The organism is Pseudomonas migulae NBRC 103157 (genome assembly GCF_002091715.1).
In the GTDB taxonomy this organism is placed as follows: Bacteria; Pseudomonadota; Gammaproteobacteria; order Pseudomonadales; family Pseudomonadaceae; genus Aquipseudomonas; species Aquipseudomonas migulae_A.
The window spans coordinates 1-95,078 of sequence record NZ_BDAG01000027.1 but is presented as its reverse complement, the minus strand read 5'-3'; the positions used below and the strand labels follow the sequence as shown (position 1 = coordinate 95,078).

The following is a 95,078-nucleotide window of genomic DNA, read 5'->3' as shown; positions in this document are numbered from 1 at the left end:
ATTAGATCGCGTTCACCTTAACAACTCGGTCAACTGTGGGAGCGGGCTTGCTCGCGAAGGCGGCGTTGCGACGAAGCTATTAATTCGGTCCTGGATCCGCCACCAGCCGCCCGGCATCCTTGGTCAATGACTTGAGGAATTCAGTCTGCAGCTCCGGATCGTTGCGCGTCAGCTCAATCAGGCTCTGTTCCAGCTCACTGGCTTCTTCTTCCAGACCCAGCTCCGACAGACGTTTGACCCGGTGCACCCACTGGCTCACTTCGTCGTCTTCAAGATCGTCGTAGATCAGCCCGTGGGCTTCGAGCAGTTTGCCGCGCAACGAGCTGCTGACCGCCAGGGACGAGTCGCTGTGCACATCGTCCTGACCGTCTTCGACCTTGATCAGCAGCCGGCTGAGGTGATTGATGTCATGTTCGGCGAACGGGCTGTCCAGCAGGTTCAGGCGCAACACACCGTTTTTGTCAGTGGTCAGCTCGAACGTTTCCTTGCCGGCCTTGACCTCAACCGGGCGCTCGCTCCACGGCAGGCTCGAGTATTCCGTACGCTTGTCGAGCTGGACTTCGTCGATGCCCGCGAGGTTCTGCTGCGCACGGCCGTGAGACGGCGCGTTCATGAACGGGTTGAGCCCGGCGAAACCGTAACTGAACCAGTCCTTGGTCACGCTATCCGGCAAGTTGCCGAGGGCGAACACGTTGACCACGTTCGCGCCGACACCGGCCACCACGGCCACCGCGCCCAACGGGATCTCGTAGATCTCCCGCCAGGGTTGATAAGGCGTGTAGCGATCGTAATGCCGCGTGACTTCGAACTCGGTGACTTCGAAGGTTTTCTGCTCGTGGATTTTCACCCGGCGTTGCGGCAGCTCAAGCACCTTGGGCTCACCGACATCGATCTGCAGGCTGTGGTCGAGCAATTTGCGCTCGACACGTTCCTCGTGCTCGCTGCGTTGCGACATGTGATTGGCACAGCCGCTGACCAGCAGGGTGCCGCACAGGGCAGCACCACCGAGGCCTAAGGTGTTTCGCTTGAACATGACTTCTCTATCTGGTGTCAGCGGCGGATACGGGCCTGGAGGAAGGACAGCACGTCAGCGACCGGCAGCGCTTGCGCCTCGGGCTCGGTGCGGCTCTTGTATTCCAGATTGCCTTCGGCGAGGCCGCGGTCACTGACCACGATCCGGTGAGGAATGCCGATCAGCTCCATGTCCGCGAACTTGATGCCCGGGCTGGTTTTCTTGTCGCGATCGTCCAGCAGCACTTCGAAGCCGGCCGCAGTCAGTTCTGCATACAGCTTGTCGGTGGCTTCGCGAACCTGCTCGGTTTCATAGCGCAGTGGCACCAGGGCAACCTGGAACGGCGCCAGCGTGTCGCTCCAGATGATCCCGTTCTCGTCGTTGTTCTGCTCGATGGCGGCGGCCACTACGCGGGAAACGCCAATGCCGTAGCAACCCATTTCCAGGGTGACCGGCTTGCCGTTTTCGCCCAGCACTTCGCACTTCATCGCTTTGCTGTACTTGTTACCCAGCTGGAAGATGTGCCCGACTTCGATGCCGCGCTTGATTTCCAGGGTGCCTTTGCCGTCAGGGCTAGGGTCGCCAGACACGACGTTACGCAGGTCGGCAACGGTCGGAACCGGCAGGTCACGCTCCCAGTTCACGCCGAAGTAGTGCTTGTCGTCGATGTTCGCGCCGATACCGAAGTCGCTCATCAGCTCGACGGAACGGTCGATGATGATCGGCAGCGGCAGGTTCAACGGGCCGAGAGAGCCGGCGCCGGCGCCAATCGCGTCACGCAATTCGCTTTCGGAAGCCATGACCAGCGGGCTGGCAACGCCTGGCTGGTTGGCGGCCTTGATTTCGTTCAGCTCGTGGTCGCCACGGATGATCAGGGCAATCAGCTTGCCTTTCTCTTCAGCGTGCACCACCAGGGTCTTGATGGTCTTTTCAATTGGCAGATTGAATTTTTCCACCAGCGCGGCGATGGTTTTGGTCTCTGGCGTGTCGACCAGGCGCAGCTCTTCAGCCGGTGCCGGACGGGAGGTTTCCCGTGGCACGGCTTCGGCCTTCTCGATGTTCGCGGCGTAGTCGGAACCGTTGCTGAAGACGATGTCGTCTTCGCCGGATTCGGCCAGTACATGGAACTCGTGGGAGCCGGCGCCGCCGATGGAGCCGTTGTCGGCCTCAACAGGACGGAATTTCAGGCCCAGACGGGTGAACACGTTGCAGTACGCCTGGTGCATGCGGTCGTAGGTGACCTGCAGCGAAGGCTGGTCAGCGTGGAACGAATAGGCGTCCTTCATGATGAACTCGCGGCCGCGCATCAAACCGAAGCGTGGGCGGATTTCGTCACGGAATTTGGTCTGGATCTGATACAGGTTGATCGGCAGCTGTTTGTAGCTGCTCAGCTCGTTGCGCATCAGGTCGGTGATCACTTCTTCGTGGGTCGGGCCGGCGCAGAAGTCGCGACCGTGGCGATCCTTGAAGCGCAGCAGTTCAGGGCCGTATTCTTCCCAACGACCGGATTCCTGCCACAGCTCAGCCGGTTGAGTACTCGGCATCAACACTTCGAGAGAGCCCGCGGCGTTCATTTCTTCACGAACGACGGCTTCGACCTTGCGCATCACTCGCAAGCCCATCGGCAGCCAGGTATACAGGCCCGAGGCGAGTTTGCGGATCATGCCGGCGCGCAGCATCAGCTGGTGGCTGATCACGACCGCGTCGGAAGGCGTTTCTTTCTGTGTGGCGAGCAAAAATTGACTGGTGCGCATGGTTGGCCGTTGTCGGTTGCTGATGACGAGAAATGACGGAGCATTGTACGGGCGAGATCTGCTGACGTACAGGCGCGCGGTCGGTGGTGTGGCTCGAGGGCGGGATTCTCCACGCCCTCGGCGAAGCGTCCTACGATTCTTCCGCGACCTGGGTCGGTACCGGTTCTGGCGTCGGTGTCGGGCCTTCGCGGCGGTTCTCCTGGAACCAGTGCAAAGCGATCAACAGCAGTGTCGGAACGCCTAGCAACGCGGTGATCAGGAAGAAATTGTGATAGCCGAACTTTTCCACCATGACCCCGGAATAGCCGCCGATCAGACGTGGCAGCAGGAGCATGATCGAGCTGAGCAGGGCATATTGGGTGGCCGAGAACTTGAGGTTGGTCAGGCTCGACAGATAGGCGACGAACGCCGAGGTCGCCAGGCCCGAGCTGAAGTTGTCCAGGGAGATGGTCAGGATCAGCATGTTCAGGTTGGCGCCCATGTCGGCGAGCATCAGGAACAGCAGGTTGGTGCTGGCGGACGTTACGCCGCCGATGAACAGAATCGGCAGGATGCCAAAGCGCACGATCAGCAGGCCGCCCATGCCGGCGCCGACCAGGGTCATGATCAGGCCGAAGATTTTGCTGACGCTGGCAATCTGATCCTTGGTGAAGCCCTGGTCGATATAGAAAACGTTGGCCATCACGCCCATCACCGTATCCGACATCCGATACGTGGCGATCAGTCCGAGCAGCAATAGCGCCTGCCAGCGGTAACGCAGAATGAAGTCGTTGATCGGGGTCAGCACCGGCGCGAGGCCACGGCGGCCCATGGCCGAAAGGCACAGCGCGGTGAGCGTGGTGTAGAGAATCGCCCGCAGGAAGGCGCGGTCTTCGAGCAGCAGGTCGAGCAGGCTCACGCCTCCGAACAGCACACTGGCGAAATCGGTGTTGTAGAGCTGAGTGAACATGGCCGGCACGGAAACCAGCAGCACGATCAGCACGAACACTGAGGCCAGTTGATGCACAAAACTGTAGCGCCCGGCCTGCAGTTGCGTGCGCAACGGAACCGGCGGTTCTCGCATGAAAAACGAGGTGAGCAACGCCGGAACCATCAGGGCGCCGAACAGCAGGTAAGTGCCGGCCCATGCCGAATGCTTGTAGTTGAAACCGGTGGAGCCGAAGCCTTCGGCAAAGAACAGGGCGCCGGCAGTGGCCAGCAGCGCCGCGATCCGATAGCCCGACATGTAACTGGCAGCGAGGGCGGCCTGGCGGGTGTCGTCGGCGATTTCCAGGCGATAGGCGTCGACCGCGATGTCCTGCGTCGCCGAGGCGAAGGCAACGACCACGGCAATGGCGATCAGCCAGGACAGATGTTTTTGCGGGTCGCAGAAACCCATCCCGATCAGGCCGAGGATTACCAGTGCCTGGGAAAGCACCAGCCACGAGCGTCGGCGACCGAGCTTGCCGAGCAAAGGCAGGCGCCATTGGTCGAGTAGCGGCGACCAGACCCATTTGAAGGCGTAGGCCAGGCCGATCAGGCTTGCATAGCCGATGGTTTCGCGAGCCACACCGGCTTCACGCAACCAGACCGAAAGTGTCGAAAACACCAGCATGTAGGGCAGGCCGGCGGCGAAACCAAGCAACAACAGCACAAGTGTTGAAGGGCTGGCATAGGCGGCGAGCGCGGCGCGCCAGGTTTTACGGGGCATGGGCTGAAGTCTGCCTCAAGATTACGGAAACAAAGCGCGCACTCTAACCGCTGTGCTCTACCGGGCGCCAGCCATGGCGCCGAATATCAACACGATTGTTCAGGACACTGATGCCTTCGGAGCGAAGTCGCGCGCGCTGCTCATCCCCTGAAGGACTGCCCACCGGCAGGCTGATCCGGCCACCGGCGCCGAGCACGCGGTGCCAAGGCAATTTGGTGTCGCCGGGCAACTGGCTCAGGGTCCGACCGACCCAGCGCGCCGCGCGGCCAAGTCCTGCCAGCTCGGCAAGTTGACCATAACTCACGACTTTGCCCTCGGGCACCTGGGCCAGGGTCAGATAAAGCGCCGTGCGTCGGATTTGCGCGGCACTTTCTGTTTCGGTGGTTGGGTCGGTCACATCCGGGGTCCTGTAGGAGCGAGCTCACTCGCGATGGGCGTTAACGATGACGGAGAGGGTCTGGAAAACGCGTCAATTTCAAGTTTATCGCGAGCAAGCCCGTTCCTGCAGGAGTGAACTCCATGGAAATAGGCGTGTCACTCCATGCTAGGGTCTTATTCCTTCGGATAATGCCGACTTTTTTCGCAAACTTGAGCCTGTATTTGCTTATGGTGTCCAGAACCCTGCTGTGCCTCGCTGTCTTTAGCGCTTCCACGCCTTTGCTCGCCGATACTGTCTGGTTGAAGAACGGTGACAAACTGAGCGGCAAGATCACGCTGTTCGATGGCGGCAAACTGTTGATTCAGACCGAGTACGCCGGCGCGGTGCCTATCGACTGGAAGCAGGTCAAAACCCTGGAGAGCGATCAGGAGTTGCTGGTCAAGCAGGAAACCTACAAAGGCGAGAAGGCCAAGTCGCTGCACGCGGCAGACGACGGCAAGGTGACGCTGGAAAACGGCGAGGCACCGAAGACGGTCGAGCTGGCGAGTATCCAGCAGATTCTCAAGCCCAAACCGATCGTCGAAGATCTGGTCTGGAAAGGAAATATCGATGCGGCGCTGGATTACCAGCGGGCGGAAAAAGATACCGACGACTACGACATCGACTTCAAGACCACGGCACGTCATGGCAGATGGCGGCATATCGCGGAAGGCGAGTACAACCGCGAATTCCAGGATGACGTGGTCACCAGCGACAACTGGCGGGGCGAGTACTCCCTCGACCGCTTCCTGACCGAGAAATGGTTCTGGCAGGGGCGCGCGGTCTACAAGCGCGACAAGGTTGAAGAGCTCTCCCGTCAGCGCACGGTCGGTACCGGTCCGGGTTACCAGTTCTGGGATGACGAGCTGGGCGCATTCTCGCTGGGCTCGCTGGTCAACCGCACGGACTACGAGTTCGACGACGGCAGCAAGGAGAACTTCTATTCCCTGGCGATGAAATGGGATTACAACCGCTACCTGATCGGCAAGAAGGTGGAGTTCTTCACCAATGGCGAAGTGGGCAAGCCGTTGTCGGGCGTGGCGGATTATGCGCTCGATGCCGAAATGGGCTTGCGCTACAAAGTGACCGAGTGGGCGTCGCTTAACCTGAAGGCCGAGCGAGATATCATCAGCGGTACTGACGATGCCGATCTGGACAAGACCCGTTACACCGCAGGATTCGGAGTGGCCTGGTAAGACGTTAAAACGCAAAAGATCGCAGCCTTCGGCAGCTCCTACAAAGATTGACGTAAATTCTGTAGGAGCTGCCGAAGGCTGCGATCTTTTTTGCCCGGCAAAAACACACAGGCACAAAAAAGCCCCGCTTTTGAGGGCGGGGCTTTTTACTAAAGCAAGTACAAGTTAGATAACTTGAACTTCTTCAGCTTGCATGCCTTTCTGACCGCGGGTAGCGATGAAAGAAACCTGTTGGCCTTCTTTCAGGCTTTTGAAGCCGTCGGATTGGATAGCTTTGAAGTGAACGAACAGGTCGTCACCGGATTGTGGAGTGATGAAGCCGAAGCCTTTTTCATCGTTGAACCACTTAACGGTACCAGTTTGGCGATTAGACATGGTGTAACTCCTTGAACAAAGATAACTGCGACGCAGGAAGAACCCTGGCCGAGACTGAGTGCAAAGAGCAGGAAAAATTCTTGTAGATGGTTGGATCGAAATTCAACATATCGTGTAGAGATTCTCAGTGACACAAGCAGCACAGTGGCGCCACCTTAACCCTTTTTCCGGAACGTGCCAATGCTTCCTGCAAAGGTTTCTCTGTTTTCATGACTGACGGTGCATCGTATTGCGGGGAAGCTCCGGAATTTACGGGGGATCGGCGAGAATTGCGCCACGGTCTTTGAACCCGAAGCGCGCGCCCGGTAAGATGCCGGACAGATTTTTTCCACCTCGCTATTCAGGACACCCGCCATGAGCATCAAATCGGACAAGTGGATTCGCCGCATGGCGCAAGAGCACGGCATGATCGAACCGTTCGTCGAGCGCCAGGTGCGCGGCAGCGACGATAGCCGTGTGATCTCCTACGGGGTGTCGAGTTACGGCTACGACGTTCGTTGCACCAATCATTTCAAGGTGTTCACCAACATCAACTCGGCCATCGTCGACCCGAAAAATTTCGATGCCGGCAGCTTCGTCGACATCCACAGCGACGTCTGCATCATCCCGCCAAACTCTTTCGCCCTGGCCAGCACCGTCGAATATTTCCGTATTCCGCGCAACGTATTGACCATCTGCCTGGGCAAAAGCACCTACGCCCGTTGCGGCATCATCGTCAACGTCACCCCGCTCGAGCCTGAGTGGGAGGGTCACGTGACCCTGGAATTCTCGAACACCACCAACCTGCCGGCGAAAATCTACGCCAACGAAGGCGTGGCGCAGATGCTGTTCCTTGAATCCGACGAAGAATGCGAAGTGTCCTACAAGGACCGTGGCGGCAAGTATCAGGGCCAGCGCGGCGTAACGCTGCCACGCACCTGAGTCAACCGTCTGACAAACCGTGGGAATTCCTGAGCGAGCGTACACTCTATGGAGTGTACTGCTCCGATCCGCGCAAGGCGGATCGGGCCATCGCTCAGGAGTGCTATATGAAGATCGACCCGCGAATAAGTGCCGAACTGGCAAGGCTTGAGCCCAATCAGGTTGGCGTTTTGGCCTGGTCCTTGTTGGCACATCCGCCAATCAGCATGGCGGGGGGCATTCCCGGTCAGCCTGATCCCGATACCCCCAACGAACAACCGACCGAACCCGGTGAGCCGACCCTGCCGGATGAGCCACCTCCCGCGCCGGTTGTTTAGCTTTAATTGAATGGCCAGTCAGATATTTTGATTTGCAGGCGCCGGCTTGCTGGCGATGGCGTTATTAGACGCATTGTCGTCGACTGAAACACCATCGCCAGCAAGTCGGCTCCTGCAAAGGCGGGCGTGTTACTTGAGGTTACCGCTGAGGAACTGCTTCAACCGTTCGCTCTTCGGATTGCCCAGCACGTCTTCCGGTGCGCCTTCTTCCTCGACCAGCCCCTGGTGTAGAAACAACACCTGGCTCGACACTTTGCGGGCGAAACTCATTTCGTGAGTCACCATGATCATGGTTCGGCCTTCTTCAGCGAGGCCCTGGATCACCCTGAGCACTTCACCGACCAGTTCCGGGTCGAGTGCCGAGGTCGGTTCGTCGAACAGCATGACTTCCGGTTCCATGGCCAGCGCTCGGGCAATGGCGACCCGCTGCTGCTGACCACCGGACAGAAACGCCGGGTACTGGTCCGCCACGCGTGCGTCCAGGCCGACCTTGTCGAGATAACGACGGGCGCGGTCTTCGGCTTCCTGCTTGCTGCAACCCAGCACCCGGCGCGGGGCCATGGTGATGTTTTCCAGCACGGTCATGTGGCTCCACAGGTTGAAGTGCTGGAATACCATGGCCAGGCGCGTGCGGATTTTTTGCAATTCATCGGGGTTGGCCACGTGCATGCCGTGGCGATCCTTGATCATGCGGATGTTCTGACCGTCCAGGGTCATGACGCCGTCGTTGGGCTGTTCGAGAAAGTTGATGCAGCGCAGAAAGGTACTCTTACCCGAGCCGCTGGCGCCGATCAGACTGATGACGTCGCCGGTGTTGGCCTTGAGTGAAACGCCTTTGAGCACATGATGATCGCCATAGCTTTTATGCAGGCCTTCGATGGTCAGTTTGTACATGGGGCATGCATCCTCAAGGCGAAAGTAGGTAGCCGCTGCGATAGGCTTCGGTGCCCGCGACGTGGGCGATCACCATGCCGGCAGTGGCCATGCGCCGCAGCGAGCGGGCGTACATCAGCCCGGCGACGGTGCAGTGAATGGGGGTGACGCGATCAGTGATCGGGTCGATGATTTCGGCGACCCGTTGCCCGGCTTCGAGGTATTCCCCCGGCAGCGCGGTGAACACCAGCAAACCGCCCACGGGCGTGGCCACCGGTTCGACGGCGGCCAGTGGCGTGGCGGGATACGGCAGTTCCGGCAGGGGCGCCGGCTCACCGGCAATCGCGCCGAAGTGAGTCAGGTAATCGAGCAACGCCTGGCAGTCGAGGCTGGCCAGTGGATGATTGACGTCACCCTGGCCGCGCAATTCGACGGTCACCGAAAAACTCCCCGGCGGAATGTCGAAATGCTCGCCGAAACGCTCCTTCAACTGCCACCAGAGCAGGGTGAAGCACTCGTCGAACGACTGGCCGCCGGAGTCGGTGGCCAACAGGCTGGCTTCGGCACCGATATAGCGGGCCAGCGGTTCGACCTGAGGCCAGGCCTCGGGCGTGGTGTAGAGGTGCGCGACCGCTTCGAAATCGCAATGCAGGTCCAGCACCATGTCCGCATCACAGGCCAGTCGTTGCAGGATCAGGCGCTGGGATTGCAGTTGAGTGCTGGCGGTCTGTCGCGTCAGTGCCTGACGCAGGCTGCTGCGGATCAGTTCGAGGTTGCGCTGCGGATTGTCGCCGAGCTGACCTTCGATTTCGTTGCCGACTTCTTCGCTCAGATCGACGAACCAGCGGTTGAAGTTCTGCCCGCTTTCGAGCTCGTAGCGGCCCAGCGGCACATCCATCAGCACTTGTTCGAGGCCGACCGGATTGGCCACCGGCACCAGCACGATTTCGCTGCGCAGCCGACCGCCGGCTTCAAGCTCCGCCAGGCGCTGCTTGAGGTGCCAGGCGACCAGCATGCCGGGCATTTCATCGGCGTGCAGCGACGCCTGGATGTAGATCTTGCCTTGGGCTGCCGTCGGGCCGAAGTGGAAGCTGTGAATCTGTCGCGCGGTCCCCGGCAGCGGGGCCAGCAAGTCATGTATCTGGTGGCGCATTTGCAAGAAGTCCTAGTGGGTCGGCCCGAGGAACGCCAGCCATCGGCGTTCGGCGAGGCGGAACAGGCCGACCAGCGCAAAGGTAACGGTCAGGTAGATCAGCGCGGCGATGCCGAACGACTGGAAGGTCAGGAAGGTCGCCGAGTTGGCGTCCCGCGCGACTTTCAGGATGTCCGGGATGGTCGCGGTGAACGCCACGGTGGTCGAGTGCAGCATCAGAATCACTTCGTTGCTGTAATAAGGCAACGAGCGACGCAGCGCCGACGGCATGATCACGTAGGCATACAGCTTCCAGCCGGTCAGACCGTAGGCCTTGGCCGCTTCGACTTCACCATGGGCCATGCTGCGAATCGCCCCGGCGAAAATCTCCGTGGTGTAGGCGCAGGTGTTCAGGGCGAACGCCAGGATGGTGCAGTTCATCGCATCGCGAAAGAATGCATCGAGTATCGGCTGTTCCCGCACGGCGGCCAGGCTGTAGATGCCGGTGTAGCAAATCAGCAGCTGGATATACAGCGGCGTCCCGCGGAACAGGTAAGTGTAGAACTGCACTGGCCAGCGAATGTAGAAATGCGGCGATACCCGGGCGATGGACAGCGGGATCGACACCACGAAACCGATGAAGATTGACGCACTGAGCAGCCACAGGGTCATGGCCAGGCCGGTGATGTTGTAACCGTCGGTATAGAGGAAAGGTTTCCAGTATTCCTGCAGGAGTTCGATCATCGTACGGCCTCCCGGGAGCCGGCGGCGTAGCGGCGTTCAAGCCAGCGCAGGATAACGTTGGATGCACTGGTGATCAGCAGGTAGATCAACGCGGCCAGCACCAGGAAGTAGAACAGTTGATAGCTGCTTTTGCCGGCGTCCTGCGCGGCCTTGACCAGGTCGGCGAGGCCGATGATCGACACCAGCGCGGTGGCCTTGAGCATCACCATCCAATTGTTGCCGATGCCCGGCAGGGCGAAACGCATCATCTGCGGGAACACCACGATCCAGAACCGCTGGCCACGCTTGAGGCCATAGGCGGTGGCCGCTTCGACCTGGCCCCGCGGTACTGCGAGAATCGCGCCACGAAAGGTTTCGGTGAAGTACGCGCCGTAAATGAAGCCCAGGGTGATGACCCCGGCGCTGAACGGGTTGATCTCGATGTATTCCCATTCCATGAAATCGGTGAACGACGTCAACCAGGTCTGCAGGCTGTAGAAGATCAGCAGCATCAGCACCAGGTCCGGCACGCCGCGAATCAGCGTGGTGTAGACCTGCGCCGGCACGCGCACCAGTTTGACTTTTGACAGCTTGGCACTGGCGCCGAGCAGGCCGAGCAACACGGCCACCAGCAGCGACAACGCCGATAATTTGATGGTCATCCAGGTGCCTTCCATCAGCAACGGACCGAAGCCCTTGAGGCTGAAGGCTGAGAGCCCCAGATTTTGCAAGAGAGTTTCGAACATAAATCAGCAACCTGATCGGATGAAAAAAGCGCCCATCGCGAGATGGGCGCCGGGCATTATTTGCCGCTGTACAGATTCAGATCGCCAAAGTGTTTCTTCTGAATGGTGGCGTAGGTGCCATCGTCGTGTAACGCTTTGATACCTTTATCCAAAAGTGCCTTGAGGTCTTTGTTACCTTTAGAGATACCGATAGCTGTTTTGGCTGGCAGCAATTCGCTGTCGACCGGCTTGCTGACTTCGTAGCCTTCGCCTTTAGGCGACTTCAAAAAGCCCAGTTCGGCTTGCAGCATGTCCTGGATCGCCGCATCGAGGCGACCGGACATCAGGTCCGAATACACCTGGTCCTGGTTCTGATAGGCCTGGGTTTTCACGCCAGCCTTGTCCAGCACGGCCTTGGCGTAGGCTTCCTGAATGGTGCCTTGCTCGTAGCCAACGGTCTTGCCCTTCAGGGACGCGACGTCTTCGCTCAGGCCGGAACCTTTCTTGAACACGTAAGCGGTTGGGCCGGAGAACAGCTCGCTGGAGAAATCGATGACTTTTTCGCGGGCCGGGGTGACGGTCATCGAAGAGATCACACCGTCGAATTTATTGGCCTTCAGGCCCGGAATCATGCCGTCGAAATCGCTTTCGACCCATTTGCACTTGACCTTCAGCTCGGCGCAGATCGCGTTCCCCAGATCGATGTCGAAGCCCACCAGGCTACCGTCGGCCGCTTTCGACTCGAACGGTGCGTAGGAAGGGTCAACGCCAAAACGCAGTTCCTTGTATTCCTTGGCCAGCGCGGAGCCAGCAGCCATGCACAACGCCAGTGCAGAAAGGGTCAGCAATGCTTTTTTCATTATTCAATCCCTAAGAACCAATATGAGCGCTTGTGGCGCAGAATTATTGTTACTGGAAAGCGTAAGACCTAATGAAAGTAGCAATTTCCGAACCAGAGTGCCGAACAAGCGTTTAAAAGGTGGTTCAGGAAATGGCTGGACGGGATTTATGCACGAAAACGGGCATCGGTAAATGGCTGCACCAGTATTGAGCGTGCACCCCGCGTTGTAGGAGCCGGCTTGCTGGCGATCAGGCCGGCACGGTGGTTCAGAGTGACCGTGTTATCGTTCATCGCCAGCAAGCCGGCGCCTGCAGGAGAGCGGGTCAGCCGAGCAGATCCTGCAGGGTCGCGAGATTGTCAGCCTCCTCAACAGTCTTGTCCTGCCGCCACCGAAGCATTCTGGGAAACCGCACCGCGATACCGCTCTTGTGCCGTTTGGACAGAGCAATCCCCTCAAACCCCAATTCAAATACCAGGCTCGGTTTCACGCTGATGACTGGCCCGAATTTCTCCACTGTAGTCTTGCGCACGATGCTGTCGACCTGGCGCATTTCTGCGTCGGTGAGCCCCGAATAGGCCTTGGCGAACGGCACCAGGGTACGTTCGCTGGCGTCGGGCGGGCCGTCCCACACGGCGAAGGTGTAATCGCTGTAGAGACTGGCCCGGCGGCCATGCCCGCGCTGCGCGTAGATCAGCACCGCGTCGACGCTGAACGGGTCGACTTTCCATTTCCACCAGACGCCCATGTCCTTGGTGCGACCCACGCCATACAACGCGTCGCGGGACTTGAGCATCATGCCCTCGACGCCCAGGCTGCGGGAGGCTTCGCGTTGGCGGGCGAGGTCGAACCAGTCCTCCCCGGTGAGCACCGGGGAGGGCAGTAACACCGGGTTGTTGCAGTGGGCGATGACGTGCTCCAGTTGGGTGCGACGCTTGGCTTGTGGCTGGTTGCGCCAGTCTTCGCCCGCCCATTCCAGCAAGTCGTAGGCGAGGACAACCACCGGCACGTCATCGAGAATTTTCTTGCCCAGGGATTTTCGGCCGATCCGCTGTTGCAGCAGGGCGAACGGTTGCACCGCGGGCGGCGTTGGCGCCAGTGGATCGAAGGCATCTTCGGTGTCCCTTGGTGCGGTTTTCCAGGCCACGATTTCACCGTCGATCACCGTGCCGTCGGGCAGGCCATGGACCAGGCTGTCGAGTTCCGGAAAGCGTTCGCTGACCAGCTCTTCACCGCGTGACCAGATCCACAGTCGGCCGTCGCGCTTGACCACTTGGGCGCGGATGCCATCCCACTTCCATTCCACTTGCCAGTGGCTGGCCGGGCCGAGCAACCCTTCGAACTGTTCGACCGGTTGCGACAGTGCATGAGCCAGGAAAAACGGATACGGCTGACCGCCGCGCCGAGCATGTTCATCCGACGATTCGGCGGCAATCAGCTTCAGGTAGCTGGCCGCGCTCGGGCGATTGGACAGGTCGGTGTAACCCACCAGCCGCTGGGCCACGCGTTTACTGTCGAGCTGCGCCATGGCCGCCAAGGCGCGGGTCACCAACAATTTTGAGACACCGACGCGCAAACTGCCGGTGATCAGTTTGATGCAGAGCATCAGGCTGGGGCGGTCCAGTTGCGACCAGAGTCCGGGCAGTTGTTCGGCGAGCACTTGGGGAGATTCGCCGCGCAACGGCAGCAGTTTTTCTTCGATCCACACCGCCAATCCGTCGGTGGAACTGTGGGGTGTTTCGGGCAGCACCAGCGAGATTGTTTCCGCCAGATCGCCGACCGCCTGATAACTCTCCTCGAACAACCACGGCGACAGGCCGGAATACGCCACGGCGAGTTCATGCAGGATGCGCACCGGCACCAGTTGGCGAGGGCGTCCGCCGGACAGAAAGTACACCGCCCATGCGGCGTCTTCCGGCACGGCCTGGGCGAAGTAGTGTTGCATCGCCGCCAGTTTGGCGTTGCTCGAGGTCGTGGCATCCAGTTCCGCGTACAACTCGGCGAAAGCCTTCATGGCAGCACCTCGGCGCTCTCGGGTTCGGTGGTTGCGATGTCTTCTTCATCATCGCCGTATTCGGTGGTGAACTCTTGGGCGTCGAGACCTTGTTCGCGCAAATGGCGCACCAGGACCGCCACCGAACCGTGGGTGACCATCACGCGTTCGGTGCCGGTCTGCTCGATGGCCCAAAGCAGGCCCGGCCAGTCGGCGTGGTCGGATAGCACGAAGCCACGGTCGACACCACGTCGCCGCCGCGTGCCGCGCAAACGCATCCAGCCGCTGGCAAAGCCATCGCTGTAGTCACCGAAACGGCGCATCCAGGTGCTGCCGCCAGCGGAAGGCGGGGCCAGGATGAGCGCCTTGCGCATCATCGGGTCACTCTTTTGTACATCGCCGGCGTAGATCGTCGGCGGTAAATAAACGCCACTTTCGCGATACACCCGGTTGAGCGGCTCGACGGCACCGTGCACCAGAATGGGGCCGATGCTGGCGTCGATGCCGTGGAGAATCCGCTGCGCTTTGCCGAAGGAATAGCAAAACAGCACGCTGGCCTTGTCTTCGGCGGCGTTGGCCTGCCACCACTGATTGATCTCGGCGAACACCTGCGCCTGGGGCTGCCAGCGATAGATCGGCAGGCCAAACGTCGATTCGGTGATGAAGGTGTGGCAGCGCACCGGCTCAAAGGGGGCGCAGGTGCCATCGGGCTCGATCTTGTAATCCCCCGAGGCGACCCAGACTTCGCCACCGTATTCCAGGCGCACCTGTGCCGAGCCGAGCACATGGCCGGCGGGATGGAAACTCAGGGTGACGCCGTGGTGCAGCAGTCGTTCGCCATAGGCCAGGGTTTGCAGGTTGATGTCCTGGCCCAGTCGCGCGCGTAAAATCCCTTCGCCGGGCGCGGCCGCCAGATAGTGCTGGTTGCCGCCTCGGGCATGGTCGCCGTGGGCGTGGGTGATGACCGAACGCTCGACCGGCCGCCACGGGTCGATGTAGAAATCGCCTGCGGGGCAGTACAAACCTTCGGGGCGCGCGATAACAAGTTCCATGTCGTTACCAAAATGGAGGGACTTGTTAGCTATGAGGTTTGGGCGAGGTCAGAAGTTCTATCGATATTTCACAGGAAAATGACATTCCAATGTGGGAGCGGGCTTGCTCGCGAAAGCGGTGTGTCAGCCAATATCATCGTTGACTGACACACCGCTTTCGCGAGCAAGCCCGCTCCCACATTGGACGGTGGTGCCCCTTACTTGCCGGGTGTCAGCGTCAATCGCTTGGTCCCGTACACCTTGTCGTAATTCTGCGGTTGCATCGGCAAACTCACGTATTGCCCCTTGAGCCAGGGCTCCACGCCGTTGAGGTAGTTCGGGCTGGCAGGATTGCCGGACTGACCGGTGCCGTTCTGGCCCATCAGCGGTTCGGCCTGGCCGAAGTCGACGATGAAGCGCATGGCCGGCGCCAGCGTGGTGTTGAAATCCTGGCCCCAGGCGAATGCCGAGGTGTTCAACGTGGTGTGATCGCCACCGGCCGCGAGCGGACCGCGAACGGTCTGGCCGCTGGCATTCTTCCACTCATAACGGTGCAGTTTGCCCCACTGCCAGGCTTTGTGATCGCCACCCAACTGGCTGTCGCCGGCAGTAATGGCGGCTGCAAGGCTGCGGGCAAGAATCGTCGGTTTGTCTTCTTTCTGCGGTGTGCGCGCGTCATCCCAGAATGGGCTGTCTTCACGGCCCAGCAGGTGATCGGCCTGGGCCGCGTAGGACAACTTGCCGTTGGCGATAAAGGCTTTCCACGCCGGGCTGCTTTCCGGGCCCAGTTCGTCGAGGAAGATTTGCTTCGTGCTTTCTTGCAGGAACAACTCGTAAATCGCCGCATCGGCGGAGGTCGGGGCGAGTTTGCCGTCGAACGCCTTCAGGCGGGTCAACGCTTCCTGAGCCTTGCCGCGATCAGCGACCGGCAGTGCCTCGATAGCCTGCTTCAGCGGCTGGGCCATGCCCGGTGCTTCAAACATCTTTTTCAGTTTGGCGGCGAACGTAGTGGTCTGATCGTATTGCATCGCGATCACACTGCGCGTGTCGTGTTTGCCCACACCAGCCAGTTCGGCCATGCGTTCGCCACGCTCCGGTGCCGACCAGGAATTGGACAGCTGCATGCCGTAGCCATGGGGAATGACCCGCTGGTTGGCGGTGCCGAGCCAGCCTTGCGCCGGGTCCTGATCGTACGGGTGCAGCATCGGGTCGGCGTAACCGTCCCAGTCGTAACGACCTTCCCAGCCCGGCGACGGCAGCAGGCCTTCGCCTTCACGGCGGTTCGGGTAACGGCCGGTGACTTGCCAGCCGATGTTGCTGGCGTCGGCGAAGACCAGGTTCAGCGTGATCGCGCGGATTTCACGGCTGGCGTCCGAGGCTTTCTCGACGTTCTGCGCACGGGACAGGTCGAAAAAAGCGTCCAGTGATTTGTCATCGGTGAAGTTCGGCGTCTGCAATGCCAAACCCAGGCCGTTATCCAGCGCTGTGCCTTTGGCGCTGTTGAGCAGCGGTCCGTGGCGGGTTTCGTACACCGCTTCGCGAATCGGCCGCTGGCCTTTGACGAAATAGGTTTCGTTGCGAACGATAGCCGGCTGCCATTTGCCACCGACTTCGTAGGAAAGCCCGTTGCCCTGGCGTTTGATCTTTTCCAGGAACAGGTCCTGGTTGTCGCCCATGACCGAGGTCATGCTCCACGCCACTTTGCCGTTGAAGCCGCCCAGCACCATCGGCAAACCGGCGATGGTCACGCCGGACGCTTGGTATTTCGGCGTACGAATCTGCACGTAACTGAACAACGACGGAACGCCCAGCGGACCATGGCTGTCGCTGGCCAGCAGGCTTTTGCCGCTGCGGCTGCGTTGCGGGGCGATCGCCCAGTTGTTCGATGACGTGGCGCCCAGCAGATTCAGGTCGGACAGTTGGCCGGTGGCCTTGCTGATTTCGGCGAGGCCTGGAATCGTCCCGTTGAGCTTGAGGCCCTGAAGTTTTTCGGCTTCGGCCACCGGCAGTTTTTCGTCGGGGGCGGAGGGTGTCAGCCACGGGAGTTTGTCGGTGGTGACCGATTGGGCCAGCACCAGCGAGGAAATTTCCTCGGGCAGGTTCGCCGATTGGCTGAAATTCAGCAGGCAGAAAATCAGCGCTGAGTCTTCCGGTTTCCAGTACTCGGGTTTGTAGCCGGTGGCCGCGAGGTCTGCCGGGAGTTTGTCGCGGTAGCGGAACAGGTAGGCGTTGACCCCGCGGGCATAGACTTCGAAGAAGCGTTTGAGGCGCGGCGACGACGCCTTGTACAACTCGCCGGCGCTTTTCTTCAGGTTGACGGCGCGCATGTAGCGGTCGGCGTCCAGCAGGTCCGAACCGGACATCTCCGACAAACGACCTTGGGCCAGCAGCCGCAGGGTGACCATTTGCGTGATGCGGTCGCTCGCGTGCACGTAACCGAGGGTGAACAGTGCGTCGTGGAACGTGCTGCTTTCAATCAACGGCATGCCCATGGCATTGCGGCGCACCGAAACGTTCTGCGCCAGACCCTTGAGCGGCTGCACGCCGGTGGTCGGCGGGAGGGTGTCCTGAGTGTTCCAGGTCTGACATCCGGTCAGGCTCAAAACACCGGCCACTGCTGCGGCAACGCCGAACCGGGGAAGAAAATGTGTAAGGGCTGGCGAGGCCATGGCAAAGCTCCTGCGGGGGTAGAGGCGCAATAAAGGCGCTACGTTAGAGAGCAGGAGGTGGCCGCGCAAGCGGGGTATGGGGTTATTTCAGGATTTGTCTGCCGAACGAGCGATGATCGCAGCTTTCGCCAGGTGGACACAGAACCTGTAGGAGCCGGCTCGCTGGCGATAGCGGTGTAACAGTCGACATAAATATTGAATGTCAGACCGCTATCGCCAGCAAGCCGGCTCCTACAGGTTTGGCGTCAATTTCAGCTGGCTTTAGGTGGGTTGACCTTCGCCGCGAGTGCATACGCCTTCACCGTCGCCGGCCGATTCTGGATGTGGTTGAACCAGCGCAGCACATTCGGGAAATCTTCGAGGTTCTGGCTCTGCCACTTGTGGGAAACGATCCACGGGTAGATCGCCATGTCGGCAATGCTGTATTCGTTGCCGGCGACAAACTCATTGTTCGCCAGTTGCTTGTCGAGTACGCCGTAAAGGCGCGCCGTTTCGTCGATGTAGCGCTTGATCGCGTAAGGGATTTTCTCCGGCGCGAACTGGCTGAAGTGATGATTCTGCCCGGCCATCGGCCCCAGCCCGCCCATCTGCCAGAACAGCCATTGCAGCGCCTGCTGGCGACCGCGCAGGTCTTTGGGCAGGAATTTGCCGGTCTTTTCCGCCAGGTAAAGCAGAATCGCCCCGGACTCGAACAGCGACAAAGGTTCCCCGCCATCGGCGGGCTCATGATCGACGATCGCCGGGATTCTGTTGTTCGGCGAGATTTTCAGGAAGTGCGGCTGGAACTGTTCGTTCTGGCTGATGTTGATCGGGTGCACGTTGTAAGGCAGTCCGGCTTCTTCCAGGAAAATCGAGATTTTGTGGCCATTGGGGGTGGTCCAGTAATACAGGTCGATCATGAAGTACTCCACATCAAGAGACGTCGTAAGGGATGGACAGCAACCGCGGGCGTCAGGTCGTCCTGTTTGCGATCGAGAGCTTGCCTGTAGGAGGAGGTGATGCTGAAGTGCGTGAAATTCAATGACCTTGCGTGAGAAAAGTCGGCATGGAGCTCAAGACCAACGCGGCACTGATCATCATCGATCAACAAAAAGGCATTTTGGAGCCCAGGCTCGGCCGGCGAAACAATCCTCAGGCCGAGGCGCGGATTCTCGAGCTACTGGGGCTTTGGCGTCGAACCGGGCGGTCGGTGATTCACGTCCAGCACCTGTCCCGTTCGCCGGACTCGGTGTTCTGGCCGCAGCAATCGGGCGTGGAGTTTCAGGAGCGGTTCCAGCCATTGGCCGGCGAGCAGCTGATTCAGAAACAGGTGCCGGATGCGTTTTGTGCGACGGGGTTGGAGGCGAAGTTGCGCGAGGCGGGGATCGATCAGTTGATCATTGTTGGCGTTGCGACCAACAACTCGGTGGAGTCCACGGCGCGAACGGCCGGGAACCTGGGGTTTGAGACGTGGGTGGCGGAGGATGCGTGTTTTACGTTCGACAAGGCGGATTACTTTGGTAATGCCCGTTCTGCCGAGGACGTGCACGCCATGTCGCTGGGGAATCTGCAGGGCGAGTACGCCACGGTTGTCAGCACGGTGCAGATCCTGAACGCCGACCTGTAGGAGCCGGCTTGCTGGCGATGAACGATAACGCGGTCAATCTGAAACACCGCGTCGATCCGATCGCCAGCAAGCCGGCTCGTACAGAAGAATGGGGTTAACCCATCAAGCGCCGTGGCACTTCTTGAATTTCTTGCCGTTGCCGCATGGGCAAGGATCGTTGCGGCCGACATCCTTCAGGGCGTTGCGTACCGGTTCCTGGTGCGCGTGGCCGCAGTTCGGGCCGTGAACATGGCCATGGTCGTGATCATGGTGGTCGTGATGGTCATGATCGTGGTTGCAGTCAGGGCCATGGACGTGGGGTTGCTGGGTCATCGGGTGTGCTCCGGAATTAAATCGGCGGGGATTATCACGCCTTTGCGCGCCAGGTGCACGTAGTGCGCGATGAACACACCGGTTTCCAGCTCACCTTCCAGCCGATAGGGGACGGGTTGATCGGTTTTTTTCAGCATCTTCACCAGGTCCCGCACCTTGGGCCACAGGTTGGTGCGGATCGGCACCTTGAAATACCCGCTGCGTTTGGGGCTGATCGTAAACCAGTGCTCGTGCTCACCCTCGGTCAGCAGCATGTCACCCAGATGAATCCGGTATTCGAGGCCGCGCACCGTCAGGTCGCTGTCACGGGGATTGTCGACACGAAAGTACAGCATGAAACGCTGCTGCATCAGTTTGGCCTGGACGACTTCGACCTTGACCAGGTGCACCGCGGGTTCCGGCTCATCCTCGCTGAACCAGGACGCGCAACCACCGAGCCCGAGACACAGGAGCAGGGTGAGTGTATGTAAGACGCGTCGTCGGGTAGTCATGGTGATGTTTCTCCCTTGAGCACCAGTCTAGCCCCAAAAGATCGCAGCCTTCGGCAGCTCCTGCAGTGTGTACGCGTAGGAGCTGCCGAAGGCTCGGGCCGCGATCGGACGATCTTTTGCGTCATCTCACGCGCCGAAATACCCCGCGCAGCACTTCTTGAACTTCTGCCCGCTGGCGCAAGGGCAGGCATCGTTGCGTCCGGCCTTGAGTGGCACGGTGGGGTCGATGAAGTACCAGTGGCCGGCGTTCTGCACGAACGACGAACGCTCGCGGTGGCTGTGTTCGCCGTTGCCGTCGTGCCAGCGAGCGGTGAACGTCACGAACGCGTGTTCTGGCTGACCGCCGAACACCTCGGAGCTTTCCACCTCAAGACCCAGCCAGGTGCTTTGGGCGCTCCAGTCGCTGATGGACTGTCGATCCAGGCCCGCTTGTTGCGCGGGCAGGGTGGTCGCCACCAGATAATCGATCAGGCCCATTACATAAGCGCTGTAGCGCGAGCGCATCAAGGCTTCGGCGCAGGGGGCCGGGTGACCGGCATGGTAATGACCGCAGCAGGCATCGAGCGGGTTGCCGCTGCCGCAAGGGCAAATGGATGTACTCATTGCGTTACCACCAATATTTCCCGAAGTTTTCCGGATTGGCCCAAAACCGTGAGTTGAGCCAGTCGGGCACTTGTTTGTAGTCAAGCAGATCGTAGGTGAACAGGGTCAACACCTGATCGTCGCGCTGGAAACGTTCGCTGGCTTGCAGGGCCAGGGAGAAGAAATCCGTCTCCTGCCAGCCACTGGCGGGCAAGTCCGCAAGCACCGCAATGCGACTGGCATTGAGGTTGCGGATCCCGCCGAGCAAGTTCAGACCGTCACGCTTGGGCAAGTGTTCGAGGCAATCGACCACCAGCGCCAGATCAAAGCGGCGCGCCGCCAGCTCGGCCGGCAAGGGGCCGGGCGCCGCATGGGCAACGCAGGTGTCCGGGTGCGCCAGCTTGAACGCTTCAAGCGCGGGAAACTCACTGGCGCCGATCAGCAACAGGCGCAGCGGGGCGTAACGATCCAGCAAAGCGGCCAGCGCCTGTTGCGGCGTGCGCGAAGAAATACCTGCAATCATCGAAGTTCCTCAATCAGAGCGCCAAGACTAGCCTGCCCAAACGCCCAGATATAGAGCGGCTTAGCGGCAAAAGTGCCGATCGCCCGTGAACACGGGATAAAAACAGGCATGGCCTATTGCTGGCGGAGATTAAAACTCGGGTCTTTACTCCCTGAATCGGTTCTAAGCCGATCCCTCAGGAGAAAACTAGATGAGCATAGTTCGGACAGCATTACCCTTGGTTCTGCTAACCAGTGTGTTGACTGGTTGCGCAGGTTTGCAGAAAACCGACTGGCCGACCTGTGCGGCAGTCGGTGGTGTGATCGGTGCGGGTCTCGGCGCGACCGAGAGCTCGGCATGGGCAGGGTATGGCGCGCTGCTGGTCGGCGGTACCGCCGCTGCCTATTGCTGGGTTCACGGTGATGGCGACGAAGACGGCGATGGCGTGCCGGACAGCCGCGACAAGTGCCCGGGTACGCCTAGAGGCGTGAAGGTCGATGCCGATGGTTGCCCACCACCAGTCCCTGCACCAGTGGTTGAAGAGGCGGTTGTGGTCAAGGAAGAAACCATCGTCATCCGCGATGTTCACTTCCAGTTCGACAAAGCCACACTCACTCCTTCCGACAAGCAGGTACTCGACAAAGTCGCCTCTCGCTTGAAACAGGAATCGTCCACCGCACGCCTGACCGTAACCGGCCATACCGACAGCGTGGGCAGCGATGCCTACAACCAGAAACTGTCTGATCGTCGCGCGCACTCGGTGGTTGAGTACCTCGTCCAGAGTGGTGTGCCTCGCAGCAGCTTCGTGTCGGTGACCGGTGCCGGTGAAAGCCAACCTGTTGCCGATAACAAAACCGCTGACGGCCGTGCGTTGAACCGTCGTACCGAAATCAAAATCGAGCGTTGAGTCCCTTCCGCTCCGCGGCTTGTGCAGTCGCGGATGCGGGTCTTTACTCCTGTGTGACCGGCATCTGCCGGTAACACAGGAGCTTTCAACCATGTGCCTGATCCCAAGGACCCTCTTGCCGGTTCTGCTGCTTGGCAGCCTGTTGACCGGTTGCGCGACTCACAGCGATGGCACTGCCCCCCTCAATCAACGAACCTGGCCAATCTGCAGCGTTATCGGCGGTCTGGTCGGTGGAGGTCTGGGCGCGCTGGAGAGTAGCGGTTGGGCGGCGGGCGGAGCGGCATTGGGCATCTTGACCGGCGGCTTGATCTGTTACGCCCAGGACGGCGACGAAGACGAGGACGGGGTCTTCGATCGACGTGATCGCTGCCCGGATACGCCGGCCAACACTCCGGTCGAACATCATGGTTGTCCGCTGCCGCAATACCCGGCCAGTGTGAAACCCGCTGAGCCTGCACAATCTGAAGTCATCACCCTGAGCGATGCGGGCGATGTGTTGTTTGCGTTCAATAAATCTGACCTGACGCCCTCGGCGCAAAGTCAGCTGGATTCGTTCGTGCCTAAACTGCAGAGCGCCGATGTGGTCAGCATCAAAGTGATCGGTCATACCGACAGTGTGGGGTCGGACACCTATAACCAGGCGCTCTCGGAACGGCGCGCCAGCAGCGTGGCGGCTTACTTGTTGGGCATGGGCCTGGCGCCGAACAAACTCACCAGCGAAGGCCGGGGCGAAAGTCAGCCCGTGGCCGATAACGAAACAGACGAAGGGCGGGCGAAAAACCGACGCGTAGAGTTGCACATCAATCGCTGAGCCGCGTGATAGAGCCGTCGGGCAATCATTGCGGTTGTTCCGACAGCCATTCGGCGGCCTTCATGAAGAATTTTCCGTTGCCCTCTGGCTTATCCCGCGTGGAAGCCGTTACTGTGCGCGCAAAGAATAATTCTCAACGGAGGAGCGTATGAAGGTGTTTTGGGCGCTGGGTAAGCTGTTGACCCTGCTGTTCTGGCTGGTGGTGCTGGTTAATCTGATGACACCGTTTGTCAATCCGCTGCACCTGTTGGTCAATCTGGCCGGCGGCCTGTTGGCGTGCCTTCATCTTCTTGAGGCGCTGTTCTGTTTGCGCAGCCTCAGAGGTCGCGCCCACCCTTGGCGTGATCGCTTGAAGATTGTCTTTTTCGGTGTTTTCCACCTGCAAACCATTCCGGCTCCTGCCGTACCAAAGGCATCCCATGCGTAAACTCTGTCTGCTCGCCGCTCTCATCAGCCCGCTCGCCTGTGCCCAAGTGGTCAGCGTCGAAACCAACTCGCTGATGCGCCTGCCCAACACTGCCAGTACCTTGCAGCTGGAACGCCTGGAAGTGGCTGATTACGGCACCTTGCTGATTCCCTCGAATGTGACCGAAGTCACCGTGGGCGAATTGCACCTGGGGCGTGAAGCGCGGATCGCCATCGTGCCGAGCGAAAATGCCCTGGAGTTGAAGATCAACCGTGCCGAACTCTCCGAAGGCAGCCAGATCACCGCTCGCGGCGCACCGGGCACTTACCTCAAGGCGGCTCGCTCGGGGCGCAATCTGAATGTTCAGATCAAGGCACTGAATGCTCCGCAGTTGTGGGTTGACGCACGCGGTGGCGCAGGGGCACCGGGTTTTGTCGGCCTCGATGGCGCCAACGGCCAGGCACCGGGATGCACCTGGGGCCAGGCCGGTCGCGGGGCCGATGGCAGCAATGGCAGCGATGGACAGCCGGGTGCGCCGGGTGCGCTGGTCAGGCTGGAAGTGCCGCGTGATTACCCGGCGGAGCAGATCAAGGTTCAAGTGGCGGGCGGCGCGGGTGGTCTGGCCGGTCCTGGCGGTAAGCCGGGGGCGGGAGGCAAGGCCAAGGGTTGCATCGTTTACAAGGCCGATGGTGGCAAGAGCGGCAAACCTGGCACTGACGGCCAACCGGGGCCTGCGGGTGCGGCGGGTTCGGTGACCGTACAACGATTGTAAGAACGACCGATAATCGGGCTGTGGCGTGGGGACTTGTCCCCTCGCCACAAAGCCCTCTAGCCACAAAGTCCGCGCAGCTTTAAAGCATCGGCCGCGCGGCGGCAATCGCTACCAACACCAACCCAACGATCAGATTTATCCCCACCAGCTTGCGAATCCTCCCCAGCACCGCAGCTCCCGTCGGCCAGTCCTGCGCCGTCACCGCTGCGCGCAATTCCGGCAACAGCAACGCTTGAATCCGGATAAACAGCGCCGTCATCACCACATACAACCCCATCATCACCTGCACATAACGCGGCGCGCTTTCAAAACCGGCGTATTGCAGATGGATCATGCCCACGCCGCTGACCGGCAACAACACCACCGCGATCCAGACCCAGCGGAAAAAACCTTGAAACACTTCTACCCACAGCTTCAACCGGGCCGGGCCTTCCAGCGCCTTCATCGCCGCAGGACGCAAGACCATCCAGGCGAAAAACATGCCGCCGACCCACACCAGGGCGGACAGGACATGCAGGGTGTAAACGATGCCAAAAGGTGTCATTGAGGTACTCCGTTCTGCGCGGGATTAATTAGCGGGGTATGATAGCGGCCGAACCGAACCACTGAAAATTTATCCAGCGTTTTTTGCGCCCGACAATCCATGATCAGCACCGAACTCAAAACCACGATCCAGGGCGCCTATTCGCGTTTTCTCGAAGCCAAGAGCCTCAAGCCGCGCTACGGCCAACGCCTGATGATCGCCGAAATTGCCAAGGTCCTCGGTGACATCGACACCGACGACGAAGGCCGGCGCAGTGGCGACCCCGCGATTGTCGCGGTGGAAGCCGGCACCGGTACCGGCAAGACCGTGGCCTACAGCCTGGCGGCGATCCCGACCGCGAAAGCCGCTGGCAAACGCCTGGTGATCGCCACCGCCACCGTGGCCCTGCAAGAACAGATCGTCTACAAGGATCTGCCCGACCTGATGCGCAACAGCGGGCTGAATTTCAGCTTTGCCCTGGCCAAAGGGCGTGGGCGCTACATGTGCCTGTCCAAGCTCGACATGTTGCTCCAGGAAGGTCACGCACAAACCGCCACTGCGCAGCTGTTCGAAGAGGAAGGCTTCAAGATCGAGGTCGATGAGGCCAGTCAGAAGCTGTTCACCAGCATGATCGAGAAACTCGCCGGCAATAAATGGGACGGCGACCGCGACAGTTGGTCCACCGCCCTGGAAGACGCCGATTGGGCGCGCCTGACCACCGATCACAGCCAGTGCACCAACCGTCATTGCCCGAACTTTGGCCAGTGCGCCTTCTACAAGGCCCGCGAAGGCATGGGCAAGGTGGACGTCATCGTCACCAACCACGACATGGTCCTGGCCGACCTGGCATTGGGCGGCGGTGCGGTTCTGCCGGACCCGCGCGACACCATCTATGTGTTCGACGAAGGTCACCACCTGCCGGACAAGGCCATCGGCCACTTCGCTCACTACACGCGCCTGCGTTCCACCGCCGACTGGCTGGAAACCACCGCCAAGAACCTCACCAAATTGCTTGCCCAGCACCCGCTGCCGGGCGATCTGGGCAAGTTGATCGAACAGGTGCCGGAGCTGGCCCGTGAGATCAAGACCCAGCAACAGTTCATGTTCTCTGCCTGCGAACAGGTCGCCGATTTCAAACCCGGCGAAGACGTCGAGGGCCGTGAACGGCCGCGTCACCGTTTCGTCGGCGGGGTGATTCCCGAGCACATGCGCGAAATGGGCGTCGAGCTGAAGAAAGGCTTCGCCCGTCTCACCGACCTGTTCACCCGGCTCACCGAACTGCTCAAGGAAGGCATGGACGGCGAGGTCAACATCGGCATCGCCAGCAACCAGGCCGAAGAGTGGTATCCGTTGTTCGGCAGCCTGTTGTCGCGCTCGTCGGGCAACTGGGAATTGTGGGTCGCGTTTACCGCTGAAGACCCGGAAGACAACCCGCCCATGGCCCGTTGGCTGACCCTGGCCGAAAGCGGTTCGCTGTTTGACATCGAGGTCAACGCCAGCCCGATCCTCGCGGCGGAAATGCTCCGTCGTAATTTGTGGAACGTCGCTTATGGCGCACTGGTGACCTCGGCGACGCTGACGGCGCTGGGCACCTTCGACCGTTTCCGCATGCGTGCCGGCCTGCCGAAAAAAGCCGTGACCGCCGTGGTCCCGAGCCCGTTCCATCACGCCGACGCCGGTGTGCTGCGAGTGCCGGACCTGAAAGCCGACCCGCGTGATGCGCCGGCCCACACGGCAGCGATCATCCGAGACCTGCCGCAACTGGTTGAAGGTTCGCGCGGCACGCTGGTGCTGTTCTCCTCGCGCAAACAGATGCAGGACGTGTTCGACGGCCTTGACCGCGACTGGCGCAAGCAAGTGTTCATTCAAGGCAACCTGTCGAAACAGGAAACCCTGAACAAGCACAAGGCGCGGGTCGATGGCGGTGATTCCAGCGTGTTGTTCGGCCTGGCGAGCTTCGCTGAAGGGGTCGATTTGCCGGGGGCGTACTGCGAGCACGTGGTCATCGCGAAGATTCCGTTCTCGGTGCCCGATGATCCGGTCGAAGCGGCACTGGCCGAATGGATCGAAGCCCGTGGCGGCAATCCGTTCATGGAAATCTCCGTGCCGGACGCTTCGCTGAAACTGGTCCAGGCCTGCGGTCGCTTGCTGCGTACCGAAGAAGACCGCGGCACCATCACCTTGCTCGACCGTCGCCTGGTCACCCAGCGCTATGGCAAAGCGATCCTCAATGCGTTGCCGCCATTCCGACGAGAAATTTCCTGATACAGCGGTGGGCAAATCCGCTCGCCGCGTTGTCTATCTCTCTGCCATCGCTTTTCCATTGGCCCATTGAGGTCGTTAGGGAGAATTTCGTTCTCATGATTCGCCGTTCCTTGCCCGCCGTATTTGCCCTGCTGTTCGCAACGCCCTTGTTGGCCGCTCCCGCAGGCCAGCAGACGCTGTTCAACTTTGTGCGCCCCGCCGACGTGGTCCAGGTGGCGACTCAGGACGCCAGCCTGCCGCAATCCAATGCGGAGCAAACGGCCGAAGGCGAAGTGCTCCGTCGGGTGACGTTCAACCCCGTGGCACAGCCAACCCTGCGTTTGACTCCACAGACCGGTGCCTGGGACTGGTCGCAATCGGGCATGATGAGCCTGAGGATCCAGAGCGCGATGAACTGGGCCGTGACTCTCTACGTGAAAATCCAGAGCAACGATGGCAAGACGCTGATCAGTCGCGTCGACCTGCCGGCCGGTCCTGCGCAGACCCTGCTGGTGCCATTGGTCGCCACTTCGCCGCTGAGCCAGGGCATGAAGGCCGGGCCGCCGATGCCGATGACCGTCGACGGTCAACGCATCCTGTTGGCCAGCAGCGCCGGTGAACTGGATCGTACTCAGGTGGTGTCGGTGACCTTGTCCATGGATCAGCCGAAAGTCGCCCAAAGCATCCTGCTGGAACGCTTTGGCGTGCAGGACAGCGAGGGCGTGACCCAAGCCGTTTATGGCGGGCTGGTGGACGCGTTCGGGCAATCGACTCGAGCCAAATGGCCGGAAAAGGTCAGCAGCGACGAGCAACTCAAAAGCGCCGCCGCCAAGGAACAGCAACAAACCAAAACCTGGCTGGCCGAGCGCGAGAAGTCTTCGCTGGATAAGTTCGGTGGCTGGATAAAAGGCCCATCGTTCAAGGCCAGCGGCTTTTTCCGCACCGAGAAACGTGACGGTCGCTGGTACCTCGTGACCCCGGAAGGGCATCCGTTTTATTCGCTCGGGGTCAACACCGTTACCCCGGACGTCAATCAGACTTACATCGCCGGCCGCGAGTGGATGTTCGAGTCGCTGCCAAAACCCGACGAGCCGCTGGCCAGTCACTTTGGCGAAGGCGACAACCGTGGCGGCAATGGCGTCGATCAGGGCCGTGCCTATAACGCCGGTCGCTGGTACGACTTCTATGGGGCCAACCTGCAGCGTTTGTATGGCGCCCCTTGCGCACTGGGCAGCGACACCAAGGCCGGTGTCGCCGAAGCGGCCAAGGCCGATGCGGTTGAGGCAACGGTCGAAAAAGCTGCTGAGCAACCCGTCGTGCCTGTCACGGCCGAATCCGGTGTCGCCGAAGCCGCCAAGACTGGCGCAGAGGAAGCAACCGTCGCGAAAGCGGCTGAGCAGAAACCCGCCGAGCCCTGCACAGCAGTGATTGATGAGCAACGATGGGCCAGCCACACCCTGGATCGCCTGCAAGCCTGGGGTTTCAACACCGTCGGCAACTGGAGCGCCCCGGCACTGGCCAACGCTGATCGCGTGCCCTACACCTTGCCGCTGTCGATCGTCGGCGATTACGCCAGCATCAGCACGGGCACCGACTGGTGGGGCGGAATGCCCGACCCGTTTGATCCGCGTTTCGCCATGGCCACCGAGCGTGCCGTGGCCATCGCCGCCCGCGATCATCGCGACGATCCGTGGCTGATCGGTTACTTCGCCGACAATGAACTGGCCTGGGCCGGTCCCGGTGACGACCCGAAAGCCCGCTACGCGCTGGCCTACGGCACCTTGAAAATGACCACCGACGTGCCGGCCAAACGCGCGTTCCTCAAGCAACTGCGCGACAAATACCGCAATCAGGCAGGCCTTTCCAAAGCCTGGGGCATCGACCTGCCGGCGTGGGAGTTGATGGAAGACCCTGGCTTCGTACCGCCGCTGCCAAGCGCCGAACACCCGGAAATCGAAGCCGACTTCAAATACTTCCAGAAGGTCTTCGCTGACACGTACTTCAAAACCATTTCCGACTCGCTCAAGTGGCACGCGCCGAACCAGCTGTTGCTGGGCGGTCGCTTTGCCATCAGCACCCCGGAAGCCGTGGAATCCTGCGCGCAGTATTGCGATGTGTTGAGCTTCAACATGTACACCCTGCAGCCACAGGACGGTTACGACTTCGTAAAATTGCGCAGCCTGGACAAGCCGGTGCTGATTACCGAATTCAACTTCGGCTCGGTCGACCGTGGCCCGTTCTGGGGCGGCGTGACGCAACTGGCCAAGGAAGAAGACCGCGGCCCGGCGTACGCCAGCTTCCTGAAGCAGGCGCTCAGTGAACCGTCGATTGTGGGCGTGCACTGGTTCCAGTACCTCGATCAACCGGTGACCGGCCGTCTGCTGGATGGTGAAAACGGGCACTTTGGGTTGGTCGGCATTACCGATCTGCCGTTTCAGGGCTTTGTCGACAGCGTGCGCAAAAGCAACCTGGCGGCCGTTGATCAGTTGAGTAAAGAGGCCGAGAAGACCAAGGCTGAAGCGGATAAAGCCAGTCACGATGCCGTGGGCGGGCGAAAAGCTGAAGCCGGCAAAGGCCCGGGGAAGGGCACCGGGCAGGCGGGTGGGCATTCCGGGAATGGTCATTAAGGCCTGAGACCGCGTTATCGTTCTTCGCGAGCAAGCCCGCTCCCACTTTAGACCGCAGTGACCAGGCGGACGCGGTCTAAGGTGGGAGCGGGCTTGCTCGCGAAGGCGTCCGCAAGGGCGCCATAAATATCTGATCAATTCCATGGGCCAACTGACCGCCCAGCCCGCCCCTGTTCCCAAAACCATCAATGGCTGGAACAATGCGGGCCACTTTGTAGAGCATTGTCCGAGGGAGTAGCGGGTGCAGATTCAGGGTCATTACGAACTCAGGTTCGAAGCGGTGCGTGAGGCGTTCGCCGCGTTGTTCGACGATCCCCAGGAACGTGGCGCAGCGCTATGCATCCAGGTGGGTGGCGAAACTGTCGTCGACCTCTGGTCCGGTACCGCCGACAAGGATGGCCATGAGGCCTGGCACAGCGACACCATTGCCAACCTGTTCTCCTGCACCAAGACCTTCACCGCCGTCACGGCCCTGCAACTGGTGGCCGAAGGCAAGCTGCAACTGGACGCCCCGGTTGCCCGCTACTGGCCCGAATTCGCCGCCGCCGACAAGGAATCCGTCACCCTGCGTCAATTGCTCTGCCACCAGGCCGGTCTGCCGGCGCTGCGCGAGTTGCTGGCTCCCGAGGCGCTTTACGAGTGGCACACCATGGTCGACGCCCTGGCGGCCGAAGCGCCGTGGTGGACGCCGGGCACCGGTCATGGTTATGCCGCGATCACCTATGGCTGGCTGGTCGGTGAGTTGCTGCGTCGGGCCGACGGACGTGGGCCGGGCGAGTCGATCGTGGCCCGAGTCGCCAAACCGCTGGGGCTGGATTTCCACGTCGGTCTGGCGGATGAAGAATTCCATCGCGTGGCGCACATCGCCCGTGGCAAGGGCAACGTCGGCGATGCCGCGGCCCAACGCTTGCTGCAAGTGACGATGCGCGAACCGACGGCCATGACCACGCGAGCGTTCACCAACCCGCCGTCGGTCCTGACCAGCACCAACAAACCCGAGTGGCGGCGCATGCAGCAACCGGCGGCCAATGGCCACGGCAATGCCCGCAGCCTGGCCGGGTTCTACGCCGGTCTGCTCGACGGCAGCCTGCTGGAAAGCGAGATGCTCGATGAGCTGACCCGCGAACACAGCCTTGGCGAAGACAAGACGTTACTGACCCGGACCCGTTTCGGCCTGGGTTGCATGCTCGATCAACCGGACGTCCCCAACGCCACTTACGGCCTTGGTCCACGAGCGTTCGGCCATCCGGGCGCTGGCGGTTCCATCGGTTTTGCTGATCCGGAGCACGATGTTGCCTTCGGTTTTGTGACAAATACACTGGGGCCTTATGTCTTGATGGATCCGCGTGCGCAAAACCTTGCGCGGGTACTGGCCACTTGTCTGTAAAACGCGCTCAACGGTTCCAGGGCCGGAACCCGAAGGCCTTTATGTTTTCCAAGCGTCTGTTTATCCGGGTCATGCCGGCCTGATTTTTTATGATTTCATTTTTGTGGATATCCAATGTCACTCAATAAAACCACCCTCGCTTTGGCCCTGTGTGTCGCTGTTACCGGTTGTGCGCAGACTCCACAAAATGATTCGGATGGCAGCAGCTGGTGGCCGTTCGGGTCCTCCGATAAAGTCGCGGCGAAACAGCCGGCTCCGGCTCCGGCACCTGTGAAACCAGTCGCTGCGGCCCCGGTGGTAAAGGCTGAAAGCTCCAGCCATTGGTACTGGCCGTTCGGCTCCGATGAAGCGACCGATAAAAAACCAGAGGTAAAACCTGAAGCCAAGCCGGTCGAAGTGGCCAAGGCTGAGGCCGATGCGGGTGGCAAATGGTGGTGGCCGTTTGGCGGCAAGGAGCAGAGCACCGCTAAAGTTGTGCCGATGCCTGATCCGAAAGTGACCCAGGCCTGGCTCGATGACTACGAACCGCGCTTGCGCGAGGCGATCAAGGACAGCAACCTGCAACTCGAACGCCGTGAAAACGTGCTGGTGGTGACTGCGCCGGTAGAAGGCTCGTTCAACCCCGACCGTCCGGCCATGTTGCTGCCGGTCACCTTGGGTCCGTTCACTCGCGTGGCGAAAATCCTCGAAGTCGATCCGAAGACTGCCGTGCTGGTACTCGGTCACAGCGATACCTCGGGTGCCGCACCGGCCAACGTAAAATTGAGTCAGGAACGGGCACAAGCCGTGGCGGCGATCTTCCGTCTCAGCGGCTTGCAGCGTGATCGCCTGATGTTGCGCGGCATGGGCGGCGAAGCCCCGCGAGCAGCGAACGACAGCAATGAAGGCCGTGCCTTGAACCGTCGTGTGGAACTGTTGGTGACTCCGCAAAACACCATGGTCGCGCTGTTGAGCAAATACAACATGCCAGCCCCGGCGCCGGTAAAATTGGTTGCAGCCCAGGACGTCAAGCCAGTGGTCAAGCCCGTCACGCCTGCTCCTGCCGCGAAGAAAGCCGCTGTGCCTGCCGCGAAAAAAGCGCCGGCCAAGAAAGCCGCCGCCAAAAAGGCACCGGCCAAGACTGCAACGCCGGCTAAAAAGACCGCGCCGGCCAAAGCTGCTGCAACTGAAAAGAAAGTCGTTGCCGCCGATGCTGTGAAAAAGTGATTCGTTAACCAAAAGGAATGCGCCATGACCCAGGGCCTGGCTGATATGCGTCGCGACTACACCCGAGATGGCCTGACCGAGGCACAAGCCCCGGCCGAGCCGTTCGCGCTTTTCCATCAGTGGTTCGCTGACGCGGTGAAAACCGAACAGGCGCCGGTGGAAGCCAACGCCATGACCCTGGCCACCGTCGACCAGGACGGTCGGCCGCATTGCCGCATTCTGCTGCTCAAAGGCCTGGACGAACACGGCTTCACGTTCTTCACCAACTACGACAGCGCCAAGGGCCAGCACCTGGCCGTGAATCCGTTCGCGGCCATGACCTTTTTCTGGCCGGCCCTGGAGCGCCAGGTGCGCATCGAAGGTCGGGTGGTGAAGGTCACGCCTGAAGAGTCCGATGCCTATTTTCAGGTCCGTCCACTGGGCAGCCGCCTCGGTGCCTGGGCGTCACCGCAAAGCCGCGTGATCGCCGATCGCGCCGAACTGGAAGCGCTGCTCAAGAACACCGAGCAACGTTTCAGCGATACACAGCCTCATTGCCCCGAGCACTGGGGCGGCTATCGCCTGTTGCCTGAGCGCATCGAATTCTGGCAGGGCCGTTCGAGCCGTCTGCACGATCGCCTCAACTACCGCTTACAGGGCGCCGACTGGATCCTTGAACGTCTGGCACCCTAAGCAGTCTACCGACCGGGATAGCCTGCCGCAGCAGCCTCCAGCCACTGAGGCAGGTCCCGACGCTTGATCTTCTGCGCTTGCGCGTTCGCCAGTTGCTGGAGCATAAAGACTTTCTTATGCTCGTCGTCTCCAGCCAAGGCTAACGCCAGGTCGCGGTCCATCCAGCGTTTGATCCGTAAGTACAACCACCCATGGAAGTACAGACCGGCGACAGTGGTGACGACAATGATGAAGTAATCCATGACAATTCCTGGTTCAGCGGCGCAGCTTCCGCCATTTGCCGCTACTGTGTGCTGAGTTCGTGGAGGCGCCTGTACCTGGCCTGAATCAAACCAATTTTATCCGGGCCACGTCGTGACAGGCGTCAAGCTGCGGAGTTTAATGAACACCTGTCCTTTGGAGTTGATGCTATGCGTAAGTCTGTTCTGCTGGTTGCTTCCTTTTCCACGATGGCAATGTTGCTCACTGGCTGCCAATCGAGCTTGACCGGTGACTCCTATTCCCGTGACGAAGCGCGTCGTGTGCAGACCGTTCGCATGGGCACCATCGAATCCCTGCGTCCGGTGAAAATCGAAGGCACCAAGACCCCGATTGGCGGCGCTGCGGGTGCAGTGGTCGGCGGTGTCGGCGGCAGCGCCATCGGCGGCGGTAAAGGCAGCATCGTTGCTGCTGTCATCGGCGCCGTCGCCGGCGGCCTGCTCGGTTCTGCCACCGAAGAAGGCCTGACCCGCACCCAAGGCGTCGAAATCACCGTACGTGAAGACGACGGCAGCATGCGCGCCTATGTTCAGCAGGTTCAGGAAAATGAAGTGTTCCGCGTGGGTGAGCGCGTGCGGATTGCTACTGTAGATGGTACGAGCCGCGTTTCGCACTAAGCGGAAGTGGTTCCAAAGAAAACCCCGATCAGGTGACTGGTCGGGGTTTTTTGTGTCTGGGGTGTTCAGTGCGCGAATGCCGAGGATGTGCCCCTCAGGCTGCCATCAGCCTGTTGCTTAACCCGCAAGCGCACGCGAGTACGCGCCTGTTTCAGAGCTCGGAGCTAAAGCGAGCTGTCGCCGATATTCGAGGATGTGACCAACGCGACAAGGCCAACCAGCGTGATCATCCCTTGCGTTCGTACGTCGACAACCCTGAAAAAACGGGCTGTGCGACGTTAACGAACGAGGCTGATCGTGGCTGCAGGACGCGTCTTGAATGACGCTGGGCGTTGTCTCTATCGATCAGGATTGCAGCGCGGCGTTCTTGCGACTCGCCGCCGCCGTCACCGCATAACCGATCAACGCCGCCAATATCGAACCGGTCAGAATCCCCATCCGGTCCATCCCGGCGTACTCACTGGCGCCCGGCACAAACGCCAGGGAGCCGACAAACAGGCTCATGGTGAAGCCGATCCCGCAGAGTATCGCCACGCCCAGCACCTGGCCCCAATTGGCGCCTTGGGGCAGGGCGGCGATGCCGATTTTCACCGCCAGCCAGGTCAGGCCGAACACGCCGAGGGTCTTGCCCAGCAGCAGGCCGACGGCGATGCCCATTGGCACGTGGTGGGTGAAGCTTTCGACGGTCACGCCGCTCAGGGACAGGCCGGCGTTGGCGAAGGCGAACAGCGGCAGGATGCCGTAGGCCACCCACGGGTGCAGGGCATGTTCCAGGGTCAGCAGCGGCGAAGGCTCGGCGTTTTTCGTGCGCAGCGGGATGCAGAAAGCCAGGGTTACGCCGGCCAGCGTTGCATGGACACCACTCTTGAGCACGCACACCCAGAGGATCAAACCGATGATCATGTACGGTCCAAGCTTGACCACGCCAAGCCGGTTCATCGCGATCAGCGCCACGATGCAGGCCGCCGCGAGCGCCAGGGACAGGGTCGACAGGGTGCCGGAATAGAAGATTGCGATGACGATGATGGCGCCCAAGTCGTCGATGATCGCCAGGGTCATCAGGAACAGCTTCAGTGACACCGGCACCCGTTTGCCCAGCAGGGCGAGGACGCCGAGGGCGAAGGCGATGTCGGTGGCCATCGGAATGGCCCAGCCCGCCAGGGCCGCCGGGTTATCGCGGTTCAGGAACCAGTAGAGCAGCGCCGGTACGACCATGCCGCCAATCGCAGCGGCGCCCGGCAGTACGATCTGCGACGGTTTCGACAGCTGACCATCGAGGACTTCGCGCTTCACTTCCAGGCCGATCAGCAGGAAGAACAGCGCCATCAGCCCGTCGTTGATCCACAGCAGCAGCGGCTTGGCGATTTTAAGTGCGCCGATCTGGGCGACCACGGGGGTGTCCAGCAGACCGTTGTAGAGCCACGACAACGATGAGTTGTTAATGATCAGGGCCAGGGCTGCAGCGGCGATCAACAACAGACCGCTGGCAGCTTCCAACTGAAAGAAACGCGTGAAAGTGCTACGCAGAGGCAAGGTCGCTCTCCATCGAATTATCAAAAAGGTGGCACACCCTAACCCGTACCGTTGGTTGTTAAAACAAAAGTTATATTCTTTTTTGTTATATGCCGTTACAGCCGAAAGGTGGGCACGGACCTGAGCCTAGCAGTTGCCGGACGTATTGAAGCTCAGCTGTATCTGTGCGCGATGTCGGATTTTTCCTAAGCTTCAGGGCTGAGCCTTGCGACAAGGCCGACTCAACGAGAAAACCACCATGAGCGACAATCGACAGTGGGCCCGCGAAGCCATCCGCATCATCGAAGCCGACTTCCAGCGCAGCGCCGACACCCACCTCATCCCGCTACCCCTGCCGGGTTTGCCAGGCATCGAGTTGTATTTCAAAGATGAGTCGAGCCATCCCACCGGCAGCCTGAAACATCGTCTGGCGCGTTCGTTGTTCCTCTACGCATTGTGTAACGGCTGGCTCAAACCCGGCGCGCCGGTGATCGAAGCGTCCAGCGGTTCGACGGCGATTTCCGAGGCGTACTTCGCCCGTTTGCTAGGCCTGCCGTTTATTGCGGTGATGCCGGCCACCACCTCAAAAGAGAAAATCGCGCAGATCGCTTTCTATGGCGGCAAGAGCCATCTGGTGGACGATCCGACGCAGATCTACGCCGAGTCCGAGCGCCTGGCGCGCGAGCACGACGGGCACTTCATCGATCAGTTCACCTACGCCGAGCGCGCCACCGACTGGCGGGCGAACAACAACATTGCCGAATCGATCTTCCATCAGATGCGCTTCGAGCAGCACCCCGAGCCGAGCTGGCTGATTTCCAGCCCCGGCACCGGCGGCACCACCGCGACCCTCGGCCGTTATGTGCGTTATCGCCAGCATTGCACCCGGGTGCTGTGTGCCGATGCCGAGCGTTCGGTGTTTTTCGATTACTACCTGACCGGCGATGCCAGCCTGCGCCTGGATCACGGTTCGCGGATCGAAGGCATCGGTCGGCCACGGGTCGAGGCATCGTTCCTGCCGAAGGTGATCGATGCGATGGTCAAGGTGCCGGACGATCTGTCACTGGCGGCCATGCATTATCTGGCGCAACGCTTGGGGCGGCGTGTGGGCGGGTCGAGCGGGACCAACCTGATCGGGGCCTTGATGGCGGCGCATCAGATGGTGGCGGCGGGGGAAACGGGGTCGATCGTGGCGATTCTGTGCGATGGCGGCGAGCGCTATGAGACCAGTTATTACGATCAGGCCTGGCTCAAGGCGCAGGGGTATCAGTTGAGTGGGTTGATGGATGTCGTGGCGGCGAGTGTCGAGCGTGGGGAGCCGTTGCCGGCGACCGTGCTGCGCGCCAACATCTGACGGCCAACACGAACCTTGTAGGAGCCGGCTTGCTGGCGATGAACGGAAACGCGGTGTGCCAGACAGATCGCGTTATCGTTCATCGCCAGCAAGCCGGCTCCTGCAGGGTATGTAGGTTTCGGGTCAGGCTTGCAGGCCGAGGATGTCGCGAGCAACGGCTTCGGCGATGCGAATCCCGTCCACACCCGCCGACAGAATCCCGCCCGCATAACCGGCGCCTTCACCCGCCGGGAACAAGCCTTTCACGTTCAAACTCTGCATCGATTCGTTACGGGTAATCCGCAGCGGCGAGGATGTACGCGTTTCGATCCCGGTCAACACCGCGTCATGCAGCGAGTAGCCACGAATCTGCTTCTCGAACGCCGGCAAGGCTTCGCGAATGGCTTCGATGGCGAATGCCGGCAAGGCCAGCGCCAGATCACCCAGCGCAACACCTGGCTTGTAGGACGGTTCAACGCTGCCCAGCTCAGTGGACGGTTTGCCTGCGATGAAATCGCCAACCAGTTGCGCCGGCGCTTCATAGTTGCTGCCGCCCAGCACAAAGGCGTGGGATTCCAGGCGTTCCTGCAACTCGATACCGGCCAGCGGGCCGCCCGGATAATCGATTTCCGGAGTGATGCCGACGACGATCCCGGAGTTGGCGTTGCGCTCGTTACGCGAGTACTGGCTCATGCCGTTGGTCACGACGCGATTCGGCTCGGACGTCGCCGCTACCACGGTGCCGCCCGGGCACATGCAGAAGCTGTAGACCGACCGGCCGTTCTTGGCGTGGTGCACCAGTTTGTAGTCGGCGGCACCCAGTTTCGGGTGGCCGGCGTATTTGCCCAGGCGCGCGCGGTCGATCAGAGACTGCGGGTGTTCGATACGGAAACCCACCGAGAACGGCTTGGCTTCCATGAACACGCCACGACCGTGGAGCATGCGGAAGGTGTCCCGGGCGCTGTGGCCGAGGGCCAGAATCACGTGTTTCGAATGGATCTGCTCGCCGCCGTTGAGTTCGACGCCGACCAGTTGGCCGTCCTCGATCAATACGTCGGTGACGCGCTGCTGGAAGCGTACTTCGCCGCCCAGGGCGCGAATCTGTTCACGCATGTTTTCCACAACGCCGGTGAGACGGAACGTACCGATGTGCGGTTTGCTGACGTAGAGGATTTCTTCCGGCGCACCGGCTTTGACGAATTCATGCAGGACTTTGCGACCGATGAATTTCGGGTCTTTGATCTGGCTGTAGAGCTTGCCGTCGGAGAACGTCCCCGCGCCGCCTTCACCAAATTGCACGTTGGACTCGGGGTTGAGCACGCTTTTACGCCACAGGCCCCAGGTGTCCTTGGTGCGCTGGCGCACTTCGGTGCCGCGTTCGAGGATGATCGGCTTGAAGCCCATCTGCGCCAGCAGCAGCCCGGCGAAAATCCCGCACGGGCCGAAACCGACCACGACCGGGCGTTGCTGCAGATCGGCCGGCGCCTGGCCGACCACTTTGTAGCTGACATCCGGCGCTACGTTGACGTTGCGGTCGTCGGCGAACTTGTGCAGCAGTGCGGCCTCGTCCTTCGCCGTGAGGTCGATGGTGTAGATGAAGCACAGTTCGGAGGACTTTTTGCGCGCATCGTAGCTGCGCTTGAACAAGGTGAAATCGAGCAGGTCATCACTGGCGATGCCCAGGCGCTGCACGATGGCAGGGCGCAGGTCTTCTTCGGGATGGTCGATCGGCAGCTTGAGTTCGGTGATTCGTAACATGACAGGATCCGGTTCGCGGGGCGCACAACTGCGCCAAGGCGTTTGAAGCCCGCGATTATAAGCCTCAAAGAACGAATCCCGTGAGGCTTAAACGATCAGTCGTCGCGCGATCCGCCGAAATACCCGCAGCCACGTTGAACCTGGCCATCGATGCGCAATTCGGCGCTCATGTGCTGAACACTGCCGGTGCTGCTGTCGACGCAACGCTGCGGTGCGACCCACAGTTCGATGTGCTGGTTGTTGGCTTCGGTGCTGAGGTTGAAGCGGCCATCACCCAGTTGTTCTTCAACATAAGGCACGGCCAATGGGGGTTGACCCGCACGGTCGATGACCATGCCTTTGCCGCTGACTTTCACGTTCCACTCCGGGCCGTGACCGGCGGCACGCAGGATCAGCAGTTTGAAATTCGGATCGCCGCAGGCGGTGCCCGAGCGTTCGACGCGGTACAGCTGTTCCAGGTCGAGGCGGCTGTCGACGATCCGCCCACGCACGTCGGCGAACAGCTTGCCCTGGGCATCGGCGAGGGTCGCGGCCTCCTGCAGGACGCTGGTGCCGCCGGTGTCGTTGACCACGAAACTGCGCTGCTCATTGCACGGCTGGAACAACAGCTTGCCGTCGGCCGCCGTCAGCTGGCCCTGCATTCGGGTCTGGCCCACGTGGGAAGCACTTTCACGCGGGCCATCCAGCAACTGACAGGCGGCGAACAGTGGAAGCAGGGCAACAAGGACTAAGGAACGGGCAACACGCATCTTTGGCTCTCCAGACAAGTGCCGCCACGTTACTCAGCCTGACCGTTCATCACAACCCCGCGATCAACCTTGTAGGAGCCGGCTTGCTGGCGATCGCCTCACCGCGGTCTTCAGGTGCATCGCGGTGAATGGATCGCGAGCAAGCCGGCTCCTACAAATAGTGTTGTTCAGCCGACGTGAAAGGTCTGACCTGTTTGCAGGCCTTCCACGCTTTTGGCGTAGGCCAATGCCACATCGGCGGCCGGAACCGGTTTGTAACCGCGGAAGTACGGCGCGTATTTGCCCATGGCTTCAAGCAGGACATTCGGGCTCACCGAGTTCACCCGCAGGCCGCGTGGCAGTTCGATCGCCGCGGCACGCACGAAGCTGTCGATGGCACCGTTGACCAGTGCTGCCGAGGCGCCGCTGCGGATCGGGTCGTGGCTGAGTACGCCAGTGGTGAAGGTGAACGATGCACCGTCGTTGGCAAATTCGCGGCCGATCAGCAGCAGATTGACCTGGCCCATCAGCTTGTCTTTCAAGCCCAGAGCGAAACTGTCTTCGGTCATTTCATTGAGCGGTGCGAAGGTCACGTTGCCCGCGGCGCAGACCAGCGCATCGAACTTGCCGGTCTGTTCGAACAGCTTGCGGATCGAGGCGCTGTCGCTGATATCCACATGGAAATCGCCGCTGTTGCGGCCGATGCGAATGATCTCGTGACGCTCGGACAATTCCTTGTCGATCGCCGAACCGATGGTGCCGCCTGCGCCTATCAAAAGAACTTTCATGCTGTTGAACCTCGTGTGTGTTGAAAGTGGCTTCAGTCTAGAGTGGTTTTTTCTGTAGATAAGCGCGCTAATAGGCAACCTTTGGTTTTCAAATGGAAACAGTCCATGAGCGAGATGGATGATCTGGCGGCGTTTGCGGTATTGATCGAAGCGGGCAGTTTCACTTTGGCAGCGCAGCAATTGGGTTGCAGCAAAGGGCAGTTGTCCAAGCGCATCAGCCTGCTCGAGACGCGGTTTTCCGTGGTGTTGTTGCAACGCACCACGCGCCGCTTGAGCCTGACGGCGGCGGGGGCGGCGCTGTTGCCGCAAGCCCAGGCGTTAGTTGTACAAGTGGAAAGGGCGCGTCAGGCATTGGCACGGTTGAAGGACGACATGGCCGGGCCGGTGCGTATGACGGTTCCGGTCTCGTTGGGGGAAACTTTCTTCGATGGCTTGTTGCTGGAGTTTTCCCAGCAGTACCCCGAAGTGCAGATCGAACTCGACCTCGACAACAACTATCGTGATTTGTCTCGCGACGGTTTTGATCTGGCAGTGCGTTCCGAAGTGGGCAACGACGAGCGCCTGGTCGCACGACCCCTGTTGGCCTGGCATGAGCTGACCTGCGCCAGCCCGGCTTACCTTGAGCAGCACGGCGAGCCGCTGACACCACAGGCACTCGCCGAACATCAGTGTTTACTCAACAGCCACTACAGCGGCCGTGAAGAATGGCTTTATCACCAGCAACACGAGTTATTGCGGGTGCGTGTGTCGGGACCGTTCGCCAGCAACTATTACAGCCTGTTGAAAAAAGCCGCATTGGGTGGCGCGGGTATTGCGCGGTTGCCGTCCTACCTGCTGCAAACGGAATTGGCTGACGGGCGTTTGCGCTGGCTCCTGCGCGATTATCAGACGCGTCGCATGCCGATGTACCTGGTGCATCCGTATCAAGGTGGGTTGCCCAAGCGCACGCAGGTGCTGGCGGATTATTTGATTGGCTGGTTCAAGCGCAGTGGGGAGGCGCTGGACCGGTTGTAAGCCATCACACAGTCTTTGTAGGAGCCGGCTTGCTGGCGATAGCGGTACAACATTCGAATACGATGTTGACTGATCCACCGCTATCGCCAGCAAGCCGGCTTCTACAGGGGATTTTCGTTGTCTGGGGGATTGGGGCAGGCACAAAAAAAAACGGCCCGAAGGCCGTTTTTTTGTTTACCGCGAGGGCTCAACCACCGAGGTACGCTTCGCGCACTTTCGGGTCGGTCAGCAGCGCTTCGCCAGTGCCTTGCATCACCACCCGGCCGTTTTCCAGCACATACGCACGGTCAGCGATTTTCAGCGCCTGGTTGGCGTTCTGCTCTACCAGAAACACCGTCACACCGTCCTTGCGCAGTTGCTCGATGATGTCGAAGATCTGCTGGATGATGATCGGTGCCAGGCCCAACGATGGCTCGTCAAGCAGCAACAGCTTGGGCTTGCTCATCAGCGCACGGCCGATGGCGAGCATTTGCTGTTCGCCGCCGGACATGGTGCCGCCGCGCTGGTTGAAGCGTTCTTTCAAGCGTGGGAAAAGTCCCAACACCTTGTCCATCTGTTCCTGGTAATCGCCCTTTTCGGTGAAGAAACCACCCATGGAGAGGTTTTCTTCCACGGTCAGGCGAGCAAACACCCGACGACCTTCCGGCACGACAGCGATGCTCTTGCGCATGATCTGCGACGAGCTCTGACCGACGAGCTCTTCGCCCATGTAGCGGATGCTGCCGCTGTGGGCTTGCGGCGAACCGCAGAGGGTCATCAGCAGGGTCGACTTGCCGGCGCCGTTGGCACCAATCAGTGTCACGATCTCGCCCTGACGGACTTCGACGTTGACGCTGTGCAGCGCCTGGATCTTGCCGTAGAAGGTGGAAACGTTTTCGAATTGCAGCATTTACGCTTCCCCCAGGTAGGCTTTGATCACTTCAGGATTGTCGCGGATCTGTTCCGGCGTACCGTCGGCCAGAGGCGTGCCCTGGTTGATCACGACGATGTGGTCGGAAATGCTCATGACCAGTTTCATGTCGTGTTCGATCAGCAGCACGGTGACGTTGTGCTCTTCACGCAACATGCTGATCAGCGCCTTGAGGTCCTCGGTTTCCTTCGGGTTCAGGCCGGCAGCCGGTTCGTCGAGCATGAGGATCCGCGGGCGGGTCATCATGCAACGAGCGATTTCCAGGCGACGTTGCTGACCGTAGGCCAGGGTGCCGGCCGGACGGTTGGCGAATGCCTTGAGGTTGACCTTGTCCAGCCAGTACTCGGCGAACTCCATGGCTTCGCGTTCGCTTTTGCGGAAGCCCGGGGTCTTGAACAGGCCCGCCAGGAAGTTGGTGTTCAGGTGACGGTGCTGGGCGATCAAGAGGTTCTCGACCGCGGTCATGTCCTTGAACAGGCGCACGTTCTGGAAGGTTCGCACCACGCCTTTGAGGGCGATCTTGTGGCCGGGCAGGCCTTCGATCGGCTCGCCGTCCAGCAGGATGCTGCCACCGCTCGGTTTGTAGAAACCGGTCAGGCAGTTGAACACGGTGGTCTTGCCGGCGCCGTTGGGGCCGATCAGTGCCACGACCTGTTTCTCTTTCACGCTCAAGGCTACGCCGTTGACCGCCAGCAAGCCGCCGAAGCGCATGCTCAGATTGTCTACTTTAAGAATCTCGCGGCTCATTTGCGCAGCTCCATGTGAGGACGTTGCATGGGCAGCAGACCTTGAGGACGCCAGATCATCATCAGCACCATCAAGGCGCCGAACATCAACATGCGGTATTCACTGAACTCACGCATCATTTCCGGCAACAGGATCATCACTGTGGCGGCGAGTACGACGCCCAGTTGCGAGCCCATGCCACCCAGCACCACGATGGCGAGGATGGTCGCCGACTCGATGAAGGTGAAGGACTCCGGTGTCACCAGGCCCTGACGCGCGGCGAAGAAGCTGCCGGCGAAACCGGCGAAGCACGCACCGAGGGTGAAGGCCGATAGCTTGATGATCGTCGGGTTCAGACCCAGTGCACGGCAGGCGATCTCATCTTCACGCAACGCTTCCCAGGCGCGGCCCAGGGGCATGCGCAGCAAGCGGTTGATGACGAACAGCGCAAACAGTGCGAGGAACAACGCGACCAGGTAAAGAAAGATCACCTTGTTGATCGAGTTGTATTCCAGGCCGAAGTACTCATGGAACGTCTGCAGGCCTTCAGCCGCTTTACGCTCGAAAGTCAGGCCGAAGAACGTGGGCTTCTCGATGTTGCTGATGCCGTTTGGGCCACCAGTGATGTCGGTCAGGTTACGCAGGAACAGACGGATGATTTCACCGAAGCCCAGGGTCACGATCGCCAGATAGTCGCCGCGCAAACGCAGGACCGGGAAACCGAGCAGGAAACCGAACGTGGCCGCCATCAGGCCGGCAATCGGCAGGCAGATCCAGAAGCTCAAGCCGTAGTAATGCGACAGCAGCGCGTAGCTGTAAGCGCCGACGGCATAGAAACCGACGTAACCGAGGTCGAGCAGACCGGCCAGGCCGACCACGATGTTCAGGCCCAGGCCGAGCATCACGTAGATCAGCACCAGCGTGGCGATATCCACCGCCCCGCGGGAGCCGAAGAACGGCCAGACCAGCGCACCGACGATCAGCGCGATGATGATCCAGCGCTGGGTGGTCGGCAGGGTCAGGAAATTACTGGCCTTGGCCGGCATCACCGGCAGGTTGGGCGAGGATTTCCAGGCCGAGCTGATCTGCTGGTCGAACAGCACCCGCAGGAACATCAGCACCGAGCACACGGCGATGGTGATCAGCGTGGCAGTGCTGGTGCCATGGACTTCGAGGTTGATGCCGACAATGGTCAGCTTCAGACCGAGTACCGGGTAGGCGACAGCCCACACCAGCAAGGCGCTGAACAACGCCTGTTTAAGATTCCTAGTCATACTTTCTCAACCTCCGGACGGCCCAACAGGCCGGTTGGCCGGAACAACAACACCAGAACCAATAGGCCGAACGCCACGACGTCCTTGTACTGGTCGCCGAAGATATCGGCACCAAAGGCTTCCGCCACCCCAAGCACGATCCCGCCGAGCATGGCGCCGGGGATGCTGCCGATTCCGCCCAGTACCGCTGCGGTGAAGGCCTTGAGGCCGACCAGGAAACCGGCGTTCGGGTTGATCACGCCGTATTGCATGCTCAGCAGCACGGCCGCGATGGCCGCCAGCGCGGCACCGATGACGAAGGTCAGGGCGATGATGTTGTTGGTGTTGATACCCAGCAGGTTGGCCATCTTGATGTCTTCGGCACAGGCGCGGCAGGCGCGACCCAGGCGAGAGCGGGAGATGAACAGCGTCAGGCCGAGCATGGCGACCAGGGTCACCACGAACACCACGATTTGCATGTAGGAAATCAGCACTTCGTGTGCGCCACCTGGCCCGATGGCGAAGTTGCCGGGGATCAGGTTGGGGATGGATTTGTCCTTGGAGTCTTGCGCCAGCAGAACCGTGTTCTGCAGGAAGATCGACATGCCGATGGCGGAAATCAGCGGGATCAGACGGTTGCTGCCGCGCAGGGGGCGGTAGGCGATCCGTTCGATGCTGTAACCGTAGGCACTGGTCACGACAATGGTCGCGAGGAAAGCGGCGGTCATCAACAGCGGAACACTGTCGAGTCCCAGCATGGCCAGCCCGGCGATGGCGATGAACGCCACGTAAGAGCCGATCATGTACACCTCGCCGTGGGCGAAGTTGATCATTCCAATGATGCCGTAAACCATCGTATAGCCGATGGCGATCAGGGCATACGTGCTGCCAATGGTCAGACCATTAACCAGCTGTTGGAAGAAGTGATAGATGTCAGGCATTACAGCGCTCCTAAAAACCTGATACGCATTTCACTGGTGGAGTCATTTTCCCGCTCGAGCCCCGTGGATCTGCATCCACTTCGAACGCGAGGTTTGCCAGCGAACCGCTGATGACGGTTTTGAGATTTTCAGGTGGGGAGACTGGCGGATCACGCCAGCGCGGCCCAATACGTTCGTAAAACAAAGCCCACGGCACGCCGTGGGCTTTATTGGCAGTCAGTCAGGCAACGCCTTACTGAGGCTTGGCTTCAGTTTTTGGTTTGCCGAAGTGCCACTCGTAAACCACAAATTTGAAGTCTTTCAGGTCGCCCTTGGCGTCGAAGCTCAGGTCGCCAGTCGGGGTCTTGAACGTGCCGGCGTGGATAGCTTCAGCCACTTTGGCAGAGTCTTCGCTCTTGGCAGCCTTGATGCCGTCAGCAATCACGGTCACAGCCGAGTAGGCCGGGAACACGAACGGACCGCTCGGGTCTTCTTTCTTCGCTTTGAACGCATCAGCCAGGGCAATGTTGGCAGGATCCTGATCGAAGGATTTCGGCAGGGTTACCAGCAGGCCTTCGGAAGCTTCCTTGGCGATCTGCGAAATGGAGTCGTTACCCACGCCTTCCGGACCCATGAACTTGGCTTTCAGGCCTTTTTCCTGGGATTGACGCAGGATCAGGCCCAGCTCCGGGTGGTAGCCGCCGTAGTAGACGAAGTCGACGTTGGCTTGCTTGAGCTTGGAGACCATCGAAGAGAAGTCTTTGTCGCCGGCGTTGATGCCTTCGAACACGGCAACCTTGACGCCTTTGCCTTCCAGGGTTTTCTTCACGGCGCTGGCGATGCCTTCACCGTATTGCTGTTTGTCGTGCAGAACAGCAACGATTTTCGGTTTCACGAAGTCGGCAATGTAGTTACCGGCGGCAGGGCCCTGGGCGCTGTCCAGACCGATAGTACGGAAGATCATTTTGTAACCGCGATTGGTGATGTCCGGGCTGGTGGCAGCCGGGGTGATCATGATCACGCCTTCGTCTTCGTAGATGTCCGAAGCCGGTTGAGTGGAGCTGGAGCACAGGTGACCGACCACGAACTTCACGCCGTCGTTGACGACTTTGTTCGCGACAGCCACCGCTTGTTTTGGATCACAGGCGTCATCGTATTCAACGGCTTCGAGTTTCTTGCCGTCTACGCCACCCTTGGCGTTGATCTGTTCGATGGCCATTTTGGCGCCACTGAACTGCATGTCGCCGTATTGGGCTACAGGACCGGTCTTAGGGCCGGCGATGCCGATCTTGATGGTGTCAGCTGCGAACGAATGGCTGGCAACCCCGGCCAGAACCATAGCGGCAAACAGTTTGGAAATCTGCTTAGTAGCCTTAGTCATAGTGCTCCACTCTTACTGTTGTAGTTTTTATAGTCCTGGCGCCGTAGCAGCAGAACCGGGTCAGATATCTTCGATATCCTCCGGAAAATGCCCCCGGCAACTGTACCGGTACAGTGTAGAGCGCCGATTGTTAGCCTGGGAAGCTGGCGCCAGGGGGCAAAATCAGGAGGTGTCGCTTTTTTGAAAGAAAAAGACAGAATTGCGGCGGGGGCTTCAGCTGAAATATCAGCAATCCTTGGCTTTCCTGCAGTTTTCAATCGGTAACTCAATTGCATCCGGGTTTTTCTGCCAGACCACCGACGTTATCATCCACGTCGATTTCTTTTCCGGACAGGACCCATGACTCAAGAACCTAGCACCCTCTATGCCAAGCTGCTTGGTGAAACCGCATCTATTACCTGGAAAGAGCTGGAGCCGTTCTTCGCCAAGGGTGCCCTATTGTGGGTCGATCCTGGTCTGGATTTGATCGCTGCGGCGGAAGCGGTGGCGACGGACGAAGGCGAGAAAGTGGCTGCCTGGCTGGCCGCCGACGAGGTCGCCAAGCTGTCTGAAACGCGGGCGCTGGATCTTTTCGAACGTGATCCGGAGTTGTGGGCAGTGGTGGTTTCGCCGTGGATTCTGATCCAGGAAAGGGCGACGAAGTGAATCTATGCACCTAATTAGTGCGAGAGTTCCATCGATAAAAGTGTGTAGCCGAGTAGCGTGATGGCATGTTGCCGTAGAGAAAGGCCACAGAAGGGTCTTGACGAGGGTGACGTAAACGTAACGGGAACAGTTTATTGAGCAGCCTGCGGGCTGCTTAATTGTTTCTGGATGTTGGAATTTGCGGTGGATGTGAGGCCGCATTCGCGGGCAAGCCCGCTCCCACAGTTGATCGAGTTCTTTCATAAGAGTGCGATCGAATGTGGGAGCGGGCTTGCCCGCGAATGCGACGCTGCGGTGTCGGATCAGACCGAAAACGTCTTGCCAGTATGGTTATTGAGGGAAATAACCTTGGTCTTGCCAATCCGGTGACGGTAGATCTCGCGCAGGTACTTGATCGCCTTCTTCACGCAATCGCGCGACAGGCGAATGTCATTGATCGAGACGAACTTGTCCTTGTCGCTGATCAGCTCACGGTACTTTTTCTCGTACATCGGTTTGATCGCATACCAGTTGGTATCGAGAATCTTCGCCGGGTTTTCGAACTCGTTGAGCAAGTCGTCGATCAGGCCTTCGTCAAACTCTTCATTGATGATGAAGTCCAGGATCGAGTTATCCAGCGTGTCGTCGAAACGGTACGGGTTCTTCGCGAAGCAGCGCTTGATGAACGCGACGATCAGCGTCAGGAAGTCGTCCGACAGGCACGGGCTCTTGGCGATCAACGTGGTCAACGACAAGTTGGCCGACGCGCCGATCACCAAGGCATAACGCTTGAGCGTGGTGTTCGGGAACAGGCTGTTGAGGTGAGTCTTCAACCGGTTCAGGTCCATGTAGGACAGTTTGTAGTCCTTCGGCAACGACACGATCGAGACCACCGACGAGCAGTTCTTGAAGAAGTGCAGGTCGTGCAACGCGGCCGCGTCATAACCGGAATTCTTGTACTGCTCCAGCGACGCCCGATAGCGCTTGGATTCGATCGGCAACAAGCTGATGCCTTCGATGGCCTGTGTGACCTTGTTGAAGTGCGGCAGGTCGATGGAGCGGAAGAACAGGTCATCGATGTTCAGGCGCTGCGGTTCTTTCTCGAACACCTTGAACTTGTCGCTGCTCGGCGGCGGCGTTTCCGGCACCACCGATTCGGCGTAGGCAATCGCCACCGGACCGGCCAGACTCATGAACAGGTCGTTGGCATCGAGGCGAATGGTTTCGCCGATGTCGATGCCGGCGCGACGGAAATAGTTCTGGTCGTAGTCGGTCGTGACCGCCTGCGCCGTCAGAATGTTGAAGATCTGCTGCGAGATGTACTGGTTGGCGTGCTTTTCCATCGCGTTGACGTCGATGTTCTGGATGTTGCCGTCATCGCTTTCTTCGGCATAACGCATGATGTCGTTGGAGATCAGCATCATGGCGTTCCATGGGCGGATACGGCCCATGACGCTGGCTTCGCTGCTGTCTTCATTGGCGAAGTTGTAGGAGAAGTCCCACTCTTCCGACAGGTATTTGCACAGCAGGCGACCGGCGTTGATGTGCAGCGCCTCGGACATTTCACTGCGGTGATCGGAAATGTTCGGCAGTACGCAAATGCCGCTGGTGAAGATCGGCTCGAAGACGAAGGAGTGACCGCTCTTGCCGTCATGCTCGTCCATCGGCTTGGTGTCGAACGTCTTGTTCATGTACGAGTGCTGCTGGGCCAGGCCGAATTCCGAGGCCATGCCCGAACCGGTACCGCCGCCGGCGCTGAAGATCGAGAAATACAGGCGCGACTGGTTGGCCTTGATGCCGCAGCTGTCGATCAGGTACGAGTGAATCATCTTCCAGTCCGGGCTGGAAAAACGCTGGGTGTCCTTGTTCAGGATGATCTTGGCCAGGTACTGGCCGAGGATCGGCGCGTTACCGGCACCACCGGCGTGGACTTCCGACAAGTCCATGATTTTCATTTTGCTGTAGTCACGCAGGAAGCCGCTTTTTTCGCCCTTGCGCGAGAAGCGGATGCGACCGGCGATGTCTTTGTCCAGGTCGCCGAGCATCACCAGCGGCTCGACCAGGAACACCGGTTTGGTGGCCTTGTTCGTCCCCAGGCGCAGGTTATTGCGAATCCACTGCGCCGGGCTGTAGCCCTTTTCGGCATAGCGTTTGTCCGGCGACAGGCGGTCTTCGTTGTTGAATTCATTGAGGTAGAACTTGCGGGCGTTGTACACCAGCTCCGCGACGTCCAGCGCAATGTTCGAGCCGCAGCGACCGAGGCCGATCAGGCACACCGACGGGAATTCCTGATCGCTGTGCTGTTCGTTGTCGCCTTCCAGGTGCGGCGGGCGCGGGAACACCAGGTCACGCAGGCCATCGAGGTTATCGAGGATGCGGTCCGTGTTGGTCTCGGTGAAATACAGGTATTGCTGAGTCGCCAGCGGGCGCGACGGCGTCAATGGCTTCGACGTTGCGGGGCTGTTCGCCGCGGGGCTCAGCGTCAGATCGGATATCGCAGTGGCGGGATTGTTTTTAGAAGTCATTGTGCGCCATGTACCTGGGCTGGTCGGTCGGGCGACTGCTGTCGTCGAGCCGTCACGGATGGGTTCTCGCGTCTTTTTTTGCGCGTCATTGGCCCAAGCGTCAGGGGGTTGGCCTGAGCATCACTCGGGGGAATCCTTTCCTTAGTCATGATGAATCGGCCAATATTTGGCGATCTTTAATCGAAAAGAAGGCCAAATGATGTCAACGCTACCTTCGTTGGGTTTTGCCGGGATCGGCCTGATGGGTTTGCCGATGTGCCGGCGCCTGCTGGCGGCGGGTTATCCGCTGACGGTGTGGAACCGTAATCCGGACAAATGCGCGCCGCTGGTCGAGGCAGGCGCGCGACACGTCGCCACGCCTGCCGAGCTGTGCCAGCACGCCGATGTGCTGATGGTGTGTCTGGCGGACACGGCAGTGGTGCGCGAAGTGGTGTTTGGTCCGGGCGGGATTGCCGAAGGTGGGAAAAGCGGTCAGTTGCTGGTGGATTTTTCCAGCCTGGAACCCACCGCGACGCGGGAAATGTCCGCGCAGCTGGCCGGTCAGGCCGGCATGAGCTGGCTGGACGCTCCGGTGTCCGGCGGTGTTGTCGGCGCCGAGGCCGGCAGCCTGGCCATTATGGTGGGCGGCGAAGCGGCGGACCTTGAGCGCGTCAGGCCTGTTCTGCTCAGCCTCGGCCAGCGCGTCACCCATATGGGCGCGGTCGGGGCGGGGCAGGTGACCAAGGTCTGTAATCAGATGATTGTTGCCTGCAATGCCCTGGTCATCGCCGAAGTGGTGGCGCTGGCCGAGCGTTCCGGTGTGCAGGCCAGCCTGATCGCCGAAGCCCTGGCGGGCGGTTTTGCCGATTCGAAACCATTGCAGATCCTCGCCCCGCAAATGGCCGAAAGCCGCTTCGAACCCGTGAAGTGGCACGTGCGTACGCTGCTCAAGGACCTCGACACTGCGGTGAAATTTTCCCGTGAACAGGGTTCGGCCACACCCGTCAGCGGATTGGCCGCACAACTGATGCGCCTGCATGGGGCTCAGGGCTTTTTGCAAAAGGACCCGTCAACGTTAGTGCAGTTGTACCGCGAGCCAGACTCAGAGGGTTGAAGGCGCGCGTGTGTTTGCGCTGGTTGATCTCGTTCAGCACCGGACGCAACTCCGCCAATGGCACTGGACGACTGAGCAGGTAGCCCTGCACGAAATCGCAGCCGTTACTCTCGAGAAACGCGAATTGCTCAGGGGTTTCGACGCCTTCGGTGATCACCTTTAAATGCAGGGTGTGGGCGATGATGATGAGCGCCTGGACAATTTCCATGTCCTGGGTTGCCGTGGGGATGTCCTGGATGAACGATCGATCGAGCTTCAGCGTAGTGAGTGGCAGGCGCTTGAGGTAGGCCAGTGACGAGTAACCGGTGCCAAACTCGTCGATCGACAGCGACACACCCAGGGCGCGAATCCGGCGCAGTAGCCCCAACGTCTTGTCGAGATTGCCCATCAACGCATTCTCGGTCATTTCCAGTTCCAGCCGTTGCGGCGACACCCCGGCGCCCCGTAATGCGTGATCGATTTCGTCGACCAGTTCCTCGCGTGCAAGATTCAGGGGTGAGCAGTTCAGCGCGATATGGAGATCTTCGCAGCCTTGGCGCGACAGCTCGCTCAGGTCCTCGCAGGCTTTGTGCAGCACCCAATTGTCCAGTTCGGCGATCAGGCCGTTGGCCTCGGCGATGGCGATGAACCGATCCGGTGCCAGCAACCCGTGGACCGGATGCTGCCAACGAATCAGCGCTTCCAGCTTGCTGACCTGGCCGGTCTTCAGGTCATAGATCGGTTGGTAATAGAGCATCAGCCCGCTGTCGTCGCGAAGGGCGTTGCGCAGCTCTTCTTCCAGTTGCAGCTCCAGAGTGGCATGGGTTTTCAGGTTGGCATTGAAGAAATGCAGACCGTTGCGGCCACTGCGCTTGGATTGATACAGCGCCAGGTCGGCGTTTTTCAGCAACTCTTCGCACGTCTTGCCGTCTTCCGGAAACAGACTGATGCCGATGCTGGTGGTCATGACCATGCAGCGCCCGGCCAGCTCGATGGGCTCCTTCATTTTCAGCATGATGCGCTGGGCCATGAGCCGTGCTTCTTCGCGATCGCGCAGATTGATGAGGACGCAGAATTCGTCGCCACCGAAGCGCGCCACCACATCTTCGTGGCTGCGCACCGAGCTCTTGATGTGGCTGGCCAGGACCTTGAGCAGTTCGTCGCCGGCGTGATGGCCGAGGCTGTCGTTGATCCGCTTGAAATGGTCGATGTCCAGAAACATCACCGCCAGCATGCCGCCTTCACTGGTTTTCTGGAGCAGCTTCTCGGCGAAGATCTGGTTGAAGCCGCGCCGGTTGATCAGGTTGGTCAGGGCATCATTGTTCGCCATGTGCTGCAGTGACATGCGCGCCTGGTCCAATTGACCGAGCAGTGTATTGACCCGTTGCAGGTCGTGTTCCTTGTGTTGCAGTTTCTTGTCCGCCAATGCCGCGCTGATGCTGCTGCCGATGATCAGCAGCGTCATCACCGCCACCGTCAGTCCCAGTTGCACATGATTGTTGTCACCGGGCAGCGGCTGGAGGCTGTTGTCGGGCAGCACCAGGTCGAGTGCTGCCATACCGGTGAAGTGCATGCTGACGATGCCGGCTCCGAGCACCAGGCTGGCGGTGTATTTGAGGTGTTGATGAAACGCACCACTGCCATCGCGCAGATGGCTGGAAATCAACAATGCGGCGAGGCTGGCGCCAATGGCGATCACGATCGAGAGGGTAAACAGAACGGGATGGTAATAGGCCGTCGCATTCGAACGCATGGCGGCCATGCCCACGTAGTGCATGGTCGCGATGCCCAGGCCGATCCACACCGCGGCCCGCAGGTATCGCCGGAAACTTACATGTGGATGGCTGAGGGTGTGCATCGCCAGCCATGAGGCCGTCAACGCGAACAACAGCGAGGTCAGGGTGACAGGCATTTGGTAATGAATTTCGATCGGAACCTGGAACGCCAGCATGCTGATGAAGTGCATGGCCCAGATACCACCCGCCAGACACGCGGCACCGACCCAGCGCCAGAGTCGTTGGTTCGCGGATTTTTCTGCATGGCGGACCCGTTCGGTCATGTCCAACGTGGCAAAGCCGGCCGCACAGGCCACCACATAGGCCAGCAACACCAAAAAAGGGTTATGCGCACAGTTGAGTACGACCTGACCGCTCTCTGGCAGTTGAGTCGTGAAATGCAAACCAAGCAACTCCATCGCTTGCCCCATCTCTGAGTCATTCTTGCTGGCGTCATGAACGCTGGCGAATGCTCTGGAGTATAGAGGCCATGTACAGAGTGCAAGGGGTGCTGGCACATTGATACTTAAGTTTTTGGCATTAGTCCTATAGCGTTTGGCACTAAAGCCTTATGCAATCTGCTCATAGGGCATTTCGTACGCGGGTAATAGGGCAGGCAACCCGAACGCTGCCCGTGCCGCATCGCAATCCACGTTCGCCTCGCCATTGGCCCAGGAGGCGTCGAACTCCCGGCAGGTACTGGAGCGCTGGTCGTAGATTGAGCATTGCACGGTGCTGCCCACTTCACCGACCAGCCCGATGCAGCGGGTGGGTTTGCAGTCTGTGCCGAGCATGGCCACGCGATTGGGGCTGATGGGCGCGACAAGCTCATCGGGCACCGTGCCCCCGGCCGAGGTGCATTCACCCCAGAAAAAAGACACGCGAAAATGGGAACAGCAGGCACCGCAATTCAGACACGGACTGGCTTCGGACATGGGCGATAATCAAAGGAGGGTGGGGGACGATGGGGCGGACAAGGCCGCTATTCTAGGCTTCGCAACGGGCTTTGGAAGGGGGTGCGAAAGGTATTTTTCTACGTGTCTCACGGCTATTGAACAACGCTTTTACCCTGTAAACACTGGGCTTTCGCGGTCTGCAGGGCCGGGCATTGTGCGCAGGCTCGCCATGGGCTGATATCAGCCTTACGAATAATTACAGACAGCTACGGCGAGCCTGACTAGATTGCAGGTTCCGGGGACGGTGAGGCCCCAATAACAATAAAAGAGACGGACTCATGCAGAACTCGACCCAAGCGGCGAATGCCTGGCGCATTCTGTTCCTGCTGTTCCTGGCCAACCTGTTCAATTTCTTCGACCGCACCATTCCGGCCATCATCATCGAGCCGATCCGCATGGAATGGCACCTCAGCGATTTTCAACTGGGGATCATCGGGACCGCATTCACCATCGTCTACGCGATTGCCGGCCTGCCTTTGGGGCGGATGGCCGATACGGGCTCACGCGCCAAACTGATGGGCTGTGGCCTGGCGGCGTGGAGCGCGCTGACCGCCGTTAACGGGCTGGTGGGCAGTTTCTGGAGTTTCCTGATCGTGCGCATGGGCATCGGTATTGGTGAGGCCAGTTATGCACCGGCCGCCAACTCGCTGATCGGCGACCTGTTCCCGGCCCACCGTCGCGCGCGGGCGATGGGTATTTTCATGCTGGGCCTGCCATTGGGTCTGTTGCTGGCGTTCTTCACCATCGGCTGGATGGTCAAGGCCTTCGACAGCTGGCGTGCACCGTTTTTCATCGCGGCAGTGCCGGGGCTGGTCCTGGCGATCTTCATGTTCTTCATCAAGGAGCCGAAACGCGGCGCGGCCGAAAGTGTGCAGGTCTCGCAGGAACGTGTGGACCGGCCGATCCATCGGGTGTTGGCGGTGCCGACGTTTCTGTGGCTGGTCATGGCGGGGCTGTGTTTCAACTTCGCCACTTATGCCTGCAACTCTTTTCTGGTGCCGATGTTGCAGCGTTATTTCCTGATGCCCTTGCATGAGGCTGCCGTGGCCACCGGTGTCATCGTCGGCGTGACAGGGCTGTTCGGCCTGACCCTGGGTGGTTGGGTCGCGGACAAGATTCACCAGCGCGTGGCCAATGGACGACTGCTGTTTGCCGCATTCAGCCTGATCATCTCGACGGTGTGCACCGCTTGGGCGTTGCATGCGGGACGGATCGAAATCGGAGTGTTCGTGGCAATGTTCAGCGTCGGCTGGTTGTTTGCCTACAACTTCTACACCTGCGTCTACACGGCAATTCAGGACGTGGTTGAACCGCGCCTGCGGGCCACGGCCATGGCGTTGTTCTTTGCCGGGTTGTATTTGCTCGGCGGTGGATTGGGGCCGGTGGTGGTGGGCGGTCTGTCCGATCACTTTGCGCACACGGCCATGCTGGCGGCCGGTGCCGAGCAGATGACCGAAGCGTTCAAGGCCGTCGGCCTGCATGACGCGATGTACCTGATCCCGGTGGCGCTGTTCTTTACGATGGTGTTTCTGTTTCTGGCATCGCGGTGTTTTGTGCGGGATGCGAAGCGGATGAAGGATGGTTTGGTGGCGGTGGTTGAACCGCAGATACCGGCGGTCACCGCGTAGAAAAATTGGAATAGAGAACCTGTAGGAGCCGGCTTGCTGGCGATGAGGTCCGGTTAATCACCGTCAAATTCAAGGGCCTCATCGCCAGCAAGCCGGCTCCTACTGGGATTGTTGTTGTGGCGGATGTGGTTTTTCGAGGCAAAAAAAAGGCCCGCATCGCAGCGGGCCTTTTTGTTTTTCCGGGGGAAGTGGGGATTAACCCGCCACCAACACCCGAATCGCTTCCAGTCGCAACGCAGCCTTGTCGAGCATGGCCAAGCCTTGCTCACGCTGTTTACGCAAGGCAATCAGTTCGCTGTCGCGTACGGTCGGGTTGACCGCTTGCAACGCAGTCAGGCGTGCCAGTTCTTCGTCGGTGTCGGCCGCCAGGCGACGCTGTGCCTCCGCCACACGCTCGGCGTGGCGCGGGAAGATCTTCTCTTCACCGGCGTTGATCCGTGGCGTCAGCTGATCGCGCTGGGCCTGGATGAACTTGTTGGCGCTGGCACGTGGCACGCTTTCCAGCTGATCGTTCAGGGTTTCGAACGACACCCGGGCCGACAGGTCGTTGCCATTGGCATCGAGCAGGCAGCGTAGCGCGGCCGGCGGCAGGTAACGGCCCAGTTGCAGCGAGCGCGGCGCAACCACTTCGCTGACATAGAGCAGTTCCAGCAACACGGTGCCAGGTTTCAGCGCCTTGTTCTTGATCAGCGCCACGGCGGTGTTGCCCATCGAACCGGACAAGACCAGGTCCATGCCGCCCTGCACCATCGGGTGTTCCCAGGTGATGAACTGCATGTCTTCGCGAGACAGCGCCTGGTTGCGGTCGTAGGTGATAGTCACGCCTTCGTCGTCGCCCAGCGGGAAGCTGGCGTCGAGCATTTTTTCACTCGGCTTGAGGATCAGCGCGTTTTCCGAATGGTCTTCGCTGTCGATACCGAAGGCGTCGAACAGGGTTTCCATATAGATCGGCAGGGCGAATTGATCGTCTTGTTCGAGGATGGCCTCGACCAGCGCATCACCTTCGCCGGCACCGCCGGAATTGAGCTCCAGCAAGCGGTCACGGCCGGTGTGCAGCTCGGCTTCCAGGCGCTCGCGCTCGGAGCGGGCTTCGTCGATCAGCGCTTGCCACTCGCTGTCATCGGCATTTTCCAGCAGCGGCAGCAGGCGCGGGCCGAACTGATGCTGCAAGGCGTTGCCGGTCGGGCAGGTGTTGAGGAACGCGTTAAGCGCTTCGTGATACCACTGGAACAACCGCTCTTGCGGGCTGGTTTCCAGGTACGGTACGTGCAGTTCGATGATGTGTTTCTGGCCGATCCGGTCCAGACGACCGATCCGCTGCTCCAGCAGGTCCGGGTGCGACGGCAGATCGAACAGCACCAGGTGGTGCGAGAACTGGAAGTTGCGACCTTCACTGCCGATTTCCGAGCAGATCAGCACTTGTGCGCCGAACTCTTCGTCGGCGAAGTACGCGGCGGCGCGGTCACGCTCGAGGATGTTCATGCCCTCATGGAACACCGTGGCCGGGATGCCGGAACGCACGCGCAGGGCGTCTTCCAGGTCCATGGCGGTTTCGGCGTGGGCGCAGATCACCAGCACTTTGGTGCGTTTGAGCATCTTCAGCGTATCGATCAGCCATTCGACGCGCGGGTCGAATTTCCACCAGCGCTCTTCTTCGTTGGCGTCCGGCTGGGCCTGGAAGCTGACTTCCGGGTACAACTCGGCGTGATCGCCCAGCGGCAGTTCGAGGTATTCGTCGGGGCACGGCAGCGGATACGGGTGCAGTTTGCGTTCCGGGAAACCCTGCACCGCGGCGCGGGTATTACGGAACAGCACGCGGCCGGTGCCGTGGCGGTCGAGCAGTTCGCGGACCAGACGGGCGCTGGCTTCGACGTCGCCATCGTTGACGGCGGTCAGCAGGGCTTCGCCTTCGTTGCCGAGGAAACCGTGGATGGTCTTGTGCGCTTCAGGCGACAGGCGCCCCTTGTCCAGCAACTCCTGAACGGCTTCAGCCACCGGGCGATAGTTTTCACTCTCGGCGCGGAAGGCGTTCAGGTCATGGAAACGGTTCGGGTCGAGCAGGCGCAGACGTGCGAAGTGGCTGTCCTGGCCCAGTTGTTCCGGGGTCGCGGTCAGCAGCAATACGCCGGGAATGACTTCGGCGAGTTGTTCGACCAGCGAGTATTCCGGGCTGGCCTTGTCTTCGTGCCATACCAGGTGGTGGGCTTCGTCGACGACCATCAGGTCCCAACCGGCGGCGAACAGCGCATCCTGAGCCTTCTCGTCTTCCACCAGCCATTCCAGCGCAACCAGCGCGAGCTGGGTGTCTTCGAACGGGTTGGCGGCATCGCTTTCGATGAAGCGTTCTTCGTCGAACAGCGCGACTTGCAGATTGAAGCGACGGCGCATCTCCACCAGCCACTGGTGCTGCAGGTTTTCCGGCACCAGGATCAGCACGCGGTTGGCGCGGCCCGACAGCAGTTGGCGATGGATCACCAGACCGGCTTCGATGGTCTTGCCCAGACCCACTTCGTCCGCCAGCAGAACCCGCGGCGCAATCCGGTCGGCCACTTCACGGGCGATGTGCAACTGGTGCGCGATCGGTTGCGCACGCACGCCACCCAGGCCCCAGAGGGAGGATTGCAACTGACGGCTGGTGTGTTCAAGCGTGTGGTAGCGCAGGGAGAACCAGGCCAGCGGGTCGATCTGCCCGGCGAACAGACGGTCGCTGGCCAGACGGAACTGAATGAAGTTCGACAGTTGGGTTTCCGGCAGGGTGACCACTTCGTTCTGCGCGTTGAGGCCGTGGTAGACCAGCAGGCCGTCGACGTCGTCGACTTCCTGGACGGTCAGTTTCCAGCCTTCGAAGTGAGTGATCGAGTCGCCCGGCGAAAACCGCACGCGGGTGAGGGGCGCATTCCGTAGCGCGTACTGGCGAGTGTCGCCAGTGGCCGGATAGAGCACGGTCAACAAGCGGCCGTCCTGTGCCAGAACGGTGCCTAAACCCAGCTCGGCTTCGCTGTCACTGATCCAGCGTTGCCCCGGTTGATACTGCTGCGCCATGCTGCCTGACTCCCACCTTGAAAAAGCGGGCTATCTTAACGGAATCGGCCCTTCAGACCAAAAGGTTTACGGCGTAGGAGCTGCCGAAGGCTGCGATCTTTTGATCTTGGGGAACACTTGAGTTCTACGTTGTCCGATAAAGATCGCAGCCTGCGGCAGCTCCTACAAGTGCCAAGCGGGTCACAGTTTGCGACCGATGGCTCAAGTCGCCATCCCCGCAGCCGACAGCCTGCTGACAGGAGACAACTCATTATGCTGCCACCGATGCTCCCCTTGAGCGCCGTACCGATCACTTCCCAGCACGACCCGATCCGGCAGCGCCCGGACATTCCACCTGTCGTGCCGGTGCAGGAAAGCTCCAACGAAACCACGATCGACCTGCAACAGCGCGACCCGGAAGAGGCTGCATTTCAGCTGCGCGAGGAGCAGCGCCGCAAGCAGGAGCAGCAAAGGCGTCGTCGTGAAGCCGATGAGGATCCTGACGAGCACCTGGCGATTCCCGGTACCGAGCTCAATGCCGACAACACCGTGCCGGTCGCGCCGCTGATTGAAGACGAGCCGCGTCAGGGCTTGTGGGTCGACATTCAGGTGTAGGCGCTGCCGAAGGCTGCGATCTTTTCAGTCGTCACCCATACTCACTGACCGTCCGCCGCCAACGCCCTCAAACTCCTTAACAGCACCTCAACCTCCCTCTCGGTATTGAGATAACTCACCGCAATCCGCGCGATGCTTTCCAGCCCTCTTGCCTGCATGTCCAGCGGCGTATAGGCCACGCCATTGGCGCCGATGTTGATCCCTCGCTGTGCCAGATGCTGCTTCAAATCGAGACTGTCCCAACCCTTGAGCGTGAAGGCGATCAGGCCTGATTGCTGATCGGAGGGCCCCAGGTTGTGCAGCGTCAGCCCGCTGATGGTGCCGAGGCGTTCGCGCAGGTGTCGACACAACCCGTCGATTCGCTGACGAATGCGGGTCGCGCCCAACCGGTTGAATTCCTCCAGCGCATTGGCCAATCCCGCCAACAAGGCCACCGAGACTTCGCTGGTTTCAAAACGCCGCGCATCCTCGCGCACGGCAAAGCCTTCGCCGTCCCAAGGGGCGGACAGCACGTCCAGATGGCCGGGTAGGAGTCGTTCGAGGAACTCCGGTTTGACATACATCAGCGCCGTACCTCGCGGGCCTCGAAGGAACTTGCGCCCGGCGCCCTTAAGCACATCGCAGTTCAGCGCCCGCACGTCGCAGGGCAATTGCCCGAGTGCCTGGCCGGCGTCGATGAAATAAGGAATCCCGTGCTGTCTCGCCACGGCGCCAATGGCTTCCGCCGGGTTGATCAAGCCGCCGTTGGCCGGGAGCCAGGTCAGCGCGATCAGCTTCACCTTCGAGTCGATCATCTGCTTGAGGGCAGGGACGGATACCGCGCCTGTCTCGTCGCAGGGAATCACCTCAAGCCGCGCGCCCGCGCTGACGGCCCGGTACAGGCAGGCCAGATTGCCGCCCCATTCATGGCGACCGACCAGAATCCGCTCGCCGGCCCGCCACGGGCCCAACGCGTTGAACGCCATGCCCCAGGCCGCCGAGCCGCTGCTGGCGAACGCGATGCTTTCAGTGCTGGCGTTGAGCAATGTCGCGGCCGCGTGGCGGGCGCGGGCCTGGATGCTCTGGTCGGCGGCCTCCATCGGGCCGCCGGTGGCTTCGCGCTGCAACTGCTCGATCATCGCGTCGAGGGTGGCTTGGCTGGGCAACGAAGCGCCGGCATGGTTGAAGTGAATCACGCTGGTGCAACCCGGTGTGGCCGCGCGCAAACGCTCCACCTCCGCGAGATTCACGGCCGCAACTCGAATATTGCGTCGATTTCCACCGCCACGCCGCCGGGCAAGCTCGAAACACCCACGGCCGTGCGTACGTGCCGGCCTTTTTCGCCAAGGGCGTTGACCAACAGGTTGGATGCGCCATTGGCAACCACGCCTTGCCGCTGGAAGTCAGGAGCACTGGCGATAAACACACCCAGGCGGATGATGCGCACCAGTTTCGACAGGTCATCGTTCAGCGCATTGCTGAGTTGAGCCAGCAGGCCCAGGGCTGCGAGTTCGGCGGCGTTGGCACCTTCTTCGTCGGAGATCGATTCGCCAAGTCGACCGATGAACGCCGGTTGGCCGTCCTGCAACGGGATCTGGCCGGAAATGAACAGCTGGTTCTGGCTGACCACATGATTAACGTAGTTGGCGATGGGCTGGCTCGGCGTCGGCAGGCTCAGGCCCAGTTGCTGGACTCGGTGGGCGAGTGAATCGGTCATGGTGAATCCTCCTGAATGAAGGCTTCAGCATGTTGGCGCGTGAGGTGTGCGACAAACGGATAGATTTAATTCGACGTATCCAAATAACTCATGCATGAGCCATTTCATTCAGCCATTCACCGAAACATTCCGCTGCGTCGCTTGAAGGCCGCTCGGGAGTGACCAGCCAATAACCGATTTCGCTAATGAACGGCGGGGTGTCGAAGGCTTCTACCAGCGCACCTTCCTTCAGTCGGCGTTCGATCAAATGACCTCGACCCATGGCAATGCCCTGGCCGGCCACGGCGGCTTCGACGACTATGTTGTAGTCGTGGAGCATTACGCTGGGGTAGTGGCTGAGGTCGATGCCGTTGCGCGCGCTCCAGTCGAGCCATTCGAACGGTTGATGGGATTTGGCCATGAGCAACGGGCCGATGCCGCTGCCCTGGGTTTTGAATGTCGGGCTACAAACCGGTGTCAGTGTTTCTGACATGAAGCGCTGAGCCCGGACTTTCGGCCAGCCGCCCTTGCCATAACGAATCGCCAGGTCGACTTCGCCACCGCCAACATCGGACAGTTCTACCGAAGGCAGCAGCTCGACATGGATGTGTGGATGGCGCGCGTTAAAGTCAGCCAGACGCGGCACCAGCCACAGCGTGGCGAAAGAGGCGAGGAGGCCGATGCGCAGGGTGGTTTCATGATGATCGTTGCCGCGCAGTTCGCGCGTTGCCAGCGCTATGGATTCCAGGGCCGGTTGAATCTGCCGGTAGTACGCTTCGCCGACTGGCGTCAGATCAATGGCCCGGGTGCGGCGGATAAACAGCCGCTGGTTCAGGAACTGCTCCAGTTTCTGCACTTGGTGGCTGATTGCGCTTTGGGTCACCGACAATTCATCGGCGGCCTTGATGAAGCTCAAATGGCGAGCCACGGCCTCGAAGGCGCGCAGGGACATCAAGGGTGGCAGATCCTGGTGCAATTCCACGGCGCGGGTCCTTTGGGTCCATCGCAAAAAAGCGATTGTGCGGCGAAAAAACCGCGTCAGTACATATTTTGTTAAGCCGCTGTCACGCGGGTGACTGGTCAGCGCCGGCGCCAGACCGCATTATTGGAGCAATCCTGCCGAGCGATGCGGCAGCGGAATTCCTTCACGCGATGCACTGAGCGCCATGAGCCAAGACGACAAGCTGATCGACCTTAACGCAGAACGCGCCAAGCGCGTTCACGACCTCAACGACAAACGCCTGAATGAAGTGCGCCAGGCATTCGAACATGCGATGCCTTTGGGTAAAGCGAAGAAGAAGCCGAAGAACAAACCGAAAAAGCGTTAAACCCCGCGCATCCGTTGATGCAGATCAGTTTTCCCCCTCCTTTGCGCCCTGTCTCGGGCGATATTGACCCCGGTCAATTTTCTCTCCTGCCTGATTGGTTAACTTAGCCCCATCGCAACAGGGCAAGTCCAGGAGGCCAGTCATGTTTTTCGACAACGTGGTGATCGCCGGAGTGCTGACAGTCGGCCTCATGGTTCTGTTTTTTGCAGGGTTTGGATTTTTTATCTGGAAGGATTCGCACAAGCGGAAAAAACCGTAGGTCTTTCTTGATGCAATGAGCACGCAAGGCATTTTGGGCAACTTCGGTTGCCCTTTTTTTTTGCCCGCGATTTAGAGGGAAGTGCCCATCTGTAGGAGCCGGCTTGATCTGGCGATGGTGTATCAGCCGACACCCGCGTTGCTGACCCGCCATCGCCAGCAAGCCGGCTCCTACAGGGTTTTGTGTGAGGCATGAAAAAGGCGCGAACCTCACGGGGTTTGGATTTTTTATCTGGAAGGATTCGCACAAGCGGAAAAAACCGTAGGTCTTTCTTGATGCAATGAGCACGCAAGGCATTTTGGGCAACTTCGGTTGCCCGCGATTTATAGGGCGGTGCCCATCTGTAGGAGCCGGCTTGCTGGCGATGGTGCATCAGCCGACACCCGCGTTGCTGACACACCCTCGCCAGCAAGCCGGCTCCTACGGGGTTTTGTGTGAGGCATGAAAAAGGCGCGAACCTCACGGAACGCGCCTTTTTCGTTGCAGCGATGTATCAGCTGCCCAGTGCCTTCGACGCCAGCCAGAACAGGCCGGCCGACAGGGCCACGGTCGCTGGCAGGGTCAGGACCCAGGCCAGCAGGATGGTTCTGACGGTACCGCCCTGCAGGCCGCTTTTGTTGGCGACCATGGTACCGGCCACACCCGAAGACAGGACGTGGGTGGTGGAAACCGGCAGGCTGAAGATGTTCGCCATGCCGATCAGGCTCGCGGTCGTGATCTGCGCCGACATGCCTTGGGAGTAAGTCATGCCTTGCTTGCCGATCTTCTCGCCGATGGTCAGTACCACGCGCTTCCAGCCCACCATGGTGCCCAGGCCCAGGGCCAGTGCTACCGCCAGAATCACCCAGAACGGGGCGTATTCGGTGGTGGTGGTCAGGTCTTTGCGCAGCTTGTCCAGGTCAGCCTTTTCACGGGCAGCGAGGCCGGGCAGCTTGCCGACTTTCTTTGCCGTGTCATCCAGGCAGAGCAGGTAGCGACGGACTTCGATACGGCTTTCCGCCGACAGCGAATGGTAGTCGGCGACACCTTTAAGGGTGTCGAGCAGGGCGGCGATGGTCGGTTCGGTCTGTTGCGGGTTGCAACGGAATTTCTCCGGCAGATCACCTTCCACGCTTTTGCCCAAGGCCAGGTATTCGCCCAGCGTATCGGCATTGCGCTTGTAGAACTGGTTCAGGTGCAGGGTCGCATCGCGAGTGCGTTCGATCTGGTAGGTGGTGCTGCCCAGGTCGAGTACGAACTGCGCCGGAACGATACCGATCAGCACCAGCATGATCAGGCCGATACCTTTCTGGCCATCGTTGGAACCGTGCACGAAGCTCACGGCCATGGCCGAAATCACCAATACCAGGCGGTTCCAGAACGGCGGATGCTTCTTGTCGTCGATCTTGCGGCGCTGTTCCGGCGTCTTGTGCATCTTCGACAGTGGACGCCACCATTTAAGGCCGATCAGGATCAACGCGGCGATCAGGAACCCGGCCATCGGCGAAAACACCAGCGAAGCCGCGATATCGATCGCCTTCTGCCAGTTGACGCCATCGGCCAATGGAATGTCGTTGATCAGGGCGTTGGCCAGGCCAACCCCGAGGATCGAACCGATCAGCGTGTGGGAGCTGGAGGCCGGGATACCGAAGTACCAGGTGCCCAGGTTCCAGGTGATGGCGGCGGCAAGCAACGAGAACACCATGGCCAGTCCGTGACCGGTGTTCACATTGATCAGCAGTTCTACCGGCAGCAGGTGGACGATGGCATACGCCACGCCAACACCGCCCAGCAGCACGCCGAGGAAGTTGAACACACCGGAAAAGAACACGGCCAGATGCGGCGGCATGGCTTTGGTGTAGATAACAGTGGCCACCGCGTTTGCAGTGTCATGAAAGCCGTTGATGAACTCGAAGGCGAGGACAAAGGCGAGGGCGAGCAAGAGGCTCACAAGCACCCAAGCATCCAGTCCGCTGAATAAATCGATCATGAAGGTTTTCTGACCCGGTCGTAAGGGGGCGCGATTATGCCAGAAAAGACTGTAAATCGATGCACTAGCTGCTCATCGGTAACATTCTTCAACGAATTAGTGGGTGGGCACACCTCGAACTCCGGGTGTTTTCCGGGGTTTGCAAGTTGTTGAATTGCCTTGAAAAGCCCGCAGGCACAAGGGTTTCTCTCGAAACAGCGAGAGGCGCAAAGGCTTGTATGAAATATCTGAAAAGAGGGCAGGGCATGAGCCAATTACCTCATCAGATAGATGAGGTGGCCGCTGCCCGCTCGTAGCGGGCGCGAATGGCAACATCAATGCATCCCGCTTTTAACGGGGGCAGACGCAGGCCCTTGAAAGGAGTCAAGCCGAGGCGATCATGGCTCTTCGGCTTTGAGTTCCTTTTCCATCTTTTGCAGTTCCTGGGTAAAAGCCTGGTCCTGAACGGTGGCGCGTTTACGCCAGGGTTTGCGTTCCGGTTCGGGCTGAGCGGCGTAGGTGGTGACTTCCCCGCCGTAAACTTCCTTGTAACGTTGTTCCTGGCGCTCAAGTTCCGCGCGCAGTTCTTCTTTCGTCACAGTGCTACCTGTATGGGTTGAGATTAATTCTGGTAAATCGCGCTGCATCAAATGCATTGATCACGCTCGTCGAAAGGACAACGCCCGGAAGGGCATCGTTTTACGGCACGGCGATCAATACTTCCATGTTGCAGGCGGCCACGGCACCAGAGCAAAACAGCTGACGTAGCATCAGTTTCCTGTTTCAGCGAGCGCGCTGTCAGAGCATTTGAAATGAGTGTCAGGCGCTTGCTGCGGGCAACAGCGATGGAACATCGCGCTACCGGGTGACGGATCCGGCGAATAGAAAAACCGGGTCGTCACTGTATTGCATTATAGCGGTCGATTTGAAGAACACTATCGCCAAAGAGTTAAAAATGGATCTTCATGTGTGATCGTTTTATTACTTGCAAGTTTTTACCTTCACTTGGCCGCGCTGTCTTTCTGGCGTCATTAAGTCGAACAAGTTAGGACATTACTTGGGGGCCTTTAACTCAGGGTTCAAGCACAGGGGTAAAACCATGTAATGGAGAAAGGGCGCACACGTGTCCGGCCAAGACTCTATAACGGCAACCGATTGCGATTATCGGTCGAGAGTTCGATAATCGCCCAGTCTCGGCTGCCTGTGGCTTGTGTGCCGAATTGGAGCCGCCTGTAATAGCCGTCGCCGATCCGTGTGGGAAAAGGACCTGATATGAACGAGCAAATGCGCAATTCCTTCGCTTCAGTAGCGCCGCCGATCGTCGCGTCGCCCGCCAAGCGAATCCAGGCCCTGACCGGCGATCCGGACTTCATGACCTCACTGGCCCGAGGCCTGGCCGTGGTGCAAGCGTTCCAGGAGCGCAAACGGCACCTGACCATCGCGCAGATCAGTCACCGCACGGAAATTCCCCGCGCCGCCGTGCGACGTTGCCTGCATACCCTGATCAAACTCGGCTACGCCACCACCGACGGTCGCACCTATTCGCTGCTGCCCAAAGTGCTGACCCTCGGTCATGCCTACCTGTCCTCGACCCCGCTGGCGGTGTCTGCCCAACCTTATCTCGACCGCATGAGCGAACAACTCCACGAGGCCTGCAACATGGCCACGCTGGAAGGCGATGACATTTTGTACATCGCTCGTTCGGCGACGACTCAGCGGCTGATTTCCGTCGACCTGTCGGTAGGCGGACGCCTGCCGGCCTATTGCACCTCCATGGGCAGGATTCTTCTCGCGGCACTGGATGACACATCGCTGCGCGAATACCTCGACCACGCAGACCTGCAAGCCAAGACCAGCCGCACCTTGCACACTCCCCAAGCGCTGCTCGAATGCCTGCAGGAAGTGCGGCAACAAGGCTGGTGCATCGTCGATCAGGAACTGGAACAAGGCCTGCGGTCGATTGCCGTTCCTGTGTACGACGCTTCTGGGCAGGTAGTGGCGGCACTCAACGTCAGCACGCACGCCGCCCGGGTCAGCCGCAACGAGCTGGAGCAACGGTTTCTGCCGGGTCTGCTGGCGGCCAGCCGTAACCTCAGCGCGCAGCTGTTTGCCTAAGCTGTTCGATAATCGCCCAGACTCGCGCTTAACGAATTGACGCACTTTCCCCAGGATCACTAATGTCGCGGCAGCGCCAGCTCAGGCTGGCACCTGTCCGACTGCGTTCTTGCGTGGAATAAAAATAATGAACCAGCCTCAGTCTGCTGTAGGTAACTGCCTCGATGTGCAGTCCTTCATCAATGCTCAACCCATCTCGCGCTACCAGTGGCGAGTGGTGATCCTGTGTTTCCTGATTGTTTTCCTTGATGGCCTCGACACCGCGGCCATGGGCTTCATTGCGCCGGCGCTGTCCCAGGACTGGGGCATCGATCGCGCCAGCCTAGGCCCGGTGATGAGTGCGGCGCTGATCGGCATGGTCTTCGGCGCACTGGGCTCCGGCCCGTTGGCTGACCGCTTCGGGCGAAAAGTCGTACTGGTCGGCGCGGTGCTGCTGTTCGGCGCTTTCAGCCTGGCGTCCGCTTACAGCTCCAATGTCGATCAACTGCTGGTGCTGCGCTTTCTGACCGGCCTGGGTCTTGGCGCCGGGATGCCGAACGCCACGACATTGCTGTCGGAATACACCCCGGAGCGCAAGAAATCCCTGCTGGTGACCAGCATGTTCTGCGGCTTCAACCTCGGCATGGCCGGTGGCGGATTCATTTCGGCCAAGCTGATTCCGGCGTTCGGCTGGCACAGCCTGCTGTTGATCGGCGGAATTCTGCCGCTGATCCTTGCCGTCGTCTTGCTGTTCTGGCTGCCGGAGTCGGCGCGTTACCTGGTCGTGCGCAATCGCGGCACCGACAAAGTGCGCAAGGCGCTGGCGCCAATCGATCCCACTGTCGTCGCTCAAGCATCCAGCTTCAGCGTGCCGGAACAGAAAACCGTGAAGGCCCGTAACGTGTTTGCGGTGATCTTCTCCGGCACCTACAGCACCGGCACCTTGTTGTTATGGCTGACCTACTTCATGGGCCTGGTGATCGTTTACCTGCTGACCAGTTGGCTGCCGACGCTGATGCGTGACAGTGGCGCGAGCATGGAGCAGGCAGCATTCATCGGCGCGCTGTTCCAGTTCGGCGGCGTATTGAGCGCAGTGGGCGTGGGCTGGGCGATGGACCGGTTCAATCCGCACAAGGTCATCGGCACTTTCTACTTGCTGGCCGGGGTGTTTGCCTACGCGGTAGGGCAGAGCCTGGGCAACATCACGCTGTTGGCGACGCTGGTGCTGGTGGCCGGGATGTGTGTCAACGGTGCGCAATCGGCGATGCCTTCGCTGGCGGCGCGGTTTTATCCGACCCAGGGGCGGGCGACCGGGGTGTCGTGGATGCTTGGCATTGGTCGGTTCGGCGCGATTCTCGGTGCGTGGATGGGGGCGACGTTGCTGGGGTTGGGCTGGAATTTTGAACAAGTGTTGACGGCGCTGGTGATACCGGCGGCGTTGGCGACGACGGCGGTGGTGATCAAGGGCATGGTCAGTCATGCGGATGCGACCTGATCCGGCTTGAAATGACGGCGTAGCACAAAAGATCGCAGCCTTCGGCAGGCGTACGCGTTCTGGCGTAGGAGCTGCCGAAGGCTGCATCTTTTGTGCAGGCGACGACGATCGGTAGCGAGACAACAATCTGTTCGATAAACGAACACTTAGTCGATTATCGGATTGTTTGGTGTTTTGCACAGGCTTAACCTTCAGTCATTCCGGCGCGCGCATCGCGCCTTTTTCTACCACTGTCGGTTCATAACAAAACGGGAGCCTGCCCCATGGCTGAAATCCTTTCGCTGCACGACGCGGTGAAGCAATTCGTCAACGACGGCGATACCGTCGCGCTCGAAGGCTTCACTCACCTGATCCCTACGGCAGCGGGTCACGAAATCATTCGTCAGGGCAAGAAAGATCTGACGCTGGTACGGATGACGCCCGACTTGATCTACGACCAGTTGATTGGTGCCGGTTGTGCTCGCAAGCTGATTTTCTCCTGGGGCGGCAACCCGGGCGTCGGTTCGCTGCACCGTCTGCGTGACGCGGTCGAGAAGCAGTGGCCACACGCGCTGGAAATCGAAGAGCACAGCCACGCCGACCTGGCCAACGCCTACGTCGCTGGCGCCTCTGGCCTACCCTTCGCGGTGCTGCGTGCCTACGCCGGCTCCGACCTGCCGAAGGTCAACCCGCTGATCAAGAGCGTCACTTGCCCGTTTACCGGTGAAGTATTGGCGGCGGTGCCTTCGGTGCGTCCGGACATCACCGTGATTCACGCGCAGAAAGCCGACCGCAAAGGCAACGTGCTGCTGTGGGGCATTCTCGGCGTGCAGAAAGAAGCCGCACTGGCCGCCAAGCGTTGCATCGTCACCGTCGAAGAAATCGTCGACGACCTCAATGCACCGATGAACTCCTGTGTCCTGCCGACCTGGGCCTTGAGCGCGGTCTGCCACGTCCCTGGCGGTGCGCATCCGTCCTACGCTCACGGCTACAACGAGCGCGATAACCGTTTCTACCAGGCATGGGACCCGATTGCCCGCGACCGTGACACCTTCACCGCGTGGATCAACGAATACATCCATGGCAGCGCTGACTTCAGCGAGTTCCAGGCCAAGCTGGCCGCTGCATCGGAGGCGAAGTAATGACTTACACCACCAATGAAATGATGACCGTCGCCGCTGCCCGCCGTCTGAAGAACGGTTCCGTGTGCTTCGTCGGCATCGGCCTGCCGTCGAAAGCCGCCAACCTGGCGCGTCTGACTTCTTCGCCGGATGTAGTCCTTATCTACGAATCGGGTCCGATCGGTGCCAAGCCGAGCGTACTGCCACTGTCGATCGGTGACGGTGAACTGGCGGAAACCGCTGACACCGTCGTTCCGACCGGTGAGATTTTTCGCTACTGGCTGCAGGGCGGGCGCATCGACGTCGGTTTCCTCGGCGCCGCGCAGGTCGACCGCTTCGGCAACATCAACACCACGGTGGTCGGCGATTATCACCAGCCTAAAGTCCGTCTGCCGGGTGCCGGCGGTGCGCCGGAGATTGCCGGTTCGGCCAAAAGCGTTTTGATCATTCTTAAACAGTCGGCGCGTTCCTTCGTCGACAAACTCGACTTCATCACTTCGGTCGGCCACGGCGAGGGCGGTGATTCGCGCAAGCGTCTGGGGCTGCCGGGCGCCGGTCCGGTGGGCATCATCACCGACCTGTGCATCATGGAACCGGAAGCGGGCACCCATGAATTCGTGGTCACTGCGCTGCACCCTGGCGTGACCCGCGAGCAAGTGACCGCCGCGACAGGTTGGGCGATTCGTTTCGCCGAGACGGTTGAAAACACGGCCGAGCCGACCGAGGTCGAACTGAAAGCGCTCAGGGATCTGGAAGCCCGCACCGCCGCCGCCCATGGCCAAGCACCCGGAGAAGCGTGATGCGTGACGTTTATATCTGCGACGCGATTCGCACCCCCATCGGCCGTTTCGGCGGTGGCCTGTCAGCCGTTCGCGCCGACGACCTGGCCGCCGTGCCGATCAAGGCGTTGATGGAACGCAACCCGTCGGTGGACTGGAACGCGGTGGACGAGGTGTTCCTCGGCTGCGCCAACCAGGCCGGTGAAGACAACCGTAACGTAGCGCGCATGGCGCTGCTGCTGGCGGGCCTGCCGGAAACCATTCCGGGCGTGACCCTCAATCGCCTTTGCGCTTCGGGCATGGACGCGATCGGCACCGCGTTCCGCGCCATCGCCAGTGGCGAAATGGAGCTGGCGATTGCCGGTGGCGTCGAGTCGATGTCCCGCGCGCCGTTCGTGATGGGCAAGGCGGATGCGGCGTTCTCGCGCAACATGAAGCTGGAAGACACCACCATTGGCTGGCGTTTCATCAACCCGTTGATGAAAGCCCAATACGGTGTCGATGCCATGCCGCAGACCGCCGATAACGTCGCGGATGATTACGAAGTGTCCCGCGAAGATCAGGACGCTTTTGCACTGCGCAGTCAGCAGCGGGCAGCCGCCGCGCAAGCGGCAGGATTTTTCGCTGAAGAAATCGTCGAAGTGCGCATTGCCCACAAGAAGGGTGAAACCGTCGTAAGCCAGGACGAACATCCTCGCGCCGACACAACGCTGGAAACCCTGGCCAAACTGAAACCGGTCAATGGTCCCGACAAAACCGTGACTGCCGGCAATGCGTCGGGTGTGAACGACGGTGCCGCAGCGTTGATTCTGGCCTCGGCCGAAGCGGTCAAAAAACACGGTCTGACCGCTCGCGCCAAAGTGCTGGGCATGGCGAGCGCTGGTGTTGCACCGCGGGTAATGGGCATCGGCCCGGTCCCGGCGGTGCGCAAACTGACTGAACGCCTGGGCCTTGCCGTCAATGATTTCGACGTGATCGAACTTAACGAAGCCTTCGCCAGCCAGGGCTTGGCCGTACTGCGCGAACTGGGGCTGGCGGACGACGCAGCTCAGGTCAACCCGAACGGTGGCGCCATTGCCTTGGGTCATCCGTTGGGCATGAGCGGTGCGCGTCTGGTGTTGACAGCGTTGCATCAACTGGAAAAAAACGGTGGCAAGAAAGGTCTGGCGACCATGTGTGTCGGCGTCGGTCAGGGGTTGGCCTTGGCGATCGAACGCGTCTGACGCACAGCAGTGACAATAAGAACTGAGGAAAGCGAAATGACTGACAAGCCTGGTTACCGTCGCCCGCAGGAAGGCACCCAGCCGGAGTACCTGCACCCGACTTATCAATCCACCAACCTGCGATCGCCGTCCAAGCCGTTGGTGTTTCTGCCACATTCGTTGTCGGAAATTACCGGCCCGACGGTCGGTGCCGAGCGGGTCAGCGAGAAGGACAACGACCTGACCGCCCAGCACACGGGCGAGCCATTGGGCGAACGCATCATCATTCACGGACGCGTGCTGGATGAAAACGGTCTGCCGGTGCCAGGGATTCTGGTGGAAATCTGGCAGGCCAACGCCGCTGGCCGCTACAACCACGCCCGCGACCTGCATGACGCACCGCTGGACCCGAATTTCACCGGCACCGGCCGTACCGTGACCGACGCCGATGGCTGGTACCAGTTCCAGACCATCAAGCCCGGCGCTTACCCGTGGGGCAACCACCACAACGCCTGGCGCCCGGCGCACATCCATTTCTCACTGTTCGGGCCGAGCATTCTGACGCGCCTCGTCACGCAGATGTATTTCCCCGGCGACCCGTTGCTGGCATACGACCCGATCTACAACTGTGTGCCGGACACCCGCGCCAAAGAGCGCCTGATTGCCAGTTTCGACCTGGAAAAAACCATCCCTTCCTACGCCCTCGGTTATCGCTGGGACATCGTATTGCGCGGCCGCGATGCCACGCCGATGGAGAAATAAGATGACGCTGACTGCGACCACGTCCCACACCGTCGGGCCGTATTACCACATCGGCCTGACCTGGCTGAACCGCGAAAACCTGACCGTCGAACAAACCCTGGGCGAGCGCGTGGCGATCACCGGGCAAGTCGTCGACGGCAACGGCGATGTCGTCAATGACGCGATGCTGGAAGTCTGGCAGGCCAACGCCGCTGGCAAATACGATCACCCCGAAGACGATCAGGACAAACCCCTGGACCCGAACTTCGAAGGCTTTGGGCGGATTCCGGTGGATGCCGAAGGGCGCTTCCGGTTCACCACGATCAAGCCGGGCACGGTGGAAGGCCTGAAGGGCGCGACCCAGGCACCGCACCTGGTGGTGCTGGTGTTTGCTCGCGGGTTGGTGAAACACTTGCTGACGCGAATTTACTTTGATGGCGAGCCGGCCAACGTATCGGATCCGCTGCTGGAGTGCGTGCCGGCTGAGCGCCGCAATACCTTGCTGGCGAAACAGGATGCGTCCGGTGTGTACCAGTGGAATGTGATTCTGCAAGGCACCGATGCGGAGACGGTGTTCTTCGACTACTGAAAACACCGCCCCCTGTAGGAGCCGGCTTGCTGACGATTGCGGTGTGTCATTCAACATTGATGACACTGACATACCGCTATCGCCAGCAAGCCGGCTCCTACAGCGGGACGTGTCGCTTGTGTCATCTGTGGAACGGGACTGTTGCAAAGTGTGTCTAGACTGTCACCGTCCCCAAAGAGTGAAGAACAATGACAACCCCTACCGCTATTCCAGCGCATTACACCGGCGAGGAGCGCAGCAAGCGCATCTTCGCCATTGTCGGCGCCTCGTCCGGCAACCTCGTCGAATGGTTCGACTTCTACGTCTACGCCTTTTGCGCGATCTATTTCGCCCCTGCCTTTTTTCCGTCCGATAACCCGACTGTGCAGTTGGTCAACACCGCTGGCGTGTTCGCCGCCGGGTTCCTGATGCGGCCGATTGGCGGCTGGATTTTCGGCCGTGTCGCGGACAAGCACGGGCGCAAGAATTCGATGCTGATATCGATTCTGATGATGTGCTTCGGCTCGCTGCTGATCGCCTGCCTGCCGACCTACAAGGACATCGGCGTCTGGGCGCCGATCATGCTGCTGTTCGCGCGCTTGCTCCAGGGCTTGTCGGTGGGCGGCGAGTACGGCACCACCGCGACCTACATGAGCGAAGTTGCGCTCAAGGGCCAGCGCGGTTTTTTCGCCTCGTTCCAGTACGTGACGCTGATTGGCGGACAACTGCTCGCGGTGTCGCTGGTGGTGATCCTGCAGCAGTTCCTCACTGAAGATGACCTGCGTGCCTACGGCTGGCGGATTCCGTTCGTGGTCGGTGCGGCCGCGGCATTGATCTCGCTGTTTCTGCGTCGCTCGCTCAAGGAAACCACCAGCAAGGAAATGCGCGACAACAAGGACGCCGGCAGCATCCGCGCTTTGTTCCGCGACCATAAAGCTGCGTTCATCACCGTGCTTGGCTACACCGCCGGTGGCTCACTGATTTTCTACACGTTCACCACGTACATGCAGAAATACCTGGTGAATACCGCCGGCATGCACGCCAAGACCGCCAGTTACATCATGACCGGCGCACTCTTTCTATATATGTGCATGCAGCCACTGTTCGGCATGCTCGCCGACAAGATCGGCCGACGTAATTCGATGCTGTGGTTCGGTGCTTTGGGTACGTTGTTCACCGTACCGATCCTGTTGAGCCTGAAAAGCGTCAGCAGTCCGTTCCTGGCCTTTGTGTTGATCACCGTGGCGCTGGCGATCGTCAGTTTCTACACCTCTATCAGCGGCCTGGTGAAAGCCGAAATGTTCCCGCCGGAAGTACGCGCATTGGGCGTTGGCCTGGCGTATGCGGTGGCGAATGCGATCTTCGGCGGCTCGGCAGAATACGTGGCGCTGAGCCTCAAAGCCGTGGGCATGGAAAACTCCTTCTACTGGTACGTCACGGTGATGATGGCGGTGGCGTTTCTGTTCAGTCTGCGTCTGCCGAAACAGGCGAAATACTTGCACCACGACCTTTGATCCATCTGCGTGGGCCACACCGGCCCACGCCTTAAGGGACTGTTTATGAACCAGCAACCGGGCAATCAACTGTTCGATGCTTATTTCACTGCCCGCGATATGCGTGACGTGTTCTGCGATCAGGGCCGGGTTCAGGCCATGCTCGATTTCGAAGCAGCGCTGGCTCGGGCCGAGGCGTGTGTCGGACTGATTCCGCAAGCGGCGCTCGCGCCTATCGAAGCGGCCTGCCGCGCCGAACATTACGACTTTGCGGCCCTCGGCGAGGCGATTGCCACGGCCGGCAATTCGGCGATTCCGTTGGTGAAAGCGTTGGGCAAGCAGATCGCAAGCACCCATGCGCAAGCCGAGCGCTATGTGCATCTGGGCGCGACCAGCCAGGATGTGATGGACACTGGCCTGGTGCTGCAACTGCGCCGGGCACTGGAACTGATTGAAGGCGATCTGGCGCAACTGGGCGAAACCCTCGCGACGCAAGCCTTGCGTTTCGTCGCCACGCCGCTGGCCGGACGCACCTGGTTGCAACACGCGACGCCGGTCACTCTGGGCATGAAGATCGCCGGTTGGCTGGGCGCCGTCACCCGCAGCCGGCAACGCCTGCAAGAACTCAAGCCGCGTCTGCTGGTGCTGCAATTTGGCGGCGCCTCTGGGACCCTCGCGGCCCTTGGCGAGCAGGCAATGCCGATTGCGCAAGCGCTGGCCGGGGAACTGCAACTGACCTTGCCTGATCAGCCCTGGCACACCCAGCGTGATCGCCTGGTGGAATTCGCTTCGGTGCTGGGACTGATCGCCGGCAGCCTCGGCAAACTTGGCCGCGATATCAGCCTGTTGATGCAGACTGAGGCGGGCGAAGTGTTCGAACCTTCGGCGCCGGGCAAGGGCGGCTCTTCGACCATGCCGCACAAACGCAACCCGGTGGGCGCTGCGGTGTTGATCGGCGCGGCTACCCGCGTGCCCGGTTTGCTCTCGACCCTGTTCAGCGCGATGCCGCAGGAACACGAGCGCAGTCTGGGCCTGTGGCATGCCGAGTGGGAAACCCTGCCGGAAATTTGCTGCCTGGTGTCCGGCAGCCTGAAACAAGCGCTGCTGGTGGCGGACGGACTGGAAGTGGACGCCGAACGCATGGCCCGCAATCTCGACCTGACCCAAGGCCTGGTGCTGGCCGAGGCGGTGAGCATCGTCCTCGCCCAACGGGTCGGCCGCGACACCGCGCACCATCTGTTGGAACAATGCTGCAAGCGCGCCGTGGCCGAGCAACGGCATTTGCGCGCGGTCCTCGGCGACGAGCCGCAAGTGACCGCCGAACTCTCGCCTGCTGAACTCGATGATCTGCTGAACCCTGCCCACTATCTCGGTCAATCCCGTACGTGGGTCGAGCGAGCGGTGGCTGAACATTCTGCGTTGACTGCCTGAAGGAGATTGCTGTGGCTTTCGTACAACTCGCCGAGGGCGAACTGAATTACCAACTCGATGGGCCTGAACACGCGCCGGTGCTGGTGCTGTCCAACTCGCTGGGCACTGACCTGCACATGTGGGACGCACAGATTGCGGCGTTCACCGAACATTTCCGGGTGCTGCGTTTCGACACGCGCGGGCACGGCAAATCGCTGGTCACGCCGGGGCCGTACAGCATCGAGCAACTGGGCCGTGACGTGCTCGCGTTGCTGGACGCGCTGCACATCGATAAAGCGCATTTCTGCGGCCTGTCGATGGGGGGCTTGATCGGCCAGTGGCTGGGCATCCATGCCGGTGATCGATTGAACAAACTGGTGGTGTGCAACACCGCGGCGAAAATCGGCGATCCGTCGATCTGGAACCCACGCATCGAAACCGTGCTGCGTGACGGCGCGGCGGCCATGGTCGCGCTGCGCGATGCATCGATTGCGCGCTGGTTCACCGCGGATTTTGCCGAAGCCAATCCTGCGGCGGCCAAGAAGATTACCGACATGCTCGCGGCCACTTCGCCAGAAGGTTATGCGGCCAATTGTGCGGCGGTACGCGATGCCGATTTCCGTGATCAGCTGTCCTCGATCAAGGTGCCGCTGCTGGTGATCGCCGGTACTGAAGACGCCGTGACCCCGCCGTCCGGTGGGCACTTCATCCAGGAAAAGGTGCAGGGCGCCGAGTACGCCGAGTTCTACGCCGCGCACCTTTCAAACGTTCAGGCCGGTGCTGAGTTCAGCGACCGAGTGCTGGCGTTTCTGTCAGCTGATTGAGGGGATTGCTGTGGACGAGAAACAACGTTACGACGAGGGCCTGAACGTCCGCCGCGCCGTGCTCGGCGACGCACACGTCGACCGCAGCCTGAACGCGCTGACCGAGTTCAACTCGGAGTTTCAGGAAATGATCACCCGCCACGCCTGGGGCGACATCTGGACCCGTCCGGGTTTGCCGCGCCACACCCGCAGCCTGATCACCATTGCGATGCTGATCGGCATGAACCGGGAGGGCGAACTCAAACTTCACCTGCGTTCCGCGGCCAACAATGGCGTGACCCGTGGCGAGATCAAAGAAGTCATCATGCAGAGCGCAATCTACTGCGGCATCCCGGCGGCGAATGCGACGTTTCATTTGGCGGAATCGGTGTGGGATGAGTTGGGGGTTGAATCCCGGGAATAGACCAAACACCACAAACCTGTAGGAGCCGGCTTGCTGGCGATATGAACGACGCGGTTTGTCAGGCAGACCGCGCCGATCCTATCGCCAGCAAGCCGGCTCCTACAGGATTTTGCAGGTTTACAACAAACTGATCGGATAGCTGACGATCAACCGGTTCTCGTCGAACTCGTTGTTGCTGTAGTCGCGGCGCATGGTCGAGTTGCGCCATTTGACGTTCAGGTTCTTCAGCGCACCGCTCTGCACGGTGTAGCCCAGTTCACTTTCGCGTCCCCATTCCTTGCCGTCGGTGACGGTGCCGGTGTGCACGTTTTCGCCGCTGATGTAGCGGTTCATCAGGGTCAGGCCGGGAATACCGAGCGCGACAAAGTTGTAGTCGTGACGCACCTGCCAGGATTCTTCCCGGGCGTTGTCATAACTGGAGTTGTAGCTGTCGTTGGCCAGGGTGCCACCGCTGGTGCCGTTGACCCGCATCCAGGCGCTGTCGCCGGTGAGTTTTTGCAGGCCGACGTAGAAGGTGTTGCCGCCGTATCTGGCCGAAAGCAACCCAGACCAGGTCTTGTTGTCCAGATCACCGGCGCGGGCACTGCCGTCGTCCTTGCCGTAGAAGACACCGAGGTTGGCCCCCAGGGTCCAGTCGCCAATGGGTTGCGTGTGAATCAGGTTGACGTATTGCTGGCTGTAGATGTCCTTGAGTTCGGCGTTCCACAGGCCGATTTGTGTGCGCTTTTCGTTGAACAGGTATTCACCGCCCTGGAAGTTGAAGCGGTCGGAGGTGAACGCCGCTTTGCCGGTCATCGACAGGTCGTTCATGCTGCTGTCGTCACGGGGGCTGTTCTGGCGGAACTGGCCGCCGTAGAGCGTCAGACCATTGATTTCCTTCGAGGTGATCTGGCCGCCACGGAAGGTTTGTGGCAACGAGCGCCCATCATCCGAACGCAGGATCGGCAGCACCGGCATCCATTCGCCGACCTTCACTTCGGTCTGCGACAGCTTGGCCTTGAACGCCACGTTGGTGCGACCGAAGCTGTCTGCCGGGCGACCGTCGTGGTCCAGCGGCAGCAGTTGCGTGCCACCGGTGCCTTTGCCGCCGTCGAGTTTCACCGAGTACAGCCCCAGCACATCCATGCCGAACCCGACGGTGCCCTGGGTGAACCCGGACTTCGCGTCGAGGATGAAACTTTGCGTCCACTCTTCAGCCTTGCCCTGCGCCTTGGTCGGGTTGGTGAAGTTGCGGTTGATGTAGAAGTTGCGCAGGTTGAGGTTGACCTTGGCACCTTCGACGAAACCTGACTCTTCGGCCGTGGCGGGCAGGGCCATGCCAGTCAGTGCGATGGCGATCAGGCCGGGAAAGACGTACTGCGCAGTGGAAGGGGTCATGTGCTCGGGTCTCTCTGATTCTTGGGGATGAAACGGGTTGATGCCGCAACCGCCGGGTTGCAGACAAAAAATTCGAATTCAAATGAAACGGGGGCGAGATCAGCCGGACAGGGCAGGGCGCGGGGGCATGGTGTCGAACCTGTTGTTATTGGTTTTGTGTGGCGAATGGTGCGGGGAATGAACTGGATGGTTCAATTGGTAAAAGCGGGTTTTGGGCGGTTATCGAACGTAAGATGGGTCCGGTTTTGGGTTGCCTGTGCCGGCCGCATCGCGAGCAAGCCCGCTCCCACATTTGACCGCATTCCTGATGGAAGAACTCGGTCGTATGTGGGAGCGGGCTTGCTCGCGATGGCGCCAGTATTGCCAGCACACCTTTCCCCGCAGCCAATAAAAAGCCCACCAAACGGTGGGCTTCGTGTTTACAGCAGCTCGATCAGAACAACTTCAGCTTCGGCGCTTCTTCTTTCAGCGGCTCGACTTTCGCCGTCTGCTCATTCCAGCCACCGCCCAGTGCCTTGTACAGATTCACGGCGCTGGTCAGTTGCGCCAGACGGTCGGTGATCAGTGCCTGCTGGGCACTGAATAGCTGACGCTGGGCATCGAGGAAGGTCAGGTTGCTGTCGACGCCAATGCGATAACGACGCTCGGCCAGGCGGTAGTAGTCCTGGTTGGCGGTGACGAAATCACGTTGGGCCTGCAATTGCTCAGTGTAGGTCTGGCGGGCGGCCAGGCCGTCGGCGACTTCCTGGAAGGCCGTTTGAATGGACTTCTCGTAGTTCGCCACGCCGATGTCTTTCTGGATTTTCGAGTAATCCAGGCTGGCGCGCAGGCTGCCGGCGTTGAAGATCGGCAGGTTGATTTGCGGCTGGAACAACCAGGTGCCCGAACCTCCCTTGAACAGACCGGACAGGTCCGGGCTCAAGGTACCGGCGTTGGCGGTCAGGCTGATGCTCGGGAAGAACGCAGCGCGCGCCGCGCCGATGTTGGCGTTGGCCGCTTTCAGGTTGTATTCGGCCTGAAGGATGTCCGGACGACGTTGCAGCAGGTCCGACGGCAGGCCGGGCGGTACGTCGCTCAGCAGGTCATCAGACAGCGGCTTGGCTTCTCGCAGATTGGCCGGGATGCCGGTGCCGAGCAGCAGCACCAGGCTGTTTTCATCCTGGGCGACCTGACGGGTGTAGCGGGCCAGTTGCGCACGGGCGTTTTCCACCGAGGTACGCGACTGCGCCAGGTCCAGGGCGGAAGCCACACCCACTTCGTTGCTGCGCGAGGTGAGCTTGTAGCTCTCCTCGAACGCGCCAAGGGTGTCTTGAGTCAGCTTGCGCAGTTCTTTGTCGGCCTGCCAGGTCAGGTAGGCATTCGCCACGCTGGCCACCAGGCTGATTTGCGTGCTGCGACGGCCTTCTTCAGTGGCGAAGTATTTCTGCAGCGCTTCTTCGCTGAGGCTGCGAACCCGACCGAACAGGTCGAGTTCATAAGCACTGATGCCAACGGTAGCGGAATAGGAACTGGTGATCCCCGCTTGGCCCGTCTGCGAAGCATCCGCCGGAACCCGCTGGCGGCTTCCGGTGCCGTTGGCCGAAATGGCCGGGTACAGGTCCGCACGCTGGATGCGGTACTGCGCCGCGAACGCGTCGATGTTCAGCGCCGCGACACGCAGGTCACGGTTGTTTTCCAGGGCGACCTGGATCAGCTGTTGCAATGCCGGGTCATGGAAAAACTGCTTCCAGCCCTGTTCGGCGGCGGCCTGTGCAGGCGCCTGGGTCGGCGAATACGCCGGACCTTGCGGGTACTGCGCTGCCACCGGTGCTTCAGGCTGCTGATAATCGGGTATCAGCGAGCAGCCGCTCAGCACGAAGGCCGCGACTGCGATGGAGAGTAGCGACTTGCTCATTAGCCAGCCTCTTTAGAAGGTTCGATAGCGTCGTCCTGATCGGCGGTTTTACGCTGACCCATGGCCGACACGGTGACAAAGAACAGCGGGACCCAGAAGATCGCCAGTACGGTGGCGGTGATCATACCGCCAATTACCACGGTACCGATGGCGTGTTGGCTGCCCGAGCCGGCGCCGCTGGAAATGGCCAGCGGCACCACGCCGAGAATGAACGCCAGGGAGGTCATGATGATTGGCCGCAAACGCATGCGGCAAGCCTCAATGGCAGCCTCCTGCAAGCTCTTGCCCTGTTCATGCAGATCCTTGGCGAACTCGACGATCAGAATGGCGTTTTTCGCCGCCAACCCGATGGTGGTCAACAGACCCACGAGGAAGTACACATCGTTGGACAGACCCCGCAGGCTGGTGGCCATCAGCGCACCGATAATCCCCAGCGGCACCACGAGCACGACCGCAATCGGAATCGACCAGCTTTCATACAGCGCCGCCAGACACAGGAACACCATCAGAATCGACAGCGCGAACAGCGCAGGCGCCTGGGAGCCCGCCAGTCGTTCTTCATACGACAGACCGGTCCAGGAAATGCCGACACCGGCCGGCAGTTTCTGGGCAAGCGCCTCGACTTCAGCCATGGCTTCACCGGTGGAATAACCCGGAGCAGGGGAACCGAGGATTTCCATCGCTTCTACGCCGTTGTAACGGGCCAGTTTTGGCGAACCGTAAATCCACTCACCCTTGGCAAATGCGGTGAAAGGAACCATGGTCCCGGCGCTGTTGCGCACGTACCACTTCTTCAGGTCTTCGGGGCTCATGCGCGCGCCGGGCTCGCCTTGCACGTAAACCTTCTTCACCCGACCACGGTCGATGAAGTCGTTCACATAGCTACTGCCCAGAGCAATCGACAGGGTATTGTTGATGTCGGCGATGGTAATGCCCAAGGCACTGGCCTTCTCGTCGTCAATTTCCAACTGATACTGCGGCTCGTCGTTCAGACCGTTCGGACGCACTTGCGACAGCACTTTGCTTTGCGCTGCCATGCCGAGGAACTGGTTACGGGCAGCCATCAGCTTTTCGTGACCAATACCGGCGCGGTCTTGCAAGAACACGTCGAAACCGGTGGCGTTACCCAGCTCCAGTACCGCTGGCGGCGCGAAAGCGAACACCATGGCGTCACGGAAGGTGAAGAAGTGCTGTTGGGCACGGGCCGCGACTTTGAACACATTGTTGTCGGCGTTACGTTCATGCCATGGCCGCATCATGATGAACGCCATGCCCGAACTCTGGCCACGGCCGGCGAAGTTGAAGCCGGTCACGGTAAACACCGAGTTCACCGCATCGCCTTCACCGCCATCCTTGCTTGGGCGCAGCAGGTATTCACGCATTTCGTCCACGACGACCTGGGTGCGCTGGGCCGTCGAACCGGCCGGGGTCTGCACTTGGGCAAACAGTACGCCCTGGTCTTCCTCGGGAAGGAAGGAGGAGGGAATGCGCATGAACAACCAGATCATGCCGACGACGATGATCACGTAGGCCAGCAGGTACGGTGCCTTGTTGCGCAGAATATTGCCGACACCACGCTCGTAGCTTTTCACGCTACGGTCAAAGTTGCGGTTGAACCAGCCGAAGAAGCCGCGTTTCGGAACGCCGTGCTCACCCTTGGGAATGGCTTTGAGCATGGTGGCGCAGAGTGCCGGGGTGAAGATCAGTGCCACCAGTACCGACAGGGCCATGGCCGAGACGATCGTGATGGAAAACTGCTTGTAGATCACACCGGTCGAGCCGCCGAAGAATGCCATTGGCAACAGTACCGCCGAGAGCACCAGGGCAATACCGACCAACGCACCCTGGATCTGCCCCATGGATTTCTTGGTGGCCTCCTTGGGTGACAGGCCTTCTTCGCTCATGACCCGTTCGACGTTTTCCACCACGACGATGGCGTCGTCCACCAACAGGCCGATGGCCAACACCATGCCGAACATGGTCAGGGTGTTGATGCTGAAACCGAACGCCGCGAGGATGCCGAAAGTACCCAGCAATACCACCGGCACCGTCATGGTGGTGATGACAGTGGCGCGGAAGTTTTGCAGGAACAGGAACATCACCAGGAACACCAGCACGATCGCTTCGACCAGGGTTTCAACCACACCCTTGATCGACTCGGTCACCACGGGCGTGGTGTCGTACGGGAACACCACTTCCATCCCTTGCGGGAAGAATGGCTTGAGGCTGTCGATGGTCTTGCGCAGGGCCTTTGCGGTGTCGAGGGCGTTGGCGCCGTTGGCCAGTTTCACCGCCAGACCGGAAGCCGGGGCGCCGTTGAACTGGGCGTTGATGCTGTAGTTTTCACCACCCAGACCGACATCGGCGACATCTTTGAGGCGAACCTGGGAGCCGTCCTTGTTGACTTTGAGCAGGATTTTGCTGAATTGCTCGGCGGTCTGCAGGCGGGTCTTGCCGATGATCGTCGCGTTCAACTGAGTGCCGGGCATGGCCGGCAGGCCGCCGAGCTGGCCGGACGATACTTGGACGTTTTGCGCGGCGATGGCGGTTTTGACGTCTATCGGGGTCAGGTTGAAGTTATTCAGCTTGGCCGGGTCGAGCCAGATACGCATGGCGTACTGGGAACCGAACACCTGGAAGTCGCCCACGCCGGCTGTCCGCGAGATCGGATCCTGCATGTTGGAAACGATGTAGTTGGACAGGTCGTCCTTGGTCATGCTGCCGTCACGCGAGACCACGCCGATCACCAGCAGGAAGTTCTTCACCGCCTTGGTGACGCGGATACCTTGCTGCTGTACTTCTTGCGGCAGCAGCGGGGTGGCCAGGTTCAGTTTGTTCTGGACCTGAACCTGCGCGGTATCGGAGTTGGTGCCTTGCTCGAAGGTCGCCGTAATCGTCATGGTGCCGTCAGAGTTACTTTCCGAGGACACATAACGCAGGTTGTCGATACCGTTGAGCTGCTGTTCGATCACCTGTACCACGGTGTCTTGCACGGTTTGCGCCGAAGCGCCCGGATAGGCCACGGAAATGGCGATCGCCGGAGGCGCAATGCTCGGGTACTGGTTGATCGGCAACTTGAGGATCGATAGAGCCCCGACCAGCATGATCACCAGGGCAATTACCCAGGCGAAAATCGGACGGTCGATAAAAAATTTCGACATGGTTTACTCCCCTTTGCCGCTGGAAGCCTTGCTAGCTGCCTGTGCGGGGGCCGGGTTCTGTGCGCCAACGTTAGTCGCCTCAGTGGCCTTGACTTCAATGCCAGGTTTGACGAATTGCAGTCCTTCGGTGATCAGGCGATCGCCAGCCTTCAGGCCGTCTTCGATCAACCATTGGCTACCGACAGTGCGGCTGGCCTTGAGCTGACGCAGCTCGACCTTGTTGTCCGCACCGACGACCAGCGCGGTCGGGGTGCCTTTGAGGTCGCGGGTCACGCCTTGTTGCGGTGCCAGGATCGCGGCGGCGTTGACGCCGGCCTGAAGCTGGGCGTGAACGAACATGCCGGGCAGCAGGGTGTGATCAGGGTTCGGGAATACCGCACGCAAGGTCACGGAGCCGGTCGTCTGGTCAACCGAGACTTCAGAGAACTCGAGCTTGCCGTCCAGCTTGTACTGGCTGCCGTCTTCTAGGGTCAGCTTGACCGCGGCCGAGTTGTCGCCGGCCTTTTGCAGGCGACCGCTTTCCAGTTCGCGGCGCAGTTCAAGCAGCTCTACGGAAGACTGGGTGACGTCGACGTAGATCGGGTCGAGTTGCTGGATCACCGCCATGGCATCGGCCTGGCCACTGGTGACCAGTGCACCTTCCGTCACGCTGGAACGGCCGATTCGGCCGGAGAGTGGCGCGTAGACTTTGGTGTAGCGAACATTGATCTGGGCGCTCTGCAGGGCGGCTTCCGATTGCAGGCGATTGGCCAGGGCTGTGTCGTATTCCTGACGGCTGACAGCCTGTTCGTTGACCAGTTGCTTGTAGCGATCGGAGATCGATTTGGTCTGCTGCAGATTGGCTTCGGCGCTTTTCAGCGTGGCTTCATAAACCGCCGGATCGATCTGATACAGCTGCTGGCCGGCCTTGACGTCGCCACCTTCCTTGAACAGACGCTTGAGAATGATGCCGTTGACCTGAGGGCGAACTTCGGCGATGCGGTAGGCGCTGGTGCGCCCCGGCAGTTCGGACGTCAGGGTGAAGGCTTGAGGTTGCAAGGTGACAACGCCGACCTGAGGCGGTGGAGGGGCCGGTGGCGCCTCTTCCTTTTTACATCCGCTGAGCAGCGATGCAAGGGCGACGGCAGTGACCAGAGCGGTAACAGCTGGCTTGAATTGCATGAAAATCCTCGGGTCAGGCGCGCAAATTGCGCACAAGAAATGTGTAAGGGTAAAAAATGTGCGCTGAGTAGATAAGTAGCTTGCTAAGGAATATACTTACGTTCATGGTTGTTTGTAAATACCTTGGCTGCGTACCCATACCGTTACAAAAGCCGTTTCAAAGGTTCGAATTGTAGGCCGGGGACGACGCCCGAGAGCGTTCGCCCCACTTTCATTCAGTGGATGTTCAGGCATCGCTGAAGCACCCCGATTGAGGTTGTATGCCATGGTCCGTCGTACCAAAGAGGAAGCTCAGGAAACCCGTAGCCAGATACTCGAAGCGGCAGAGAAAGCCTTTTACGAACGGGGCGTAGCGCGCACCACGCTGGCGGACATCGCGACCCTGGCTGGCGTGACACGCGGGGCCATTTACTGGCACTTCAGTAACAAGGCGGATCTGGTGCAGGCCATGCTTGATACGTTGCATGAGCCGCTGGACGAAATGGCCAAGGCGAGTGAAAGCGAAGATGAACTCGACCCACTGGGTTGCATGCGCAAGCTGCTGATTCATTTGTTTCATCAAGTTGCCCTGGACCCGAAAACCCGACGCATCAATGAGATTTTGTTTCATAAGTGCGAATTCACCGATGAAATGTGCGATCTGCGCCAGCAGCGCCGGGAAGTCAGCCTCGATTGCAATGTGCGAATCGCCCTGGCCCTTACCAATGCAGTGAATCGGGGGCAGTTGCCGGAAAACCTCGACACGCCCCGCGCGGCTATCAGCCTGCATGCTTACATCGATGGCATTTTGTATCAGTGGCTATTGGCGCCCGACAGTTTTCAACTGCATTTGGAAGCCGAGCGATGGGTCGATACAGGGTTGGAGATGCTGCGCCTGAGCCCCAGCCTGCGCAAATGAAACAAAATGCGTAATTGGATCCGTTTCTGTCAATAGATGCGGGCGAAGATCGACTCTTCGCCCGCGTTGTCATGATGGGGTGCTTTTATATACGCACGGGCTCCGGGATGACAGGTAGCGAGCTACGTATTTTGTAGGAAATTTGTGTCGCAGATGTGAAAAGGTGAGAGCGATCCCGAATCGTCGCGGCTTCAGCCCAGCGTGATTTCCACCTCGAAGCTGAAAGGTTCATCCTTTGCCATGCTGGTGATTTTGGTTGAACAATTGATGTCGGATGAGCCGATGGAGGTGACGGTGTTTTTTACCGTTGCCCTGTGAGTTGGCGAAATGACGCCGAAACCTTTGCTCATTATCATGCCGAGATCAAAACGGACCCCGACGTTCTGATCGATAAAGTCGACAAACTGATTGAACATGACTTTGTTTTTGGGCCAAGGATAACCGTAGGTGTAGGCGAAATCGCATTTGAATGCTGTCTTGGCATGAGAAGAAAGCTGGAATGACTGACGCTCTGATTTGGGCAAAGGCAGGCTCGTTTGTGCGATGTTAAAAGAGTGCGGCGTGTTGTTGAGGAGTTTTACGATCACACGAGTGTTTCTCGAACTTTCATCCTGATGTCGCCACGCTTCTATTCTCTGGTTTAGAGCGTGCTCTGACTCAACGCCTTCAAGAAAGTTGATGAGTTCTATCTTGGTGATCCCGATCAACTCATCCAGCGCTTGTTGATTCTCCTCACTGAATAGCAGTGGCGTCAGGTTGTAAAGGACACCAATGGATGTGTAATTGAAAAACGACAGCAGGTCTTCGTAGTGGGTGTTGGTTTCTTTGATGTTGTTCATATCGATTCCTTTCGATCAGGTCAGTGGGTTTACAGGCTGGGTGGACTGCGGCTCATCGGTTCAGGATGATGGCGAGCATGCAGTAGTTGTAGGGATAACAGTCACTCGTAGCTTCTAGAAAGGACTGGCTGAAAATCGGGACTTTCCCAATGGACTGCGCATGGTGTTCCCAGAAAAACTCAACTTTGGGTGAACGATGATTCAGGCGTTTTCGATGAGTGTATTGAAAAGCCGTATTGATATGCACGGCCTGACTGTAGTTGGTGTATATGGCCTGGGTGCTGAAAATGGTTTTTCTAATGCCGTACTCGATATTAATACTTTGGGGTAACTGTGGATTGCCCTTTATCGTTATAAGTTGAGTGCTGAGTGGCATTATTTTTGAAGGGAATGCTGGTGGAGTATCATCCAGGCTGACGTCATCCCGCCAGTATATTGAGTCTGTGAAGTTGCTGAGTATCAGTGTGAAAGTAAGTTTGTTTTCCGGTTGTGCTTGCATGTTGGATTACTTGAGCGTTGTGTGGAGTGCTGAAAGTAACCTCGCTCCAAGTTGTGGTGCAATGAAGATGTTGTTTCATGAGTTGAGCGTTTGCCAAATAAAAAGCCCCGGGTATTTCTACCCGGGGCTTTTTTGTTCAGGTGCAGTTACATCACTGGATAGTCGATATAACCCACCGGGCCTTTAGCGTAAAACAATTCCGGGCGCGCTTCGTTCAAGGGTGCATCGGCCTTCAAGCGTGCCGGCAGGTCCGGGTTGGCAATGAACGGCACGCCGAAGGCGACCGCATCAGCCTTGCCGCTGGCCAGCCAGGCGTTGGCGCTGTCCTTGGTGAAGCGTTCGTTAACGATGTACGGGCCGCCGAAGGCTTCTTTGAGTTGCGGACCGAGGCTGTCGCCCGCTTCTTTCTCGCGGGAGCAGATGAAAGCGATGCCACGTTTGCCCAACTCGCGAGCGACGTAGGTGAAGGTCTCGGCCAGGTTGTCGTCGCCCATGTCATGGGAGTCGGCGCGCGGTGCCAGGTGCACACCGACGCGGCCGGCGCCCCAGACTTCGATCGCCGCATCAGTCACTTCCAGCAACAGGCGCGCACGGTTTTCCAGGGAGCCGCCGTAGTTGTCGGTGCGCTGGTTGGTGCTGCTTTGCAGGAACTGGTCGAGCAGGTAACCGTTGGCGCCGTGGATTTCCACGCCGTCAAAACCGGCTGCCTTGGCGTTTTCTGCGCCGGTGCGATAGGCGTCGACGATGTCGGCGATTTCAGCGGTTTCCAGAGCACGCGGCGTTGGATAGTCGGCCAGTGGGCGAACCAGGCTGACGTGACCTTTTGGCTGGATGGCGCTCGGTGCGACCGGTGCTTCACCGTTCAGGTACGACTCGTGGGACACCCGGCCAACGTGCCACAGCTGCAGGAAAATCTTGCCGCCCGCACCGTGAATCGCTTTGGTGACGTTGGCCCAGCCACGCACCTGATCGTTGGACCAGATACCCGGAGTATCCGGGTAGCCGACGCCCATCGGCGTGACCGAGGTGGCCTCGCTGAGAATCAGGCCCGCCGAGGCACGTTGTACGTAGTATTCGGCCATCAGGGCGTTCGGCACACGGCCTTCGTCGGCACGGCAGCGGGTCAGCGGTGCCATGATGATGCGGTTGGCGAGCTCGATGTCGCCCAGTTTGATCGGATCGAAAATAGTCGTCATGAAATGCACCCTCGTGAGGTATCAGTGAGTCAGTTGGTAGCAGGGGCCAGTTCGGGATTACCGTTCTGACGGAAAGTAATCAGGGTCACCAGCAGGGCGAGTACCGCCAGTGCGGCGGCCGCCAGTGGCACGCTGGTCAGGCCATAGCCGTGGGCGATGACGCTGCCGCCGACCCAGGCGCCGAGTGCGTTGCCGACGTTGAACGCGCCGATGTTCAGGGTCGACACCAGGTTCGGTGCAGCCTTGCCGTAGGTCACCACATTCACTTGCAGGGCAGGCACGGCGGCGAAGCACGCGGTGGCCCAGAGGAACAAGGTGATTTCGGTCGGGATCAGTGCAACGCTGGTCCAGGTCAGAACGGTGGAGACCACCGCCATGCTGATGAACACGCCGATCAGCGTCGCCGCCAGGCCTTTGTCGGCCAGTTTGCCGCCGATGATGTTGCCGACGGTCAGGCCCAGGCCGATGAGCATCAGGGTCCAGGTCACGCCGCGTGGCGAGACGCCGGTCACTTCGCCCAACAGCGGCGCGACATAGGTGAACAGGGTGAAGACCGATGCCGCGAACAATGCCGTCATGCTCAACGACAGCCAGATGCCGGCGCCTTTGAGGGCACGCAGTTCGGCGCGCATGTCGAGTTTCTCTTCGTCGCGCTTGGCTGGCAGGAAGCGGATCAGGCCGATCAGGGCGATCACACCGATCACGGTCACGGCCCAGAAGGTCGAACGCCAGCCGGCTTGTTGACCGAGTGCGGTGCCCAGCGGTACGCCGAGGACGTTGGCCAGGGTCAGCCCGGTAAACATCAGGGCCACGGCCGAAGCGCGTTTGTTCGCCGGGACCAGGCCTGCCGCGACCACCGAGCCGATGCCGAAGAAGGCGCCGTGGCACAGGGCAGTCACCACCCGGGCAAACATCAGTACGTTGTAGTCACTGGCCACTGCACACAGCAGATTGCCGATGATGAAGATGCCCATCAACGCCACCAGTGCGGCCTTGCGAGGCAGCTTCGCGGTGGCCAGGGCCATGAACGGCGCACCGATGGCCACGCCGAGCGCGTAACCGGTCACCAGCCAGCCGGCACCGGGGATCGACACGCCGAGGTCAGCCGCCACATCGGGCAACAGACCCATGATGACGAACTCGGTGGTGCCGATGGCGAAGGCGCTCAAGGCCAGAATGAGAAGCGAGAGGGGCATTGTTCAGTTCCTTGTCGGAGCGCTGAGCTCCTTGACGATGGCGTCGAGGAACGCCTGGATCACGTCCTCGTTGCGTTTGAAGAAGTGCCATTGACCGGCTTTCTGGCTGCTGATGAGACCCGCACGTTGCAAGGTCGCCAAATGTGCGGACACGGTCGACTGCGACAGGCCGCAGCGTTGATCGATCTGCCCGGCGCAAATGCCGTACTCGTGGTTGTGGATCTGTTCCGGGAATTGGGTTTTTGGATCTTTCAGCCAGATGAGGATGTCTCGCCGTACTGGGTGTGCCAGGGCTTTTATTATTTCGTCGAGGTCGAGATTCATGGCTTGGTGCTCGTGATGAGTAAAACGCTATATCGCGATGAGGCGAACTTTAAATCGGTATTTCGCGATATACCAATATGATTTTGGTCTGACGACCGAATAAATCGGTATATCGGGTTATAACGATACGAGGTGTGTAAGGACCCGCATGGGCGGTGCTAAGCTGGCGCCCATGAACTATCTCGCACATCTTCACCTCGGTGGCCAGCGCCCCGGCCAATTGCTCGGCAGTCTGTATGGCGATTTCGTCAAGGGACGGCTGCAAGGGCAGTTCGACCCGGAGATCGAAACGGCCATCCAGCTGCATCGCAGCATCGACGTGTTTACCGACCGCCATCCGTTGGTGGATGTGTCGCTGTCGCGGTTTTCCCTGACTCGCCGGCGTTACGCAGGGATCGTGCTGGATGTATTTTTCGACCATTGCCTGGCGCGTGACTGGACGTTGTACGCGGATCTGCCGTTGGAACAGTTCACCTCGGATGTGTACCGGGTGCTGTCCGCCGAGCGGCAGTTACCGGAGCGGCTGGCAAGGATTGCGCCGCACATGGTGGCGAATGACTGGCTGGGTTCTTACCGGGAGTTCGACGTGCTGGAGCAGGTTTTGCGGGGGATTTCGCGACGGCTGACCAAGCCTGAAGAGTTGGCGGCGGCGATGCAGGAGTTGCGGGTGTTGTATGAACCGTTGAGTGAGGACTTTCGGTTGTTCTATCCGCAGCTCCAAGACTTCGCCCAAAACTACCCGACAACATAATTCCTTGTAGGAGCCGGCTTGCTGGCGATTGCGGCATAACATTCAACAGAGATGTTGACTGATACACCGCAATCGCCAGCAAGCCGGCTCCTACAGGGGTATGTGTTCAGGCAGCAATAGCCGGGCGCATCGGAACCTGCTGTTTCTCCGGAATCGCCCCAAACAACGCCTTCTGCACCGCCTGCTGTGCTTCAAACGCCAGTGCCGCACGCTCGCGACCTTCGCAAGCAATCGGCTTGAGCAGATGAATCTCCACCTCACCCCGATCATTGGCAAACAAGCGCATCAGGTGCGAGAGCAAGTCATCATCGCCAATGAACGGCGCCAGCGAATCCACTTCACCCTCACGCAGATAACGAATCGCCACCGGTTGCAGTTTCACTTGCGAATCAATCGCCGCTGACAGCAAGCGACCATGAAAGGTGCGCAGGGAACGGCCATCGGTGGTGGTGCCCTCTGGAAACATCAGCAACGCATGCTCCTGTTCCAGATGACGGGTCATCTGTTTGCGGATCAACTGGCTGTCGCCCGAACCCCGACGGATGAACAGGCTGCCGGCCTTGGCTGCCAACCAGCCCGCCACCGGCCAGGTGCGCACTTCGGCTTTTGACAGAAACGACAGCGGCGTCAGCATGCCCAGCAGCGGGATGTCGGTCCAGGACACATGGTTGCTGACCCAGAGCATCGATTCTTTTGGCAATTCACCGTGTACGGTCACGCGAAAGGGCAGGGCATTGGCCAGCCGCGCCATGAAGAAACGCGACCAGCGCTGACGGCGGACCATCGAATGGGCGATGCCCAAACGTTCGAACAGCCCGAAGACGCTGGCCATGCTCAAGCCCAGCGCAACCACTACCAATACTCGCGCAATTCGCGCGTACACCCGCAAGCGGCTCATTACACAGCCGCCTTGAAGTGCTTGGCGTAACGCGGGCAGAGTTCGTCGCGCTTGAGCAGGATGAACACGTCGGCCACCTGGAAATCTTCGTCCCAGCACGGCTCGCCGCAGATCTTCGCTCCGAGGCGCATGTAGGCCTTGAGCAGCGGCGGCATTTCGGCGATGACGTTGGACGGAATATCTAGAACAGGCAGTGGTTTTTTCGGCTCGGCGCGCAGGTGCTCGGTGCACAGATAACGTTCGCGCAGACGTTGCATGATCGCGTGGGCCTGAATGCCGCCGTCCTGCATCGGGATGCTCGCGCAGCCCATCAAATAGCTGTAGCCGCCCTGGTTCAGGACTTCGGCCAGTTCACCCCAGAGCACGGCGATGGTGCCGCCGTTGCGGTAGGCCGGGTCGACGCAGGTGCGACCGATTTCAAGGATCGGGCCTTTGAGGTGGACCAGGCCGTGGAGACTGAATTCTTCTTCGCTGTAAAACCTGCCCAGGCTGCTGGCGGCTGTGTGGTCGAGCAAGCGGGTGGTCGCCACCAGACGCCCGGTGTTCAAGTCGCGTACGCCGATGTGAGCACAGTGAACATCATAATCATCCATGTCCAGACCCAGCTCCGCGCCCTTCAGCTTGGCGTTGAATTCGCCGCTGAACACGTTGAAGCGCAAGGCCTGGGCTTCCTGCAAAGCCTCGGCGCCCACCAGGCGTTCGGCTTGCAGGCGGCGTTCATTGCCGGTGTCGCTGATGCGGGCGATCTGAGTCATGGCGAATCTCCGTGCGGGCTGCTCACCCGTCTTTGGGTTACAGCGGATCGACTTTCTTTATCCAGCCTTGTTGTGCAAAGTCAGGCTATGTAGCCCCGGTGTCATCGCCATTAAGCTTTGGTGATGCTTATATGACAGCCCACGAGGAGCCTCTTATGCCTTGGCAAAACCTGTTGAAACGTCGCGATCGCTTGCCCGCCAACCCGGACCTGGCAGAGGGTTTCGCGACCTTGTTGCAGCAAGTGGGCACGGTCACGCCGTTTGAATTGGCGGTGGTGGGTGGACGCCTGATGGCGACACCGGGGCTGGCCTTTCTGGTGGGCTATCAGGCGGCGTTGCGCATGCTCTGGCCGAGTGCGCCGCCGAGCCTTGGCGCGTTGTGCGCGACCGAACAGCGCAGTCTGCGGGTGGCGGACATGCAGACACGTCTGACCGACCTGCGCCTGAGCGGGCGCAAGGATTTCGTCACCGCCGGCGATGCCGCGGACTGGCTGTTGATCGCCGCCCGCAGTGAGGGACCCGGCGACGATCCGCGCCTGAGCCTGGCCGTGGTCTATCCCGGCGAACCGGGTGTACGGGTGGAAAAACTTCCGGCGATCCCGCTCATGCCGGACATCAGCCACGGTCGGCTGTTTCTCGACAATGCCTTGTGTGAGTTGCTGGCGGGGGATGGCTGGGACGCGTACGTCAAACCGTTCAGGACGCTGGAAGATGTCTATGTGCTGAGCGCCATGACGGCGTGGCTGTATGGGGTCGGTCAGGACGGTGACTGGCCGCAGGGCTTGTCATTGCGTTTGCTGGCGCTGTTGGCCGGGTGCGCGGAAGTCAGCCGGCAGGCGCCGAACAATTTGGCCGGGCATGTGCTGCTGGGCGGGTTGTTTGCACAGTTTGACGGGTTGAAGGTCGAGGTGAATCAGGCATTGGCCGATGGCCCGCCGGAGTGGGCGGCGATGTGGCAGCGGGATCAGTCGGTGATGGATCTGGCGGCGGGGGCCAGGGCGAAGCGGTTGGCCAAGGCACTTGCCGGATCTTCGCTGAGTTGACTGGCCTCATCGCGGGCAAGCCCGCTCCCACCTTTTGAAATGAATTCCCCTGTGGGAGCGGGCTTGCCCGCGATGGCGGCTTCAATAGCAACACAACTTCCAAAACTGTCATCAACCTCGACTAGGCTCAGCAGGTTCAACTCTCCGGGCCCCCACCATGTTCAAAGGCTTTTCCCTGCTGTTCATGCTGCTGCTCAGCCTCACTGCCCACGCCGAAAACTGGCCCGCCGAGCAATGGTCCACCGGCCCGACCCTCAGCGGCCCGGCCATTCAAGCTTTGGAAACCTACGCCTTCCCACCCCGCGACGAGAGCACCCGAAAAGGTATCCGCACCGATGCCTTGCTGGTGATCCGCGACGGTCAGTTGATTTACGAACGCTACGCCGGCCCGACCACTGCCGACACGCCGCACCTGACCTGGTCAATCAGCAAAAGCCTCATGGCCGCGGTCCTTGGCGTGGCCTATGGCGAAGGACTGTTCAAGCTTCAGGACCCGGCGCTGAAATTCTATCCACCGCTGCTAACACACCCCGCGATCACTATGGCCGATCTGCTGCATTGGGCTTCCGGCCTGGACTGGCAGGAAGACTACGAATACGCCCCGTTGAAGTCCTCGGTGGTGGCGATGCTTTACACCCGAGGTCATCACGACATGGCCGCATTCACCAGCGATCACGCCGAATATGCGCAGCCCGGTCAGGCCTTTCGGTATTCCAGCGGCGACAGCAATCTGCTGGCCGCCGCGCTGAAAAACATCGTCGGCCCGGCACGGTATCCCGATTTTCCATGGACAGCGCTGTTCGAGCCTTTGGGCATTCGCCACGCGGTTTGGGAAACCGACGCCACGGGCACCTTCGTCGCCTCGTCATATGCCTATCTCACCGCGCGGGATCTGGCGCGAGTCGGCTTGTTGATGGCCCGCGACGGTCGTTGGGGCGACCGTCAATTGCTGCCCAAGGATTGGGTCGCCTTCAACCGCCAACCTTTCGACCGCTATCGGGCAAATCAGGACGAGGCGGTACCGGGCGGTCATTGGTGGCTCAACCGCGCGGCGGATAGCGCCGCACAACCCTGGCCCGATGCACCCGCCGACACCTTCGCCGCACTCGGGCATTGGGGCCAGGCGATGTACGTGATTCCCAGTGAACATCTGGTGATCGTGCGCTACGGTGATGACCGCGACGGCAGCTATCGACACAACGAACTGCTCAAACGCGCGCGCATGGCCTTCACCGGGAAGGTGCAGCCATGAATCGCCGCTCTTTTGTCCGCCGCCGACCGTTCAGCACGCTGTGGTTGATCCTGTTGATCGCCTTGCTCGGCTGGATCTGGCAAGAGCGCGTGGCGCTGTGGGCGTTTCCGGACATCATCAGCGCCTACACCGCCAAGGAATATTGCTCGTGCCGGTATGTGATGAACAATGACGCCGTGTATTGCCGTGGTTATGTGAAGCAGTGGCTGCCTTTCAGCGCCTTTACCGATGATCCCGTCAGCAAACAGGTGATGGTCAGCGGCATCGGCCGCAGCAACAGCGCCATGTGGATCGGTGAACGCCAAGGTTGCCGCCTGACTCCCTGAACGGGCGGTGGTCCCGATACTGCCATCGCCCGCAAGCCGGCTCCTGCAGGTTTGGCGTGAAGCTTCAATCTTGATCACACCGAAAATCCGTAGGAGCCGGCTTGCAGGCGATGGCGATCTCGGCAGCGCCATCGCCGGCAAGCCGTGCTCCTACAGGGGCAGTGTTTGATCTTCAAGGTTTGCAATGCGCTCGCGGGCGGTTAAGGTTCGTGCACGTTTATTTTCAGCACGAGTCTTTATGTTCAAGCGGTTCCTTATCAAAACCCTGGCCTTTGTGCTGCTGGCCGGCGCCACATTATCGGCTCAGGCCAATTGGTACCTGGACGGCGAGTCTTCGCGGCTGTCGTTCGTCAGCACCAAAAACGCCAACATTTCCGAAGTGCAGCGCTTTCTGGTGCTGCACGGCAAGGTCAGTCCCAAAGGCCTGGCCGAGGTGGAAGTCGAGCTGGATTCGGTGAACAGCGGCATCCCCTTGCGTGACGAACGCATGCGCAAGGAATTGTTCGAGATCCAGACCTTCCCTGAAGCCCTGATCACCGCGCAGATTGATTTGCGTCCGATCAACGACCTCGCGTCCGGCGCGCAACTCGAATTGCGCCTGCCGGTGACCGTCAACCTCCATGGCAAACAACACGACTACAACGCCGAGCTGTTGGCGACCCGTCTCGATGACCGGCGCTTTCAGGTGGTGACGCTCGAACCGCTGGTGATCAATGCCGCGGATTTCGACCTGGCGCCAGGGCTGGACAGTTTGCGCAAGCTTGCCGGTTTGTCGGCGATCAGTCTGTCGGTGCCGGTGGGTGCGGTACTGATTTTCACGGCGCGCTGACATGGCCGGCGCGATTTTTCCCTGGCGTGAAGGCAACAGCTTCGAGCTGCTGATCGACGGTCCGCAGTTTTTCCCGCGCATGTTGGTCGCGATTGCCCGTGCCGAAGAGCAGGTCGAACTGGAACTGTATCTGGTGGAGGCGGGCGCCTGCGCCGAAGCCATGGTTCAGGCATTGGTCCAGGCCGCCGAGCGCGGCGTGCGGGTGCGCTGCCTGTTCGATGATTACGGCAGCCTCGCGTTTACCCTGACCTTGCGTCAGCGGCTGATGGCGGCGGGCGTGGAGCTGCGTTTCTACAATCGCCTGAGCTGGCGACGCTGGGTCGGCAATTTCTATCGCGATCATCGCAAGCTGTTGCTGGTCGACCAGAGCATGGCGGTGGTCGGTGGCACCGGTGTCACCGATGAGTTCTGGACGCCGGGTCAAGACACCAGCGAATGGCACGAAGTGATGGTGGAGATCACCGGCCCCCTGGTCATCGACTGGCAGTTGCTGTTCGACCGCCAGTGGATCGCCAACCGTCATCGGCGGGCCTGGAAACCGGCCTCGCATTTCGGCCTGCCGCGATTGCCGCGTGTGCCACCGATGGGCGAGGGCATGGGCCGCGTGGCGTATGCCGACGCCCGTCAGCACCGCGACATCCTGCAATCGCTGGTTCGTGCACTGAACAGCGGACAAAAGCGAATCTGGTTGGCCACGCCGTACTTTCTGCCGACCTGGAAAGTTCGCCGCTCATTGCGACGGGCTGCTGGCCGAGGCGTCGATGTGCGACTGTTGTTGACCGGGCCGCGCACCGATCACCCGTCGGTGCGCTACGCGGGGCACCGCTACTACCCGCGATTGCTCAAGACCGGGGTGAAGATCTTCGAATACCAACCGTGTTTCCTGCACCTGAAAATGGTCCTGGTCGATGACTGGGTGAGCATTGGTTCGTGCAACTTCGATCACTGGAATTTGCGTTTCAATCTGGAAGCCAACCTCGAAGCACTGGACCCCGGGTTGACGCGGGCGGTGGTGGCGAGTTTCGAGCAGGACTTTGCGTTGAGCCAGGAGGTGAGCCTGGAGGCATGGCAACGCCGGCCGCTGTGGCGACGGGTCAAGCAAAGGGTTTGGGGATGGGTGGATCGGCTGGTGGTGAATCTGCTGGATCGACGCGGATAGTCATCGCCGGCAAGCCAACTCCCACAGTGAATCGAAGTTGGATCGTGATTTTTTGTCGACACATCCCTTGC

At 60.1% G+C, this 95,078-nt stretch carries 89 protein-coding genes and 1 pseudogene; 40 read left to right on the top strand and 50 right to left on the bottom strand.

Features of this window, described 5'->3' with window-relative positions; translation table 11 throughout:
- Window positions 1-79: 79 nt before the first annotated feature.
- From PMI01S_RS19950 to PMI01S_RS19935, 4 genes are all read right to left on the bottom strand, one after another.
- Window positions 80-1,033, bottom strand: a complete 954-nt coding sequence (locus tag PMI01S_RS19950; protein WP_084321800.1) for a hypothetical protein — start codon at window positions 1,031-1,033, stop codon at window positions 80-82.
- Window positions 1,034-1,050: 17 nt separating this feature from the next.
- A complete protein-coding gene (locus tag PMI01S_RS19945; RefSeq protein ID WP_084321799.1) occupies window positions 1,051-2,766 on the bottom strand; it encodes a proline--tRNA ligase in 1,716 nt (571 codons plus the stop codon).
- A gap of 130 nt (window positions 2,767-2,896) precedes the next feature.
- Complete coding sequence (locus PMI01S_RS19940; RefSeq protein WP_084321798.1) at window positions 2,897-4,456, bottom strand: AmpG family muropeptide MFS transporter; 1,560 nt, start codon at window positions 4,454-4,456, stop codon at window positions 2,897-2,899.
- A 43-nt stretch (window positions 4,457-4,499) separates the two neighbouring features.
- A complete protein-coding gene (locus PMI01S_RS19935) occupies window positions 4,500-4,853 on the bottom strand; it encodes an MGMT family protein (RefSeq protein ID WP_084321797.1) in 354 nt (117 codons plus the stop codon).
- Window positions 4,854-5,062: 209 nt separating this feature from the next.
- On the opposite strand from PMI01S_RS19935, the gene PMI01S_RS19930 reads away from it, so the two are divergent.
- Window positions 5,063-6,070 (top strand): DUF481 domain-containing protein, encoded by a 1,008-nt coding sequence (locus PMI01S_RS19930; RefSeq protein WP_084321796.1) that lies wholly within the window; start codon window positions 5,063-5,065, stop codon window positions 6,068-6,070.
- 165 nt (window positions 6,071-6,235) lie between these two features.
- Here the strand turns inward: PMI01S_RS19930 and PMI01S_RS19925 are convergent, their stop codons facing one another.
- Complete coding sequence (locus PMI01S_RS19925; RefSeq protein WP_002554837.1) at window positions 6,236-6,445, bottom strand: cold-shock protein; 210 nt, start codon at window positions 6,443-6,445, stop codon at window positions 6,236-6,238.
- 354 nt (window positions 6,446-6,799) lie between these two features.
- On the opposite strand from PMI01S_RS19925, the gene dcd reads away from it, so the two are divergent.
- Window positions 6,800-7,366, top strand: coding sequence for a dCTP deaminase (gene dcd / locus PMI01S_RS19920; protein ID WP_007904652.1), 567 nt, complete (start codon window positions 6,800-6,802; stop codon window positions 7,364-7,366).
- 107 nt (window positions 7,367-7,473) lie between these two features.
- On the top strand, window positions 7,474-7,683 hold the full coding sequence (locus PMI01S_RS19915; protein ID WP_084321795.1) for a hypothetical protein: 210 nt from the start codon (window positions 7,474-7,476) through the stop codon (window positions 7,681-7,683).
- A gap of 129 nt (window positions 7,684-7,812) precedes the next feature.
- On the opposite strand, the gene PMI01S_RS19910 is transcribed toward PMI01S_RS19915, so the two are convergent.
- The 9 genes from PMI01S_RS19910 to PMI01S_RS19870 form a co-directional block, all read right to left on the bottom strand.
- Complete coding sequence (locus PMI01S_RS19910; protein ID WP_084321794.1) at window positions 7,813-8,577, bottom strand: ABC transporter ATP-binding protein; 765 nt, start codon at window positions 8,575-8,577, stop codon at window positions 7,813-7,815.
- 13 nt (window positions 8,578-8,590) lie between these two features.
- Complete coding sequence (locus PMI01S_RS19905; RefSeq protein ID WP_084321793.1) at window positions 8,591-9,709, bottom strand: succinylglutamate desuccinylase/aspartoacylase family protein; 1,119 nt, start codon at window positions 9,707-9,709, stop codon at window positions 8,591-8,593.
- Window positions 9,710-9,721: 12 nt separating this feature from the next.
- Window positions 9,722-10,432, bottom strand: coding sequence for an ABC transporter permease (locus PMI01S_RS19900; protein WP_084321792.1), 711 nt, complete (start codon window positions 10,430-10,432; stop codon window positions 9,722-9,724).
- Window positions 10,429-11,157 (bottom strand): ABC transporter permease, encoded by a 729-nt coding sequence (locus PMI01S_RS19895; protein WP_084321791.1) that lies wholly within the window; start codon window positions 11,155-11,157, stop codon window positions 10,429-10,431. Before PMI01S_RS19895 ends, PMI01S_RS19900 begins: the two co-directional genes overlap by 4 nt.
- 56 nt (window positions 11,158-11,213) lie before the next feature.
- The gene (locus PMI01S_RS19890; protein WP_017336791.1) at window positions 11,214-11,996 is read right to left on the bottom strand and encodes a transporter substrate-binding domain-containing protein; all 783 of its coding nucleotides are present in this window, start codon (window positions 11,994-11,996) and stop codon (window positions 11,214-11,216) included.
- A gap of 304 nt (window positions 11,997-12,300) precedes the next feature.
- Window positions 12,301-13,989 carry an ATP-dependent DNA ligase gene (locus tag PMI01S_RS19885; protein ID WP_084321790.1) on the bottom strand — a complete coding sequence of 563 codons (1,689 nt, stop codon included), beginning with the start codon at window positions 13,987-13,989 and terminating at the stop codon, window positions 12,301-12,303.
- Entirely contained in the window at window positions 13,986-15,020 is a 1,035-nt protein-coding gene (locus PMI01S_RS19880) for a ligase-associated DNA damage response exonuclease (protein WP_084321789.1), read from the bottom strand. Before PMI01S_RS19880 ends, PMI01S_RS19885 begins: the two co-directional genes overlap by 4 nt.
- 197 nt (window positions 15,021-15,217) lie before the next feature.
- A complete protein-coding gene (locus PMI01S_RS19875) occupies window positions 15,218-17,668 on the bottom strand; it encodes a penicillin acylase family protein (protein ID WP_084321788.1) in 2,451 nt (816 codons plus the stop codon).
- Window positions 17,669-17,919: 251 nt separating this feature from the next.
- Window positions 17,920-18,567, bottom strand: coding sequence for a glutathione binding-like protein (locus PMI01S_RS19870; RefSeq protein WP_084321787.1), 648 nt, complete (start codon window positions 18,565-18,567; stop codon window positions 17,920-17,922).
- A 146-nt stretch (window positions 18,568-18,713) separates the two neighbouring features.
- Here PMI01S_RS19870 and PMI01S_RS19865 point away from each other — a divergent pair, with 146 nt between their 5' ends.
- Entirely contained in the window at window positions 18,714-19,274 is a 561-nt protein-coding gene (locus tag PMI01S_RS19865) for a cysteine hydrolase family protein (protein WP_084321786.1), read from the top strand.
- Window positions 19,275-19,376: 102 nt separating this feature from the next.
- On the opposite strand, the gene PMI01S_RS19860 is transcribed toward PMI01S_RS19865, so the two are convergent.
- The 4 genes from PMI01S_RS19860 to PMI01S_RS19845 form a co-directional block, all read right to left on the bottom strand.
- On the bottom strand, window positions 19,377-19,586 hold the full coding sequence (locus PMI01S_RS19860) for an SEC-C metal-binding domain-containing protein (RefSeq protein ID WP_007906737.1): 210 nt from the start codon (window positions 19,584-19,586) through the stop codon (window positions 19,377-19,379).
- Entirely contained in the window at window positions 19,583-20,077 is a 495-nt protein-coding gene (locus PMI01S_RS19855; protein ID WP_084321785.1) for an LEA/WHy family protein, read from the bottom strand. Before PMI01S_RS19855 ends, PMI01S_RS19860 begins: the two co-directional genes overlap by 4 nt.
- Window positions 20,078-20,203: 126 nt before the next feature.
- The gene (locus PMI01S_RS19850; protein WP_084321784.1) at window positions 20,204-20,680 is read right to left on the bottom strand and encodes a YchJ family protein; all 477 of its coding nucleotides are present in this window, start codon (window positions 20,678-20,680) and stop codon (window positions 20,204-20,206) included.
- A gap of 4 nt (window positions 20,681-20,684) precedes the next feature.
- Entirely contained in the window at window positions 20,685-21,182 is a 498-nt protein-coding gene (locus PMI01S_RS19845; RefSeq protein ID WP_084321783.1) for a DUF6231 family protein, read from the bottom strand.
- Between the two features lie 190 nt (window positions 21,183-21,372).
- Between PMI01S_RS19845 and PMI01S_RS19840 the strand changes: the two genes are divergently transcribed.
- The 4 genes from PMI01S_RS19840 (at window position 21,373) to PMI01S_RS19825 (ending at window position 24,057) form a co-directional block, all read left to right on the top strand.
- Entirely contained in the window at window positions 21,373-22,068 is a 696-nt protein-coding gene (locus PMI01S_RS19840; protein WP_084321782.1) for a PA1041 family peptidoglycan-binding anchor lipoprotein, read from the top strand.
- Between the two features lie 91 nt (window positions 22,069-22,159).
- Window positions 22,160-22,879 carry a PA1041 family peptidoglycan-binding anchor lipoprotein gene (locus PMI01S_RS19835; RefSeq protein ID WP_084321781.1) on the top strand — a complete coding sequence of 240 codons (720 nt, stop codon included), beginning with the start codon at window positions 22,160-22,162 and terminating at the stop codon, window positions 22,877-22,879.
- 148 nt (window positions 22,880-23,027) lie between these two features.
- Window positions 23,028-23,306: a DUF1145 domain-containing protein gene (locus PMI01S_RS19830; RefSeq protein WP_084321780.1), complete on the top strand. Its 279-nt coding sequence runs from the start codon at window positions 23,028-23,030 to the stop codon at window positions 23,304-23,306.
- Window positions 23,299-24,057 carry a collagen-like triple helix repeat-containing protein gene (locus PMI01S_RS19825; RefSeq protein WP_084321779.1) on the top strand — a complete coding sequence of 253 codons (759 nt, stop codon included), beginning with the start codon at window positions 23,299-23,301 and terminating at the stop codon, window positions 24,055-24,057. Before PMI01S_RS19830 ends, PMI01S_RS19825 begins: the two co-directional genes overlap by 8 nt.
- A 79-nt stretch (window positions 24,058-24,136) precedes the next feature.
- On the opposite strand, the gene PMI01S_RS19820 is transcribed toward PMI01S_RS19825, so the two are convergent.
- Entirely contained in the window at window positions 24,137-24,601 is a 465-nt protein-coding gene (locus tag PMI01S_RS19820) for a CopD family protein (protein WP_084321778.1), read from the bottom strand.
- A 99-nt stretch (window positions 24,602-24,700) separates the two neighbouring features.
- Between PMI01S_RS19820 and dinG the strand changes: the two genes are divergently transcribed.
- The 5 genes from dinG to pdxH all read left to right on the top strand — a co-directional run bounded on the left by dinG (window position 24,701) and on the right by pdxH (window position 32,716).
- On the top strand, window positions 24,701-26,845 hold the full coding sequence (dinG, locus tag PMI01S_RS19815) for an ATP-dependent DNA helicase DinG (protein ID WP_017336806.1): 2,145 nt from the start codon (window positions 24,701-24,703) through the stop codon (window positions 26,843-26,845).
- Between the two features lie 95 nt (window positions 26,846-26,940).
- Complete coding sequence (locus PMI01S_RS19810) at window positions 26,941-29,451, top strand: beta-galactosidase (RefSeq protein WP_084321777.1); 2,511 nt, start codon at window positions 26,941-26,943, stop codon at window positions 29,449-29,451.
- Between the two features lie 241 nt (window positions 29,452-29,692).
- On the top strand, window positions 29,693-30,838 hold the full coding sequence (locus tag PMI01S_RS19805; protein WP_084321776.1) for a serine hydrolase domain-containing protein: 1,146 nt from the start codon (window positions 29,693-29,695) through the stop codon (window positions 30,836-30,838).
- A gap of 114 nt (window positions 30,839-30,952) precedes the next feature.
- A complete protein-coding gene (locus tag PMI01S_RS19800) occupies window positions 30,953-32,044 on the top strand; it encodes an OmpA family protein (RefSeq protein ID WP_084321775.1) in 1,092 nt (363 codons plus the stop codon).
- A 24-nt stretch (window positions 32,045-32,068) separates the two neighbouring features.
- Window positions 32,069-32,716 carry a pyridoxamine 5'-phosphate oxidase gene (pdxH, locus tag PMI01S_RS19795; protein WP_084321774.1) on the top strand — a complete coding sequence of 216 codons (648 nt, stop codon included), beginning with the start codon at window positions 32,069-32,071 and terminating at the stop codon, window positions 32,714-32,716.
- Window positions 32,717-32,721: 5 nt separating this feature from the next.
- On the opposite strand, the gene PMI01S_RS19790 is transcribed toward pdxH, so the two are convergent.
- Complete coding sequence (locus PMI01S_RS19790; protein WP_084321773.1) at window positions 32,722-32,958, bottom strand: 30S ribosomal protein S3; 237 nt, start codon at window positions 32,956-32,958, stop codon at window positions 32,722-32,724.
- 168 nt (window positions 32,959-33,126) lie between these two features.
- Between PMI01S_RS19790 and PMI01S_RS19785 the strand changes: the two genes are divergently transcribed.
- Window positions 33,127-33,591 carry an outer membrane lipoprotein gene (locus PMI01S_RS19785; RefSeq protein WP_084321772.1) on the top strand — a complete coding sequence of 155 codons (465 nt, stop codon included), beginning with the start codon at window positions 33,127-33,129 and terminating at the stop codon, window positions 33,589-33,591.
- Window positions 33,592-33,680: 89 nt separating this feature from the next.
- Here PMI01S_RS19785 and PMI01S_RS32060 read toward each other — a convergent pair.
- Window positions 33,681-33,815, bottom strand: a pseudogene (locus tag PMI01S_RS32060) (toxin); the annotation flags it as partial.
- A gap of 121 nt (window positions 33,816-33,936) precedes the next feature.
- Window positions 33,937-35,124, bottom strand: a complete 1,188-nt coding sequence (gene nhaA, locus PMI01S_RS19780) for a Na+/H+ antiporter NhaA (RefSeq protein ID WP_084321771.1) — start codon at window positions 35,122-35,124, stop codon at window positions 33,937-33,939.
- 238 nt (window positions 35,125-35,362) lie between these two features.
- Between nhaA and PMI01S_RS19775 the strand changes: the two genes are divergently transcribed.
- Entirely contained in the window at window positions 35,363-36,457 is a 1,095-nt protein-coding gene (locus tag PMI01S_RS19775; RefSeq protein ID WP_084321770.1) for a PLP-dependent cysteine synthase family protein, read from the top strand.
- Window positions 36,458-36,580: 123 nt separating this feature from the next.
- Here the strand turns inward: PMI01S_RS19775 and PMI01S_RS19770 are convergent, their stop codons facing one another.
- The 3 genes from PMI01S_RS19770 to PMI01S_RS19760 all read right to left on the bottom strand — a co-directional run bounded on the left by PMI01S_RS19770 (window position 36,581) and on the right by PMI01S_RS19760 (window position 39,710).
- A complete protein-coding gene (locus PMI01S_RS19770) occupies window positions 36,581-38,194 on the bottom strand; it encodes an NAD(P)/FAD-dependent oxidoreductase (RefSeq protein WP_084321769.1) in 1,614 nt (537 codons plus the stop codon).
- Window positions 38,195-38,289: 95 nt separating this feature from the next.
- Window positions 38,290-38,943 (bottom strand): COG3650 family protein, encoded by a 654-nt coding sequence (locus PMI01S_RS19765; protein ID WP_084321768.1) that lies wholly within the window; start codon window positions 38,941-38,943, stop codon window positions 38,290-38,292.
- 167 nt (window positions 38,944-39,110) lie between these two features.
- Window positions 39,111-39,710 (bottom strand): short chain dehydrogenase, encoded by a 600-nt coding sequence (locus PMI01S_RS19760; RefSeq protein WP_084321767.1) that lies wholly within the window; start codon window positions 39,708-39,710, stop codon window positions 39,111-39,113.
- A 105-nt stretch (window positions 39,711-39,815) separates the two neighbouring features.
- On the opposite strand from PMI01S_RS19760, the gene PMI01S_RS19755 reads away from it, so the two are divergent.
- Window positions 39,816-40,724 carry a LysR family transcriptional regulator gene (locus tag PMI01S_RS19755; RefSeq protein ID WP_084321766.1) on the top strand — a complete coding sequence of 303 codons (909 nt, stop codon included), beginning with the start codon at window positions 39,816-39,818 and terminating at the stop codon, window positions 40,722-40,724.
- 187 nt (window positions 40,725-40,911) lie between these two features.
- On the opposite strand, the gene PMI01S_RS19750 is transcribed toward PMI01S_RS19755, so the two are convergent.
- From PMI01S_RS19750 to PMI01S_RS19730, 5 genes are all read right to left on the bottom strand, one after another.
- The gene (locus tag PMI01S_RS19750) at window positions 40,912-41,613 is read right to left on the bottom strand and encodes an ABC transporter ATP-binding protein (protein ID WP_008034381.1); all 702 of its coding nucleotides are present in this window, start codon (window positions 41,611-41,613) and stop codon (window positions 40,912-40,914) included.
- Entirely contained in the window at window positions 41,614-42,381 is a 768-nt protein-coding gene (livG, locus tag PMI01S_RS19745) for a high-affinity branched-chain amino acid ABC transporter ATP-binding protein LivG (RefSeq protein WP_048393925.1), read from the bottom strand. It abuts the gene before it with no gap.
- Window positions 42,378-43,634: a high-affinity branched-chain amino acid ABC transporter permease LivM gene (locus PMI01S_RS19740; RefSeq protein ID WP_008034379.1), complete on the bottom strand. Its 1,257-nt coding sequence runs from the start codon at window positions 43,632-43,634 to the stop codon at window positions 42,378-42,380. Before PMI01S_RS19740 ends, livG begins: the two co-directional genes overlap by 4 nt.
- Window positions 43,631-44,554: a high-affinity branched-chain amino acid ABC transporter permease LivH gene (gene livH / locus PMI01S_RS19735; RefSeq protein WP_084321765.1), complete on the bottom strand. Its 924-nt coding sequence runs from the start codon at window positions 44,552-44,554 to the stop codon at window positions 43,631-43,633. The genes PMI01S_RS19740 and livH overlap by 4 nt, the downstream gene beginning before the upstream one ends.
- Before the next feature lie 232 nt (window positions 44,555-44,786).
- Window positions 44,787-45,914 (bottom strand): branched-chain amino acid ABC transporter substrate-binding protein, encoded by a 1,128-nt coding sequence (locus tag PMI01S_RS19730; protein WP_084321764.1) that lies wholly within the window; start codon window positions 45,912-45,914, stop codon window positions 44,787-44,789.
- A 339-nt stretch (window positions 45,915-46,253) separates the two neighbouring features.
- On the opposite strand from PMI01S_RS19730, the gene PMI01S_RS19725 reads away from it, so the two are divergent.
- Window positions 46,254-46,559: a DUF2288 domain-containing protein gene (locus PMI01S_RS19725; protein WP_084321763.1), complete on the top strand. Its 306-nt coding sequence runs from the start codon at window positions 46,254-46,256 to the stop codon at window positions 46,557-46,559.
- 302 nt (window positions 46,560-46,861) lie between these two features.
- Here PMI01S_RS19725 and PMI01S_RS19720 read toward each other — a convergent pair whose 3' ends face one another.
- On the bottom strand, window positions 46,862-49,063 hold the full coding sequence (locus PMI01S_RS19720) for a hypothetical protein (protein ID WP_084321762.1): 2,202 nt from the start codon (window positions 49,061-49,063) through the stop codon (window positions 46,862-46,864).
- A 196-nt stretch (window positions 49,064-49,259) separates the two neighbouring features.
- Between PMI01S_RS19720 and PMI01S_RS19715 the strand changes: the two genes are divergently transcribed.
- Window positions 49,260-50,156 (top strand): NAD(P)-dependent oxidoreductase, encoded by an 897-nt coding sequence (locus PMI01S_RS19715; protein ID WP_084321761.1) that lies wholly within the window; start codon window positions 49,260-49,262, stop codon window positions 50,154-50,156.
- Here PMI01S_RS19715 and PMI01S_RS19710 read toward each other — a convergent pair.
- Both PMI01S_RS19710 and PMI01S_RS19705 read right to left on the bottom strand, forming a co-directional pair.
- Window positions 50,047-52,329, bottom strand: coding sequence for a putative bifunctional diguanylate cyclase/phosphodiesterase (locus tag PMI01S_RS19710; RefSeq protein WP_084321802.1), 2,283 nt, complete (start codon window positions 52,327-52,329; stop codon window positions 50,047-50,049). The genes PMI01S_RS19715 and PMI01S_RS19710 overlap by 110 nt on opposite strands.
- A gap of 150 nt (window positions 52,330-52,479) precedes the next feature.
- Complete coding sequence (locus PMI01S_RS19705; protein ID WP_084321760.1) at window positions 52,480-52,845, bottom strand: YkgJ family cysteine cluster protein; 366 nt, start codon at window positions 52,843-52,845, stop codon at window positions 52,480-52,482.
- A 299-nt stretch (window positions 52,846-53,144) separates the two neighbouring features.
- Between PMI01S_RS19705 and PMI01S_RS19700 the strand changes: the two genes are divergently transcribed.
- On the top strand, window positions 53,145-54,494 hold the full coding sequence (locus PMI01S_RS19700; protein WP_084321759.1) for a spinster family MFS transporter: 1,350 nt from the start codon (window positions 53,145-53,147) through the stop codon (window positions 54,492-54,494).
- A 195-nt stretch (window positions 54,495-54,689) separates the two neighbouring features.
- Here the strand turns inward: PMI01S_RS19700 and rapA are convergent, their stop codons facing one another.
- Complete coding sequence (gene rapA / locus PMI01S_RS19695) at window positions 54,690-57,536, bottom strand: RNA polymerase-associated protein RapA (protein ID WP_084321758.1); 2,847 nt, start codon at window positions 57,534-57,536, stop codon at window positions 54,690-54,692.
- Between the two features lie 252 nt (window positions 57,537-57,788).
- Here rapA and PMI01S_RS19690 point away from each other — a divergent pair, with 252 nt between their 5' ends.
- Window positions 57,789-58,130 (top strand): aspartate-semialdehyde dehydrogenase, encoded by a 342-nt coding sequence (locus tag PMI01S_RS19690; RefSeq protein ID WP_084321757.1) that lies wholly within the window; start codon window positions 57,789-57,791, stop codon window positions 58,128-58,130.
- Between the two features lie 41 nt (window positions 58,131-58,171).
- On the opposite strand, the gene PMI01S_RS19685 is transcribed toward PMI01S_RS19690, so the two are convergent.
- The 3 genes from PMI01S_RS19685 to PMI01S_RS19675 form a co-directional block, all read right to left on the bottom strand.
- Window positions 58,172-59,359 (bottom strand): aminotransferase class V-fold PLP-dependent enzyme, encoded by a 1,188-nt coding sequence (locus PMI01S_RS19685; protein ID WP_084321756.1) that lies wholly within the window; start codon window positions 59,357-59,359, stop codon window positions 58,172-58,174.
- Entirely contained in the window at window positions 59,356-59,826 is a 471-nt protein-coding gene (locus PMI01S_RS19680; RefSeq protein ID WP_084321755.1) for a RidA family protein, read from the bottom strand. The genes PMI01S_RS19685 and PMI01S_RS19680 overlap by 4 nt, the downstream gene beginning before the upstream one ends.
- Window positions 59,827-59,914: 88 nt before the next feature.
- Complete coding sequence (locus tag PMI01S_RS19675; protein WP_084321754.1) at window positions 59,915-60,787, bottom strand: LysR substrate-binding domain-containing protein; 873 nt, start codon at window positions 60,785-60,787, stop codon at window positions 59,915-59,917.
- Between the two features lie 184 nt (window positions 60,788-60,971).
- On the opposite strand from PMI01S_RS19675, the gene PMI01S_RS31730 reads away from it, so the two are divergent.
- Both PMI01S_RS31730 and ccoM read left to right on the top strand, forming a co-directional pair.
- Window positions 60,972-61,133, top strand: coding sequence for a hypothetical protein (locus tag PMI01S_RS31730; protein ID WP_090473885.1), 162 nt, complete (start codon window positions 60,972-60,974; stop codon window positions 61,131-61,133).
- A 142-nt stretch (window positions 61,134-61,275) separates the two neighbouring features.
- Window positions 61,276-61,392, top strand: a complete 117-nt coding sequence (gene ccoM / locus PMI01S_RS32230) for a cytochrome c oxidase subunit CcoM (RefSeq protein ID WP_007906619.1) — start codon at window positions 61,276-61,278, stop codon at window positions 61,390-61,392.
- A gap of 493 nt (window positions 61,393-61,885) precedes the next feature.
- Here ccoM and PMI01S_RS19670 read toward each other — a convergent pair whose 3' ends face one another.
- Both PMI01S_RS19670 and PMI01S_RS19665 read right to left on the bottom strand, forming a co-directional pair.
- Window positions 61,886-63,361 carry an inorganic phosphate transporter gene (locus PMI01S_RS19670; protein ID WP_084321753.1) on the bottom strand — a complete coding sequence of 492 codons (1,476 nt, stop codon included), beginning with the start codon at window positions 63,359-63,361 and terminating at the stop codon, window positions 61,886-61,888.
- Between the two features lie 377 nt (window positions 63,362-63,738).
- Window positions 63,739-63,939, bottom strand: coding sequence for a hypothetical protein (locus tag PMI01S_RS19665; RefSeq protein WP_084321752.1), 201 nt, complete (start codon window positions 63,937-63,939; stop codon window positions 63,739-63,741).
- A gap of 673 nt (window positions 63,940-64,612) precedes the next feature.
- On the opposite strand from PMI01S_RS19665, the gene pcaR reads away from it, so the two are divergent.
- From pcaR to pcaC, 11 genes are all read left to right on the top strand, one after another.
- Window positions 64,613-65,455, top strand: coding sequence for a pca regulon transcriptional regulator PcaR (gene pcaR / locus PMI01S_RS19660; RefSeq protein WP_084321751.1), 843 nt, complete (start codon window positions 64,613-64,615; stop codon window positions 65,453-65,455).
- Window positions 65,456-65,582: 127 nt separating this feature from the next.
- On the top strand, window positions 65,583-66,929 hold the full coding sequence (pcaK, locus tag PMI01S_RS19655; protein WP_084321750.1) for a 4-hydroxybenzoate transporter PcaK: 1,347 nt from the start codon (window positions 65,583-65,585) through the stop codon (window positions 66,927-66,929).
- Window positions 66,930-67,192: 263 nt separating this feature from the next.
- Window positions 67,193-68,050 carry a CoA transferase subunit A gene (locus tag PMI01S_RS19650; protein WP_084321749.1) on the top strand — a complete coding sequence of 286 codons (858 nt, stop codon included), beginning with the start codon at window positions 67,193-67,195 and terminating at the stop codon, window positions 68,048-68,050.
- Window positions 68,050-68,829 carry a CoA-transferase subunit beta gene (locus PMI01S_RS19645; RefSeq protein WP_084321748.1) on the top strand — a complete coding sequence of 260 codons (780 nt, stop codon included), beginning with the start codon at window positions 68,050-68,052 and terminating at the stop codon, window positions 68,827-68,829. The genes PMI01S_RS19650 and PMI01S_RS19645 overlap by 1 nt, the downstream gene beginning before the upstream one ends.
- Window positions 68,826-70,031, top strand: a complete 1,206-nt coding sequence (gene pcaF, locus PMI01S_RS19640; protein WP_174602678.1) for a 3-oxoadipyl-CoA thiolase — start codon at window positions 68,826-68,828, stop codon at window positions 70,029-70,031. Before PMI01S_RS19645 ends, pcaF begins: the two co-directional genes overlap by 4 nt.
- A 36-nt stretch (window positions 70,032-70,067) precedes the next feature.
- Window positions 70,068-70,772, top strand: a complete 705-nt coding sequence (pcaH, locus tag PMI01S_RS19635) for a protocatechuate 3,4-dioxygenase subunit beta (RefSeq protein WP_084321746.1) — start codon at window positions 70,068-70,070, stop codon at window positions 70,770-70,772.
- A 1-nt stretch (window position 70,773) separates the two neighbouring features.
- Window positions 70,774-71,340, top strand: coding sequence for a protocatechuate 3,4-dioxygenase subunit alpha (gene pcaG / locus PMI01S_RS19630; RefSeq protein ID WP_084321745.1), 567 nt, complete (start codon window positions 70,774-70,776; stop codon window positions 71,338-71,340).
- A 188-nt stretch (window positions 71,341-71,528) separates the two neighbouring features.
- Window positions 71,529-72,833, top strand: coding sequence for an MFS family transporter (locus tag PMI01S_RS19625; protein WP_084321744.1), 1,305 nt, complete (start codon window positions 71,529-71,531; stop codon window positions 72,831-72,833).
- Window positions 72,834-72,878: 45 nt separating this feature from the next.
- On the top strand, window positions 72,879-74,243 hold the full coding sequence (locus PMI01S_RS19620) for a 3-carboxy-cis,cis-muconate cycloisomerase (RefSeq protein ID WP_084321743.1): 1,365 nt from the start codon (window positions 72,879-72,881) through the stop codon (window positions 74,241-74,243).
- Window positions 74,244-74,254: 11 nt separating this feature from the next.
- A complete protein-coding gene (pcaD, locus tag PMI01S_RS19615) occupies window positions 74,255-75,046 on the top strand; it encodes a 3-oxoadipate enol-lactonase (protein WP_084321742.1) in 792 nt (263 codons plus the stop codon).
- Window positions 75,047-75,056: 10 nt separating this feature from the next.
- Window positions 75,057-75,449: a 4-carboxymuconolactone decarboxylase gene (gene pcaC, locus PMI01S_RS19610; RefSeq protein WP_084321741.1), complete on the top strand. Its 393-nt coding sequence runs from the start codon at window positions 75,057-75,059 to the stop codon at window positions 75,447-75,449.
- Between the two features lie 117 nt (window positions 75,450-75,566).
- Here pcaC and PMI01S_RS19605 read toward each other — a convergent pair whose 3' ends face one another.
- The 4 genes from PMI01S_RS19605 to emhA form a co-directional block, all read right to left on the bottom strand.
- On the bottom strand, window positions 75,567-76,826 hold the full coding sequence (locus PMI01S_RS19605) for an OprD family porin (protein WP_084321740.1): 1,260 nt from the start codon (window positions 76,824-76,826) through the stop codon (window positions 75,567-75,569).
- Window positions 76,827-77,259: 433 nt separating this feature from the next.
- Window positions 77,260-78,720 (bottom strand): efflux RND transporter outer membrane subunit EmhC, encoded by a 1,461-nt coding sequence (gene emhC / locus PMI01S_RS19600; protein WP_084321739.1) that lies wholly within the window; start codon window positions 78,718-78,720, stop codon window positions 77,260-77,262.
- Window positions 78,720-81,881, bottom strand: a complete 3,162-nt coding sequence (gene emhB, locus PMI01S_RS19595; protein ID WP_084321738.1) for an efflux RND transporter permease subunit EmhB — start codon at window positions 81,879-81,881, stop codon at window positions 78,720-78,722. Before emhB ends, emhC begins: the two co-directional genes overlap by 1 nt.
- A 3-nt stretch (window positions 81,882-81,884) precedes the next feature.
- Window positions 81,885-83,042 carry an efflux RND transporter periplasmic adaptor subunit EmhA gene (gene emhA, locus PMI01S_RS19590; RefSeq protein ID WP_084321737.1) on the bottom strand — a complete coding sequence of 386 codons (1,158 nt, stop codon included), beginning with the start codon at window positions 83,040-83,042 and terminating at the stop codon, window positions 81,885-81,887.
- 265 nt (window positions 83,043-83,307) lie between these two features.
- On the opposite strand from emhA, the gene emhR reads away from it, so the two are divergent.
- Entirely contained in the window at window positions 83,308-83,940 is a 633-nt protein-coding gene (gene emhR / locus PMI01S_RS19585; RefSeq protein WP_084321736.1) for an efflux system transcriptional repressor EmhR, read from the top strand.
- A 191-nt stretch (window positions 83,941-84,131) separates the two neighbouring features.
- Here the strand turns inward: emhR and PMI01S_RS19580 are convergent, their stop codons facing one another.
- The 5 genes from PMI01S_RS19580 to PMI01S_RS19560 all read right to left on the bottom strand — a co-directional run bounded on the left by PMI01S_RS19580 (window position 84,132) and on the right by PMI01S_RS19560 (window position 87,994).
- On the bottom strand, window positions 84,132-84,779 hold the full coding sequence (locus PMI01S_RS19580; RefSeq protein ID WP_084321735.1) for a hypothetical protein: 648 nt from the start codon (window positions 84,777-84,779) through the stop codon (window positions 84,132-84,134).
- A gap of 52 nt (window positions 84,780-84,831) precedes the next feature.
- Window positions 84,832-85,278: a hypothetical protein gene (locus PMI01S_RS19575; protein ID WP_084321734.1), complete on the bottom strand. Its 447-nt coding sequence runs from the start codon at window positions 85,276-85,278 to the stop codon at window positions 84,832-84,834.
- 146 nt (window positions 85,279-85,424) lie between these two features.
- Window positions 85,425-86,474, bottom strand: coding sequence for an alkene reductase (locus tag PMI01S_RS19570; protein ID WP_084321733.1), 1,050 nt, complete (start codon window positions 86,472-86,474; stop codon window positions 85,425-85,427).
- Window positions 86,475-86,503: 29 nt separating this feature from the next.
- A complete protein-coding gene (locus PMI01S_RS19565) occupies window positions 86,504-87,670 on the bottom strand; it encodes an MFS transporter (protein ID WP_084321732.1) in 1,167 nt (388 codons plus the stop codon).
- Window positions 87,671-87,673: 3 nt separating this feature from the next.
- Window positions 87,674-87,994 (bottom strand): ArsR/SmtB family transcription factor, encoded by a 321-nt coding sequence (locus PMI01S_RS19560; protein ID WP_084321731.1) that lies wholly within the window; start codon window positions 87,992-87,994, stop codon window positions 87,674-87,676.
- A gap of 172 nt (window positions 87,995-88,166) precedes the next feature.
- Here PMI01S_RS19560 and PMI01S_RS19555 point away from each other — a divergent pair, with 172 nt between their 5' ends.
- Window positions 88,167-88,745, top strand: coding sequence for an acyl carrier protein phosphodiesterase (locus PMI01S_RS19555; protein ID WP_084321801.1), 579 nt, complete (start codon window positions 88,167-88,169; stop codon window positions 88,743-88,745).
- 106 nt (window positions 88,746-88,851) lie between these two features.
- Here PMI01S_RS19555 and PMI01S_RS19550 read toward each other — a convergent pair whose 3' ends face one another.
- Window positions 88,852-89,643: a lysophospholipid acyltransferase family protein gene (locus PMI01S_RS19550; protein WP_084321730.1), complete on the bottom strand. Its 792-nt coding sequence runs from the start codon at window positions 89,641-89,643 to the stop codon at window positions 88,852-88,854.
- Window positions 89,643-90,398, bottom strand: a complete 756-nt coding sequence (gene olsB / locus PMI01S_RS19545; RefSeq protein WP_084321729.1) for an L-ornithine N(alpha)-acyltransferase — start codon at window positions 90,396-90,398, stop codon at window positions 89,643-89,645. Before olsB ends, PMI01S_RS19550 begins: the two co-directional genes overlap by 1 nt.
- 155 nt (window positions 90,399-90,553) lie before the next feature.
- Here olsB and PMI01S_RS19540 point away from each other — a divergent pair, with 155 nt between their 5' ends.
- The 5 genes from PMI01S_RS19540 to PMI01S_RS19520 all read left to right on the top strand — a co-directional run bounded on the left by PMI01S_RS19540 (window position 90,554) and on the right by PMI01S_RS19520 (window position 95,007).
- Window positions 90,554-91,441, top strand: coding sequence for an acyl-CoA dehydrogenase middle domain-containing protein (locus tag PMI01S_RS19540; protein WP_084321728.1), 888 nt, complete (start codon window positions 90,554-90,556; stop codon window positions 91,439-91,441).
- 157 nt (window positions 91,442-91,598) lie between these two features.
- Entirely contained in the window at window positions 91,599-92,693 is a 1,095-nt protein-coding gene (locus PMI01S_RS19535; protein WP_084321727.1) for a serine hydrolase domain-containing protein, read from the top strand.
- On the top strand, window positions 92,690-93,019 hold the full coding sequence (locus PMI01S_RS19530; RefSeq protein ID WP_084321726.1) for an amidase: 330 nt from the start codon (window positions 92,690-92,692) through the stop codon (window positions 93,017-93,019). The genes PMI01S_RS19535 and PMI01S_RS19530 overlap by 4 nt, the downstream gene beginning before the upstream one ends.
- Before the next feature lie 238 nt (window positions 93,020-93,257).
- On the top strand, window positions 93,258-93,848 hold the full coding sequence (locus PMI01S_RS19525) for a YceI family protein (protein ID WP_084321725.1): 591 nt from the start codon (window positions 93,258-93,260) through the stop codon (window positions 93,846-93,848).
- Between the two features lies 1 nt (window position 93,849).
- Entirely contained in the window at window positions 93,850-95,007 is a 1,158-nt protein-coding gene (locus tag PMI01S_RS19520) for a phospholipase D-like domain-containing protein (RefSeq protein ID WP_084321724.1), read from the top strand.
- Window positions 95,008-95,078 lie beyond the last annotated feature (71 nt).

Excerpts from the sequence above, each read along its gene's own strand:
- PMI01S_RS19950 (WP_084321800.1), bottom strand. The coding sequence starts at position 1,033 with ATGTTCAAGCGAAACACCTTAGGCCTCGGTGGTGCTGCCCTGTGCGGC.
- PMI01S_RS19945 (WP_084321799.1), bottom strand. The coding sequence starts at position 2,766 with ATGCGCACCAGTCAATTTTTGCTCGCCACACAGAAAGAAACGCCTTCC.
- PMI01S_RS19940 (WP_084321798.1), bottom strand. The coding sequence starts at position 4,456 with ATGCCCCGTAAAACCTGGCGCGCCGCGCTCGCCGCCTATGCCAGCCCT.
- PMI01S_RS19930 (WP_084321796.1), top strand. The coding sequence starts at position 5,063 with ATGGTGTCCAGAACCCTGCTGTGCCTCGCTGTCTTTAGCGCTTCCACG.
- PMI01S_RS19925 (WP_002554837.1), bottom strand. The coding sequence starts at position 6,445 with ATGTCTAATCGCCAAACTGGTACCGTTAAGTGGTTCAACGATGAAAAA.
- dcd (WP_007904652.1), top strand. The coding sequence starts at position 6,800 with ATGAGCATCAAATCGGACAAGTGGATTCGCCGCATGGCGCAAGAGCAC.
- PMI01S_RS19915 (WP_084321795.1), top strand. The coding sequence starts at position 7,474 with ATGAAGATCGACCCGCGAATAAGTGCCGAACTGGCAAGGCTTGAGCCC.
- PMI01S_RS19910 (WP_084321794.1), bottom strand. The coding sequence starts at position 8,577 with ATGTACAAACTGACCATCGAAGGCCTGCATAAAAGCTATGGCGATCAT.
- PMI01S_RS19905 (WP_084321793.1), bottom strand. The coding sequence starts at position 9,709 with ATGCGCCACCAGATACATGACTTGCTGGCCCCGCTGCCGGGGACCGCG.
- PMI01S_RS19900 (WP_084321792.1), bottom strand. The coding sequence starts at position 10,432 with ATGATCGAACTCCTGCAGGAATACTGGAAACCTTTCCTCTATACCGAC.
- PMI01S_RS19895 (WP_084321791.1), bottom strand. The coding sequence starts at position 11,157 with ATGTTCGAAACTCTCTTGCAAAATCTGGGGCTCTCAGCCTTCAGCCTC.
- PMI01S_RS19890 (WP_017336791.1), bottom strand. The coding sequence starts at position 11,996 with ATGAAAAAAGCATTGCTGACCCTTTCTGCACTGGCGTTGTGCATGGCT.
- PMI01S_RS19885 (WP_084321790.1), bottom strand. The coding sequence starts at position 13,989 with ATGAAGGCTTTCGCCGAGTTGTACGCGGAACTGGATGCCACGACCTCG.
- PMI01S_RS19880 (WP_084321789.1), bottom strand. The coding sequence starts at position 15,020 with ATGGAACTTGTTATCGCGCGCCCCGAAGGTTTGTACTGCCCCGCAGGC.
- PMI01S_RS19875 (WP_084321788.1), bottom strand. The coding sequence starts at position 17,668 with ATGGCCTCGCCAGCCCTTACACATTTTCTTCCCCGGTTCGGCGTTGCC.
- PMI01S_RS19870 (WP_084321787.1), bottom strand. The coding sequence starts at position 18,567 with ATGATCGACCTGTATTACTGGACCACCCCCAATGGCCACAAAATCTCG.
- PMI01S_RS19865 (WP_084321786.1), top strand. The coding sequence starts at position 18,714 with ATGGAGCTCAAGACCAACGCGGCACTGATCATCATCGATCAACAAAAA.
- PMI01S_RS19860 (WP_007906737.1), bottom strand. The coding sequence starts at position 19,586 with ATGACCCAGCAACCCCACGTCCATGGCCCTGACTGCAACCACGATCAT.
- PMI01S_RS19855 (WP_084321785.1), bottom strand. The coding sequence starts at position 20,077 with ATGACTACCCGACGACGCGTCTTACATACACTCACCCTGCTCCTGTGT.
- PMI01S_RS19850 (WP_084321784.1), bottom strand. The coding sequence starts at position 20,680 with ATGAGTACATCCATTTGCCCTTGCGGCAGCGGCAACCCGCTCGATGCC.
- PMI01S_RS19845 (WP_084321783.1), bottom strand. The coding sequence starts at position 21,182 with ATGATTGCAGGTATTTCTTCGCGCACGCCGCAACAGGCGCTGGCCGCT.
- PMI01S_RS19840 (WP_084321782.1), top strand. The coding sequence starts at position 21,373 with ATGAGCATAGTTCGGACAGCATTACCCTTGGTTCTGCTAACCAGTGTG.
- PMI01S_RS19835 (WP_084321781.1), top strand. The coding sequence starts at position 22,160 with ATGTGCCTGATCCCAAGGACCCTCTTGCCGGTTCTGCTGCTTGGCAGC.
- PMI01S_RS19830 (WP_084321780.1), top strand. The coding sequence starts at position 23,028 with ATGAAGGTGTTTTGGGCGCTGGGTAAGCTGTTGACCCTGCTGTTCTGG.
- PMI01S_RS19825 (WP_084321779.1), top strand. The coding sequence starts at position 23,299 with ATGCGTAAACTCTGTCTGCTCGCCGCTCTCATCAGCCCGCTCGCCTGT.
- PMI01S_RS19820 (WP_084321778.1), bottom strand. The coding sequence starts at position 24,601 with ATGACACCTTTTGGCATCGTTTACACCCTGCATGTCCTGTCCGCCCTG.
- dinG (WP_017336806.1), top strand. The coding sequence starts at position 24,701 with ATGATCAGCACCGAACTCAAAACCACGATCCAGGGCGCCTATTCGCGT.
- PMI01S_RS19810 (WP_084321777.1), top strand. The coding sequence starts at position 26,941 with ATGATTCGCCGTTCCTTGCCCGCCGTATTTGCCCTGCTGTTCGCAACG.
- PMI01S_RS19800 (WP_084321775.1), top strand. The coding sequence starts at position 30,953 with ATGTCACTCAATAAAACCACCCTCGCTTTGGCCCTGTGTGTCGCTGTT.
- pdxH (WP_084321774.1), top strand. The coding sequence starts at position 32,069 with ATGACCCAGGGCCTGGCTGATATGCGTCGCGACTACACCCGAGATGGC.
- PMI01S_RS19790 (WP_084321773.1), bottom strand. The coding sequence starts at position 32,958 with ATGGATTACTTCATCATTGTCGTCACCACTGTCGCCGGTCTGTACTTC.
- PMI01S_RS19785 (WP_084321772.1), top strand. The coding sequence starts at position 33,127 with ATGCGTAAGTCTGTTCTGCTGGTTGCTTCCTTTTCCACGATGGCAATG.
- PMI01S_RS19775 (WP_084321770.1), top strand. The coding sequence starts at position 35,363 with ATGAGCGACAATCGACAGTGGGCCCGCGAAGCCATCCGCATCATCGAA.
- PMI01S_RS19770 (WP_084321769.1), bottom strand. The coding sequence starts at position 38,194 with ATGTTACGAATCACCGAACTCAAGCTGCCGATCGACCATCCCGAAGAA.
- PMI01S_RS19765 (WP_084321768.1), bottom strand. The coding sequence starts at position 38,943 with ATGCGTGTTGCCCGTTCCTTAGTCCTTGTTGCCCTGCTTCCACTGTTC.
- PMI01S_RS19760 (WP_084321767.1), bottom strand. The coding sequence starts at position 39,710 with ATGAAAGTTCTTTTGATAGGCGCAGGCGGCACCATCGGTTCGGCGATC.
- PMI01S_RS19755 (WP_084321766.1), top strand. The coding sequence starts at position 39,816 with ATGAGCGAGATGGATGATCTGGCGGCGTTTGCGGTATTGATCGAAGCG.
- PMI01S_RS19750 (WP_008034381.1), bottom strand. The coding sequence starts at position 41,613 with ATGCTGCAATTCGAAAACGTTTCCACCTTCTACGGCAAGATCCAGGCG.
- livG (WP_048393925.1), bottom strand. The coding sequence starts at position 42,381 with ATGAGCCGCGAGATTCTTAAAGTAGACAATCTGAGCATGCGCTTCGGC.
- PMI01S_RS19740 (WP_008034379.1), bottom strand. The coding sequence starts at position 43,634 with ATGACTAGGAATCTTAAACAGGCGTTGTTCAGCGCCTTGCTGGTGTGG.
- livH (WP_084321765.1), bottom strand. The coding sequence starts at position 44,554 with ATGCCTGACATCTATCACTTCTTCCAACAGCTGGTTAATGGTCTGACC.
- PMI01S_RS19730 (WP_084321764.1), bottom strand. The coding sequence starts at position 45,914 with ATGACTAAGGCTACTAAGCAGATTTCCAAACTGTTTGCCGCTATGGTT.
- PMI01S_RS19725 (WP_084321763.1), top strand. The coding sequence starts at position 46,254 with ATGACTCAAGAACCTAGCACCCTCTATGCCAAGCTGCTTGGTGAAACC.
- PMI01S_RS19720 (WP_084321762.1), bottom strand. The coding sequence starts at position 49,063 with ATGACTTCTAAAAACAATCCCGCCACTGCGATATCCGATCTGACGCTG.
- PMI01S_RS19715 (WP_084321761.1), top strand. The coding sequence starts at position 49,260 with ATGATGTCAACGCTACCTTCGTTGGGTTTTGCCGGGATCGGCCTGATG.
- PMI01S_RS19710 (WP_084321802.1), bottom strand. The coding sequence starts at position 52,329 with ATGGAGTTGCTTGGTTTGCATTTCACGACTCAACTGCCAGAGAGCGGT.
- PMI01S_RS19705 (WP_084321760.1), bottom strand. The coding sequence starts at position 52,845 with ATGTCCGAAGCCAGTCCGTGTCTGAATTGCGGTGCCTGCTGTTCCCAT.
- PMI01S_RS19700 (WP_084321759.1), top strand. The coding sequence starts at position 53,145 with ATGCAGAACTCGACCCAAGCGGCGAATGCCTGGCGCATTCTGTTCCTG.
- rapA (WP_084321758.1), bottom strand. The coding sequence starts at position 57,536 with ATGGCGCAGCAGTATCAACCGGGGCAACGCTGGATCAGTGACAGCGAA.
- PMI01S_RS19690 (WP_084321757.1), top strand. The coding sequence starts at position 57,789 with ATGCTGCCACCGATGCTCCCCTTGAGCGCCGTACCGATCACTTCCCAG.
- PMI01S_RS19680 (WP_084321755.1), bottom strand. The coding sequence starts at position 59,826 with ATGACCGATTCACTCGCCCACCGAGTCCAGCAACTGGGCCTGAGCCTG.
- PMI01S_RS31730 (WP_090473885.1), top strand. The coding sequence starts at position 60,972 with ATGAGCCAAGACGACAAGCTGATCGACCTTAACGCAGAACGCGCCAAG.
- ccoM (WP_007906619.1), top strand. The coding sequence starts at position 61,276 with ATGTTTTTCGACAACGTGGTGATCGCCGGAGTGCTGACAGTCGGCCTC.
- PMI01S_RS19670 (WP_084321753.1), bottom strand. The coding sequence starts at position 63,361 with ATGATCGATTTATTCAGCGGACTGGATGCTTGGGTGCTTGTGAGCCTC.
- pcaR (WP_084321751.1), top strand. The coding sequence starts at position 64,613 with ATGAACGAGCAAATGCGCAATTCCTTCGCTTCAGTAGCGCCGCCGATC.
- pcaK (WP_084321750.1), top strand. The coding sequence starts at position 65,583 with ATGAACCAGCCTCAGTCTGCTGTAGGTAACTGCCTCGATGTGCAGTCC.
- PMI01S_RS19650 (WP_084321749.1), top strand. The coding sequence starts at position 67,193 with ATGGCTGAAATCCTTTCGCTGCACGACGCGGTGAAGCAATTCGTCAAC.
- PMI01S_RS19645 (WP_084321748.1), top strand. The coding sequence starts at position 68,050 with ATGACTTACACCACCAATGAAATGATGACCGTCGCCGCTGCCCGCCGT.
- pcaH (WP_084321746.1), top strand. The coding sequence starts at position 70,068 with ATGACTGACAAGCCTGGTTACCGTCGCCCGCAGGAAGGCACCCAGCCG.
- pcaG (WP_084321745.1), top strand. The coding sequence starts at position 70,774 with ATGACGCTGACTGCGACCACGTCCCACACCGTCGGGCCGTATTACCAC.
- PMI01S_RS19625 (WP_084321744.1), top strand. The coding sequence starts at position 71,529 with ATGACAACCCCTACCGCTATTCCAGCGCATTACACCGGCGAGGAGCGC.
- PMI01S_RS19620 (WP_084321743.1), top strand. The coding sequence starts at position 72,879 with ATGAACCAGCAACCGGGCAATCAACTGTTCGATGCTTATTTCACTGCC.
- PMI01S_RS19605 (WP_084321740.1), bottom strand. The coding sequence starts at position 76,826 with ATGACCCCTTCCACTGCGCAGTACGTCTTTCCCGGCCTGATCGCCATC.
- emhC (WP_084321739.1), bottom strand. The coding sequence starts at position 78,720 with ATGAGCAAGTCGCTACTCTCCATCGCAGTCGCGGCCTTCGTGCTGAGC.
- emhB (WP_084321738.1), bottom strand. The coding sequence starts at position 81,881 with ATGTCGAAATTTTTTATCGACCGTCCGATTTTCGCCTGGGTAATTGCC.
- emhA (WP_084321737.1), bottom strand. The coding sequence starts at position 83,042 with ATGCAATTCAAGCCAGCTGTTACCGCTCTGGTCACTGCCGTCGCCCTT.
- emhR (WP_084321736.1), top strand. The coding sequence starts at position 83,308 with ATGGTCCGTCGTACCAAAGAGGAAGCTCAGGAAACCCGTAGCCAGATA.
- PMI01S_RS19580 (WP_084321735.1), bottom strand. The coding sequence starts at position 84,779 with ATGAACAACATCAAAGAAACCAACACCCACTACGAAGACCTGCTGTCG.
- PMI01S_RS19575 (WP_084321734.1), bottom strand. The coding sequence starts at position 85,278 with ATGCAAGCACAACCGGAAAACAAACTTACTTTCACACTGATACTCAGC.
- PMI01S_RS19570 (WP_084321733.1), bottom strand. The coding sequence starts at position 86,474 with ATGACGACTATTTTCGATCCGATCAAACTGGGCGACATCGAGCTCGCC.
- PMI01S_RS19565 (WP_084321732.1), bottom strand. The coding sequence starts at position 87,670 with ATGCCCCTCTCGCTTCTCATTCTGGCCTTGAGCGCCTTCGCCATCGGC.
- PMI01S_RS19560 (WP_084321731.1), bottom strand. The coding sequence starts at position 87,994 with ATGAATCTCGACCTCGACGAAATAATAAAAGCCCTGGCACACCCAGTA.
- PMI01S_RS19555 (WP_084321801.1), top strand. The coding sequence starts at position 88,167 with ATGAACTATCTCGCACATCTTCACCTCGGTGGCCAGCGCCCCGGCCAA.
- PMI01S_RS19550 (WP_084321730.1), bottom strand. The coding sequence starts at position 89,643 with ATGAGCCGCTTGCGGGTGTACGCGCGAATTGCGCGAGTATTGGTAGTG.
- olsB (WP_084321729.1), bottom strand. The coding sequence starts at position 90,398 with ATGACTCAGATCGCCCGCATCAGCGACACCGGCAATGAACGCCGCCTG.
- PMI01S_RS19540 (WP_084321728.1), top strand. The coding sequence starts at position 90,554 with ATGCCTTGGCAAAACCTGTTGAAACGTCGCGATCGCTTGCCCGCCAAC.
- PMI01S_RS19535 (WP_084321727.1), top strand. The coding sequence starts at position 91,599 with ATGTTCAAAGGCTTTTCCCTGCTGTTCATGCTGCTGCTCAGCCTCACT.
- PMI01S_RS19530 (WP_084321726.1), top strand. The coding sequence starts at position 92,690 with ATGAATCGCCGCTCTTTTGTCCGCCGCCGACCGTTCAGCACGCTGTGG.
- PMI01S_RS19525 (WP_084321725.1), top strand. The coding sequence starts at position 93,258 with ATGTTCAAGCGGTTCCTTATCAAAACCCTGGCCTTTGTGCTGCTGGCC.
- PMI01S_RS19520 (WP_084321724.1), top strand. The coding sequence starts at position 93,850 with ATGGCCGGCGCGATTTTTCCCTGGCGTGAAGGCAACAGCTTCGAGCTG.